Genomic DNA, 115,343 nt, shown 5'->3' with positions numbered 1-115,343 from the left:
ATGGGGATAAACCTTGCCCTGTTTTTTCTGGTGAGTGTCTAATATCTTTACACCACTGTCCAAAAATTAGACACTTACGGGAAATATCAAAATTATTATAGAACTGTAAATAAGTGGTTTATGATGTTTGGCACGTTGTTTGCTAATAATAAGGCAAGAAAGAAGTAATAACAACAAAAACTGATACAGTCATGATTAAAATTGAAGGATTAAGCAAGTTTTTCCGTACGGAAGAAGTAGAAACGATAGCATTGAACGGGGTGTCGATGGAGGTGAAGGATGGGGAGTTTGTCGCCATCATGGGACCTTCCGGCTGTGGCAAGTCCACCTTATTGAATATTTTGGGTTTGCTGGACAACCCGACATCGGGCGACTATTACTTGGCAGACAAGGAAGTCGGGCATCTGAAAGAAAAAGAACGTACGCAAGTGCGTAAAGGGAATATCGGTTTCGTGTTCCAAAGCTTCAACCTGATCGACGAACTGAACGTGTTCGAGAACGTGGAATTGCCGCTTACCTACCTGAAAGTAAAGGCAAGCGAGCGCAAGCAGATGGTCAACGACATACTGAAACGTATGAACATCAGCCATCGTTCCAGTCATTTCCCGCAACAACTGTCCGGAGGCCAGCAACAGCGTGTCGCCATTGCCCGTGCCGTCGTTTCGAACCCGAAGATCATCCTCGCCGATGAGCCGACCGGTAACCTGGACTCCAAGAACGGAGCCGAAGTGATGCAACTCCTGACCGAACTGAACAAAGAGGGAACCACCATTGTCATGGTGACACACTCCAAACACGACGCGAGTTTCGCCCACCGGGTGATCAACCTGTTCGACGGTAGCATCGTGTCGTCTGTAAGCGAATTCATTTAATTTTTCTAAGATAGAACATAGACACATTCTAATTTATTTAGTGATCATATCCGGCTTGGGAAAGTCGGGTATGTTCTTTATGAGATATGGGTTTGGAGTTATGAATTATAAATGGAATACACGATGAATAATCTGTTAAATATAAAATCTTTCCTGAAATTCCTGAGCCGGAACAAGGGATACACGGCGATCGATGTCTTCGGCTTGTCCGTTTCGCTGATGTTCGTGATCCTGATTGCGGTATATGTGGAACGGGAGTTGAATATCGACAAGCAGCAGGCGAATTACGACCGGATCGTTGCCATTGGCAATGAAGAGTTTTTGGAATCGGCCGTGCCGGTTTCCTATTGGCTGGAAGAGCGTTATCCGGAGATAGAGAAAGTCTGCCCGGTCATTACGGACCAGGGGAAGGGCTGCCAAATTTTTTATGGCGACAAGAAGTTGACGGGCGATCTTGTGTATGCGGATTCGACATTCTTCGACGTCTTTTCGTTCAAAATGCTCGATGGTGACCGCGACCGGGTATTGGCAGATCCCTACAGTGCGGTTGTTTCGGAAAGTTTTGCCCGGAAGGTGTTCGGTGGTGACGATCCGATCGGGAAGAGCTTGCGTATCAGCGACTCGACCAATGTCATGGTGACCGGTGTCATGGAAGACATCAACCGTTCGGTGATTCCGAACACAGACCTGGTGGTGCGTATCGAGCGGGTGACGGAGTTCAACCAATCATTGTCGAAGGAGAACCAGGGCAACGCCGGCTCCTGTATTTCGTTCCTATTGCTGAAGCCGGGGATGGATTTGAAGGGGCGGACGGATGAGATACTGAGCTTTTTCAAGGAGCGGTATTGGCTTTACAAGATGGATTTCGTGAAGGAAGTGCGCATCGTTCCGCTTTCGGAGATTTATTTCGGAAACACGATGGTGCATAGCTTGAACCAAGGCGACAAGCGTTTTTCGTTGGTCCTGATGTCCGTCGGCATCCTGATCTTGATTTTTGCGATCATCAACTATATCAACCTGACGGTGGCACAGGCCGGCCAGCGGGCGAAGGAGATGGCGACACGCCGCCTTTTGGGTTCTTCGCGTGTGGAACTGTTCCTCAGGCTGATGTTGGAGGCTACCTTCCTGACGGTCGTTTCGTTTGCCATCGGGCTGATGTTGGCCAAAGTTGCACTGCCGTATGCCAATGACTTGTTGCAGGTGCGCTTGACGTTCGATGTGCTGGTGACACCGCTTTGGATAGGGGCGATCGTCCTGTTTATCGTGCTGACGGGGGCTTTGTCGGGGTTGCTTCCGGCTTTGATGATCTCGTCGGCCAAACCGATCGACGTGGTGCGCGGGACGTTCCGCCGGCAGACGAAGATGGTGTTCAGCAAGGTCTTCATCACGTTCCAGAATGTGATCACGATCGCCATGATCGCTGCCTCGCTGACGATGTATCTCCAGATCGACCATCTGATCCATGCGCCGTTGGGCTACAACACGGCGAACATAATCGAATCGGACAATATTTTCCGTTCGAAGAGCGAGATGGAACGGGCGGAAGATATGTTGCGCCAGCTTCCGATGGTCAAGGCCGTCGGCCACAGCAACGGGACGCCTTCGAGCGGGACGAACAACATGAGCGGCACTTACGAGGACAAGTCGCTCAGCTTCCAGCAAATACAAGTCGACAGCGCCGCTTTCCGTATTTTCGGTTTCGAGATCAAGTCGGACAACCATGTGGCCAATTCCGACCAGGGTTGGTACCTAAACGAACTGGCTTTTAAACAGATGGAATTACCCGAAGATGCTCCTTCTTTCAGATGGGGCGAGAATGCGACCCCTATATTAGGTGTGATCCGTGATTTCCAGTTGAGAGACATCACGCAGGAGAATTCGCCGGTGATGTTCCGTTTCCGAAAGACGGAATCGGACTGGTGGCCGTGGAGCTATGTGGTCGAAGTGCAGGGCGATCCTGTCAAGGCATACGAGTCTGTGCGCAAGGTGTTCGAGGAAGTGTCGGGGGTTCCTTTCGAGGGGAAATTTATCGACCAGAGCATTCAAGAGCATTTCGAATCGCAGATCCGTCTGACAAAGATTGTGGTGATCTTTGCCTGCATTGCGATCCTGATCTCACTGTTGGGGCTGCTTGCGATGTCGACCTATTTCATCCTGCAACGTTCGCAGGAGGTGGCGATCCGCAAGGTGTTCGGTTCGGACAACCGGGGAATCCTGGTGCGCCTCGTCGGCACGTTCCTGATGTATGTCGGGATTGCGTTCGTGATCGCGACACCGCTGAGCTGGTTTTTCATGAATCAATGGCTGGCGGACTACAGCTACCGGATCACGCTTAGCCCGCTGATCTTCATCACAGCTGGCCTTTTCTGCCTCCTGATCTCCTTCCTGGCTGTCTTCTTCCAGAGCTGGCAGGCAGCGAATGCCAATCCGGTAGAGAGCGTGAAAAGCAATTGACAATTGATAATTAGAAAAAACGGGCTTCGCGAACGGGAAAAATCCCAATGCGAAGCCCGTTTTTTTTGCTCTTAATGATTAATAGCCTACAGTTCTCCCGGTCTCTCGTCGTCCGGCTTGCCGCCGCCTTCCGGCTTTTGGGCAGCTTTTTTGGCGTTGAGGGTTTTGCGGGTGGCGAGGATGGTTTTCTGGCGGTCGATGAGGTTGTTCAGGTTGTTGATGATCTCCAGATAGTCGGTATCGCCGTTCACTTCGGCCAACGCGTTGAGACGTTTGACGATGGCGCGGTAGGCCGCGTCGGTATCCTGGCGGGCTGTTTTAGTCGCGCCGGTGACGATGGTAGCCTGCTGGCTGTTGCGGTTGGTGAAGATGACGATGAATTTTTCATTTGCCTCTTTCAACCGTGCCACCCATCTGTCGAGGCCTGCCATTTGGAGGCGGTTGGTGACATTGTCCAGCGAAACGCCGTCGAGCGGCGAGCTTGCCGGATCGGACAGTTCGCCGGGGCGTTCTTCTTCTTCCTCGCGGTTATCAAATTCTTCCAAATCCTGGATCAGGTTTGTCACGGCACTGTTTTCGGCCAGGTAAGGCAATTCTTTGTTTTCCTGTTCGCATGCCGCATGTCGGGATGTTTTTTCCAGCCGTCTTACCGGTCGGTGTCACATCGTAGGCAAAAGTACCTTAAATTAGATAGGAAATAATCTTTTTATCCTTTGATTTTCAATAGATATTAAAAATGTCTGAATTGTCGGGAGAAAGGCGACGCGAAACTGTCAAAATATTGGACACTCTTGTCTAAAATTTGGACAGAGAGTGTCGGTTGTTGCTTTGGTATAACTCTGCGATTCAATCAATTATGCGTTGTGGCATAATTTTTGTATCTTATCGAGCATAATAGAACAAATACAATCAGTGATGAAAACACTTTTGCGCAACTTCTTGAGTGTACTCAGGCGTTTTAGGATGGCGGCAGGACTGAATATCATAGGTCTGTCTGTTGCCTTTACAGCATTCTTGGTGATTATGATGCAGGTGGACTACGACCGGCGTTTCGACCGTTGCCATCCGAAGGCAGGGCGGATCTTCCTGGCCGAACTCTGCGACAGTGTGATGGCGAACGGACGCGTGATCTATCCCGGCGCTTTTCCCGACGTACTGATCGCCTCTTCTCCCCATATCGAGGCGGGGACGATGATCACTCCTTATGACAAACGGAACTATCTCTCGGTCGGCGAGGGGAGCGAGGCGAAAGGATTTCGCGAGAATGTGACGACTTGCCATCCTGCCATCGTGGATATGTTCGGGTTCTCTTTTGTCGAAGGGGATAAGGATTGTCTTGCCGATCCCGAAAAGGCGATTATCCCGGAGAGCATGGCACGGCGGATGTTCGGCGGCGAACCGGCTGTAGGGCGGCAGCTCCATTTCAAGGAGAGTGTCTGGACGAAGGTCGGCCGTGACCTGACGGTGGGGGGCGTCTACCGCGATTTTCCGGAGAATACACAGCTGGGCAATACGATCTACTCCGCAATCGATGCCTCTTACCGCAAACCTACCGAGTGGGGTGGGTCGAACTGGCTCTGCTACCTGCTCCTCGATAGTCCTGAATCTGCCAAGGCTGTGGAGGACAATTTCAATCGGACGTTCGATTTCTCACAAATCTGGGGATGCGAACATCTGCACCTCCGGTTGCTGCCGCTTGAAGATATTCATTATATGAATATGCAGGACGTCTGGGGAAGCAGTCCCCTCAGGACACAAAGCCCGGAGACGGTACGCTTGCTTTTCCTCATTGCCTGGTTAATCCTGTTGATTGCGGCAGTCAATTATATGAATTTCAGTACGGCGCTCACCCCCATGCGCATCCGGAGCATCAACACGCAGAAGGTGTTGGGGAGCCCGGACGCGACGCTCCGCCTGTCGTTGCTGGTGGAGGCGGCGGGGATTTGCCTGATGGCCTATCTCTTGGCGCTCGTCTGGGTCTATCTGTTGAACCGGGGGCAATACCTGTCGTTCGTGGAGGCGGATATCCGGTTGCTGTCGAACCTTTTCCTCGTGATAGCGACAGGGGCGATCGCCTTGTTGGTGGGGGTCCTGGCGGGTATCTATCCGGCCTGGTATATCACCTCTTTCCCGCCTGCGCTGGTGCTGAAAGGGAGTTTCGGCCTGTCGCGGAGCGGGCGGCGGTTGCGCACGGCGTTGATAGGATTCCAGTATATCGTCTCCATCGCCCTGATTGTCGGGGCGTGTATCATCCAGTTGCAGAACTATTTCATGCGCCATTATGCGCTTGGGTTCGATCGGGACCAGATCATGATCACCGAGCTTAGCCGCGACCTGTGCACCCGACACAAGGAGGCTTTTACCAACCAGTTGATGAAATATCCCGATATAGAAGGCATCGCTTTCTCCGCCCAGAAGGTCGGGGGCGAGGATGCCTATTCGACTTACAAGTTTACGCACAAGGAAGAGACTTTTTTCGGTTTCTTTCTAAATGTCTCCCCTTCGTTTCTCGATGTGATGGGGATCAGGGTGACGGATGGCAATGGTTTTTCGCCATCGGACGACGAGGATGGCAATTTCCATTTTATATTCAACGAGACGGCTCGCCGGGCGAACAATCTCGAAGTAGGGGGGATGATCGACATGGGGTGGTGCGCGGGACGGATCGCCGGTTTTATAGGTGATGTGAAGCTGACTTCGCTCCGGGAGGAGGAACAGAACATCGCTTTCTGTGTCTCGCCCGGCAATGGCTTCCAATGGTTGGGTTATGCCTATATTCGTCTCAAGGCGGGGGCGGATGTGACGAAGGCGGTCGAACGTCTTCGCGAGGTGGTGGCGGGGCTGGATGCTTCCTATCCGTTGGAGGTGGAGTTCTACGATGCGTTCTATAACCGGCTGTACCACCGCGAGGAGTTTGTGAAGAAGATGGTGACAGGGGCGAGCTTGCTGGCGATCCTGATCTCGGTCGTCGGTGTCTTCGGGCTGGTGATCTTCGAGACGCAGTACCGCCGGCGGGAGATCGGTATCCGCAAGGTCTACGGGGCGACGGTGACGGATATCCTGCTGATGTTTAATCGCAGGTATCTTATGATCGTCGTGGTCTGCTTCCTCCTTGCCACACCGGTCGCTTATCTCTCGGTCGCCGGCTGGCTCGAAAATTTTGCCTATCGTACGCCTGTCTACTGGTGGGTGTTCGCCTTGGCTTTCGGTGTCATCTTCCTCGTCACCTTTCTGACCGTTTCCTTCCAGAACTGGCGAACGGCTAATGAGAATCCGGTGGATAGCGTGAAGGAGTAGTTACTTTTCTTTCAAGAGAAAAGTAACTACATCAAATTTTTTTCTTTAAAGTAAAGAAAAACGTCATCCCCTTGCCCAGCCCGCTCTTGGCGGAGATCTGCCCTTTGTGGAAGTTCACGCCGTTTTTGACGATGGAGAGTCCCAGGCCTGTCCCGCCGACTTTGCGGCTGCGGCCCTTGTCGACACGGTAGAAGCGTTCGAAGATGCGGTTCACGTGTTCTTCCGAGACACCGACACCATTGTCCGAGAAGCTGAAATAGTAGAACTTCGGATCTTCCTTGTAGCAATTCACCGTGATATGGATGCCCTCGCCCGCATATGCGATCGCATTGTCGTAGAGGTTGCGGAAGATGGAGTAGAGCAACGAGTAGTTGCCATGAATCGTCGGGTCGCCCGGCAGGATCACCTCTGTCGTGATCTTCTTTTCTTCCATCTCCTTCGAACATTCCTTCTCGATCTCGCCAACCAGTTTGCGGATGTTCACTTCCGACAACTCGAACATTTCGGAAGCCTCGTCCAGGCGGTTCAAAACAGAGATGTCGCGCAGCAGCCCCGTGAGCCTCGTGCTCTGCGAGTAGCAGCGTTCGAGGAAGAACCGGCGCTTGTCTTCCGGCAGTTCCGGGTTGCTGATGATCGTTTCGAGATAACCCTGGATGCTGCTGACGGGAGTTTTCAGCTCGTGCGCCACGTTCTGGGTCAGTTGCCGTTTCATCCGGCTCTCTTCTTCCTGGCGGGATATGTCGTTGATGGATATCTCGTAGCTGTTGTCGAGAAACAGGATACATTCGATCAGGAAAATCTTCCCGTTCTTGTCCACCGTGACCGATTCGCGCAGCACTTTACGCTTGCGGTTCGTATTCGGGATATTTTGGGAGATGAACTTCTGGATCGGTTCCAGTTCCGGGATGTCGATCGCATCTTCCGACTGCCGTATCTGTATGTCGGAAATCAGGTTTGCGAACTGTACGAACAGGATGTTGGACAATATCTCCCTTCCTTCCGGCGTGAACATGGCGAAACCCTCCTTTGCGTATTGGAAATGCTTGATCAGTTTCTCGCGTTCCATCGAAAGTTCGTTCTTGGCCTTCTGCTGGCGGTGGTAAAGCCCGACGATGTTCTTCGAGATGTCTCCAAGCTCGTCGTTGGGAAAGACATATTCGTTTTCCGATATGCGGCCTTTCTCCACGTTCAGGGCGAAGTCGCGCAGTTTCGAGATCGTCTGCCCGATGCTGAACGTGAAACGCGAGAGGACGAAGAAGAATATCAGCGTCATCAACGCCATGAAGTAGATGAAATCCTTGTCGATCGTCAGTACGCGCTGCGTGTAAGGATCCCACGGAAGGGCGGAGCGGTAGATATAGCCGCCGATATTCGTCGCCGTGTAGAAATAGCGCTTGCCGGTCGAGTTGGACGAGCGGATGGCGAACCCTTCGTTGTAGAGGCGTGCCTTGCGCACCTCGCTGCGGTCGTTATGGTTGTTGAACTCCTCTGCGCCGCTATTGTCGAACAGGACTTTGCCTTCCGGGTCGATAATGGTCACGCGAAGATCCTTTTGAGGAATGTCGGCGATAAACCGGTGGACCACCTTGTTGATGTCTTCGGCCTGCTGCGTGCGGCGGAAGAGCTGGTAGTTGTAGTTCCCCAACACGTTATTCAACTTCTCCTGTGCAAATTCCCGTTCCCGCTGATACTGGAACAGCAAGAAGCAAGCCGTGAATCCCAGGAACATGGCGAATATCGACCAGAAAAGCCGTTGGCTGAAAGGTATCCTGCTGTTTGTCGTTGATTCTATCTTGACCATAATATGAGTTGAAAGTTAAAAGTTGAAAGTGGAGGATTGAAAGTTGGGTGCTGAAAGTTGAGAGTTGAGGTCTGTGTGTCCTCCGCTTTCCACTTTCAGCTCTCAACTTTCAATTCTCAAAGCAATATCCGAAACCGAGGCGCGTCACGATGTTCTTGCCGTATGGCCCGATCTTTTTGCGCAGGCGGGTGATGTTTACATCGATGGTACGGTCGAGCACATACACTTCGTCTTTCCATATCCGGGAAAGGATTTCTTCGCGCGAGAACACGTTCCCTTTGTTTTCGAGGAGGAGTTTCAGTATCTCGAACTCTTTTTTGGTGAGCGGGACTTCCTGCCCGTCGACGGTGGCTTTGATCCGCTTCGTGTCGAGTGAGAGGGTTTCGTATTTGAGGCATTCGTTTCCCTGTTCTTTCTCTTTATCCGATGTGCGGCGCAGCACGGCTTTCACGCGTGCCACTACCTGGCGGATGGAGAAGGGCTTGGATATATAGTCGTCAGCTCCCAAGTTGAACCCGGTCAGCATATCGTTTTCGGTGTCTTTGGCCGTCAGAAAGATGATGGGGATATCGGCCGTCTTTTCTTCCTTCCTGAGGATACTGGCCATCTTGAATCCGGATATTTCACCCATCATGACGTCCAAAAGCAGCAATTGGTAGGAGGCAATGTCCAGCTTCAACGCTTCTTCGGCACTGAAAGCCGTGTCTACCTCATACCCTTCTATTTCAAGATTGAACTTGAGGATCTCGCATAAATCCTCTTCGTCGTCCACTACAAGAATCTTCGGTGTAGCCATAATTTTGTCTCTTATATTTATTACCAATACAATTTACATCTGCAAAGGACGCGGTTCTGTGTTTCGATGGAATGAAATACATGTTACAATCATGTTACAAATACGTCAGATCGCCACATCCTGCCATTGCCCGCCGACCAGTTCGCGGGTAGACCTGAAACCGGCTTTTTTCAGCAGTTCGAATGCTTCCGCACGTCCGTCGTTCACCAAGTCGGGATAGTGGCAGTCGGAGTTTACCATCACCGGAATGTCCAGTTCGCGCAGGCGGTGCAGATAGTCGGCGTGCGGATAGACCTCCTGCTTCTTCATGAGGTTTTTCGTGTTGACTTCGACCATCAGCCCTTTTTCGGCAATCAGGTGCAGGCAGTCGTCGAGTGGTTTCTGGTACCAGTCTGCTTGCAGGTCGAAACCTTCGCACTTATGGCCGTTCATGTATATCTTGTCCATGTGTCCGACGATGTCGATCCCGCCGGCTTCGATCATTTGCTGCGTGGAGTTGAAATAGTGGGCGACCAATTTGCGGATATCCCCGTCGTAGTAGGTGTCGACCGACTTCTGGTATTCCCGGAAAGAACCGTCGATGCACACCATGTTCTTCTCTGCAAGCGGCTGTGCGATAGGTAGAAAATGAATGGAACCGATACGGTAATCGAGCGGCAGGTTACGGAAGTAGGGGATGGACGCGTTGTAGCTCTTGTCTAAGAAATCGATTTCCAATCCTACATATATTTCCAACCGGTCGCTGTATTTCTTTTTCAGCCGTTCTATCTCCATCAAGTATTCGGGCATATCGTCTTTCGACATGTTCCAAAATGTTTCGAACGGCAGTGGCGAGTGGGAAGAAAAGCCGTAGGCGCGAAATCCGTGCGAGACAGCAAATTTAACGAAGTCTTCCGGCATGCTCCGCCCGTCACAGAATGTACAATGACTATGATAGTTACTGAGTTGCATAAATTTTTTACTTGTCTGTTTTTATATATGGAATTGAAGGTTCGTTTAAAATAGCAGGTTCTGTTTGGACTATGTGATCGATATAATTGGCAAGGGATTTCGGTTCTCGTCTGGTGTCCCATAATGCAGCAATATTCACTGACTCTTGCCTGATCAGATAAATAACCTTTACGTTCCGATGTATGACAAGCGAACGCCAAGGTTCGGGACGGTGGTTCAGCAAAGGTTCCAACGGCCCGATACTGGGGAAAGTTCCGAGCTGATCGATTTTATTCATAGTAGATGCAATGATTTTTTTTGCTAAGCGATTTCCAAAAAAAGCTTCACAATAAAAACGAAGCCGATCCAAATCCTTGTTTGCCCCGGAAGACCATTTTATTTTTTTCATCACATTAATCATCAAATGTTTTCATTATTCTTTTAAAGACTTCCTCATGATCCATGCCACCCCCTTCTTCCATCTCCTTTAAAGCCTGGTCCAATTTGGAATCCATTTCCTGCATGGAATAGCAGAGGCCGAAGTCTGTTTCCTCTTCTTCGTCTTCTATCTCCACATAATTGAGAGTGCGCAGATATTCGATCAGAGCTTTCGCTTCGGGACGGCTGTCGTCTATAATTACGGTTGTTCTCATATTCTTACGTTGTTTTGTGATAGGACAAAGGTAATTCTTTTCTTTTGAAGAATAGTCCATTTAAAAGAAAAAGGCGAAGACCGTTTCCAGTCCTCGCCTTTGCTCTTTTGCTTCAAAACGAACTTATTTGATTACGTTCAGTTCTTTTCCTACTTTGATAAATGCAGCGATTGCTTTATCCAGATGTGCCGTTTCGTGGCCGGCGGACAGCTGTACGCGGATACGAGCCTGGCCTTTAGGTACTACCGGATAGTAGAAGCCGGTTACATAAATGCCTTCTTCCTGCATCTTGGCAGCGAAATCCTGGGATAATTTAGCGTCATACAGCATAACGGCGCAGATGGCGGACTGGGTCGGTTTGATGTCGAAACCGGCAGCCAGCATCTTGTCGCGGAAGTAGTTGACGTTGTTCATCAGTTTCGTATGCAGGTCGTCGTTTTCTTTCAGCATCTTGAACATTTCCAGACTGGCGCCTACGATAGCGGGGGCAACAGAGTTGGAAAACAGGTAAGGACGGGAGCGCTGGCGCAACATGTCGATGATCTCTTTCTTTCCGGTTGTGAATCCGCCCATGGCGCCACCGAATGCTTTACCCAGCGTACCGGTGAAAACGTCTATGCGTCCGTAGCAATTGAACTGTTCGGCAACACCGTGTCCGGTCGGACCGACGACACCGGCAGAGTGAGACTCGTCGACCATTACCAAGGCATCGTATTTTTCGGCCAGTTCGCATATCTTGTCCATCGGAGCCACATTTCCGTCCATCGAGAACACGCCGTCTGTTGCGATGATGCGGTGACGTTGTGCCTGGGCTTCTTGCAGGCAACGTTCCAGATCGGCCATGTCTGCGTTGGCATAACGGTAGCGTTTTGCCTTGCAAAGACGTACACCGTCGATGATGGAAGCATGGTTCAAAGCGTCGGAGATGATTGCGTCTTCTTCCGTGAACAGCGGTTCGAACAACCCCCCGTTGGCATCGAAACATGCTGCGTACAGGATCGTATCTTCAGTCTTGAAGTAATCGGAGATAGCGGCTTCCAGTTGTTTGTGCAGATCCTGTGTACCGCAGATGAAACGGACGGACGACATGCCGTATCCGTGTGTATCCATAGCTTCTTTGGCAGCCTTGATCAGACGTTGGTTGTCAGACAGGCCCAGATAGTTGTTTGCACAGAAGTTCAAAACGTCGCTTCCGGCGTTTACTTTGATGTCGGCTCTTTGAGGAGTGGTGATGATACGCTCGTTCTTATACAAACCGGCAGCTTTGATGTTTGCCAATTCCTGAGTAAGGAAATCTTTCAGTTTACCGTACATAACTTTGTTTTTTGTTAGTATTTTTAATTAAGTTGAATTTAGATCTCTTTAAATCGCAGACAAGTTGCAAAATATTATGTCTGCCGATGTGGCAAAGGTCATATTTTTTTTGAATATATGAGCTAAAAAATACAAGAATTTCATACATAAATGTTTTTATTCTCTATACCTTTGTCACCGAAAAAACTTAAAAAAACATCAAACGCAATGAAAAATGTATTAGTAATTGGTTCTACCGGTCAGATTGGATCAGAGTTAACCATGAAGTTGAGAGGTATCTACGGTGGAAACATTGTAGCAGGTTACATTCCCGGACAGGAGCCTAAAGGCGAACTGCTGGAATCCGGACCATCTGCAATTGTCGACATTACAAACGAACAGCAGATTGCTGAGACGGTGTCCAAGTATAAGGTAGATACGATTTATAACTTGGCTGCATTGCTGTCTGCCGTTGCAGAAGCAAAACCGCAGCTTGCCTGGAAAATAGGTATGGGTGGTTTGTTTAACGTATTGGAAGTTGCCCGCGAAATGCATTGTGCGGTATTCACTCCGAGTTCAATCGGTGTGTTCGGAAATAACACGCCGAAGGATAAGACTCCGCAGGACACGATCCGTAATCCGCGTACGATGTACGGTGTTACAAAGGTTTCCGGAGAATTGTTGAGCGACTACTACTATATCCGTTTCGGTGTCGACACTCGTTCCGTCCGTTTTCCGGGGCTTATCTCTTATGTGACACCTCCGGGTGGTGGTACGACCGACTATGCTGTCGATATCTATTATTCGGCAGCCAAAGGTGAAAAGTTCGTATGTCCGATCAAACAGGGTACATTCATGGATATGATGTATATGCCGGACGGTCTGCGTGCTGCTATTGAAATTATGGAAGCCGACTCGACGAAGTTCGTCCATCGTAACTCTTTCAACATCGCTTCCATGAGCTTTGATCCTGAGATTATTTATAATAATATCAAAAAGTATATGCCGGACTTCCAGATGGAATATAATGTGGATCCGTTGCGTCAGGCTATCGCAGAATCATGGCCAAACTCTCTGGACGACACATGTGCCCGTGAAGAATGGGGCTGGAAACCGGAGTATGATCTGGATTCCATGACACAGGATATGCTGGCTAAGCTGAAAGAACGTTTCAAGAAGTAAGATTTTCACCGGTCATTAAGAGATCGATACAAAAAAGGCGGCTGTCCTTCGGGATGGCCGCCTTTTTATTTGCGTCGTTTTTATCCGGCATTGTAAAGGTTGTCTCTATGCAGACATAGCGATTGCCGGTGTTGGAGGCAACTAATGCAAAAATGCCTGAAAAACTATGTTGTAAAACATGAAATAGTTAAATCAGGTTAAGGATGCGCACTTTTTAGAGGTATTATTATGCTGCATAACATAAACTCTCTATATTTGCATCGTGTTTTTCATGGTATTAGATTTAAGGTTAACAATGAAGATTGGCTGTCCGTGACGGATGGCCATTTCTGTTTTTAGTCATTTTGTTTGAGATCGCCGACCATCTTCCAGATCAGAGCAGACAAAGCTGCGCCTATGAATGGGCCAACAATAAACAACCAAAGTTGTGATAAAGCTTCTCCACCTTGAAATACGGCGGGAGCGATGCTGCGTGCCGGGTTTACGGACGTGCCAGTGATAGGTATGCATACGATATGTACCAACACTAAAGATAAACCTATGGCTAACCCTGCAAAATTGCCGGCTCCTTTCTTGGCATCGGTTGTGCCCAATACAACAAAGACAAACACACAAGTGAACACGATTTCAGCCAACAAGCCACCTATCGTACTCACACCGGCGGCACATGCATTGGCTCCGGTCGTAGTGGCGTATGCCATGTCGATGTTGGATGTTAAGAGATATAGGATACCGGAACCAATGAATGCTCCGATCACTTGGAAAAGCATGTACATCAATCCTTCATTGCTCTTCATACGTCCGGACAACATACACCCCAACGTGATTGCCGGGTTGATGTGGCAACCCGATATGCCTCCAATTGTATAGGCCATTGCCACAACCGAAAGCCCGAAAGCCATCGCTACCATTAATACCTGTGCCGGACTGCCGCAACCACCATTGAAGATTGCGCTGCCGCACCCCATAAGAACCAGCACCATTGTGCCGACCATTTCTGCTAAATATTTTTTCATGTCAATAAATATTAGAAGGGGACTTGTGTTAAAACATAAATCTCCGGTTAGATTATTTAAACCATTCTGTTACATGATTTTTTGCCCAAAAATAATAGAGTGCCAACCCTATCCAGCTGGTAAGAAGCAAAAGCACGGTCATGATGATTTTCCCAATAGTCGTGATGTTTTTTTTGAATACATCCACGATCGCCAAGACGGTACATACAATACCGACAATCCAAATAATTGTTCCCATAATTTACGAATAAGTTACGTTATTAATAAACTTGCTGTTTTTTGATGTGGCAAAAATATATATTTTATTTAAAAAGGTAAAGATTGTTTTGCTTATTCTAAAATGTGCCTTGTCTTTTTTTTGATCCCTTATTGTAATATCCTTCAAAAAGCCATTGGTTCAAATCGAAACTACTACCGCATCTATTTGAGTTTTCTACCCCGTTTAGATCAAATTACATATAAGGGTAATATTTTTTAACAAACATCTATTTCTTGCATGCTGTTGTAGATTAGAATTTTATGTGGTTTTTGGCTCTTTATGGGGGATATTGTCGTTTTTTCGAAAAGAATAGGTACAGGGTTGGTGGAAAACAGGCTTCGGTTGGTTGCAAACGGTGTTGGTTAATTATGTTTTGCAGCATGTTTTCGTTAAATAGATTTAAATAAATGAGATTTCCAAATAGAAATGTATGCTACATAACATAAAACCGCTATATTTGCATCGTGTTTTTCATGGTATTAGATTTAAGGTTAACAATGAAGATTGGCTGTCCGTGAGGATGGCCTTTTTTTGTTTTTGTCCGAATGGCCTGTTCTTTGGGTATTCTTGATTATATTTGTATCTCTGAAAAAAGATTCATGGTAACTAAAATATCATAGTATGGAAATATACAAAGCAAATGATAACCGGTATGCCGATATGGTTTACAGGCGTTGCGGGCGGAGCGGATTGCTGTTGCCGGCCATCTCTTTGGGATTGTGGCATAACTTTGGCAGCGTGGATGTGTTCGACAACTTCATTCAGATTGCACATACCGCTTTTGATAATGGGATTACACATTTTGACCTTGCCAATAATTACGGTCCTGCATACGGATCGGCGGAAGAAAACTTCGGCCGTATCCTGAAGAAAGGCCTGGGAAGATACCGGGACGAGCTTGTTATTTCCACGAAGGCGGGATATGATATGTGGCCCGGTCCGTATGGAAACTGGGGAAGTCGCAAGTATCTGATGGCAAGCCTGGACCAGAGCCTCGGACGGATGGGATTGGAATATGTGGACATTTTCTATTCGCATCGTCCGGACCCGCAGACGCCGGTCGAGGAAACGATGGGAGCGTTGGCCGACATCGTCCGACAGGGAAAAGCCTTGTATGTCGGGATCTCGAACTACAATGCCGAACAGACCGGCAAGGCACTCGCTGTCTTGAAGGAGCATCGTGTGCCTTGTCTGATTCATCAGGCACGCTATTCGATGTTGGATCGCTGGACCGAACCGGAACTCTTGCCGCTGCTGAAGCAGGAAGGGGTGGGAATGATCGCCTTCTCGCCGTTGGCACAGGGCTTGCTGACGGACAAATACTTGAACGGTATCCCCGAAAATTCACGTGCTGCCAAATCTACGGGCCATCTGCAACGCGAGCAGGTGACGGAAGAAAAGATAAATAGAATCCGCCAGTTGAATGAGCTTGCAAAACAACGCGGCCAGACGCTTGCGGAAATGGCGCTTGCCTGGCTGCTGAAGGACGACCGGGTGACGAGTGTCCTGGTGGGCGCCAGTTCGGTCGCGCAGTTGGCGGACAATTTGAAGGCGTTGCAAAACACGGCTTTTACAACGGAAGAGTTGCAGGCGATAGAGAGTATATTGCAATAAAATAATATAAATACTGATTTACTGGTGTATAATGAAATAATGGTGTCTCGTAGGGGCGGGGTTCTACTCCGCCCAATGAAAATAAAGTCCGCCTTGCCGGATTCGAAGGGCAGAGCAGAGCCCTGCCCCTACAAACGACAATTATTTTGTATGGCCGTGTCATCCAAGTCCCATACCGATAAATCAACATTTACCAATTCAAACAACTAATGATACCATTCTTATATCAGGTCGCATCCCTGTTTTATTCCAAATACGGAGCAGAAGTCAGCCGCTTGGCTTTTGTTTTTCCGAACCGCCGTACGGGGCTGTTCTTTCAGAAATATTTGTCGGAAGTATCGGAGAAACCGCTTTTCTCGCCGACGATCCTGACGATCAACGATTTGTTTGTGCAGTTGAGCGGAAAGCAGACGGCAGACCGGATCAGCATGTTGTTTAAACTGTATGATATCTATTTGGACCATAGCGGTTCTTCCGAAACATTCGACGAGTTTCTTTATTGGGGGGAAATGTTGTTGAATGACTTCGATGATATCGACAAATACATGGTTGACGCCCGCATGCTTTTTACAAACGTGACGGACCTTCGTGAGATTGAGAATGATTTCAGCTTTTTAAGCCCCGAACAGATTGCGGCTATCCGGACCTTTTGGTCTTCTTTCTATCCGAAAGGAGATACGCCCAACCAGGAACAGTTTTTGGCAGTCTGGCAAATTCTATACGCCCTATATGCCGATTTGCGGGAAGCGCTTGCTGCCGAAGGCAAGGGATATGAAGGGATGATTTTTCGGGAAGTGGTCGAGCTGCTGGAGAAAAACGAATGTTGCGACCTTCCTTATACGAAAGTCGTGTTTGTCGGCCTGAACGCCCTCTCTGTGGCCGAAGAACGTTTCCTGTCCGAGTTGCAGAAACGGGGAATAGCCGATTTCTATTGGGATTATGCTTCGCCGAAAGTGACGGATCCGGATAATAAAGCCTCTTACTTCGTAGAACGCAATTTGCGGCAATTCCCGTCGCAATTAATTGGCAATGGGCAATTGGCAACTGACAATGAAGATGGCGGCAAAAAGAAGATAGAGGTGATCGGCATTCCTTCCGGCATCGGACAGGCCAAACAGGTGCACAGTCTTTTAAGTGAACTTTGCAAGGAAGACGAGATGAGCGCGGAAGAAGCGTTGCGGACGGCTGTGATCCTGCCGGATGAACACTTGTTGATCCCGGTCTTGAATGCCATCCCCGAACAAATCAGGCGGATCAACGTGACGATGGGATATCCGTTGGCCGGTACGCCGGTCGCTTCTTTGATGGAATATATTCTGGCTTTGCAAAAGAACATTCGCTATGTGGACCGGCGACCGGTGTTTTATTTTCGGGATGTCTTGCCGATCTTGAACCATCGGTATGTCTCGACGACCTCTCCTGAGGTGGTTTCCGACCTGGTGAAAGATATTTCGGAAAACAACAAGATTTACATATCCTATGACGATCTGAACAAGACCCCCTTGTTGTCCATTCTCTTTACGCCGGTAACGGCGGTGGATGCTTTCTCCGATTATCTGATTGGCGTGTTGCAGGAGTTGAATAAAGCAGTGGAAAGTGGAAAGTGGAAAGTGGAAAATATAGATAGTGACGCGGAGCAACTTTCAACTTCCGACTCTCAACTTTCAACTATTAACGATATCGAGCAAGAGTTTATCTTCCATTATTTCGCTACCGTCAACCGGATGAAGGAAGTCATGCAGGAGGCGAATGTCGAAATGAAGATCGATACCTATTTCCGTTTGCTGAAACGTGTGACAGACACGATTACGATCCCTTTCCACGGCGAACCTCTTTCCGGCTTGCAGATCATGGGGGTTTTGGAGACTCGTGCGCTCGATTTCGACCGATTGATTATCCTTTCGATGAATGAAGGAATTTTCCCGTTAAGGAAAGCAGCCAATTCGTTCATTCCTTATAATCTTCGCCGAGGATTCGGCCTGCCGACATACGAGCATCAGGACAGCGTTTGGGCGTATCATTTCTATCGTTTGATCTACCGTGCCAGCCACGTCAGCCTGCTCTATGACACCCGGAGTAACGGATTGCAGACGGGCGAGGTGAGTCGTTTCGTCCATCAATTGCATTATCATTATGAGGAACCGATACGGAACAAACTGGTCGTTTACAACGTCTCTTCTTCCAAGACTCCGGCCTTGCAGGTGGCAAAGACGAAGGAAGTCATGAACCGCCTGGCGGCTTTCCGGCGTGGCGGAGAGAGGGCGATATCGGCAAGTGCAGTCAATACTTATTTGGATTGTCCGCTGAAGTTCTATTTCTCCGTTGTCGAAGGCATACGGGAAGAAGAAGAGGTGAGCGAAACGATCGAAAGTAATATTTTCGGAAGCATCCTGCATAAGGTGATGGAAGAATTGTATCAGCCTTTCTGCGGGAAGATGGTGACGGCCGATCTGCTGAAAGCGATCCGGAAGGATACGCCAATGTTGATGGGGGCGGTTGCCCGTGCTTTTGCCGAGATTTTCTTTAAGACAGATATCGTTCGTCCGCTTACCGGACAGAATTTCCTGATCGGCGAGATGATCCGCAAATATGTGGAGAAAGTGCTGGAACGGGATGCCAAACTGACTCCTTTCCGTTATATCGAATCGGAAAAGAAGATAAAAAACCTTTTCCCGTTGGCGGATAAGAGCGAAATCCAGCTGAAAGGATTCATCGACCGTATAGACGAAGTGCGCGATGCTGTCCGCATCATCGACTACAAGAGTGGGAGCGGAACGACACAGTTCACTTCAGTCGAGGCCCTTTTCGACAAAGAGGATAAAGATCGTGCCAAGGCTGTCATGCAGGTCTTTATGTATGCATGGATGTATGGGGCGAAAGCGATCCAGCCGGGTATCTATTACATGCGGACTCTTTTTTCTCCCTCTTTCGACTCCGGTATTTATCGCCGTACGGACCGGTTCAAGACAGAACAGGTCTTGGACTTCGACAATTATCGTACGGATTTTGAAAACAGCCTGCGAAATTGCCTGGATGAAATCTTCGACACAGAAACTCCATTCCGGCAAACCCCGAACGGCAAAGCCTGCTTGTATTGCCCGTTTAAGGACATTTGTGGAAAATGATAATTTTGTTGTTTCTTTGCAGCCGGAAAAACAAAAAGATTGAATTAGGTTATGAAGAAAGGTTTGTATGCATTGTCCTTTGGCACATTCGGGCTGGGGATTGCAGAGTTTATTATGATGAGTATCTTGCCGGATGTGGCGGCGGGATTTAATATTTCTTTATCTGAAGCCGGACATCTTATTTCGGCTTATGCGTTGGGGGTCTGCGTGGGAGCACCATTGGTCGTGCTGGTGGCCAGAAGTTGGCCGTTGCGTACGATCCTGCTTGCCTTGGTCGGGCTTTCCGTTACAGGGAACCTGCTGATGGCTTTGTCGTCCGATTATTGGATGGGTGTGTGTGCCCGGTTTATATCGGGATTACCGCATGGGGCTTACTTCGGAGTCGGTTCGATTGTCGCCAGCCGTTTGGCGGAGAAAGGGAAAAGCACTTCTGCCGTAGCGATTATGATTATGGGAATGACGGTCGCTAATTTGTTCGGTGTCCCGGCCGGGAATTTTCTGGGACATTCCCTGTCTTGGCGTTTAGTCTTTGTGATTGCTGCGGTATGGGGTGGTGTGACGATTTGTTTTATCCGGCGCTGGGTCCCTGTTTTGCCTGCTCTGCCGGCAACTAATCTGAAAGGACAGTTCCGCTTTTTGAAAAGGCCGGAGCCTTGGATGCTGATTGCTGCTACCATGCTGGGAAACGGAGGGGCTTTTTGCTGGTACAGTTATGTCAACCCGTTGATGACGGAGGTGTCCGGTTTCAGCGTCGGGACGATGCCGGTATTGATGTTGCTGGCAGGTGCGAGCATGTGTGTCGGTAACTATTTGGGAGGACATTTTTCCGATCGTTTTACGCCGGGTGTTGTGGCGATGTCCATGCAGTTCTTGATGTTCGCTTCACTTCTGATGATTTATATTTTCGCCTCGTCTGGCTTTTTGTCCGCTTTGCTGATGTGCGTTTGTACCGGTTGTCTGTTTGCCGTTTCTTCTCCGCAGCAATTGTTATTGCTTCAATATTCGCCCGGCGGAGAAATGATGGGCGGAGCAATGGTGCAGCTTGCTTTTAACTTAGGAAATGCTGTGGGGGCTTATTTCGGTGGATTAGCGATCGAACATGGCGCAGGGGTGGAAAGTACGGCGTTGATCGGTTCGGTTTTCGCCTTGTTGGGCACTACAGTGTTTTTGATATTCAACTATATGGCGCTAAAATCTCGGCGAGGGTTGCTTTTGAAAGGGAGAATATAATCTCTGAGGCAGGAGAGATGGATGATTTGGGAACGGGGATGTGCCGGAACAATCCGGTCGCATCCCCGTTTTTTAAGTACTAACTCTGATTCGGAAAAGCTTCTTTACAATGTCTCTTGTTTCAGTTGTTCGACGAAATGGTCGATCCGTTGTAAGACTTTCGGAATGTCGATTCCCTGCGGGCAGTGCGGATTGCATTGGCCGCAACTCGTGCAATGATCAGCCTGGCGGAGCTTCGGAACGCTGCGGTCGTACCCGATCAGATAGGCGCGGCGGGCTTCGCGGTAGTTTTCATCCTGTCCGCCCTGTGGAACGTTTCCTTCGTTCACGCACTTATTGTAATGAAGCAAAATCCCCGGAATATCGATCCCGTAGGGGCAAGGCATGCAATATTTGCAGTCGTTACACGGGACGGTCGGATATTGCATCATCAAGTCGGCGGTGTCAAACAAGAAATGGTTTTCCTCTTCCGTCAACGGCTGCAACGGACAGAAGGAGCGGAGATTGTCTTGCAAGTGTTCCATGTAAGTCATGCCGCTCAGCACGGTGAGCACACCTGGAAACGAACCGGCAAACCGAAAGGCCCAGGATGCGACGCTACGTCCCGGTTCGCGTTGTTTCAGGCGGGCGACGATATGGTCGTGCACGTTCGAAAGCCGGCCACCGAGTAGCGGCTCCATGATGATGGCGGGTATTCCTCGTTTCTGCAATTCCCCGTATAGATATTCAGCATCGGTGTTCCGCGGGTTGATCTCCTTGGCGTGTTTCCAGTCTAAGTAGTTCAACTGGATCTGGACGAAATCCCATTGATACTCGTCGTGCTTCGAAAGCAAATAATCGAACACTTCTATATCTCCGTGATAAGAGAAACCTAAGTTGCGGATACGCCCTGCCTTGCGCTCTTCGAGCAGAAAGTCGAGTATGCCGTTCTTGACATACCGGTTTTCGTAGGCTTCCATGCCACCCATACCGATCCCGTGGAGCAGCATATAGTCGAGATAATCAACTTGCAGTTCCTTGAGCGAATTGTGATACATCGCGATAGAGGCCTCGCGGCTCCATGTGTCGGGAGAAAAGTTCGAGAGCTTGGTGGCGATATAATATTTGTCACGCGGATAACGGCTGAGGGCGATCCCCACAGCATGCTCCGAACGTCCTTTGCAATAGGCGGGCGATGTGTCGAAATAGTTCACGCCGTGTTCGATGGCATAGTCGGTCAGCCGGTTGACCATCTCTTGGTCGATTTCGTCGTCGCTTTCCCTTGCGCTGCTTTTGGCAATGGTCGGCAGTCGCATGCATCCGTAGCCGAGGATGGAAACCTTGTCTTTTGTGGACGGTGTCGTGCGGTGCGTCATCTGATCCGTCGGAATAGGGGTGGAGCTGCTTGTTCCTGCGTTCGCTCTGTTGTTTGAACTGCACCCGGAGAGCAATGGGGCAGTGGTTGCCGTGCTGATTCCTACGATCTTCAGGAAGTCGCGACGGTTTATCGTTTGGTGATTGTCTTTATTCATATAGGATGATTCTTTTTTTATTTCTGATTAAATATTCCGGTGATGTTCGTGTCCTTCCACATAAATGGCGCTGAACGGACGGGACGGGCACAGGTTTTCACAGGCTCCGCAACCGATACATTTTTCTTCGTTTACGACCGGCAGTAGTGGTGAGTCCGGGTCGTTCGGGTCTTTTGCCACCATCTGGATTGCTTGGCTTGGGCAGTGGCGTGCGCAGTTGCCGCAGGTGACGCCGTCTCGGTTGACGATGCAGTTTTCCTGGATCAGTACGGCATGCCCGATCTGAATAGCTGTTTTGTCTGCTTTGGTAATCGGACGAATAGCTCCGGCCGGGCAGACTTCCGAACATTTGGTGCATTCGGGACGGCAATATCCTCGTTCGTACGACATCTCCGGTTGCATAAACGTATGCAGGCTTTCCGATGGGCGCAGTACATGGTTCGTACAAACCGACACACAGAGCTGACATGCGGTGCAATGCCGGGAGAAGTTGGCTGCGCTCAACGAGCCCGGAGGTGTGATCGGCGTTGCGCGGTTCGGTTTCTTTTTATCTTCGATAACGGCTAATCCGCCGTCGACTTTCTTGTCCGGAAGTTGTGCTTTTTCCTGGGCTTTCAGTGCAGCAGAAGTGGCAAGCAATGCCGATACGGTAAAGAACTTGCGACGGTCGGGCCGGGCTGCACCGGATTGGTTGGCTTGTGTTTCAGCCTTGTTTGCCTTTCTGCGTGTGTAGTGGATGGCTCCCTGCCGGCATTTGTTGATACAATCCATGCAGGCGACGCAACGGCTGTAGTCTATCTCGTGTGCTTTCGCATTGATGCAGGCTGCTTTGCAATTACGAGCACACAAGCCGCAGCTGTTACATTTGGACGTATCGATGACCGGTTTGAAAACGGAAAAACGGGAGATCAAACCCAAAACCGTACCTACCGGACAGATTGTGTTGCAATAGGTCCGTCCGTTTCGCCAGGCAAGTATGATTAGAGTGATAAAGGTAATTGCTGCAATGAAATGATGAAAGTAGGGAGGCTTCGCAGCCAAACTTCCGTTTCGTAGAATGCATAGCTGTCTGCCCGTTCGGCTAAGTAGGCCAGCAGGTTGTTTCCCCATTGCCAGAGAGGGGCGAACAAATTGGAGGCGATACGTCCGTAAGCGCTGTAAGGTGCGATCAATGCGGCCCATGCACCTAATCCGCCGACCATGGCAAGGATAAATATCGCCAAAACCCCGTATCTTAGCCAGGATAAGGCGGGGGAATACCGGAAACGATTTTTTTTCCGTTTCCCCGCCAGCCATGAAACAGTATCCTGGAATATGCCGAGAGGGCAAATCACGGAGCAGTAAACCCGTCCGAGAAGCCAGGTCAATGCAATAAGAAACAGTACTACGCCGAGGTTTAATGCCAAAACCGCCGGCAGGAACTGTATTTTCGCCAGCCACCCGAACCACGTATGCAATGTTCCCGTGAAGTCGAGAAACAGCAGGGTGACGAGCGTAAAACAGATAAGTGCAGTTGTAAGTCTGATTGTTCGCAACATAATAAGCTCTTTTTAGAAAGTCTGTTATTCTATGTTGCAAAAATAATGAAAGAATATGATTTACAACTTACACAGATTACAGTTTGGTGTACCAATATTACGGTTTTGTCAACTTCTGCAAAAAGCCTGGCTGACAAACTTCAGAACTTCAGGCAAAGCTGTCCGCCAATAGGTCCATGTATGGCCGCCATCGCGTACCCGGAATTCGTGTTTGATTCCTTTTTGCCTCATGATCTGGTGTACCTGCATATTTCCGTCCAGCAAACTGTCGTCGTCGCCGCAATCGATGTAGTAACGGATTTTGGGCAAGTCGTTCTGATTCCAGTCGGAAAGGATCTTCATGACATTGTTTTGTTGCCAATGTTCGTCTCCCGGTCCGAACAGACGGTTGAATAGATCCTTATGCGATTTGTTTTTTCTTGCTTCCATGACTGTGTCGTCAAAGACGGCAGCACTCAACGGGGCACATGCGCAAAACATATCCGGATGATGCAAGCTGTACAGGAACGAACCGTAGCCACCCATTGACAATCCGGCAATCGCCCGGCTTTCTTTATTACTGCAAATCCGGTACGTTTTTTCCATATAGGGGATAAGTTCTTCAAAAAACATGTCTTCATAAGGCGCTTTTCCGTCGTATTGGTTGATATACCAGGTATCCCATGCGTCTGGCATGACGATGATCATCGGAACGGCTTCCTCATTTGCGATGGCACGGTCGGCAATCGTTTTCATCTGTCCCATCTGTATCCAGTTGGTTTCATTGTCCGTATAACCATGCAATAGATAGAGGACGGGGTAATTTCTTTTCGAGGTGTTGTAGTCGGAGGGCAGATAGATGGAATAGGAAACTTTTCTGCCTAATTTGTTACTTTCGAAAGAGAGTGATTCGAAAACTGTACTCTGCGAATATCCTGCCATATTGAATAGAAAGCACAGGATAAGAGAAAGATAGAATTTGCTTTTCATATGCTATTAATAATTAGAATTGTTTGTCTGGATCAAATAGAAATAAGCGGAAGGGGACAATCCTCACCCCCCCCCTTCCCTTATTTGGGATTAATTTGCTGCCGGATAGGGAAATTCGGTCAGCCCTTTGTACATGAACTGATAGGTCGGAACTTCGATCCCCAGTTCTTGGGCCGCCCGTACGACATAGCCGGTCAATGTTTCCACCTCGGTACGGTGACCTTTTTGGAAGTCGCTGTGCATGGAGGTGGTGGAGTTGTTCGGCATGATCTTCTGAGCGTCGATGGCGGAGAATATCTGGTCTTCCGGCAGGGGGATTCCTTTGGCTACGGCTACGCTTTTGAGTTCGTAACCTAACGTGATGAACAGGTCGATATGGTTGTTTATCGCTTCGCTGATCGTCTCATTGAAATAGGAGGTGATGGTGGCGGCGGTCGAGATCATGAAGAATTTCTTCCAGATTTCCATGTCTATATCATCCGGTATTGTGGTTGAGATACGGGCGTTAGCCAATATTTCCTGCAATTCTTTCTGCCGTTTTGTCGGGGTGGTCCGCGAATTGCCTGTACTTGTTGATGTATCCTTGCTGCCGAAGACCATCCTGTCTTTTATGGTGAACTTTTCCACCTTTCCCGGTTTGACCAGACGGGAACCGATGTAAACGCATCCTTTCCATATCTCATTGTTCGGCAATAACTGCTGTATGCGTTCTGCTATATCCGCTCCGTTCAGCAAGGGGATGATAACCGTATTCGGGCCGATCACCGGGGCCAGTTGGGCTATGTTCTCTTCCAAGTCGTAGCTTTTGGTGCAACAGAATAAATAATCGACCGGTCCTATCTCAGCTGGATTGTCGGTTGCGAGGGTAGGCCTTGCTTTAATTGTCAGGAATGTATTTTTGATTTCGATGCCATTCTTGCGGATCTCTTTCAGATTTTCGCCCCGGGAGATGAAATAGATGTCAATTCCTTCGGTGTCTTTGTAACGGGCTGCTAATAGTCCTCCGTAGTAGCCGCCAACAGCTCCTATGCCGGAAATTGCTATTTTAGTTTTATTCATGTTTTCTTATCTTATTATTTTTACAAAGATGAAAAATAAAATTGGAATAATTATATCTGTTTGAGTTCTTTTAGAAAGTAGGGAATACATTGTTCAAAATTAACACCAAAGCGATAATCTGTTTTTGCATTGTATGTCCGGCGTATGCTGCCGGCTGTGAAATTTACGGCTATCTGCGCTGATTCGTTTAGGCTGAAGTTATTTAGCAGACCGGACAACAGAGCACTTGCAAAAACATCGCCCGTGCCGTGATAACTGCCCGGTATCCTTTCGGTAAACAGGTAATTTATCGAATTTTTTCCTTTGTCGTAGGTTGCGGCTCCCAGTTCTTTTTCTTCAAAGTATACGCCGGTCAGTACGATCTTTTCAGGTCCGAGCTTACTTAGCTTTTTTAAGATCCTTTCAATGTAGGCCTGCGTGTAAGGACCGGGATGGTAACTTTCTTCCAATAGCAAGGCCGCCTCGGTCAGGTTAGGGACGATGATGTCCGCCTTTTTGCATAGGGATCGCATGCCTGCGGCAAACTCAGGTTGGAATATGCGGTATAGTTCGCCGTTATCTGCCATCACCGGGTCTACCAAGATCAGATTGTTTTCCGATCTGAACAGTTTGAAAAACTCTTTGACAAGATCCAATTGTTCGAACGATCCTAAGAAACCGCTGTAGGTTGCATCGAATTGTATCTCAAGCGATTTCCAGTGTTGCATAAAAGCCCGCATGTCACTTGTCAGGTCGCGGTATGTATAGCCGCTGATTCCTCCTGTATGAGTCGATAATATGGCGGTCGGCATGGCACACGCTTCTATTCCGGCGGCGGAGAGGATAGGCAATGCAACCGTTAAAGAGCATTTCCCGAATCCGGACAAGTCATGTATGGCTGCCACACGTTTTTGATAATCTTTATTTCCCATTTGTATGTTATGACTTTAATTTTTCTATAACAACAAAAAATATTTTCGATTTGTTATTGAAAAACAGAAAGGCTATGAGAAATATTGTTATTATTGCATTGTTATTGGCATGTGTCAGCCGGGCTGGCAACGCCGGTAATTTGAAAGAGTTTGATTTAAATGGAAAAAGAAAATATGAATATGAAAGACAAGGCTGAAATATATCTGGCAGGCGGTTGTTTTTGGGGTACGGAACATTTCCTGAAACAGATCAGAGGTGTGGAAAAAACGGAAGTCGGTTATGCCAACAGCCAAGTTCCCAACCCAACTTATAAGGAGGTTTGTACCGGAAATACCGGAGCTGCGGAAACGGTGAAAGTTGTTTATGATCCGCAAACGGTAGGTCTGGACCTATTGCTGAATCTGTATTTTCAGACAATAGATCCGACCAGTGTCAACCGTCAGGGCGGAGATAGCGGTTTACAGTATCGTACGGGTATTTATTATACCGATAAAAAGGATGTTCCGGTGATCGAAACCGCCATTAAAGAACTGGCAAAGGAATATACGAAACCGATTGCCATAGAGGTGATGCCGCTCGCCAATTTTTATGCCGCAGAAGAATATCATCAGGATTATTTGGACAAGAATGTCGATGGTTATTGCCATATTAATCCGAAACTGTTCGAGCTGGCACGGAAAGCAAATGCCTAAAACATCCAAGTCCATTTATGCCAGATGCTTTCCAGAGGACCCTGCTTGTGGCTTGCCAGCCACCATTTGCTGAACCAAACTTGTAGGAGGAAAAGGATGAATCCGATCAGCAAACTGACGGTGTAGCCACAATAAGGAGCTAAATAGAGCCCGAACGGGAAATAAATGACCGCTCCCATGATTGATTGCGTAATATAGTTGGTCAGGCTCATTTTACCATAAAAGCGCAAAGCCGAAACCGCTTTCTTGAAGCATTCTTTTTGGTACAAGATCACAAATGAAGAAACAAGGACGAAGGTGAAAGCAAATTTCTGCCACATGTCGAAAACTGTTCCCACAGTTTGTTTGATCAAGGCATTGCCACCGGCCATGATTTGTTCTTTCAATGAATATAGCGGAGCGAAGCAGATTGCTGCAATAATAAGGGTCTTTACCCAAAATCGCAGATGCGTGTCCGTGGTGACAAACAATTCTTTTCGGCCGATGTAAAACCCTAACAGGAACAGTCCGGCTGTTTGCAGAAAACGTCCGGCTCCGATAGCCCAGTACAAACTTGCTTTCTGTCCTAATGTAATATTTCCCCAAATGAAGTCCCAGAAATTTCCGGCTTTGGTATATTCGGCGACTTCTCCGTACATGGCGCCTACGCCGAGATCCGGCAAAGCATGGGCAGGGTTAAGCAGGTTCATTATATAATGATACCATTCAATCGGTTGCAGCAGCAATATCACCGCTGTCACAAAGATCGCTTTATTGCTCCATTTGCGGACCAGAAACAAAACAAGCCCTACCACGACGAACAATAGCAACACATCTCCGGCCGGGAAAAAAGCCGCATTCAGTGTCGCGAAACCAAGTAGGAGAACCAACCGCCATAAAAAGCGGTAACCGAAATCTTTTCCTTTCTTTTCCTGGTTATGGCATTGGATATAGAATGTAAACCCGAATAGGAGAGCGAAAATGGCATAGGCTTTTCCTGCAAACAGGGAGAATATGACGTTAAACACTCCTTCGTCCAGAACAGTCAGCCATGCAGGTTGTTCCGTCGGATAGACGGGAAAAATAAAATGTTCCAGATTATGCACTAAAATAATGGCCATGACGGCGAATCCTCTTAATGCATCGACCACTTCGATACGTGGGGGTTTGCCTGTTGATTGTTCCATATAAGTTGTTTGTTAAATTGTAAAACACAAATGTAAGTGTTTGTGTGTGATTTCTTCTCTGTTTTCTATTCTATTTTTTAACGAGTATTACATAAAACTCATCTTTTTACTCGTAATTTGTAAATCCAGTTACCGCCCCACAGCCTGATAAGGAAGATCGTCCCTCGAAAACAAAGCTCGATACACATGGCAAGCCATACGCCACGCAGTCCCATCGTCGGAGCGAGCCATGCCGCCAGTGTCAGCCTCACGCCCCAAATACTGCCGAAGTTCATCAGGCTGGGTACGAATGTACCTCCGACCCCCACGAATACACCGTAGGCAACGATAGACGCTGCAAACATCGGTTCGGCAAAGGCCTCTATCCGTAAGATTTCGATTCCCAACGTGCGGATTTCCTCTACGGGAGTCATCACTCCGATGATTTGCGGGGCTGCCGCATACATCAGTGCTCCCATGATCCCCATAATCAACATTCCTGACCAGACGGTAATATTGGCGAAACGGCGGAGTAGCCGGATACGGTTTGCTCCAAGACTCTGTCCGACCAGCGTCGTGGCAGCCTCCGAAATACCGTAGCCGGGCATATAGCAAAGGCTTTCGGCGATGATGGCGAATGAATTGGCAGCAATGGCAGCGATACCGAGCGGAGCAACGATAACGGTTGTCATGATCTGTGCCCCACAAATGGCAATATGTTCGAATCCCATCGGCAGGGAAATACGGACAGCTTTGAGCAGCGTTTCTTTCCGGGGTAGAAAACCTCCCTGCTCCCCGAATAGTCTCAGCATGGGCGAACGACGGCAAAGATACCACATCATCCCGCCGGCAGTAATGAATTCAGCCAATACCGTTCCCAATATCGCACCTTCCACATCCAAGCCTGCACCAGGAACGGTAAGTCTCGCCCCAAACCATTCGACCTGCCGCGAGGGGAAAATCAGGAAGAAGTTGAACATGACGTCCAAAAAGCACATCAGTACGTTCAGCATACTGGGCACACGCATGTTTCCACTGCAACGCAACATGCCTCCCGCAAGGAAGTTCAACTGCAAAGCAGGCAGGAAAAGCGAGAATATTCGGAAATAGAGGGATGAATCGTCTCGTATCGTTTCGTCGCCGCCCAGCCAACCGGGAAGCATGCCACTGATGAAAATGCCGACAAACGCCAATAGTGAACTGAAAACAAGCGTAGCCGTAACCGACTGGCGAAGTATCTTTTTAGCCCCCGCGAAATCCCCGGCTCCGATCCGGTGCGCTACCTGAACGGAAAACCCTGTTGCAGCGGCAGCGCATAATCCCCAAAACAACCATGTGGTGGTCGAGACCAATCCGATGGAGGCAGCGGCTTTTGCGCCCAAACTGCCCACCATCGAAGCGTCGATATACTGCATGGCTATAGAAGACACCTGCGCCATAATAGCAGGGACACTGAGGTATGCAGTCAAGCGCAACTGCTGCCCCAGTGTCATTCGTTTCCCTTCCCGGATGAGTGATAGCAGGTAATCTGTCTTTCCTTTTTCTGTTTCCATCAGATTGTTTATAAAGGTGTTGAAGCGCTTCTTGGATAAAACAGGATTGGCAGGGGTTACTGCTTATTCTGTTCGAGTTTGTCGTACTCTTCGTCCGTCATCGGTTCGAGCCATTCGTTTGATGTTTTTTCACCCGGAACCTCGAACGCCAAATGAGCGAACCAACTGTCGGCAGCCGCTCCATGCCAATGTTTCACGTTAGCCGGGATGTGGATTACCGTACCGGGCAGAATTTCCACAGCCTGCTTGCCTTCTTCCTGATACCAACCGCGGCCGGCTACGCCGATAAGCATCTGTCCACCGCCTTTCGCAGCCTTGTGAATATGCCAGTTGTTACGGCAACGAGGTTCGAAAGTGACGTTTGAAATCGACACTTGCTCGCGCGAAACGGGTGCGAGGTAGCTGTTACCGATGAAGTATTTGGCGTATGCCGTATTCGGTTCGCCGATAGGGAAAATCATTTCGCGCTGGAACGCAGCTTTGGCATCTTCGCCGGCCGTATCTTCAGCCCATACGCCTTTGGCCAGATTGAACGCCGCCCATGCTTTGGGCCAACCCGCATAAAAACCGATGTGAGTGATGATTTCGGCGATCTCGGTACGGGTAATACCGTTCTTCTTTGCCGACTGGAGGTGGAACACGAGCGAGTTGTCCGTGATACCCTGACTGATAAGAGAGGTAATAGTTACTAAACTACGGTCACGAAGACCCAATTTATCAGTGCGGCTCCATACCTCTCCGAAGAGAACATCGTCATTGAGTTCCGCAAATTTGGGGGCAAACTCGCCAAGTTGAGTGCGCCCTGCTGTCTGTACTATCTTCTTTTCTTGTGCCATAACATTGAATGTTAAGATGCTGAATATTGAAATGAAAAAAATCTTGTTCATTGTCATTCTGTTTGTTGTATGAAGTTATTGAGTTTATTTGCCGGATTGAGTGGTGTCTGGTCGGACAAAACCAACGATTTGACCATGTGCAGCGTTCCTTGCTTGTATTTCTGAAAGTGTTCCGAAGCGATATGTTTCTTGTAAGCTTCCTGGCTCGCATACGTTTCGAGAATCGTTATCTTACAAGGATTTTCCTTTTCGCCGACGGCATACATTGTCAGCACGCCCGGTTCGGTGCGCAGGGAAATTTCGCCCACCTCGGTTGCGTATTTCATATACTCGTCGAGATATTGCGGAAAAACCTCGATTTTCGACAGCCTTACGATACCGTCGGCCGTCATCGGCTCTTTGGCGCACATCCCCGGTTGTATATCGGGTTGAGCGGTGTTTTCCTTCACAGCTGTACTGCACGATAACATGGCAAGCAGTGACAGAGCACCCAAAATTGTTTTTACCATTATTTATTACCTTATTTATCTATTTGACTTTCCATGAACAGATCTGCCCGATGCCCATCTGGCAGATTGTTGATTTTCACGTTGCAAATTTACAGTATTTGAATAAGTCGGTTTGTATACAATTTACGGATATTTATACCCGAATCCTCGATTCTTTTACTCGCGCGTACATGGGAGATTTGAATATAAAAAGGGGCTGTGTCTATTTTGACACAACCCCTTGGCGGAGAAAGAGGGATTCGAACCCCCGGAACCTCTCAGTTCAACGGTTTTCAAGACCGCCGCAATCGACCACTCTGCCATCTCTCCAAAAAAATATGTTGTGCAATCGTTTCTTTTGATTGCGGTGCAAAGGTAGTGATTATTTTGGGATAATCAAATTTGGCGATGGGTATTTTTCTTTTTCACTCTATTCTTTTTCTTTTAACCACTGAAAAAAAGCGTTTGTGTCTTTTTATTGTTATTTTTGTAAGTGGTAATAATTAAATAGTAATAAGTTTTATATGAGAAGTTTGAAAAGTCTATTGTTGGTTTCAGTCGCGCTGATTTTAGTTAGTTGCTCCATGTCGGCAAAAACAGAAAAGAGTGAAACAGAAAAAACAGCAGCGCGGGGGGAAGTGATTGCATTGAATAAGGCGGACTTTCTGTCAAAAGTATATAATTACACGAAGAACCAGACTCAATGGGTATACGAAGGAAATAAACCGGCTATCATTGATTTTTATGCTGACTGGTGCGGTCCTTGCAAAAAAGTTTCTCCGATCTTGGAAGAACTGGCTGCGCAGTATAAGGATGATATCGTTATTTATAAGATAAATGTAGATAATGAAAAAGAACTGGCTTCGGCATTCGGCATACAGAGTATCCCGACGTTGTTGTTCATTCCCAAGACAGGCAAACCTCAGATAGCCCAGGGGGCTTTGTCGAAAGAACAGTTTGTAGAGCAGATAGATAATTTCTTGCTGAAAAAATAAAGTCTCAAAAAAAAGAGGACATCCGAAAGGGTGTCCTCTTTTTTATTTTGGCAAAGCCCGAATTATTCAGCGCTTTCTGCTGCAGGAGCTTCTTCTGCCGGAGCGGCAGCAGCTGCTTCTTCAGCTTGCTTAGCAGCTTCAGCGGCTGCCAATTCTGCTTTCTTTTTAGCTACGATTTCTGCTTTTGCCTTGTTTGCTTCTTTTTCTGCTTCCAGACGAGCTTTTTCTGCAGCTTTTGCAGCTTCGCTATCTTTGTCCTTTACAGCCTGAACTGAAGCCTGTTTGTTTTTCAACCAAGCCTGAAATTTATTTTCAGCTGTTGCTTCGTCGAATGCACCCTTCTTAACGCCTTCCAGCAAGTGCTTTTTCAAGCAAACGCCTTCACGGGAAAGAATGTTACGAGTGGTATCTGTAGGCTGTGCACCTACCTGTAACCAATACAAAGCTCTTTCGAAGTTCAAATCTACTGTAGCAGGATTAGTGTTCGGATTATAAGAACCTATCCTTTCAATAAACTTTCCATCACGTGGAGCCCTGCTGTCTGCGACTACGATCTGATAAAAAGCGTAGCTTTTACGACCGTGTCTCTGCAATCTAATTTTTGTTGCCATGTTTGAATAATTAATTTAAGCTGTTTGTATTAGCGGGTGCAAAGATATGAATTTCCGTATACAATACAAATATATTGTGGAAGAAAATATTTCTTTATCTTTGCCGGTGTGTAATAATTCTCCTTTTTTACGGAATAAACGAATGTATATGAGTATGAATGTGTTGAAGAAAATCTTCCTGAGTGTGTTGTGTACTGTTGCCGTGAGCGTGGCAGCCTGGGGCGAAGAGTTGGTTTCGGCTGTCTTGCCGATTGCCGATCCCTATGTCCTGTTTTATGAAGATACATATTATGCGTACGGGACATCCCGTGCGGACGGTTTCGAGGTGTATAGTTCGAAAGACTTGAAATCGTGGAAACGTTCTTCCCGGTTGGCGTTGAGCAAGGAAGACTCTTATGGCGACAAATGGTTCTGGGCTCCGGAAGTGTATTATGTCGCGAAGGAGAAGAAATTTTATATGTACTATTCGGTGGAGGAGCATGTCTGTGTCGCTACGTCCGATTCTCCTTTCGGGCCGTTCGTCCAGGATGAAAAGAAGCCGATCCGGGAAGAAAAGGGAATAGACACTTCTGTATTTTTCGATGAAGACGGGAAGGCCTACCTTTATTTCGTCCGTTTTACGAACGGTAATGTGATCTGGTGTGCCGAGCTGAAAGATAACCTGAAAGAAATCAAGGAAGAAACATTGACGCAATGTATCGAGGCTGCCGAACCGTGGGAACTGGTGTTCGGCAAGGTTGCCGAAGGGCCATCCGTCGTCAAGCAGGACGGGCTTTATTATATGTTCTATTCTGCCAATGACTTCAGGAGCCAGGACTACGCCGTAGGCTATGCCACATCGGATTCTCCTTTCGGCCCGTGGAAGAAAAGCCGCAAAAACCCGCTTCTGCATAAAGTGGAGGAACTGGTCGGAACCGGCCATGGCGCACCGTTTTTGGATAGGACAGGCAGATACCGCTATGTCTTCCATGCCCATAAGAGCCGGACGGAGGTGAACCAGCGAAACTCTTACATTATCGATATGTCCCTGACGGGAGAGGACCGTGTTTCGATCGGTGGCGGTTTGATACGGCCGGAAGTCGTGAAGTAAGCCTTCTCTTTCGGCGGGGCGGGGAATGGCAAAACGCGGCCGATCAGTTTTCCATCCTGTACCCGTTGGGTGTATATCCTGTCATTTTCTTGAACCAACGGCTGAAATGCTGGGGATAAGGAAATCCTAATTCGTAAGATATCTCGCCGATGGATTTCGAGGTGTCGGACATTCGTTCCCTGGCTATGTCCAATGTTTTCTGCTGAATGTGTTTCAAGGCAGACATTCCGGTTTCTTTCCTTAACAGGTCTCCCAGGTAATTGGGCGACAGGCAGAGTTTGCCGGCGCAATACTGCACCGAAGGCATACCGCTTTGCGCCGGTGCATCCGAGGCGAAATAATCATCCAAAAGACTTTCGAAACGTGTCAGGATATCATGGTTGGTATTTTCGCGCATGATGAATTGGCGATCGTAGAAGCGGATACAGTAGTCGAGCAGCAGCTTGATATTGTCCGTAATCAGCGATCGGCTGTGTTTGTCGACGGGATGTTGCAATTCCGTCCGTATCTTATTCATACATTCGAGAACGGTTTCGCGTTCTTGTCCCGAAAGATGCAATGCTTCGTTTGCGTTATAGGAAAAATAGGAATATTCTTTTATCAGACGGGCTAACGGCGTCTTTTGCAAAAGATCGGGATGGAATGCCAATACCCATCCTTCGGGTTGATGCAGCATTCCGTCGTCCTCAGACCCCATTGTCTGTCCGGGTGCCAAGAAGAGCATTGTGCCTTGTTGGTAGTCGTAGCGGCTTTGCCCATATTTCAACTGTCCGCAGTCTGTATCTTTCAATAAGACGGCATATAGGTTGTATAACTTCCGGCAATACCGCAGCGGTTTTGCTTTACTTCCTTCGATGACGCTGACCAAGGGGTGTAAAGTCCCCACGCCGAAATAGTCGTTGTATTGCCGGACTGTGTCGATTTTCATTATTTCATTCATAGACAAATCTTTTTATGGATACAAAGTTACTTTTTCCCGGCAGAAAAGGAGGGTAGAACGATCGATTTATCGGGCGATCGATAAAATAGGTATTTCTATCTGTAGTTTTGGTACAGGCCGTGTACATGTTTCCCTCTATTTTTGCAACAGGAAACAGAACAACTAAAAAATGAAAAAGGAAATGAAAAAGGAATGGAACAATGGGCACGGCATGAGCCGTCGTGGTTTTCTGAGACAGGCGGTATTGGCCGGTACGACATTTTGCGTGGCTTCGACAACCGGGAAGGCGGCAGTTTCAGAACCGTCTGTAATGAGCGTGTCCGGAGATTCGGGCATAAACCTTGCAGGCATGGCTGCCGTTCGTAGTCGTCGGACATTGGGTAGCGGCACTGCCGCCATGAACGTTTCGGCACAGGGTTTCGGTTGCATGGGATTGAACCACCATCGCAGTCAGCATCCCGGCAAGGAGCAGGCGATAGCCTTGATACGTGAAGCAATCGAACGTGGCGTGACGCTTTTCGATACTGCGGAAAGCTATGGTTACCAAAAGAACGAGAAGCTGGTAGGGGAGGCTTTGAAGGGGTATGCGGACCGTGTGTTCGTTTCTTCCAAATTCGGACATAAATTTGTAAACGGCGTGCAGATAAAGACCGAGGAGGATAGCACTCCGGCCAATATCCGCCGGGTTTGTGAAAACTCTTTACGTAACCTCGGTGTCGAAACACTTGGCATTTTTTACCAACACCGCATTGATCCGAACACACCTGTCGAAACCGTGGCCGATACTGTCAAAGAGCTGATCCGGGAAGGGAAAGTATTGCATTTCGGGCTTTGCGAAGTAAACGCCGACACGATCCGCCGTGCGCATGCGGTCTGTCCCGTCACGGTCATACAGAGCGAATACCATTTCATGCACCGCAAAGTGGAGGAGAGCGTATTACCGGTTTGCGAGGAGTTGGGGATCGGTTTTGTCCCGTACAGCCCGCTCAACCGAGGGTTCTTGGGTGGCATGATCAATGAATATACACGATTCGATGCGACGAATGACAACCGTCAGACTTTGCCGCGTTTCCAACCCGATGCCATTCGTTCCAATATGCGTATCGTGGAAGTGCTTAACGCATTCGGCAGAACGCGCGGCCTCACTCCGGCGCAAGTCGCGTTGGCATGGTTGATGAACAAGAAGCCGTTTATCGTACCGATCCCCGGAACGACAAAACTCTCCCATCTGGAAGAAAACCTGCGGGCGGCAGAAGTCCGTTTCACGGACAGCGAAATGAAAGAACTGGAGGAGGCTGTCGCCGCCATTCCGGTCATCGGCAGCCGTTATGATGCCTTGCAGGAGTCTAAAGTACAGAAATGATTAAAAAAAGAACGGAAATGAAAAGCTTGATTGCATTGGGTATGAGTATGTTGCTTTTATTGGCAGCCTGTTCTCGAAGTTTAGTCTTGAAGATTACCGAACAAGGTAGTTTTGCCGTTGGCGGCACGGTGATGACCGATTCGCTCGGACATACTTATCATGGTGACCATGCATACGTGTTTTACCAGAAGCCGGCCGACGCACGGAAATATCCCCTCGTTTTTGCCCACGGAGTAGGCCAATTTTCCAAAACCTGGGAGACGACGCCTGACGGGCGCGAAGGATTTCAAAATATCTTTTTGCACCGGGGATTCTCCACCTATCTTGTCGATCAGCCCCGGCGAGGCAATGCCGGAAGGGGGACGGAGACGGTTACCTTGTCGCCCGTTTTCGATGAGGAGGTGTGGTTCAACCGTTTTCGTCTCGGTGTGTGGCCTGATTATTTCGAAGGGGTGCAGTTCAGCCGTGACAAGGATGCGCTCGATCAGTATTTCCGCCAGATGACACCGAACGTCGGTTCCACGGATTTCGAAGTCTATTCCGATGCCTACGCTGCTTTGTTCGACAAGATAGGGCCGGCTGTCTTCGTCACGCATTCCCAGGGTGGCCCTGTCGGGTGGAGAACGCTGTTGAAGACGAGGAATATCAAAGGAATCGTGTCTTATGAGCCGGGTGGGGGAATTCCTTTTCCCGAAGGACAAGTTCCGGAAGAGGGAAAGATTCTGACGCTTTCCCGGAAAACGGAGGGGATCGAGGTTCCTATGTCTGACTTCATGGCCTACACTGAAATACCGATTATCGTGTATTACGGAGACAATCTGCCGGAAACGGACGAACGGCCGGAATTATACGAATGGACGCGACGCTTGCACCTGATGCGTAAATGGGCGCAAATGTTGAACGAATTGGGCGGTGACGTCACGGTTGTCCATCTGCCGGAAGCCGGATTGCATGGTAACACACATTTCCCCTTCTCGGATTTAAATAATCTCGAAGTGGCGGATTTGCTTTCTGCCTGGCTGCATGAGAAAAACCTGGACTGACGTTTTGGGGGGAGGAGGAAAGGGCTTATTGTCATTCTTTCAAAAAAGGCGTTGGTCCAAAATGAAACTACTACCGCATCTAATTTGATTTTCTACCCTGTTTAGTTCAAATTACCCCTAAGGGTAATATTTTTTAAGAAACAGCCTTTTGGATTATGCTTTTGTGAATCAGTTGTTTGTGGTAGGAATGGGCTTGGAGGGGGGATATTGTCGTTTTTTTGTAAATTTCAATGTGGAATATCCTTCCCTCTAAAGTTTCGTTCCTATTTATTTCTTACCTTTGCCGCTCGTTTTATAAAAGCAATACATTATATATAATATGATTTCAGTAGACGGACTAACAGTAGAGTTTGGCGGTAGCACATTGTTTTCGGACATATCTTTTGTCATTAATGAAAAAGACCGGATTGCCCTGATGGGAAAGAACGGGGCGGGTAAATCGACTTTGTTGAAGATTTTGGCAGGTGTGCGCGAACCGACTCGCGGAAAGGTGTCCGCACCGAAAGACACCGTTGTCGCGTATCTTCCGCAGCATTTGATGACGGAAGACGGCCGTACGGTGTTTGAAGAGACAGCCCAGGCTTTCGCCCATCTGCACGAGATGGAGGCGGAGATCGCTGCTCTCAACAAAGAATTGGAGACACGTACCGATTATGAATCGGACAGCTATATGGAACTGATCGAACGCGTGTCGACGTTGAGCGAGAAGTTCTATTCCATCGAGGAAATCAATTATGACGCCGATATCGAGAAGACTCTGTTAGGGCTTGGTTTCACCCGCGAAGACTTTGCCCGCCAGACAAGCGAGTTCAGCGGCGGTTGGCGCATGCGTATCGAATTGGCAAAACTGTTGTTGAAGAAACCGGATGTGCTTTTGCTGGACGAGCCGACCAACCACCTCGATATCGAGTCCATCCAGTGGTTGGAAGACTTCCTGATCGATAACGGGCAGGCAGTTGTGGTGATCAGCCACGACCGCGCGTTCGTGGACCATATCACGACCCGCACGATCGAAGTGACGATGGGGCGCATCTATGACTATAAAGTCAATTACAGCCAATACCTGCAACTGCGAAAGGAGCGCCGCGAACAGCAACAGAAGGCCTACGCCGAGCAGCAGAAGTTCATTGCCGAAACGAAGGACTTTATCGAACGTTTCAAAGGCACTTATTCCAAGACCTTGCAGGTGCAGAGCCGTGTGAAGATGCTTGAAAAGCTGGAAATACTGGAAGTCGATGAAGAAGACACTTCCGCTCTGCGCCTGAAGTTCCCGCCTTCGCCCCGTTCGGGTTCCTATCCGGTGACGATCGAGAATGTCTCGAAATCGTATGGCGACCACACTGTTTTCCGCAATGCCAACCTGACGATCGAGCGGGGTGACAAGATCGCTTTCGTCGGAAAGAACGGCGAAGGCAAATCCACGCTGGTGAAGTGTATCATGAAAGAAATCGAACATGACGGCACGCTGACGATCGGCCACAACGTGATGATCGGTTATTTCGCACAGAACCAGGCCTCCCTCTTGGATGAAAACCTGACGGTGTTCCAGACCATAGACGACGTCGCAAAAGGCGATATCCGCAACAAGATCAAAGATCTGTTGGGCGCTTTCATGTTCGGCGGCGAGAACTCGGCAAAAAAAGTAAAGGTGCTGTCCGGTGGCGAGCGTACCCGCCTGGCCATGATCAAGCTGTTGCTGGAACCCGTCAACCTGCTGATCCTCGACGAGCCGACGAACCATCTGGACATGAAAACGAAAGATATCCTGAAGCAAGCCTTGATGGACTTCGACGGGACGCTGATCGTCGTTTCGCATGACCGCGACTTCCTGGACGGCCTTGTCACCAAAGTCTATGAATTCGGCAACAAGAAGGTGACGGAGCATCTCGAAGGCATCTACGAATTCCTGCAACGCAAGAAAATGGAGAACCTGAACGAGTTGGAGCGGAAGAATTAAATCCGTATACCCAGCCCGAGCATCAGGTCGTAAGTGGAATAATCCACCCGCGGATAATACCGGTAGTTCGTCCGTCGTGAGAAATAGCGGTTTGTCAGGGTGATGTTCCACTTGTCCTTCAATAAATAAGCCAGTTTCATCGAGAAGATGGTCAGACGCGCGTTTCCGGCATCGCCCTGGATATTCAGGGTGCTCGGATCTGTCTGCGACCAGTCGATATCCCGGTCGTAGCCTTTCCAGGTGAAGATATGATAGTTTTCCATGTTGAGCAGGAAGGCCAGCCGTTTGTTGTAGATGACACCGGCTCCGGCTTTTGTGCTGTAGCCGCTTCCCAAATTGTAATCCCGTTCGCCGAGCAGCATATAGTCCGAGAGGCTGGCGCCTAAAGCAACGCCGTTTGCGTACAGCTCGGCATAAATATCCGTTTTGTCTCCCGCTGTGGCCTGCTTGTAATAAATAAGGCCGCCTCCTGCTGCTGCCGGAGCTGCGATACGGTAAGGAGGAACGGTCAGTTCGCTTCCGTTGCGGAGCTCTGAGTTATAGAAGTCGAAATGTTGGAATAGTCCGGCGGAAAGAGTACGCGGTCCTTTCGTCCAAACCGTTTTTCCCCATAAAGCCCCGACGGCGTTGACTTGGCTGACAACCGGCTGGGCGGAGAACAGATCCATCCCGAAGTTGAAGCGGAACCATTCGTAGGGCGAATAAAAATCATCGTTGATAGGATTCCCGTAGTCGATGCGGAAATTGATGTTCAGGCTGGTGGTCCCCCGTTTCGATCCTTCCTGCTCCGCCAGGAAGCGAGGGCCCATCGTGACGATGAAGTTGACGGGAACGGAAGAATAGGTTCGCCCTTTGGATGGACTGTGGCGCCAGGCTTCTCCTGAAATGATGCGGTTGAAGGCGCGGACCGGCGACAGGAGGCCCGCCAACACCTCGCGGCCCACACGTTCGGCTCCCGACGAACGGTTGTCGATGAACAGGTCGGACAGCCGGTAGGTGATTTCCCCCAATTCGATTCCGCCGAACGTGGTCGCCAGCATGTCGTTGATCGAAGGCGGTTCGTTCTCCATAAAGAATTCCCACATCAGGCTGCCGCCGGCCGCAAACGGGGCGGACTGCCAGAAGTTCATCCCGTTGCTGCGGGCTGTGTTGAAATAGAGCGAACCGTGGTAGGGATGGGAGAACAGGTTTGTCGTGAACTGGTCGGTGTCCCATACCGGCCCTTTTCTGAAATTGCTTTTGATCGTATGGCCGTTAATATAGGCCCAGTCTTCTTTTACGATGTACCGGTCGAAACTCCAGACGAGCATATTGATCCCGAATGTTTCGAGCGCCGCCTTCCAAGGGTGACGGGGCTGGAATAGAGTCGTGTCGCTTATATAATGGCGATGTGTAATTTGAGGTATATATTCTTGTCCCCGTATATAGGCGGGGAACGAAAACAGACAAACAAGTCCGGTCAATATAAATTTCTTCATTTTTCCCTTAATTAGATAGTCTTCAGTACTTTTTAGAATGCAAACTTATGCATAATTAACAACCGGATATTCGTTTGGTTTAAATTATTATCAGGTCATCTCGATAGAAAACCGCAACATTGCGAGGAAATACTTATTTTTGCAGAAAAAATCAAAATGATAGACTTCATTACGTTTTGCGATTATACCGGGACATTCGCTTTTGCGATTAGCGGCATCCGTTTGGCTTCGGCCAAACAATTTGATTGGTTCGGAGCCTATGTCGTCGGTGTGGTTACGGCGGTGGGAGGCGGTACGATCCGCGATATCCTGCTCAATGCCACCCCTTTCTGGATGGAACAGGCCTCTTATCTTATCATATCGGCACTGGCGCTGCTCTTCGTTATCATCTTCCGGAAATATGTGATCAGTTTGAACAATACTTTCTTCATTTTCGATGCCATCGGGCTGGGACTGTTCGGCGTGGTCGGCATCGAGAAGGCGCTCGCATTCGGTTTTCCGATGTGGGTGGCTGTTGTGATGGGGACGATTACGGGGGCTTTCGGCGGAATGATCCGCGATATCCTGATCAATGAGGTTCCGCTGATCTTCCGAAAAGATATTTATGCGCTGGCATGCGTGTTCGGAGGCATTATTTACTATGCATGCCTGCAGATGGGAATCGGGCCGTCGCTGACGCAACTTATCGCTGCCACCGGTATATTCGTTTCCCGGATTGTGGCGGTAAAATATCATATAAGCGTCCCGGTATTGAAAGGAGAAGAATAAAATTATTAACTTTGCGATCTATGACAGCAAATATGAACACCCAAAGTGAGAAGGCCTCGATCCTGCTTATCTATACCGGCGGAACGATCGGTATGATCGAAAACCCCGAAACAGGTGTGCTGGAATCGTTCAATTTCCAACATTTGAAGGATAATATGCCGGAGCTGAAAAAGCTTGGGTATGCGGTTTCGACCATCCAGTTCGATCCGGCTATGGATTCGTCGGAGATGGGACCGGAGTCATGGATGAAGATCGTGAAGATTATTGCCGACAATTACCACCTGTACGACGGCTTTGTCGTGCTTCACGGTACGGACACGATGTCTTTCACGGCATCCGCTTTGAGTTTTATGCTGGAGAATTTGAGTAAACCGGTCATCTTTACCGGTTCGCAATTGCCGATCGGCATGCTGCGGACCGACGGAAAAGAAAACCTGATCACCGCCATCGAGATCGCCGCCGCCAAGGAAAACGGTGTCCCGGTTGTGCCGGAGGTCTGTATCTTTTTCGAAAATGACTTGTTGAGAGGCAACCGTACGAGTAAGATCAATGCGGACAATTTCAATGCTTTCCGTTCATACAATTATCCGCCGCTGGCACATGCCGGCATCTATATAAAGTATGACAACGGGCAGATTTACCATCCCGTCTCGCGAAGGCCGTTGAAACCGCATTACCTTTTGGACCGGAATATCGCGGTGCTGAAGCTTTTCCCCGGGATTTCTCCCCAGGTAGTGGAAAGCATCCTCAACATACCGGGGCTGAAAGGAGTCGTGATGGAGACGTTCGGAAGCGGTAACGCACCGTGCTACGATTGGTTCCTGGCGATGCTGAAAGATGCAGTGAACCGTGGAATTGTGATTGTGAATGTAACCCAGTGTAGTGCCGGAAGCGTGGAAATGCACCGGTATGAGACAGGGCATAAATTGTTGGAAGCGGGGGTGATAAGCGGATTCGACAGCACGACCGAAAGTGCCGTCACCAAGCTCATGTTTCTTTTCGGACATGGCCTGACGCCGGAAGAGGTGAAAGACCACATGAACTGTTCGCTGATCGGGGAGGTGACGATCCCCGACACGTTTCGCCCGTAATTCCTGTTAAGGACTGAATTGGACATTAAAATGAAACTATCATTTCTGAGTTTAGCAAGTGGCAGCAGTGGAAACTGCTATTATCTGGGAACACCCGAATTCGGCGTGTTGATTGATGCAGGTATCGGTATTCGTACCATAAAGAAGGTGTTGAAGGATAAAGCGATCGATTTCTCCAAAATTGTTGCAGTCCTGATCACGCATGATCATGCCGATCATATCAAGACCGTAGGTTTTTTGGGAGAAAAACTCTGTATACCGGTTTATACGACGGAAGCCGTCCACCGAGGGATCAGCAAGAGCCGCTACGTGGAGGAAACGCTTGTCAATTCGCGTAAGGTGATCGAAAAGGAAGTGCCTTTTATGATCCGCGATTTCCGCATTACCGCTTTCGAAGTGCCGCATGACAGTACCGACAATGTTGGCTATTATATCGAATACGGCAACCATAAGTTCACGCTGGCAACGGATGTCGGTCATATAACCGAAACAGTAAGCAAATATATGAGCATGGCGAACCACCTGATCATAGAAGCCAACTATGACGAGGAGATGTTGCAGTTCGGTACGTATCCTGCTTTCCTGAAAGAACGCGTAGCCAGCCCGACCGGACATTTGAGTAACCGCGAAGCTGCCGAATTCCTCGCTACCCATTATGATCCCAAACTGAAAGATATCTGGTTGTGCCATTTGAGCCGTGACAATAATCATCCCGAACTTGCCTATAAGACTGTCGATTTCCGCCTGTTCCAAGAGGGAGTACGGGTAGGAAAGGATGTCTCCCTGCATGCGCTGAAGCGGACTACACCGTCTGAAGTTTTTGAATTCGAGTAAAATTTTCAGTAAAAAATTGCAGGAAAAGTTTGCAAAGAAAAATTAAACACCTATCTTTGCACCCGCAATCGAGAAACAACGATAGCTTATAAAATGACTTGGTAGCTCAGTTGGTAGAGCAAATGACTCTTAATCATTGGGTCGAGGGTTCGAGCCCCTCCCAGGTCACTTTACAAACAAAACCGACAAACATCGACTTGGTAGCTCAGTTGGTAGAGCAAATGACTCTTAATCATTGGGTCGAGGGTTCGAGCCCCTCCCAGGTCACAAAAGCAACAAGTTAATAAACAGCATTTTACAGTTGATTCTGTGAAGTGCTGTTTTTGTTTATATACCCTATTGTTAAGGAAAATTGGGATCAGTCCGAAAACCGGAATATTGACCCAAATACGAAGGGCAAAAATTATGCTGAAAATGATTCGCAAATATGCGAATATATAAGATTAAAATGCTATCTTTACGTCAAAGAAACAAATGAGATGGTAGTAACGTTTGATAAAGAGTATTTGAAAGAACTGTATGAGTTTGGAAAGGCGAATGATAAAAAGCATCGTTTTCAACTTGATATAGTACGTAGATATAAACGTTGTATAGATATAATGATCGGTGTCCCTGATATAACTTCACTTTGTAAATACAATGGACTGAGTTTTGAAAAATTATCAGGGGATAAAAAAGACTTTTGCTCTGTTAGTGTAAATAATCAATATCGTATTGAATTTACAATCGCAGAGGTGCAAGGTGAAGTAATGACTACCATTTGTAATATAATTGAATTGTCTAACCATTATAAATAAATAGAAAGTTATGATTAAAATAGATGGCGTAGACCCTAAAATGATAGCTAATAACTTGATTCCTTTTGAACCGACACATCCGGGAGAAGTGTTAAAAGATGAAATTGAATTTAGGGGTATTTCTCAAAAGAAACTTGCTAAAGAGATGGGGGTGTCTTATACCGTATTAAATGAAATTCTGAATGCAAAGCGTTCATTAAATACAGAGTATGCTATGCTCATAGAAGCCGCGTTAGATTTAGATGCGGAACCTTTGCTTAATATGCAAACATCTTACAATTTACAAATGGCAAAAAAAGACAACAGGTTTATGGAGAAAATTAATAAGGTGCGTAAGATTGCAGCGTTATTATGATTGATGTTAGAGAATTAAGAATAGGTAATTATGTATATCTGGGCTCACCCGATATTTATTGGGGGGTACGCATAAACAGCCGGAAGCAACTTGTCGGTGATATTGGAATGTAAACCCGTCGTGGAGGCAAACTAATCCGTTTCATGCCACAAACTAAGTCAAAGCACCCGAAGAACTAAATGGGAACATATAGTAAAGTATTTATTGGTAGTACTACTTATTGCCCGTATGTAGTACTACATATGGACGGTTGGTAGTAACTACGTATTCGCGATAGGTAGTACTACATATAAATAGTCTGTGGTATGTTTTGAATTAGTTTACTATGAGCTTTGAATTAGTTTCCGGCGTGTTCCGTATCAGTTGCTTTATGCGAACGGGGAGGCTCCGGACGAACTACCGGCTACATCGGTCATATCCTCTCCGGAGGTAACAACAGAAAGAGGGGGTAGCGAAAATTTCTGCTGGTCCGGAAAAGGATAGAGAAAGAGAAGCTTGTGCCGATAGTCAGGAACCGCTTTTTACAAGATAAAATCAGTAACAATGGTTATGTAATCCGTAATTGGGGTAAAGGAGAAGTCAGCGTTATCTTTTACTTTTGTTGCCAGAATGTTGTAAATGATAGATGGATATTCATTGTTTGACTCGGTAAGTTAAATGTTTGCGTTTATGGATAAGATAATCAATTGGGATCGTGCGAACCTGTATCGCAAATTGTGTGGCCTTGAAACGCTGAGTCCGCTGGTCAGTATGGTTGATTTGGACAATAGGCGGCCGGATGAATATCGGCATAAAACAACAGATGAGTGATTTTTTGGACGATGAAAGAAAAAACGTTGGATATTAAGACCGTATGCGAATGCAATCGGTGTTTGGGGTGCGAGACGTTGCATCCGCAGGTAAGTATTATCAATCTGGAGAATCCGAATTTGGAACAGGATGCTGTAAGGTTCGAATTTTATGCTATCCTGTTGATTGAAGACTGTGAAAACGAATGCGATTGTTGCGGGCGCAAATATTACGATTATTCTAATGCAACGATGGTGTTTCTTACTCCCGGCGAGGTTTTCGGTATGAGCGAAAACAATACGCTTCCCGACAAAGGCTATCTTTTGGCATTCCATCCCGATTTGTTGTTCCGCACCTCGTTGAAAAACCATATCGAGAATTATACGTTCTTTTCCTACCGTAAGGAAGAGGCATTGCATCTTTCGCAACGGGAAACGGCGAAAGTGACCTGTTGTCTCGAAAATATCGAAGACGAACTCCATCATGCCATCGACGCCCATAGCAGTACCATCCTGTCCCGCCATATCGAGTTGTTGCTGGATTACTGTACGCGCTATTACGAGCGACAGTTCATTACCCGTGAAAACAAAAACAAGGCGATTCTGGAGAAGATGGATAAGATTCTCGACGAATATATCGCCTCCGGTAAGTTGCAGGACGGCCAACTGCCCACCGATGCCTATTGCGCAGGAATTCTGAACTTGTCTGTCGCTTATTTCAATGATCTGTTGATCTTTGAAACGGGCAAGACGCTTACCGAATATTTCCAACTTAAACGATTGTATATCGCCAAGAATCTCTTGCTGAAAACGGACAGTGCGCCTTCCGCTATTGCTTGCCGGCTGGGCTATCCGAGCGTGCAATATTTCAGTTTGATATTTAAAAAGATAACCGGTCTCGCTCCAAATGAATACCGGTGCTCGCAGAACTAATAACTGATGCTTGCAGAGCTAAAAACGAAGGTGTGTCAAAATATACTTGTCCACGCGCTTGACGCGGAGCCGCAAAAGAACAGGCCTTATCAATCAGATATTTATACGGTCAGTTTTCATGCGATCCCGCGTCAAGCGCGGGAACAAGATAGTTTTGACACACCTTCGTGACAGATAATAATGATATCACAAAGGGATTTTGTCTATCCTGCGCTGATGCCGGCCACCTTCGAAGGCGGTGTTCAGGAAGGCTTCGAGCGTGCGGGTAGCTTCCTCTTGACTGATAAATCTGCCGGGCATTACAAGAATGTTGGCATCGTTGTGTTCGCGTGCGAGACGAGCTATCTCTTCCTGCCAGCACAGGGCGGCCCGTATTCCTTGATGTTTATTGAGTGTCATGGCAATTCCGTTGCCGGATCCGCAAATGGCTATTCCGGGATATACTTCGCCGGCTTCTACAGCTTGGGCAAGCGGATGGGCGTAGTCGGGATAGTCGCAACTTGCTGTCGAATTGGTTCCGAAATCCTTATAGGCTAATCCTTTCGAGTCGAGTATTTGTTTTACGAATTCTTTCAGTTCGTATCCAGCGTGGTCACTGCATAAACCTAATGTTTTCATCTTTATCTGTTAGAGGAGTTTGGAGATTTATGATTTATAATTTATGATTTACTAACTCTTCATAAATCATAAATTATAAATCATAAATCAGAAAATTAGTTCAATAATTCTTTTACCTGATTGTATACGTTCTGTCCCGTGAAACCGAGCTTTTCGTCCAAAACCTTGTATGGAGCGGAGAAACCGAATGATTCGAGTCCCCAAACCTTGCCGTTGGCCCCGACCAGTCCTTCCAGGTTGACCGGCAGGCCGGCTGTAAGCCCGAATACCTTGCTTCCTGTCGGAATGACGGATTCCTGGTATTCTTTGCTTTGGCTGCGGAATAAACCTTCAGACGGGACAGATACGATGCGGATCTTGATTCCGTCGGCACGAAGCAATGCTGCCCCTTCTTCCAATGTGGAGACTTCCGAACCGGAAGCAACCATGATTACATCCGGGTTTTCGTCACTTTCTACGATATAAGCACCCTTTTCGGCCTGCAAAGCCTCGTCGTAACGGTTCCCTTTTGCGGGCAGGTCCGTGATGTTCTGACGGGAAAGGATCAAAGCTGTCGGAGTGGCTGTGTTTTCCATTGCCATCTTCCAGGCGATTGTCGTCTCGGTCACGTCTGCCGGGCGAAGTACCAACATGGAGTTGTGTCCCTTGTGGTTCTTCAGTTTTTCCATCAGGCGGATCTGTGCTTCCTGCTCGACCGGTTCGTGTGTCGGTCCGTCTTCACCTACGCGGAAGGCATCATGAGACCAGACGAACTTAACCGGTTGTTCCATCAGGGCAGCCATTCGGATAGCCGGTTTCATGTAGTCGGAGAATACGAAGAACGTGCCGCAAGCCACGATTACACCTCCGTGGAGCGACATACCGATACATATGCAGGCCATCGTCAGTTCGGCTACACCGGCCTGAAGGAATGCTCCGCTGAAATCGCCTTTCACGAATGCATGTGTTTTCTTCAGGAAGCCATCTGTCTTGTCTGAGTTGGAAAGGTCGGCTGAAGAAACGATCATGTTTTCCACCTGGGTTGCCAGCACGCCTAAGACGGTTGCCGAAGCGGCGCGGGTCGCCAGGTTCGGTTTCTGTTCGATAGCCTTCCAGTCGATGACAGGCGCTTTGCCTGAAAACCACAGTTCCATCTTGGCTGCCAGTTCCGAATTGGCTTTCGCCCATTCTGCTTTGGCTGCATAGCGTTCCGCAACGATTGCCTCCAGTTCTTTGGCACGTTTGGCATACAGTTCTGCAACTTCGGGAAATATCTGGAACGGATCGTCCGGGTTTCCGCCTAAGTTCAAGATGGTGTCTGCCATGGAGACGCCGGCTGCCGAAAGGGGTTGTCCGTGTGTGGACACCTTGTTCTCGTAGCTGCTCTTGTCTGCACCCACGGCGCCTTTACCCATGATCGTGTTACCGATGATCAGGGTAGGACGGGATGTTTCGGCTTTCGCTTCTGTCAATGCCCGGCGTATTTCCGTCACGTCGTTTCCGTTGATCGTGATGACTTTCCAACCCCATGCTTCGTATTTCATGGCTACATTTTCTGTAGTCACTTCGTCTACGGTCGTGGAAAGCTGGATGTTGTTGGCATCGTAGAACATGATCAGGTTGTCCAGTCCCAGCGTACCGGCGATACGTCCGGCTCCTTGGGAAATTTCTTCCTGGATGCCACCGTCGGAAATATATGTGTATATCGTCTGATTCATAACGTCACCCAGGCGTGCTTTCAGGAACTTGGCTGCGATAGCGGCACCTACGGCGTAAGTGTGGCCTTGTCCCAGCGGGCCGGATGTGTTTTCTATACCACGCATCACGTTGACTTCGGGATGGCCCGGAGTCACGCTACCCCACTGGCGGAACTCTTTCAGTTCGTCGATCGTGAATTTACCTGTGAGGGCGAGTACTGAATAAAGCATCGGAGACATGTGTCCCGGGTCTTGGAAGTAGCGGTCTCTGCCTTCCCATGTAGGATTTTTTGGATCATACACGAGGAACTCTGAAAACAGAACGTTCACAAAGTCTGCACCACCCATTGCACCACCGGGGTGACCGGATTTTGCTTTTTCTACCATTGACGCAGCCAGAATACGGATGTTATCCGCTGCTTTGTTCATTAAATTAATATCGTTCATTGTGATGAATTATTTTTATTTTTTTGCAAAGATATACAATCTCTTCGTAATGACCATCCTATCCTTGAAACAATTCATTTTCGGTAAAGTTGCCTGATCCCCGATATTTCTCATAGAGAGCAAGATACGGCGGATGATTTTCGTGGTCCGGCCGATACTGAAACCCTTTCCTATAAGGAGAAATAGAATCCTTGTTCCAGCAGATGGTCGTATTTTTCTTTGTTGAACATATAATAGAAAGCCCCTCTTTTGGAACTTTTTTTGTCTTTCTCATCCAACTTCTCCAGAATGTCCATTGCATTCAGTTTTTTACGGAAGTTGCGTTTGTCCAGTTGGGTCTGGTAGATGGCTTCATACAGGTTTTGTAGTTGTGGTAACGTGAATTTTTCGGGAAGCAGATTGAATCCGACCGGGCGGGTAGCTGCTTTTTTGCGCAGGCGGGCCAATGTGTCGGTGATCATTTGGTTATGGTCGAAAATAAGTTGCGGGATTTCGCTGATTTTGATCCAGACCGCCTTGTGTTCCTCCAGTGTCTCGGCACTGAAGTCGTTCATATTGACGAGTGAATAGTATGCTACGGAGATGACCCGTTCTCCGAGGTCGCGGGTAACATCTCCGTAAGCACCTACCTGTTCCATAAAAAGATTATCGATGCCGGTACAATCGGTCAGCACGCGTGATGCGGCTTCCTCGATACTTTCACCCGCTTTGATAAAACCGCCCATCAGCGACCATTGCCCCATCATAGGTTCAAATTTACGTTTATAGAGTAATACATTGAGCTCTTTTTGGTCGAATCCGAGTATGATGCAATCTACGGCAACGTAAAATTTGGTTTCATTCTGATAAAAAGCGGTTGTCATGATTTTTATGGAATTACAATTTATTTATTATGCAAGTTTGCGTGCACCGTCGCTGATCACTACATTATATAACTTAGGTTCGTGACCGAATTTGGCCGTGTAAGATTCGAATGCTTCTTTTACGAATGCATCATATTTTTCTTCTTTCACCAGGTTGATTGTGCAACCGCCGAAACCGCCGCCCATCACGCGTGAGCCCGTTACACCGCATTTCTTGGCAACCTCGTTGAGGAAGTCCAGTTCTTCGCAGCTGACTTCATACAATTTGCTCATGCCGTGGTGTGTTTCGTACATCTTCTTGCCAACGGTTTCGTAGTCGTCTTTTTCCAGAGCGTCGCAAACATCGAGCACGCGCTGTACTTCTTCGATCACATATTCGGCACGCATATAATCTTCAGCGCTGATGTCGCCTTTCACTTCGTTCAGCATATCCATTGTCGCATCGCGCAGGAATTCTACTTCCGGATGATTGCGGCGGATTGCAGCGGCTGCGTTTTCGCAAGACTGACGACGTTTGTTGTAGGCCGAAGAGGCCAGTTCGTGCTTAACGACAGAGTCCAGCAACACCAATTTGTAGCCGACCGGGTGGAACGGGAAATATTTATATTCGAGCGAGCGGCAATCCAAGCGGATCAAGCTGCCTTTTTTTCCGAATACGGAAGCGAACTGGTCCATGATACCGCAGTTTACGCCGCAATAGTTATGTTCCGTAGACTGGCCGATCTTAGCCAATTCGAATTTATCGATGTTCAGCGTGAACAAGTCGTTCAAGGCAAACGCATAGGTGCTTTCCAATGCAGCGGAAGAGGACATGCCTGCGCCCAGAGGAACGTCGCCTGCAAACACGGTGTCGAATCCTTGGATCTGCCCGCCTCGTTTGATGGTTTCGCGGCAAACGCCGAAAATATATCTTGCCCAGCTTGCTTTTGGAGCGTCTTCTTCGTTCAGGCCGAATTCGGCATAGTCGTTCAGGTCAACGGAGAAAGCGCGGACTTTGCCCGTGCCGTTCGGTTTGATTTCGGCAATCATACCTTTGTCGATAGCACCCGGAAACACGAAACCGCCGTTATAGTCGGTATGTTCGCCAATCAGGTTAACACGGCCCGGAGATGCGTATACGCTACCTTCTGTAGAGAATAACTCCTGAAATTTATTTCTGATCTTTTGTTGCATGACTTTAATTTTTTAGATGTTGTTATAAATAAAGAAATTATCCGGCTTTTGTTTGTAACCGGATAATTTCATGAATTGGCATATATATTGTAGTCTTATTCTGATTTTTTCGCCGGTTTGGAACCGATGGCAGCATAGAATAAAATGTAGGCAGCACTGAAAAGCACAACCCAGTAGCTGGTCATGTAGTCGGTCATATCGGCAACCCAACCCTGGATAGCAACCATTACGGCGCAACCGAACACCATTGTCATAAAGATACCACTGGCAATAGCCGTGTATTTGCCTAATCCTTCGACAGCCATGTTGAAGATACCGCCCCACATTACGCTGGTGCAGAGACCTACGAGAAGGAATGCCAGAATACCGACGGGCACTTCCTGCCAGATGACACTTAATGAAGCCCAGTCTATACCGGGAACTTCAACCGTGCTTGTTTCAGGTGAAAACATTCCGAAGCCCACTAACAGCAACGTGGCGCTTGCGACAGTCGTGATCATCGCGCGGCTGGAAATTTTAGCACCGATACTTGCTCCCACGAAACGTCCGATAAGCATCATCAGCCAGTAAACGGCTACGATAAGACCGACGGTGCTGGCCGGTATGCCTTTGGATGTCAGATATTGCAGGATGTAGGTCGGTGTTCCTACTTCGACGCTCATGTACAGGAAGATAGCCAATGCTCCCAAAGCAAAGTGACGGTGGCTCAAGGCGCCTTTGATCAAGCTTGTGTCGACCGGAGCCTGTTCTGGTTCTTCGATTTTAGTGAACATGATCACTACGAATGCAACGACGAAGATAGCCAAAGCGATCATCAGGGCAGGAGTAGCGTCAGCGATATGAGCTTTGGCTGCATCCCCGATAAGAGCACCCATCAGGATGTAACAAACAACGGCTGCAGTACTGTTGAACACACCTCCGAGCTGGATCAGCTGGTTACCTTTGTTTCCGCCGCCACCCAGCAAGTTCAGCATCGGGTTGACAACGCAGTTCAAAATACACATAGTGAAACCGCAGGTAAACGCTCCGATCAGGTAAACCAAGAAAGCGCTTTCCTTGCCTACGTGGCCGCTGAGCCATTGGATTAAAATACCGACGATACCGATAACCAGGCCGATAAGAGCTGTTTTCTTGTAGCCGTATTTGGCAATTAACATACCGGCCGGGATTCCCATTACCAGATAGGCGATGAAGTTACCATAGTTCCCGATTTGGGCAAGGACATTGCTTGCTCCGAAGTCATTCTTTACGATAATAGCCATTGGTGAACAAAGATTTGTCACGAATGCGATCATTGCAAAAAGTGCAATCATGATGATGATGGCACTCCATTGTTTTTTTTGTTGAGTCATTGATTGATGTTTTTTTTGTTATTATTAATTTGTTATTTGTTATTCGGCAGAGAATTTGTAAATCGTCTTGCTCAGGAACGTTTCGCCCGGACGCAGGACGGTAGACGGATATTCCGGTTTGTTCGGACTGTCGGGATAGTGCTGTGTTTCCAGGCAGAGGGCGGCGCGTGCCGGATAGCGTTTCCCGTTCTTTCCGACGAAATTGCCGGTCATCCAGTTACCCGTATATAATTGTACGCCCGGCTGCGTGGTGTAGCATTCCATTACGATGCCGGTTTTGGGCGATACGCAACGGGCACAGAGCGACAGCTCGTTTTCTTCTTTTTTATTTAATATATATGTATGGTCATATCCTTTTCCGAAATTCAGCGCTTCGAAATCTTCATCGATACGTTCGCCCACTTCGTGCGGAGTGCGGAAGTCCATCGGGGTTCCTTCCACTTTTTCCTTCGGGCCGTAAGGGATGGATGTCTCGTCGGTCGGCAGATAGTAATCCGCATTGATTGTCAGTATGTGATCATATACGGAAGGATCGCCCTGGCCGGAGAGGTTGAAGTAGGAGTGGTTGGTCAGGTTCAGTACGGTCGGTTTGTCCGTCACGGCGTGGTACGTGATTACGACTTCGTTGTCGTCAGACAGATGGTAGGTCACTGTCGTATCCAGTTTTCCGGGGAAACCTTCTTCGCCGTCGGCAGACGTGTATTTCAACTCTACCGTCTGGCCGTCGATCTTGTTCAGGTCCCAGACAACGGAATTGAAGCCTTTCAAACCACCGTGCAGGCTGTTCGGCCCGTTGTTGATAGCCAACTTGTCGTACACGACACCGTCTAATGTGAATTTCCCGCCCGCGATACGGTTGCCGTATCGGCCGCAGATAGCTCCGAAATAAGGTTCTTCGGAAACCAGGTATTCGTCTATAGAATTGTGTCCTGTCACTACATCGGTTAACTTTCCGGACCGATCCGGTACCATAAGCGATACAATCTTTGCACCGTAGTTGGTAATGGTAAGTTCTGCGCCTTTATTATTTGTAAGGATGCACAACGTCGTCTCCTTGCCGTCTATTTGCTTGCTGAAATTAGCTACAGTCAAGCCAGACAGCGTGCTTTCGTTCTTCATGTAAATATAGTTTCAAAATTGTGTGTAAAATTACTCTCTTCTTTGTATTCATGCGCTACTTTAAAGATGTTTTATAGCATAAAACGGCTTTTTGTCTGCTAAAACGGGCGATTCGTCTTCTTTCAATCGGAATTGTTAGTGTACATTTGTAACTAAATAATCTTTGTATTCACGGAAAAACACATACCTATGACAAAAAGTATGAAAAAAGCCATTACCCTGTGTCTGTTTAGCATGGGTGTTGTCGGTTTAATGGCACAAAGTAATGAATTTAAGATAGATGTGCAGAAAACAGGTGCGCCTATCCAGTCGACCATGTACGGGATCTTTTTTGAAGATATCAATTTCGGGGCCGATGGCGGCCTGTATGCCGAACTTGTCAAGAACCGTTCTTTCGAGTTTGAAAATCCGTTCGGAGGCTGGACGCCCTTCGGGAATGTCAGTGTGCAGACCCAGAAGCCCTGTTTCGACCGTAATCCGCATTATGTCCGCCTTTCTTATGAAAAGGAGCTGACCGGAACCGGCCTCGACAATGAAGGTTTCAATGGGATCGGCATCAAGGAAGGGGAGAAGTACGACTTCTCTTTATATGCCCGCACCCGGTCCGGCGATGCGCCGGTCAAGCTGCGTATAAACCTGGTGGACAGCCGGAACGACCTGTACGAGCAAAAAGAGATCGAGGTGAGCGGCAAGGAATGGAAGAAATACACGGTTGTCCTGACCCCGGGAGCGACCGAGGCCCGTTCCCGCCTGCGTATCACGATGGCGACGAAAGGGACTGTCGACCTCGAACACATTTCGTTGTTCCCTCAAAAGACGTTCAACAACCGTCCGAACGGTATGCGTGCCGATTTGGCGCAGGCATTGAAAGACCTGAAGCCGGGCGTCTTCCGTTTTCCCGGCGGTTGCATCGTGGAGGGAACGAACAAGGCTACCCGCTACCAGTGGAAAAACACGATCGGGCCGGTCGAGAACCGTCCGGTCAACATCAATCGTTGGAACTATACGTTCCCGCATAAGAAATTTCCGGATTATTATCAGTCCTACGGCCTGGGCTTTTTCGAATATTTCCAGTTGAGCGAAGATATCGGGGCGGAACCGCTTCCCGTGTTGAACTGCGGCCTTTCCTGCCAGTATGAGAACCAGGACCCGAACGAAAATTGTCCGGTAGACGAACTGCAACCTTATATAGACGACGCCCTCGACCTGATCGAGTTTGCCAACGGCCCGGTGACCGGCAAATGGGGAAAGATACGTGCCGATATGGGACATCCGGCTCCTTTCAACCTGAAACTCATTGCCATCGGCAACGAACAGTGGGGACCGCTTTATCCCGAACGCCTCGAACTGTTTGTCAAAGCGATTCGTGCCAAATATCCGGAGATAAAGATCATCGGCAGCTCCGGCCCGCAATCGGAGGGGGCGGATTTCGATTACCTCTGGCCGGAGATGAAGCGTCTGAATGTGGATCTGGTGGACGAACATTTCTACCGCTCTCCCGAATGGTTTCTGAACGGGGCCAAACGCTATGATTCGTATGACCGCCAAGGGCCGAAAGTGTTTGCCGGCGAATATGCCTGCCATCCTGCCAACCGCGAGAACAGTTTTCTGGCCGCTTTGTGCGAAGCAGCTTTTATGACCGGTTTCGAGCGTAATGCGGATGTGGTGCACTTATGCACGTACGCTCCGCTTTTCGCCCATGTGGATGCTTGGCAATGGCGCCCGGACCTGATCTGGTTCGACAACCTTTCGCTTGTGAAGACTCCTAACTATTATGTGCAGCAGCTATATGGCCATAATGCCGGTACGAACGTCGTTCCGCTGACCATGCAAGGCGAAGCGGTCACCGGGCAGCAGGATTTGTATGCCACAGCGGCGGTCGACAAGCATTCGGGCGAACTGATCATCAAAGTCGCCAATACCGGAATCCGCGACAAACGGGTCAAGTTGGACTTGAACGGCCTTCCGGCCGGTAAACATAAAGGGACGCTCACGTTGCTCCATTCCTCCGACCTGGAAGCCAAAAACACGTTGTGCCGCCCTTCGGCGGTAGTCCCGGTCGTTTCCGATATCGAGCTGGAGGTCCCGCAAGCGGAAGTGACTTTGAAGCCGCTCAGCTTCTCCGTCTACCGGATCAAACTGTGAACCTTGTCCGGTACACTTTCCGATACCTTGTTGTAATTTTCGTCCTTATTGTAATATACCGCCCGATACCTGTTGGTCTAAATCGAAACAGTAAGGCATTTATTTTGATTTTATACCCCATATTTTTGAAATTACCCGTAGGGGTAATATTTTTTAAGAAACAGCCGTTTCTGCAATACGGTAATAATCAGTTGTATAATAGTATTGCGGGAAAAAGAGGGGGATATTGTCATTTTTTGTATCAAGAAAGCCTTCCGGCTCACCCGGCAATCACCCTTTGTCCGGTCTGTTTCGGATGAAATCCCTGAACCGTTCCAACCCTTTTATCAAGGTGGAACGGGGACAGGCGATGTTCCAGCGCATGAAACCTTCCCCTTCCGCGCCGTACATGGTTCCGGCGTTCAGCCACAGTCCGGCTTGTTCCACTAACAGATGTTCCAGCTTTTCCGACGCGATGTGGAGTGTCGAGCAGTCCATCCAAACCAGGTAAGTGCCTTCCAGCGTCGCTATCGGGAAATCCGGCAAGTGGTTCCGGCAAAATTCCTTCATGAACAGGTAGTTCGATTCCAGGTATGCCGTGAGCGCATCCAGCCAATCCTCTCCTTCGTTGTAGGCAGCTATCGTGGCTTCGACGCCGAAGGGGTTGACATCGCACACTTCGTTGATGTTAATCGCCTTGTCGATTTTCCGGCGCATGCTTTCGCTCGCCGAAACGATGTTGGCTATCTGTAGTCCGGCTATGTTGAACGCTTTGCTGGGAGACAGGCAAGTGACGGAATTTAGCAGGAATTGTTCCGACAGGGAGGCGAACGGCGTGTAGTCGTGTCCCGGATATGTCAGTTCGCAGTGGATTTCGTCCGAGACCACCGTTACGCCGTTGCGAAGGCAGATGTTCCCGATCCGCAACAGCTCGTCGCGTGTCCATACCCTTCCCGCCGGATTGTGGGGATTGCACAACAGCAGGATTTTAGCCTTCGGATCAGCCGCTTTCCTCTCCAGGTCTTCATAGTCGATGATGAATGAATCGCCGGTGCGGATCAGCGGATTGCTGACGCATTGGCAGCCGTTGTTGCGGATGGACGAGAAGAAACAGTTGTAGACGGGTGTCTGGACCAGCACATGGTCGCCTGGTTCGGCCAAAGCCTTGATGATGGCCGAGATGGCCGGCACGACGCCCGACGTGTAGATGATCCAGTCTTTTTGTATCGTCCAGCCATGCCGGCGTCCGAACCAGTCCGTCACGGCCTTGTAATAGGAGTCCGGCACGCGGGTATAGCCGAAAATACCGTGCGAAACACGTCGCTGCAAGGCCTTGACGATGGCGGGAGCCGTATGGAAATCCATATCGGCTACCCACATCGGCAATACGTCGGCATTGGCGGCACTGTCCCATTTATAGGAGTTCGTGCCGCGGCGCGGAATTATCTCGTCAAAATCGTATTTCATGTCGTTCTTCATATCTCTCAAGCGGAAAAGTCGGAATGTTCGTCCCGCAACTTCAGTTTGCAGTCGGCGGGAGCCTTGATGTTCTTGTCGAGGATGATCTCGCCGTAGCTTTCGGCCGTAATGCTCCCGGTGCGCGGGTTTTTCACGCTGCGTATCGGGCCGTTGATGGTGGCTTGGACGGAGCTGCATTCGAAGGCAAGGTCGCAGTCGTCGGCCATCACGCAGTTTTCCATCACCAGGTTGGTGGCGTAGCAAAGCGGTTGCGTGCCCGAAATCTTGCAATTCACCAGGCGCAGGTTCTTGGAGTGCCAGCCCAGGTATTCGCCGTCGAGTTCGGTGTTGTAGACAGTCACGTTCTCGGTGTTCCAGAAAGCGTCTTTCGAATGGATGACAGCGTTCCGTATTTCAACGTTCTTGCAGTATTGGAACGAGTAATTGCCGTTCTGCGAATAATCCTCGATGCGGATGTTCTCGCTGTGCATGAAGAGGTAGTCGGCATTGTCGACCTGCACGTTCTTGAGTTCCACATTGCTGCAGTGCCAGAGAGTTTCCTGCGCGTTGGGGATCTGGACGTTCTCCAACCGGATGCCGTCCATCTCGCGGAACATCTTCGGGGCTTCCACCCTTGTATCGGTCATCACGAGGTTTTTCGAATACCACAGCGCTGCCCGTGCCCCTTCGGTAAAGAGGCAGTTCCTGACTGCGAAACCGTCTACGTGCCAAAACGGGTATTTCCCTTCGAAACGGCAATCGACAGCTATGATGTTGGTACACTCTTTCAGTGCGGACTCTCCGGCGTGGATCGTTACGTCGTTCAACTGGAGGTCATGTGTGGCGAACAAAGGACGTTCGCCACCGAATTCGGTATGTTTGATCTGTTGCATATTTTATTATTTCAAGTATTCATGGAAAAAACGGTCGATTTTGTCGAACGGGATGACCGACAGGTTGTCGTATAGGTCGACATGGCTGGCACCGGGGATGATCATCAACTCTTTGTTGTCACCCGTCAGTTTCTTGAACGCGTCTTCGCTGAAATAGCGGGAGTGCGCTTTCTCGCCGTGTATCATGAGCACGGCACTGCGGATTTCGTCGCTGTAGGAGAGCAGAGGCATGTTGATGAACGAAAGGGCCGATGTCTTGTTCCATCCTCCGTTGGAGTTGAGCGACCGCTTGTGATAGCCGCGGCTGGTTTTGTAATAGTTGTGATAGTCCTTTACGAACCAGGGAGCATCGTCGGGCAGAGGGTCGACCACTCCGCCGGCGAGCGCGTACGATCCGTTCTTCGCGTCTGCCGTACGTTGTTCGTTGAGCTGGCGGCGAAGTTCATGGCGCTGGTCGGCGTTCATGGAATCGAAATAGCCGTTTGCGCTTACCCGGCTCATGTCGTACATCGTGGAAGCGACCGTGGCCTTGATGCGGGTGTCGATAGCGGCAGCGTTGATCGCCATGCCGCCCCAGCCGCAAATACCGATGATGCCGATGCGTTCGGGATCCACGTCATCGCGGATAGAAAGGAAATCCACGGCTGCGCAAAAATCCTCGGTGTTGATGTCGGGAGAGGCCACGTAGCGAGGTGTCCCGCCGCTCTCACCGGTGTACGAGGGATCGAAGGCGATGGTCAGGAAACCGCGTTCGGCCATTGTCTGTGCATAGAGGCCCGACGCCTGCTCCTTCACGGCTCCGAAAGGACCGGAAACCGCGATGGCCGCCATTTTCCCCTCCGCATTCTTCGGTGTGTACAGGTCGGCGGCAAGCGTGATGCCGTAGCGGTTGCGAAACGTCACCTTGCTGTGATTCACTTTATCACTTTTCGGGAAAATCTTATCCCATTCTGTCGTCAATGTTAAATCTTCCATTTCTATATTCTTTTTATCTGTTTGAACTCTCTCTTTTTCAATCATCCTGTTTCCGGCAATAACTGCCGTGACTCCGGCTGCCAGCAATGCTGATATGATTATTTTTCTCATTACTTGATGTTTTTATATGAATTAGACTGGTACTTATTGAACTCTCTGCAAAGGTCGGCATGAATTCTTATTCTCTTTGTAGATAAATTACCGATATTATGCCCCGTATTACTGTTTTTGCCGATATAGGCCGGTGTGCTCCCGTTTGTGTCGTCAGGATCGAGGCTGTCTTCCCGCTGCGGCAGGTCAAACCTTTCTCTGCCGGATTGTGTTTATGTAAATGATAATATTAAAGCAGAGAAGTTATGAGAAAGTTATTTTTTTTCGCCATCATGGCGCTGAGTGTCACCTTGCTTTCGGCGCAGCAGGATAAAAAAGAGGTGGATATGCCCCGGAAACATAATGTGAACCGGTTGTCCGAAAACTATTTTATTCCGGAACGGTTCCAGGGAAAATCGATTTTGATCACCGGTGGGGCCCGCGGCATCGGCAAATGGACGGCTATACGGGCCGCCAAGGAAGGGGCGGATGTCGTCATCATGGACTGGCTCGAAGAAGACGGGAGGCACGTAGCCGATTCGTTGAGCCGCCTGGGGTTGAATGTGCTGTTTGTTTATGGCAATATTCAAAAGGACGAGGATTGCCGAAAGGCCGTGGACGAGACGGTCAAAGCTTACGGCAAATTGGATTATGCCTGCTTGAATGCAGGGGTGATGGACGGTGTGTTTTCCGGGACTCCTTTTGAATATGATGAGGCGCAACGCAAATTGATGCCCAATGTCATCACGCAAGCCACCGATGAATACTGGGATAAGGTCTTTGCCACCAATGCGGCGGGGACGTTCAAGTCGATGCGTGCAGTGCTCAATCGGATGATCGAACAGGGTAACGGAGGCGCAATCGTTGTTGTCGGGTCCATCGCCGGAATGACCGGCCTGTCAGGCAATCCGGCCTATGTAGCCAGCAAACATGCCGTGAACGGACTTGTGCGCAATGCAGCAATCGACTATGCCCCTTACGGGATCCGTATCAACTCCGTCAATATGGCGGAAACAAGGACTCCTATGGTGGAACGGGCGGAAGAATTTGTGGCGGCCCGGCAAAAAGCGGGTGTCGGCTTCGGCATGGGGAAAATAAAAACCATGAGCCTCCTGAAATATTGCGACTCCGAGCATCGCGGTTCTTTTCCCTGGGAACAAGCCTCGACCATGTTGTATCTGATTTCGGACGAAGCATCTGCGATTACGGGATCTATTATCGCTACAGATGGCGGTTGGACGGACTATTAATTATTCGGGACGCATGAAGTTGTTTGTTTTGTTTTTATTCGCATTCTTATTCGGGGTATTCCGGATGTCTGCCCAGAGTAATAATGCTCAATCTGTCTATGAAGGAGAACGCATACAATCCGTGCTGTTCGCATACGGTCATCAGCCCGCGGACTCGTTGAAGGCGGTCCGGCAGAAGCAATTGGTGGAGGAGGCTTTCCAAGTGTACCCGTATACTCATTTCAACGAATTTCAGGTGACCTATTATATGTCGCAAATCAAAAATCTGCCGTTTGTGGAAGAGGCCTCCTATCATCTCGTTCCGCAGGGAGACGGCAGTTATGACCTGCAAGTGTCGGTCCGCCTGTCCGGGGAGGACGAAACGACTTCCCGGCAGGCAAATCTGTTTGAGGATATAAAAGCTTTTCCGGTAATCTATTCCGGCCCGCATTCGCTGCTGACCTTCAAAATGTCGGCCTCCGAAATGGCTTATAGCAACAATAATGCCTGGTTCGCACGGCCGGCTCCTTTGCTTGACGGTAATCCGTTGGCCGAGAATCCGGCCGGAAAAGGCTACACGGCCTGGTTGGAAGGGTTTGCCATGGGAGGAATATATGGAATCGTCCGGATCGTGCCGAAATGGAATTTTCATCTGTACGGAGGTGCCGGTTATATTCTGTCTTTCAGTGCCGGGCGGGAACTGTTTACCGATAAGTCGCGGTTTCATGGTGAGGTGGAAGATGCTTTTGCCGGATTTATCGGAGGAAAACGGTTGGCGGAAGATCACGAGTATGCCTATAGCGTGCTTTACGGAAGGAAACAGTTTGTATTGGGTAACGGCTGGCTGATCATCAATACCTCTATGAACGGACAGGAACGCGCCGGCCTGCAGATCAACCCGCGTTGGGCGGCCAGAAGGTTGTTTTTGGCCTCTTTGCGTTGGGACAGGGTGAATTTCCAAGCTTTTCAGTTGCGCCCGAACGAATTGCCTATATTCTATAGCCATACGATACTGAACGGCGTCAATTTTGAAATAAACCGTAACGACCGGTTCCAACTGGGCGCCAGCCTACTGCATTCGCCGCGTTCGGAGGTCAAATATTACTTGCCTGACGGGACGGTTTTGAATCGGAAAGGTTTGTGGGTCTATAATTTGCGCCTCTATGGCAATCAACCGGCAGGTCGCCCCGGATGGTTTTATAAGACCGAAGGTGGGTATCAGACCAATAGCCGTTATAAAATGAGGGCGTATGCCTGGTATGCTCAGGCCGGTTGGAGTTTTGCCGATAGCCCCGGTAGGCCGGCGTTGAGTTACCGGTTTGCATATTTTTCCGGAGATAATCCTAAAACAAAGGCCTATGAGCGTTGGGATGCGTTGTATACGGGTGGAACCGGCGAACAGTGGGTGCAGGGGTCGAATATGTATAAGATCGTACAGAACTCCAATGAAATGTCGCACTTGCTGCAATTGGTCTATTCGCCCGTATCCAAGCTGCAGACAGTCACCCAGCTTTGGTCTTTTATGGCTCCGCAGAGCAATAACCTGGGTGGCAATCCCGGGTTGTCGGTTATGAAAGGCCGGTATTACGGAACGGAATTGAATCTTACGGTCAAGTATTTTTATTCGCGTCAATGGTATTTCCACTTGAATACGGCGTTTACTGTCCCCGGAAGCGCGGTCAAGAAAACGATTCCCGGAGATTTTAAAAACTGGTTTAGCCTGATGGCTTTTGTCCGGTATTCTTTGTGATCTGTTTCACAAACTTATCCGCTTGTCCGTAAATCGCGTTTTTTGCATATATTTGCGGAATATAGAATTTTATGTGAATTTAATAATATGAAAAAATCGATTCTTTTTACCTGTTTGGCTGTTTTGCTGGCGGCCTGTTCCGGAAAACCTACAGTTCCGGAAAAAGCAATCGCGCGGCCTGTCAACCTGATATTGGATACGGATTTAGGGCCGGACTATGACGATGTCGGTGCGATGGCTCTGATGCATGCCTTGGCAGATAGCGGGCAAGTGAATGTCTTGGCGACGGTTTCGTCTAATAAAGACGAGCATGTCGTTCCTTGCATAGAAGTGTTGAACACCTATTTCAACCGGCCTGACATCCCGGTCGGCGCCCCGAAAAGCGAGGGAGGCGTTTCGCTGACGACTTGGCATAAGACGAAATGGACCGAAGAGCTTCCGGCCCGTTATCCGCATAAAACGGCAAAAACCTCGGATGCGCCGGATGCCGTGAAGGTCTATCGACGGATTTTGAGTGCACAGCCGGATAGCAGCGTCGTGGTCTGTACGATCGGTTTTTTCACCAACCTGAAGGATCTTTTGCTTTCCGGTGGTGACGAGTTCAGCCCGCTTTCCGGCCGTGAATTGGTCGCAAAGAAGGTGAAACGGTTGGTTTCGATGGCCGGCTTGTTCCCCGAAGGGAAAGAATTTAATGTCTATTGCGATACGCCGGCATCCCGTGTGGTGGCGGAGCAATGGCCGACGGAAATCATATTCAGCGGTTTTGAAATCGGAAATGTGATCTTTACGGGGAAAAAGCTGGTACAGGCGGACGTGGAGAACAGCCCGGTGAAAGATGCCTATTCGCTCTGCTTTGCCGAAGGCGATCCGGACGGCCGGATGAGTTGGGACCTGACGGCTGTGCTGGTGGCGGTCAAAGGATATGAGCCTTATTATAATGTAGTGCGCGGGACATTCCGTGTCGTGAATGATGAAGGTGCCAATAGCTGGACACCTGACGAAAAAGGCCGGGATCTTCGTCTGGTCGAGAAAGTGCCGGCGGCGGAGATGGCTGTTCTGATTGAAAATTATATGATGCATCGGCCGGTTTCAAAATAGTGAATGCCGGAATGTTTGTCCTGTTTCCGGTCGGCTTGGGCTTCCCCTTGTTGATGCCGGAGCGTAATTTTATCCCTGCTATAAGTTATTTATCGCGAAAAAAGCCTTACATTTGTCTTGGTTTCTTGTTTTATTGGATATGTACAGAACTAAAAAGCAGGCTTTATGAAAGAGGATAATGATATTTTCAAGAAGTTCCGGGACTCTTTTAGTAAGATTGACGGACATTTCCATATATTAGAACAGCGTGTACCCGTAGAACGGCAGATGGAGTATTTTAAATATTCGGAAAAGATCAGGAAAGATCCGGATAAGCCGGATGTTTCGGAAATGGATTTTTCGATTTTCGAGAATAGCCTGGACGATCCCGAATCGACAGCGGAACATAAGAAGTTTGTATTGTCTATGCTCGCTACTTCGCGGCAGGTAAAAGCATACCGGATACTGGAAGAATATGCTCAAGCTCCGGACCCGGATGTGGCGGATTGGGCTTATATGGCTTTGATGGAAAGCCGTATCGCTCTGGAATCCGAACTGTCGGACGAGAAGCAGATTTATATCTCTACCGGTTTGGGAGGAAAAGGGGAAAAGTTGCGCTTTTATGTGCTGATCCTGGCGAATGAACTGAAACCGTTTCTGGAGTATCAGAAGAAAGTGATCGAACGAGAATTCCCCTATTTCCTTGAAAAAGCGGATTGCGAAATCGAGCGGTTGACAATAGGGGAAAAACATATGGAACTGGTTTTCCTGATCCCGGTCCGGGCCGATATCAAGCTGACGCTGGACAGGGTGATCAACGAATGTAACCAATATGGAGATTTTCTTTCGCAGGTCTTCACGATTACGAACGTGAAGGAGCTGTCGGCCGAGGAAGTGGATGAGATTATAAGAAAGAATGGAGGAAACAGTCAAGCAAGCCATTAAATATGGTATAGTGGGAGTGAGTAATACGGTGATAACCGCCGTTGTCATCTGGATCATGATGAAGCTGTTCGGATGTTCGGATGTCGTTTCGAATGTGGTCGGTTATGCTGCAGGCGTGTTGAATAGTTTTATATGGAATAAGCAATGGACATTCCGGAGCTCGGCCGGATGGATCGGCAGTGCCGTCCGTTTCGGTGTCGTGTTCGGAGTGTGCTATCTGTTGCAGTTGGGGCTTTTGGTGTATGTCCTGAATCCATACCTGTCGATCGACTCGTATTATAACCAATTGATAGCAATGGCTTTTTATACGGTGATTAATTTTATCATGAATAAATTCTATACTTTTAAGGCTTAAATGCAGATGAAGAAACTTGCGGTCATAGTCCCTTGTTATAACGAGGAGTTGGTCATTGCCGAATCATACCGGCGTACACGGGAGGCGTTGCAGAAGCTCTCTGTTCTAACGGAAATCATCTATATCAACGACGGCAGCAGAGACCGGACGCGCCCGATGCTGGACGAGATCGCGGCTTCCGACCCGCAAGTGAAGGTGATCCATTTCTCCCGCAACTTCGGACATCAGCCAGCTGTAACGGCAGGTATCAATAATTGTGATGCCGATCTGGCTGTCATACTGGATGCCGATATGCAGGACCCTCCCGAACTTATCCCTTCCATCCTTGAAATGCAAGAAAAGGAGCAGGCGAACGTGGTTTATTGCGTCCGCAAGTCCCGCGAAGGGGAAGGGCTTTTCAAGAAAGTGACGGCGAAGGCTTTTTACCGTATGCTGAACTATATGAGTGATGTGAATTTCCCGTTGGATACAGGCGATTTCCGTATGATAGACCGGAAGGTAATGGACCAGTTCGACCGTTTTCAGGAGCGAGGGAAATATATTCGCGGACTGATCAGCTGGGTCGGGTTCAAACAGGTTCCTTTCTATTACGAACGGGAGGCACGCATCGCCGGAGAGACGAAATATCCGTTCAGCAAGATGTGGAAGTTTGCCACCACCGCCATGCTTTATTTCTCCAAAAAGCCGTTGCGCCTGGCGACGAGCTTGGGGTTCGTTGCCGTATTGGTCGGCATCATACTGGCCGTCTGGTTTACCTTAGGCAAGATATACGGCTTCAGTAATGCTGAAACAGGCTGGACCTCCATCATGACTTCCGTCATTTTCTTTGGTGGCGTCCAATTGCTGACGGTCGGTGTGTTAGGCCAGTATGTCGGCATCTTGTTTGACGAGATCAAAGCGCGTCCGGAATATATCATCGACGAGAAGAAGAATTTCTGAACGGGCGGATTACCGAACAAATCTGAATCACCAACCTGCGGATGTTTTCTTTGGCAAACTCCGATTCCATCGCTTTCTCCATCGTGACGGGGCCGGGTGTGATCGAGAATATTCCCTGAAAGCCGGCCCGGTTCATCTGGTCCGTATCTTCTATGCTTCCCGCAAGCACGATGACGGGAATATTCTGTTTCCGGGCCTCTTCCAGTATACCGGAGGGCACTTTTCCCATCGCTGTCTGCCGATCGGCCCGTCCTTCACCGGTAAAGATCAGGTCGGCTCCCTTTATTTTCTTGCCGAAGTCCAGCGTGTCCAGCATCAGGCGGATACCCGGCTTCAACTCGGCATTCAGGAACGCCAGGAAACCTCCGCCCATTCCTCCGGCTGCCCCGGCTCCGGGAATATCCGAAATGTCTTTGCCGGTAACCGACCGGATAACCCGTGAAAGCGTCTGCATCCCCTCGTCCAGCTCTTTGACCATCCTGGTATCGGCTCCCTTTTGCGGAGCGAAGACATAAGCTGCTCCATCAGATCCGCAGAAGGGATTACGCACGTCGCAGGCGATCGTGAAGCGGGCCTCCTTTAATGCCGGATGTACGGTAGATGTGTCGATGGAGGCTACCTGCGACATGATCTTGCCGCCTGTCCCCAACCGGTTTCCCCGTTTGTCCAGGAAACGGAACCCTAAGGCTTGCAGCGCTCCTAACCCTGCGTCGTTGGTGGCACTGCCGCCTATGCCCACGATAAAGCGGCGGCAACCTTGTTCGAGTGCGTCGAAAATCAGTTCTCCCGTCCCGTAAGTAGTTGTCAGCATCGGATTCCTTTTCCCTTCGGGGACCAAAGGCAAACCGCTGACGGCCGCCATCTCGATCAGGGCTGTCTGCCCGTCGCCCGAAATGCCGTACCGGCCCTGCATGGGTTCCATCAAAGGACCGTGTGCCGGCAGGGTCCGGTATTTTCCTTTTGTTGCGGAGATGAGTACGTCCAGCATTCCTTCGCCTCCGTCGGCGATCGGAAACAGCAAGGTTTCACAATCGGGAAAGATCGTTTTGATTCCTTCCATTACTGCACTCCCGGCCTCTTTCGAGGTCAGGCAGCCTTTAAAAGAGTCGATGGCTATTACTGCTTTATTCATGTTATCCGTCTTATGGTGATTCAGGTGATTTGTGGGTTCAAATGTATCTAAAGTTTGCGAAAAATAACGGGCTGTCGAAGAGAAAACGGAATGATAAATAGAAATTTGTTGGAAACAATTAGGTTAAAAAGAGTGTTCCTTAAATAGATTTCAACATAAAATGAAACAACTGAGATATGAAAGCTGATATAGGATTGATCGGGCTTGCCGTGATGGGCGAGAACTTGGCGCTCAATATGGAAAGTAAAGGTTTCACGGTGGCTGTATATAACCGGAGCGTACCCGGAGAAGAGGGTGTCGTGGACCGTTTTGTCAGTGGCCGGGGCAAAGGCAGGCATTTTATCGGAACGCATTCGATCGGACAATTGGTCGGTTCGGTAAAAAGTTCCCATGTCATCATGATGATGGTCAAGGCGGGGCGTCCCGTAGACGAGCTGGTCTCGCAATTGCTCCCTTTCCTTTCACCGGGCGATGTGATTATCGACGGAGGCAATTCTGATTTTCACGACACGGAACGGCGTGTGAAGGATTTGGAGGAGAAAGGGATCTATTTTGTCGGAACCGGGATTTCGGGTGGCGAGGAAGGAGCCTTGCACGGTCCGTCCGTGATGCCCGGAGGTTCGGCGGATGCCTGGCCGCTGGTGAAAGGTTTCTTGCAGGGAATTTCCGTCAAGTTGGACGACGGTTCGCCTTGCTGCGAATGGATCGGAACGGGGGGAGCAGGCCATTTTGTGAAAATGGTGCACAATGGTATCGAATATGGCGATATGCAGCTTATTTCCGAAGCTTATTCGCTGTTGAAGAGGCGGAAAGGATTGGACAACGATGCGATGGCCGTTGTTTTTGATGAATGGAACGGTGGGGAATTGGATAGTTTCCTGATCGAGATAACTGCCCGTATCTTGCGTTTCCGTGATGAAGACGGAAAACCGTTGCTCGACAAGATATTGGATGTCGCCGGACAGAAAGGAACCGGTAAATGGAGCGCAATTGCGGCAATGGACGAGAACGATCCGCTGACGTTGATTACGGAAGCTGTCTACGCCCGCCTGCTCTCGGCCTTATATCCCGAGCGAGTAAAGGCGGCAAGACTTTACAATGGACAATTGAAAGTAGATAATGGACAATTGGAAGAGAAAGAAAATTTGTCAATTGTCAATTCTCAATTGTCTATTGAAGACGTCCGCCAGGCACTATACGCAGCCAAGCTGGTTTCCTATGCACAAGGATTCTCTTTGCTTCACCGGGCTTCCGTTCATTATGGGTGGGAGTTGGATTACGGGACGATTGCCCGTATCTGGCGTAAAGGGTGTATCATCCGTTCCGTCTTCTTGCAAAAGGTCACGGATGCATACCGGAAGGAGCCGGACTTGGAAAACTTGCTCTTCGATGACTTTTTCCGTAACAAGATACAGGCTTCTCTTCCCGCTTGGCGCCGGATTGTCGCCGAAGGAGCGTTGAGTGGGATTGCACTGCCTGCCATGAGTTCGGCATTAAGTTACTTCGACGGGCTGTGCACGCTGCATTCGGCTGCTAATATGATTCAGGCGCAACGCGACTATTTCGGAGCTCATACTTACGAACGTGTCGATCGCGAACGTGGTCATTTCTTCCACACCGACTGGACAGGAGAAGGTGGCCGTACGGTTTCGGGAACGTATAACGTCTGAATTACCGACATCGTCTCTTGTAGGGGCAGGGCTCTGCTCTGCCTATCGTTGTCCGATAGGGTGATTTTCATCGGGCGGAGTAGAACCGTGTCCCAACGGGCTTCGGCATCATTAAATTTTAAAAGCAAATGAAAACAGCAAACAATCAATTGTTAGTCATATTCGGAGCTTCCGGCGACCTGACGGGGCGGAAACTTCTGCCTTCGCTCTATGAGCTGCACGTTCGGGGATTATTGCCGGAGCGCTTCTCCATCTTGGGGGCGGCCCGTACGGAATATTCCGATGATGAATATCGCGCTTTCGAAAAGGTGCATATCCGGGAATCCCTGAAGAACAGAGAGGTGGACGAAGCCGAACTGGACAGTTTCCTTCGCCGTGTCTTTTACCTTGCTTTCGATTCGACCCGTTCTGCCGAATACCGCAGACTGAAAGATCGTATCCGTCTGTTACAACAAGAGCTGCAGTTACCGGACAGGATCATTTATTACCTTGCTACACCGCCGGCGATGTATGAACTGATTCCGGCTTGCCTGAAAGAAAACGGGATGAATGTTGCCGGAAGCAAGGATGGCTGGCGTCGCGTGATCGTGGAGAAGCCTTTCGGAACGAGCCTTGAATCGGCCGAACGGCTGAACAAGCATCTTATCCATATCTTCGATGAAAAGGAAATTTACCGTATCGACCATTATTTAGGAAAGGAGACGGTGCAGAACATCTTGGTACTCCGTTTCTCCAACGGTATATTCGAACCGTTGTGGAACCGTAATTATATCGATTCGATCGAGATCAGCGCCTCGGAAACGCTTGGTGTGGAGAATCGTGGCAAATATTATGATGGGGCGGGAGCCTTGCGAGATATGATCCAGAACCACCTGATACAACTGATGGCCTTTACGGCGATGGAGTCGCCTTCGGTGTTCGAACCGGAACCGATCCGCGATGAGATTGTGAAAGTGTTCCGCGCTTTGCGTCCGTATAAGACGCATGATATGGACAACCTGATTGTGCGTGGCCAGTACGAGGGCTATCGGGAAGAGAAGAATGTGGCGCCGGACTCCACCACGGAGACTTACGTCGCCATGAAAATGTTTATCGATAACTGGCGCTGGAGCGATGTCCCGTTCTATATTTTTACCGGAAAGAAGTTGTCGGAAAAGAGTTCGGAGATTGTGGTGAACTTCAAGTCCACTCCTCATCAGTTATTCGCCGGACAGTGTTCGGGTGGCTCCTGTAACAAACTGATTATCCGTATCCAGCCGAATGAGAGCATCACGCTGAAGTTCGGTCTGAAGATGCCGGGAGCCGGTTTCACGGTGAAGCAGGTCGGTATGGATTTCCGCTATGATTCGCTTTCGAAGAACTATCTGCCCGATGCCTATGAGCGTCTGTTGCTCGATGCCATGTTGGGCGATTCGACTTTGTATGCTCGTAGTGATGCTTTGGAGGCAAGTTGGCGATTGATCGACCCGATCCTTCATCATTGGAAAGAAGAGGGCGCAAAAAATCTGTTTTTCTATACTCCCGGTGAGGACGGCCCGCTCGAAAAGGCCAAGTTGGGGATGATACCGAAGGAGTGCTCTTGCCAAAGTTGTCAATGATATAAAATAGATGATTATGATAATAGAAAATTTTAAAGACGATAAAGATGCCCTCCAGGCAATGACCGGTGAACTTGTCCGCTATATGGACCGGAAGGATGACAGTCGGCCTTTCAACCTCGCCTTGTCGGGAGGAGAGACGGCACAAAAAATGTTTGTTCTTTGGAGAGATGAATATAGAGACAAGATCGACTGGGATGCGGTCCGTTTCTTTTGGGTGGATGAACGATGCGTTCCGCCAACCGCCCCGGATAGTAATTATAGATATGCAAACGAGCTTTTGTTCAAGCCGCTGCATATTCCGGCCGACCATGTGCACCGCATTCATGGCGAAGTGGAGCCGGGGACGGAAGCGATGCGCTATTCGCGTGTCGTGAAGGAGTATCTGCCTCGGCACGGGCAATTGCCTTGTTTCGATTGCATCATACTGGGGATCGGAGGCGATGCGCATACCGCATCCATCTTTCCGGATACTTTGCCGTTATTGACAGATAGCCGTAATTATGCTGTTTCCCAACATTCCGGATCTCATCAGTATCGCATTACGATGACTGGCCCGCTGATCCTGAATGATTCGCCATTGCTGGTCCCGGTCTTGGGACCGGGAAAGAAAGAGATGCTCGAAGAACTGAAAAATGGCTATTCGGCAACCAATCCTACACCAGCCGCCTATATTCTTTCCCATGCGGTAGAGGCGTTTGTCTATTCGACTGTTTTCGACGAGAGCTTTTCCAGGAGGTAGACAATGGCATAACCTAAGATCATCAGACCGATAGCCTCCCAAACAAGTTGATTCGGCATGATGTTGGCTTCGACTAACGGTTTTACGACTCCATGACTGTCCGTATAGGTTTCGATCGTTTCTTTCCAAGGCCAGACCTTGTTCAGCGATCCCAGCATAAAGCCGGCCAATACGGAGATCGTAATGTCGTGAAACCGGCGAAGGGCAAACGAAAGGATACGGGAGAAACTGGTGATACCGATTGCTGCACCGCAAATAAACATCAGCATCACGGGGACATTGAATGTTTTTACCGCCTCCATGATATAGAAATACTTGCCTAACAGCACTAAAATGAAACTGCCCGATATACCCGGCAAGATCATGGCGCAGATAGCTATTGCCCCGCAAAGGAAGATAAAGAACAGATTGGAAGGTGTCTCGGCCGGTGTTGCAACCGTTATGTAAAAAGCTATGATAATCCCGATGATGTAACTCAGGATCGTTTTCCAATCCCACTTCTTGATATCTTTGGAAACGAACCAGGTAGAAGCCAGTACCAATCCGAAGAAGAAGGACCAGACCAGGATCGGGTGGTCTGTCAGCAGCCAGGTGATGAGTTTGGCCAACGAAAAGATACTGATCCCGATCCCTGCCACGATGGACAGCAGGAAGTTGGCATTGATCGCTTTCCAGAATGCCGCGATTTTTCCGGTGAAGAGCAGTTTGAGGCTGGCTCCGTTAATACTTTTGATCGAATCGATCAACTCTTCATAGATTCCAACAATGAAGGCGATGGTACCGCCTGATACGCCGGGCACGACATCTGCCGCACCCATGCCCATGCCTTTTAGAACTAATAGGCCGTAGTCTTTTAGATTTCTTTTCATACTTAATTATTGTTATCCTTATTCTTTAGGAATTCTTTTACCAAGTCTTCCGGAGGAATATGCTTGAAGCCGAAATGATCGATTATCCCATCTAAATCGAATCCGACTTTTTTCAGATAGTCGAACAATTCTTCGGGAGAAGTCTTCTTGTAGTGTTCGCAGAAATGTTCTATATCTCCCTTTGCCAGATACGCCATTGCTATGTGAAGGTGTATATAAGGCATGCCAGGAACAGCATTCAAGACTTTATTGAAATATTGCAAAGCCTCGTCGATATTTCCTTTCATAAAAAAATACTGCCCGGTACGGTATAAGTTTTTAAAATCATCCAGCTGCTTATTTTCCATTTCTTCGAAAGCCATGAAAAGGAGGTCGGTCGCTTCCTGTGCCTTATGCTCGTCACCGTTTTCCATATGGGCCAGGACCAGCATGGATAGGATACGGATATTGTAAGGAAATAGCTTGGCCGCTTTCATCAAGGTATCGGAAGCTTCTTCCTTATGTCCTGTTTCGACGCAGCATAGGATATAGCTGATATAAGAACCTGAACTCACTTCATGCAGGTTTTTCTGCTTTAGTAGCTCTTTCAGCAAAACATAAGCTTTTTCATAGTCCTCCAGCTTGACATAACATTCGGCAAGCAGGGGCATAAGACGTGGTGTATAGGTCTCATCGGCCTTCTTGACATCATTATACACTTCGAGCGCCTTCTCGTAATTTCCGTTCATGTACAGGCAATGCCCCTTCAGTATCTTCAACTCTTCGTTCGAGTCGTCGCATGTGAGAGCAAAATCGAATGCTTCGATCGCTTTCTCATAGTCTTCGCTGATGGAGTAGAGGCGGCCCAATGTGAACCAGTAGTCGTTGGAGTAGGGGTTCTTGTCGATCAGTTCGTTACAGACCTCGATCGCCTTTTTAATATCGCCTTCCATTTCCAGGTTGTAGCAAAGCTCGTCTTTCAAGATCAGGTTGTCAGGGAAAAGCATAAGGCCGCGGTTGATGAAATCGTGTGCCTCTTTAGTCATTTCCACATCTCCCAGGATCGGTGCGATATATTCGAATATCGTTTCCAGATATTCGCATTTGTCGGCGATAAGCTTTTCTATATGTTCGATTACTTTGTCGTACGAATCCTGCATGACGTAACATTCGAGACGTAACATGTCGAGATCCTGATTGTCGGTTTCGGCTATTGATTCGATCAGAACGAGTGCACTGTCATAGTCTTCGTTGTAGACATACGACTTGCATTGTTTGACCTGTAAATCGGGATTACCGGGATGAAGCCGCAGCCCTAAAGCCAGGACTTCATCATAGTAAGTATAGTCGTCAGATTCTTCAAAGCTGTCCAACAGCTCATCAATCTCATCTGCATCAAAATAGGCATCCTTGCCTTCTTGATGGCCGGACAGATAACGTTGTAACAGGCGTGAAATATCTTTTTTCTTCATACTGTATAATAATTAATCAATGAGCCAATGTACTAATGAAATAATGTGTCAATGGGCCAATATAAATGTTTTTCTTCATTGGCATATTGGCACATTATCCTTTGGCTCATTATTTATCTTTCACCTTGCTCCAGGTATCTTTCAGGGATACTGTGCGGTTGAAGACTAATTTGTCGGCTGTTGAATCTTTATCAACATTGAAATAGCCGATACGTTGGAACTGCAGGTAGTCGAGCGGTTTGGCGCTTGCTAGGAACTTTTCGACATAGCAATTTGTCAGCACTTTCAGGGAGTCCGGATTGATGATCTCTTTCATCGCTTCCAAAGGCGAGCAGTTTTTCGCTTCACGGATAGCCGCCATTTCGTCGCGTGGGTTCTCTACTTTCCACAGGCGGTCGTACAGACGGACTTCTGCCGGCAGGCAGTGTGCACAGCTCAACCAGTGGAGCGTACCTTTGACTTTCCGGTTACTGTCCGGCATACCGCTCTTGGTGTTCGGGTCGTATTCGCAGTAGATTTCCGTGATCTCGCCGTTCTCGTCTTTCTTGCAGCCTGTGCATTTTACGATATAGGCGTTTTTCAGGCGAACTTCCTGTCCGGGAGTCATACGGAAGAACTTTTTCGGAGCATCTTCCATAAAGTCTTCCCGTTCGATCCATAGTTCGCGGCTGAATTCGATCGTATGGCTGCCTGCCGACGGATCTTCGGGATTGTTGATCGCTTCCATCTCTTCCACCTGTCCTTCCGGATAGTTGGTGATGATGAGTTTAACCGGGTTCAGCACTGCCGATACACGGGTTGCGCGGGTGTTGAGGTCTTCGCGGACTGCACTTTCCAACAACGCAAATTCGTTCAGCGCATCATAAGTGGTATAGCCGATTTTGTCGATGAATTTGTGGATCGCTTCCGGTGAATAACCGCGACGGCGGAAACCGCAGATTGTCGGCATACGGGGATCGTCCCAGTCGTGTACCAGGCCTTCTTTTACGAGGATCAGCAGGTTGCGTTTGCTCATCAGCGTGTAGCTCAGGTTCAGCTTGTTGAACTCTGTCTGACGCGGACGGTTATCGTCGAGGTCCTTGCCTTCTTTCAACCAGTCGATGAACAGGTCGTACAACGGACGGTGCACAACAAACTCCAGCGTGCACAACGAGTGGGTGACACCTTCGAAGAAATCGCTCTGTCCGTGTGCAAAATCGTACATCGGGTATGCTTTCCACTTGTCGCCGGTACGATGGTGCGGAGTCTTGACGATTCGGTAGATGATCGGGTCGCGGAAGTGCATGTTCGGGTTTGCCATGTCGATCTTGGCACGCAACACCATCGATCCTTCTTCCAGTTCGCCGCTGTTCATTTTGTGGAACAGTTCCAGGTTTTCTTCGATCGGGCGGTCACGATAGGGGCTGTTTGTGCCCGGTTGTGTCGGCGTCCCTTTCTGGGAAGCGATCTGTTCGGAAGTCTGTTCGTCGATATATGCTTTTCCTTCCTTGATCAACCGGATGGCGAAATCCCAAAGTTGCTGGAAGTAGTCGGATGCGTAGTAAATATTATCCCAGTGGTAACCCAGCCATTCGATGTCTTCTTTGATGGCGTCCACATATTCCAGATCTTCTTTCACCGGATTGGTGTCATCGAAGCGCAGGTTGCAGACACCTCCGTATTTTTTGGCAATGCCGAAATCCAAGCAGATGGCTTTTGCATGTCCGATATGCAGGTATCCATTGGGTTCGGGCGGGAAACGGGTCTGTATACGGCCTTTGTTCTTGCCTTCAGCCAAATCTTTTTCCACCATTGCTTCAATGAAGTTCAAGCTCTTTTTGCTTTCTTCCGGTTCGTTTGTTTTGATATCGCTCATCTTTGTAGTTAAATTTGTCTATTCGCAGTTTGCAAAGATAGTGAAATAAAGGCCGGAATGCAACTGTTTTCAGTCTTTTCTTTTGTTCTGTTTTTTTCAGGAGGAAAGAGTTCCCACACGTATTTCTCTTTTTGAACGGAGTGAGAGAGATTTCCTTTGCTTTTCTTTTTTTTCCTTTTCTTTTCTTTGTGTACTTTTTTCCGGAAAAAAAGGGATTAAATCGGAAAAAAACGGGATTAAATCAGATTTAATTTTTTGACTTATTGTCATTTTGATGATTTAAAGGAGCTTGGTTTTGCCTGTATGACTGTCTGAATACACTTGCATGGAGTTGGAATTGCACTTGCATGGGTTTTTCGATGCACTTGCATGGTTTTTAGGTCGTGTTTGCTTGAAATTCATGTCGTATGCAGAAGTGTGAATATCGGATGCGAGCAAGATAAAACATCAATGCAGGAGGTGAAGCAGTACTCCTGCATCTGGTGTCTTTTGGGTTGGGGTTATTGTATTAAATTAGGCTTATCAGAAGCGCAACGTTTAAGAAGGTCACAAGTGCCCCTAAAGTGACTAAAATGATCGTTGTGGATCGTGAATTCACAAATTTGCCCATTACTTTCTTGTTGGATGTCAGATAAACTTGTGTGAAAACGGTGATCGGCAACTGCACGCTCAGCAACATTTGCGAGTAAATTAGGCCTTTGAACGGGTCTCCAACGACAAAAATAATGAGTAAAGCAGGGATAAAAGACAGCAAAACTCCTAATTTGGAATGCAGGTCTTTGTGATTGTATGCTTCACCGTAAAACCCGGCAAAGATGGATGCTCCGGCTATTCCGGAGGTGATTGTAGAGGAAATGCCTGCCAGTAGAAGCGCACCGGCAAATATGGCTCCGGCATTGTTTCCGACCAACGGGGCTAACAACTGTTGTGCCTGGTCCAGTTCGTCAACCGCAATATTCTGCTTGAAAAAGGTTGCTGCAGCCAGTATGATCATGGCCGAGTTGATCGCCCAACCGATAATCATGGATAACAGCGTATCGTAGAATTCATATTTCAGTTGTTTTTTGATCACCGACTCGTCTTCGAGGTTCCATTCGCGGCTCTGTATGACTTCCGAATGGAGAAACAGGTTGTGGGGCATGACGACGGCTCCCAGTACGCTCATGATGATCAGCATGGAGTTTTCAGGGAAAGTCGGTTTGATCCATCCTTCGATGGCAGCTCCCCATTGTGCGTCAACCAGTGCCAGTTCATACAAAAACGACAGTCCGATGATCGAAACGAACGTGATGATCCAACGCTCTATCTTGCTGTATGTATTCGTGAGCAACATTACGAGGCAGACGATCGTCACAATGACAGCCCCTATTTTGATCGGCATCCCGAACAGCATCCTAAGGGCGATGGCGCCTCCCAGCACTTCGGCAAGCGAGGTCGAAATGCTGGCCATCATGGCAGAGAGCAGGATGGGGCGGCTCAGCATGCGCGGCATATATTTGTTGGTCGCTTCCGAGAGGCAAAGCCCCGTGACGATCCCTAAGTGAGCGACATTGTGCTGGATGATAATCAGCATGATAGAGGAAAAAGTGACAACCCAGAGCAGGGCATAACCGAATTCGGAACCGGCTGCCAGATTGGTCGCCCAGTTTCCCGGATCGATAAAGCCTACAGTCACAAGTAATCCCGGCCCGATATATTTCAGCAAGTCCAGAGCGCCGGCACTCGGACGGTGGTTGATTTTTAGTTTGTCTAAAATGTTCATACTAATGGTTTATGTCATTTTCCGTCCAAAGATATAAAATATTTGGTGGAGGAAATGTTCTTGGCAATTGATAATTTTTATCGACAGATATGTTTTGTTTCAATAACTGCCGGTTCATCAGGGGAATGTCAGTATGAATGTCGTCCGTTTGGCTGCCGGTGCGCTCTTCAAGGCGATGCTGCCTCCCGAAAGGCGCATGATCTGGCGGGAGATGGAAAGTCCGATGCCGCTGCCGCCTTCTTTGGTGGTGAAGAACGGGACGAAAATATGTTCGGCTTCTTCCGGCGGAATTGCGGGTCCGTTGTTGCTGACTTCGATCAGGACAGCTTCTTCTTCGTTGCAATAGGCTTTTACTTCGATCAGGCCGTCAGCCTGTTCGCTGCCGATTGCTTGCATGGCGTTTTTCAGCAGATTCAGGACAACCTGAGAGATCAGGTTCTCGTCCGCATAAACGATCAGGTCGGAAGGCTCTACGTTGACATTGATTGTGATATTGGGGTAGTTAGTATGGTGGCGAGCCAGCTTCACCATGCGTTCCACAAATTTTTGGACATAAAAGAGGGTCGGTTCGGGCGTCGGGATATGTGTGAATTTACGGTATGACTCCACGAAAGAGATCAGGCTTTTCCCTGTTGCGCTGATCACTTCCAGCCCGTTGCGAATCTCGTCGTCCGCATTTTGGTGCAAAGAGAGAAGGGTGTCGCTGAGAGAAGTGATAGGAGTGACCGAATTCATGATTTCATGGGTCAGCACACGTGTCAGGCGAATCCACGAATCGATTTCCTTGTCGTCCAGCTCGCTGTTGATATCGTTGATCGCCAGGATGCGTACATGCTTGTCCTGCAGTGTCATTTCCGAAACGCGGATCGAAAGGTGCACGTTGCCGCGTTCGTTGGTGAAAGATATCTGGTGCTTGTCGCCCGGTTGGATGTTTTGTATGGTGTTTTTCAGGTTCTCGTCTATACGGGCCAGTTGGCGGACGTTGGTAAAGACGGTCAGCCCGAGCAACCTCAAAGCCTCGTTGTTTGTCTGGAAAATCACGCCGTTGTCATCGAGCACAATGATACCTGTATTGACGCAATTCATGATCAGCTCGTAATATTTCTCTTTTTGAACGGCATCCGCTTTGGCCTGGAAGAGTATCTGCGTGATGCGGTTAAGTGATTCGCTGACCAGTTTGTCGTTCGACGAGCGTCCGCGTGTCGCGTACCGGAAAGCATAGTCGCTGTTGTCTATCGCATCGAACATGAAAGCCACCTTCTGGGCGTTTTGTTTGTCGGACAACAAGATCAACCGAAGGAAGAAAACCCACACGGCCAAGGCCGGGACAAACCATATCCATTCCTTTTGGAGTGCAAAATAAGTATCGGCTATTGTCAGAAGAATGAAAACAGCAATACGGAAATGAAAATTATGGTAGAGTCCTTTCATCAGCATTATAATTCGTATCGTTTGATCTTATTGTACAAAGTCTGGCGGGAAATCCCCAACTGGTTTGCAACGAGCGACAAATTGCCGTTGTACTTATCCATCGCATTTTTAATCATGTTATATTCCATCTCTTCCAGTGTAGTCGCTTCTTTGTTCACGGACTCCTTTTTTGCGCGTGGAAAATCAAAATCGTTGCCGTCCAACACACTTCCTTCGGCGATGATGACAGCCTTTTCGATCGTGTGTTCGAGCTCCCGGATATTTCCGAACCAAGGTTGTGCTTTCAGTTTTTCTTTGGCATCCGGGCTGAGGCGCATGGCCGGTTTCCCATAGAGCTTGGCATATTTGGAAAGGAATATTTCGGTAAGGGGAACAATGTCTTCCGGCCGTTCCCTAAGGGGCGGTATCTCCACATGGATCGTATTGATGCGATAGAGCAGGTCCTCGCGGAATTCCCCTTTTTGCACCATCTCTTCCAGGTCGCGGTTGGTTGCACAGATCAGGCGGATGTTGACCGGGATAGGCGTATTGCTGCTCCCCACACGGACAATGCTGCGACGTTGCAGGGCGGTCAACAGCTTGGCTTGCAGGTGGTAGGAGAGGTTTCCTATCTCGTCGAGGAACAGCGTGCCATTGTTGGCGACCTCAAATTTTCCCGGACGGTCTGCCCGTGCGTCGGTGAAAGCGCCTTTGACATGCCCGAACAGTTCGCTTTCGAAAAGTGTTTCCGTGATGGCTCCCATATCGACCGGGACCAAAGCTTCCTTTTTCCGGTTGGATAGCATGTGGATTTCGCGGGCGAGCATCTCCTTGCCGGTCCCGTTTTCACCGGTGACCAATATGTTGGCATCCGTCCGGGCGACTTTCTCGATCAGGGAGCGAAGTTGTTGCATGGCGTTGCTTTCTCCCCAGAACATCCCGCTTTCTTTGGAAACGACGAGTTTGCCCGTGTCGATCGCAATGCCTTTGCGGTTTGCCGTCCGGATATTATAGGCCGTTTTCAGAGTCTCCAGCAGCTTGGCGTTATCCCAAGGTTTGACCACGAAATCCGTTGCCCCCTCCTTGATTCCCCGTACGGCAAGGTCGATATCCGCGTAGGCAGTAAAAAGGACGACCTGTATCGAGGCATCTTCCTTTTTTATTTCCGAAAGCCAGAACAAACCTTCGTTGCCGGTGTTGATACCGGCACTGAAATTCATATCCAGCAGAACCACATCTATATTTTCGTCATGTAGTGTGGCCTTTATTTTATTGGGAGTAGAGATCGTGATCACCTTCTCGAAACAAGTGCCTAACAGCATCTGTACAGCGGTAAGGATTCCTTTGTTATCGTCTACTACCAGTATGGTGCCTTGTTTTGTCATCTGTTTTTCTTATATGTCTGCTGCAAAGATAATTTGTTCTGTTGGAGTAACTGATAATTTAAAAGAAATTTTGTTGTTCTGATGATAATCGTATCTTTGTTATTCATTAATTAAAACGTATAGGCTATGGAAAAATACGATAGGCACTCTATTCGCATAAAAGGTTGTGATTATAGTAGTAATGGTTTGTATTTCTTGACGATATGTGTACAAGACAGACGGCAATTATTGGGGAATATAAAGGAAGATATCATGGAAATAAATGATACAGGAGAAATTGTTCGACAAGAATGGCTAAGCATAGAACAACGTTTCCCTGTAGTTTTACATGAATACACAATTATGCCTAACCATTTTCATGCCATTATCGAACTTGTAGGGGCAGGGCTCTGCTCTGCCCCTACGTTGGGAGATATTGTTTGCGCATTTAAATCTTTATCGACAAAGCGATATAACAGATACAACAATAATAAATATGGATGTCATTTGTGGCAACGAAATTATTATGAACATATAATCCGGAATTTTAATGATTACGACAGGATTGCTTGTTATATCCGCCATAATCCGGGAAGATGGAAAGAGGATATGTTCTACGAAATATGAGTTTTCATTGTCCAATTCTTTTACAGCAGTGTCTAATTTTTTGACACTCGATAAAATTGCTTGTTTTGATAATTTGCTGTGATATAGTGTCTTGCATGTTTTGGCACGTTCTTTGCATTTTATCAGGTAGAAAATAACATAGCAATGAAAAAGATCATATTTACAACAGTTCTTTCATTTACCCTGGTTGCCTCGATGATGGCCCAGGATAAAATATGGAGTTTGGACGAGTGCATGCGGTATGCGGTGGAGAACAGTCCGAAGGTCAAGCAGCAGCTTTATACCAATAACACATATAAAGCCGAGCAACAGTCTGCCATAGCTTCCTTTTTGCCTTCTATCAGCACGCAGGTGGACGCGCAGTACAGGTTCGGGCGTTCTGTAGACCCTGGAACGAATACCTATGTGAACACTTCCACCTTTAATAACGGTTATGGCGCGTACGCATCGTTGCCGCTTTTCAGAGGCGGGCAGTTGATCAACCAGTGGCGTTTGGCAAATATGAACCGCCACATGGGAAGAAATGATTTGCAGAAGCAAAAAGATGATTTGGCAATCAGTATTATGGACGCGTTTATTACGGTTGTCTATTATCAGGGACTGGTGAAGATGTGTTCCGAGAAGTTGGAAGACAGCCAGCGTCTTTTATACAAGACACGCCGGCAGGAGGAATTGGGCTTGAAGGGAAAGGCGGATGTCGCCCAGATCGAATCGCAGGTGGCCGGTGACGATTATAACCTGACACATCAGCAGAATCTTTATAATACGGCGATGATGACCTTGAAGAACGCGATGAATTACCCGTCTGATTTGGCTCTCGATATCGATACGGTTGTGCCTCCCGTGCAGGACATATTGGCCGAAGAATCGGTCAGTGCCATTCAGGATTACGCTATGGCAAACAACCCGACCGCCTTGCAGGCCGCTTTTCAAGTGAAAACCAGTAAAATGAATTACCTGATAACGAAAGGCCAATTACTACCCACTCTTTCGCTCCAAGCCGGCATCAGCACCAGTTACTTCGAAAACTTGAAATCGGAGAATGCTCCTGCCTCTTTTAAAAACCAGTTTAAGAATAATCGCGGAGAATATATCTATTTTAGTTTTAGTTTCCCTTTGTTTGACGGCCTGTCGCGGATTACCAATGTGCGCCGTGCCCGTAACAATGTCCGGATCGCTTATGAAAAGCAAACCGAAACGCTTCGACAGTTGCAGAAAGATGTAGAGCAAGCCATTCTCGACCGGGAAGGCTATGCAAAAGAAACGATCCAGATGGAGAAGAAAGTAGAGGCCGACGCCTTGGCCTACCAGGTCACCCTTCGCAAATTCGAGGAAGGGCTGATGAGCCCGCTCGACGTGCAGACGAATGCGACGACTTTGTTGAACTCCAAGGCCGATCTCTTACAGAGGCGTTTGCTGTACACAATGAAATGCCGGCAGGTTGATTATTACAAAGGACAACCGTTGGTTGCTGAAAATTGATAGTTGAAAATTGAAAGTTTAAGAAATAAAAAAACATATAATCATGGATATACAGTTAGAAAAAAAGAAAGGTCTTCAGAAGAAGCATATTCCTTACGTGGCAGGTGGCGCTTTTTTCTTGGTTTTGGTAGGATGGATTATTTTCGGTGACCACGCTTCGACATTGAAAGTTGATGCCCGTGGTGTCAATATCGGAAATGTGACGAAAGAGTTGTTTAACGATTTCGTCCGTGTGAACGGTCAGGTACAGCCCATTACGGTTGTACAGCTCAGCCCGGAAGAAGGCGGTATCGTACAGGAGAAAGTTGTGGAAGAAGGGGCGCAGGTGAAGAAAGGGGATGTGATCATCCGGCTTTCCAATTCAAACCTCGACCTGCAGATATTGGATGCCGAAGCCCAGTTGGCTGAAAAGCAAAACTTCCTTCGTAACACCCAGGTGACGATGGAGCAGGACAAATTGAACAATCAGTTGGAAAAGGCGCAGTTGGATGTCGATATGACGCGCTATCGCCGTGCTTATAAACAACAGAAGAAATTGTACGAAGAAAGTTTGATTGCCAAGGAAGAATTCCTGAAAGCAAAGGAAGACTATGAATTGGCGACTAAGAAATATGATCTGGTAGTCGAACGTTTGCGCCAGGATTCGATCTCCCGCACGATCCAGATGGACGAAATGGAAACCAGCTTGTCCAATATGCGTAAAAACATCGCTCTGGTGCATGAACGCAAGGAACATTTGAATGTACGCTCGCAGATCGACGGTGAATTGGGGCTGCTGGATGTCGTGTTGGGGCAGAACGTCTCGGCCGGACAGAAGATCGGACAGATAAACGACCTGTCGGACTATAAGATCGAGGCCCTGATAGACGAACATTATATCGACCGTGTGAAAAAAGGGTTGTCCGCAACGTTCGAACGCCAGGGCTCGGATTTTGAATTGAGCGTACGCAAAGTCTATCCGGAAGTGCGCGACGGCAAGTTCCGTACGGATTTCGTCTTCACCGGCGAACGCCCGGACAATATCCGCAGCGGACAGACCTATTATATCAATCTGGAACTCGGACAACCGACGGAAAGCATCATCATCCCGCGCGGAACCTTCTTCCAGAGTACAGGCGGCAGCTGGATTTTCGTTCTTGACAAAGACGGCAAGAAAGCATATCGCCGCAAAATCAAGATCGGCCGTCAGAACCCGCAATACTACGAAGTCATCGACGGCCTGGAAGCCGGTGAAAAAGTAATCGTTTCCAGCTATGAAAGCTACAAGGATAATGAGGTGTTGATACTTGAATAGCGGAAGTCTTCCATGATTTCTTTTATGACTTCGGCTGCGGTTTGCGTTTCGCGGAAGAGGGATGCGACTTGTCCGATTTCCAGTTCTCCTTCTTGGAGATCACCTTCGAAAATGCCTTTCTTGGCGCGTCCTTTTCCTAACAGTTCTTTCATTTCCTCGACAGACGCGCCACGGGCTTCGGCCTCTTCGACGGCTGTGGCGAAACCTCCTTTAACCAGACGGGTGGGAGAGAGTTTCTTCAGCAAAAGCTTCGTGTCGCCTTCGTTCAGGCTGAGGCACAGTTGCTTGAAATTCTCGTGTGCGGAACTTTCTTTTGTCAGGGCGAAACGCGTGCCTATCTGGACTCCTTCGGCTCCGAGGACGAAAGTCGCCAGCATGGCGCTGCCCGTTCCGATACCACCGGCAGCCATCAATGGGAGAGACGTGGCGCGGCGTACGGCGGGTATCAGGCAAAGAGTCGTGGTCTCTTCACGTCCGTTATGCCCGCCGGCTTCAAAACCTTCGGCAACGATGGCATCGACGCCGGCCTGCTCGCATTTGACGGCAAACTTGGAACTGCTGACGACGTGCGCGACTTTCATCCCGTGTCCTTTCAGAAAACTCGTCCACGTTTTGGGATTGCCGGCTGAAGTGAAAACAATCTTCACGCCTTCTTCCACCAGTATGTTCATCAAGGTTTCGAGTTCGGGATACATCAATGGGACGTTCACGCCGAAAGGTTTGCCGGTGGCCGCCTGGCATTTGCGGATATGTTCGCGTAAAACCTCAGGGTGCATGGAGCCTGCACCGATCAGCCCCAGGCCGCCTGCGTTGCTGACCGCCGAGGCCAGCCGCCAACCGCTGCACCAGACCATTCCGCCTTGTATGATCGGATATTGGATACCGAAAAGTTGACAAATTCTATTCATGTTCATTTTTTTATTTGGTTCATACAGATTGCAATATTAATGAAAATATGCCGCTTTCCCTCATCGGTTATCGTTCTATTCATGACTTATCACATGTTTTAAGTAAAAGCTATTACAATCTAATACACAAATCGATAAACAATTTTTGGTTTAATTACATACCTTTGCAACCAGAACAAATTAATAATTACAGACATGAACAAAACACTTATGGCTGCCGGGCTGGCAGTCGTTTTAGGAGCATGTAACTCATCAAAGAAGAGCGATGGAGCTGATGCTTCCGCCATGAATCCGTTCTTTACCGAGTACACGACACCGTTCGGAGTCCCTCCTTTTGAACAAATCAAAGTAGAACATTACAAGCCGGCTTTCCTGAAAGGCATGGAGGAACAAACGGCAGAAATTGAGGCGATCGTAAACAATCCCGATGAAGCCACTTTTGAGAATACGATTGCCGCGCTGGACCGTAGCGGCGAACTGCTCATGAAGGTCGCCTATGCTTTCGGCGGTCAGGCGAGCGTCAACACGAATGATGAGATCCAGGCTCTTGAACAGGAACTTTCGCCGTTGCTCTCCAAACATAGCGACGATATCAGCTTGAATCCGCAGCTTTTTGCCCGTGTAAAATCCGTATATGAGAATCAGGCAAAGCTGAACCTGGACAAGGAACAGAAGAAACTGCTCGAAGAAACCTACAAAGGGTTTGTCAGAGGCGGTGCCAACCTGGAGGCCGGCAAACAGGCGGAACTTCGTAAACTGAACGAACAGATTTCCATGCTGGAACTGACTTTCGGACAGAACACGTTGAAAGAGACAAATGCTTTCCAGCTCGTGGTCGATAAGAAAGAAGACCTGTCCGGCCTGCCCGAAACGCTGATTGCCGCCGCTGCTGCTACGGCTAAAGAGGCCGGAATGGACGGGAAGTGGATTTTCACGTTGCATAACCCCAGTGTGATGCCTTTCCTGCAATATGCCGACAATCGTGCCTTGCGTGAGAAAATATATAATGCCTATGTCTGCCGCGGCAATAACAACAATGCAAACGACAACAAGGACGTGATCAAGAAGCTGGTTGCCGCCCGTTTGGAAAAAGCCAAATTGTTAGGCTATGAAGACTTTGCCGCATACGTGTTGGAAGAAAACATGGCGAAGAACGAAAAGAACGTCTACGATTTGTTGAACAAGATATGGACTCCCGCTCTTGTAAAAGCGAAGGAAGAGCTGGCGGATATCAACGCCGAGATCAAGAAAGAAGGCGGTAACTTCGAAGCTGAAGCGTGGGACTGGCGTTATTATTTCGAAAAAGCCAAGAAAGCGAAGTTTGACCTGGACGAAAACGAAGTCCGCCCGTATTTGGAGCTCAACAATGTCAGGGAAGGTGCTTTCTATGTGGCGAACAAACTCTACGGCATCACTTTTGCGCCGTTGCATAACATGCCGCTGCCCGATCCGGATGCCCAGGTTTTCGAATGTAAGGACAAAGACGGCACATCCTTGGGTCTGCTCTATATGGACTTCTTTACCCGTCCGGGAAAGAGCGGCGGTGCTTGGTGCGGAGGTTATCGCGACCAGACGTATAAGGACGGCAAGCGCGTTGCTCCGATAGTGACGACTGTGTTCAACTTCAGCAAACCGGCAGACGGACAGCCTGCCTTGTTGAGCGCCGACGAGGCTGAAACCGTTTTCCACGAATTCGGACATGCCTTGAACGGGCTTTTTGCCGATGTCCATTATAATGGTGTGTCGGGCGTTCCCCGCGATTTCGTCGAGCTTCCTTCGCAGGTGATGGAGCATTGGGTGTTCGAACCGGAAGTCTTGAAGGTCTATGCCAAACATCATGAAACAGGCGAAGTGATCCCGCAGGCGATCGTCGATAAAATAGTGAAGAGCGGCAAGTACGGACAAGGCTTTGCAACAACCGAATATGTGGCTTCTTCTTTGTTGGACATGGACTATCATGTTTTGAAAGAGGTCCCGGCAGATTTGGATGTCGAAAAGTTCGAATCGGATGCCATGTACGGGCGAGGCTTGTTGAAACAGATCGCTCCTCGTTATTGGGGCACATATTTCGGGCATACGATGGAAGGCGGTTATACGGCCGGCTACTACAGCTACATTTGGGCGGAAGTGCTGGATTGCGATGCTTTTGAGGCGTTCAAAGAGACGGGTGACATCTTCAATCCCGAAGTGGCCGCCAAGTTCCGTACATACGTTTTGTCGCCGGGAGGCATTGACGAAGGCATGGTCATGTACAAAAACTTCCGTGGCAAGGAACCGAGTATCGACCCGCTATTGCAGAACCGTGGCTTAAAATAGGAATAAGGCTCTTTCTGAGGAAAAACGGCGGTAGGCCGAACTGTTCTGTTTCCGTGCTCCACGCGGGAATAAGGACGGTTTGGCATACCGCCGTTTTTTACAATATCCCCCCTTTAAAGGATAAATAGTCATAAGTTTTTGATATTCAGAGAATATGAAGAAATGGATGTTTGTTAAAAAATATTACCCTTATGGGTAATTTGGATTAAACGGGGTATAAAATCAAAATAGATGCGGTAGTAGTTTCGATTCAGACCAATGGCTTTTTTATAAATATGACAATAAGGGGGAAAAGATACAATATATTGCCTATTTTTGTGGCGATTATGTGGAGATAACGATTTATTTATATACATAAAACCAGGAAAAAGAATGAAGAGAACATTTATTGCTGCCGGTTTGGCCGTTATGTTGAGTGCATGCGTTTCGACCGACAAGAACGAAAAAACGACAGAGAACCCTTTTATGGCAGAGTTCACCACTCCGTTTGGCGTTCCTCCGTTCGAGAAGATTACGTTAGCCGACTACAAGCCTGCATTTTTGCAAGGCATGGAAGAACAGAAGCAGGAGATCGAGGCGATCGTGAAACAGCGTTCCGTACCTGATTTCGAGAACACGATCGTCGCGCTCGACCAGAGCGGGAAGTTGCTGAAAAGAGTGAGTACCGTGTTTTATGGGCAGAACAGTGTCAACACGAATGACGAAATGCAGGCGCTCAGCCGCGAGCTCTCTCCGCTGCTTTCCAAACATAGTGACGATATCAGCCTGAACCCGGCTCTCTTTGCCCGTGTGAAGTCCGTCTATGACAACCAGGCCAAATTCAACCTGGACAAGGAGCAGAAGAAACTGCTGGAAGAAACCTATAAGGATTTTGTCCGTGGCGGAGCCAATCTGCCTGCCGACAAACAGGAGAAGCTGCGCGAGCTGAACAGCGGCATTTCCATGCTTCAGCTTACTTTCGGCCAGAACATGCTGAAGGAAACGAACGATTTCCGGTTGGTGATCGATAAGAAAGAAGACCTGTCCGGCCTGCCTGAGAGCTTGGTTGCGAATGCAGCCAAAGCGGCTGAAGCTGCCGGAATGGAAGGAAAATGGCTTTTCACGTTGCATAATCCGAGTGTGATGCCGTTCTTGCAATATGCGGATAACCGCGCTTTGCGTGAGAAAATCTTCAACGGTTATATCAACCGGGGCAATAACGGCAACGAGGCCGACAACAAGAAGGTGGTCCGCGACCTGGTCTCCCTGCGCCTCGAAAAAGCTAAACTGATGGGATACGACGATTATGCTTCTTTTGTCTTGGAAGATCGCATGGCGAAGTCTTCGGATAAAGTGTATGCTTTGCTGGATGAGGTCTGGACGCCTGCTCTTGCTAAAGCCAAAGAGGAACTGGCCGACATCAATGCCGAAATCAAGAAAGAGGGCGGCAATTTCGAAGCGGAAGGTTGGGACTGGCGTTATTATTTCGAAAAGGCCAAGAAAGCGAAGTTTGACCTGGACGAGAACCAAGTACGGCCTTACCTGAAATTGGACAACGTTCGCGACGGCGCTTTCTATGTTGCGGGCAAATTGTATGGCATCACTTTTACACCGGTCCGGAATATCCCGTTGCCCCATCCCGAAGCGCAGGCCTTCGAATGCAAGGATAAAGACGGTACGCATTTGGGAATCATCTATTTCGACTTCTTCCCGCGTGCAAGCAAAAGAGGAGGAGCTTGGTGCGGGACCTATCGTTCGCAGACCTATAAGGATGGCAAGCGGTTGGCCCCGGTTGTCACGATCGTGTGCAACTTCTCCCAACCGGCTGAAGGACAACCGGCTCTGTTGAGTGCCGACGAAGCGAGCACGTTGTTCCATGAATTCGGTCATGGGCTGCATAATCTTTTCAAAGATGTTCATTATTACGGAGTGTCGGGCGTTCCCCGCGATTTCGTCGAGCTGCCGTCCCAGATTATGGAACATTGGGTGTTCGAGCCGGAAGTGCTGAAAGTATATGCCAAACATTACCAGACGGGCGAAATCATTCCGGCGGGCCTGATCGAGAAACTGGACAAGAGTGGCAAATACGGACAAGGTTTCGCGACGACCGAATATCTGGCCGCTTCCTTGCTCGATATGGATTTTCATGTCCTGAAAGAAGTTCCGGAAGATATGGATGTCATGATGTTCGAAAAGACGGTCTTGGATGGCCGGGGCTTGTTGAAACAGATTCCTCCCCGCTACCGGACAACCTATTTCAACCACACGATGGGAGGCGGTTATACTGCCGGCTACTACAGCTATATCTGGGCGGAAGTGCTGGATGCCGATGCTTATGAGGCGTTTAAGGAAACCGGCGATATCTTCAATCCTGACATGGCCGCCAAATTCCGTACGTATGTCCTGACACCGGGCGGAATCGACGATGCGATGGATATGTACAAGAACTTCCGCGGCAAAGAACCGGGCACGGGTCCTTTATTGAAGAACAGAGGCCTTAAATAATTTCATGGCCGGATATCGGAAGATGGCCAAAGAAAACATAGGCGGATAAAAAAAGAAAAAGGGAGCATCAAAAATCAGATGCCCCCTTTTTCTTTTTTTATTTGATCCGGATTTTATTTTATCGTTACAGTCAGCGGTTCTTTCAGGTTCTGAGCGAACTTCTGTACATATTCGAACCATTTGCCGGAGTTTTCAAATCCCCATTTGCTCCAGCCGGCGCCACTGTAGTACGTATAGCTGCTACCGGGATTGTAGGTGCTGTAAGCCAAAACATGGCCGTCTGCGCCGCGTTCAGCCTTTTCTTTGTCGGAAAAGGTGACGGCTTTGGCTTCGTTGACCTTTTCCGGGAATACGGCTGCTACATAGATTTGTCCGTTTACGGGATCTGCCGGGTCGGCATAGGCGATGTAACCTTTTGCGGCATCGGCCTGATAGTCTTCGCTCGGCTCATGCAAAACGATACCGGTCACAACCGGAGTCGCTTCGGCCAGGTTATCGTAGGTGATTGTGTATTTATTCATCTGCGAACCGGCGTCGAGAGAGATCACGCGGGTTTCGATTACATTATTGTTCCCTTTCACGGTCAGAGGATTGTAAACCAGCTTGACTGTGAAGCGCAACGGGCCGTTGTCCAGTATCTGGAAGTCTTTGTAGCAATACGGATAAACGATAGAGTCGTTTGCCAGCAGGGCGGAAGTACCGGCGCCTAACGTCGGGCCGACCTTGTAGTAGTCCAAGCCGTTGCCATGATCGATATGGTAGGAAACAGATTCGGCCAACTTTTGCGCTGCTTTCGGATCAGTCTTGCGCAGTTCAGCGATTTTAGCTCTTGTTTCCGGGTCCAGTTCGGTTTTGTAACGCATGTCGACGATCGGTTCGGATACGCATTTTACCCAAATGTCGCAACCATAGGCTTTCTCGCCACTGGCCTGCAAAGCCGGGCCGTAGGTGCGGAAGGCGATACGGTCGTTTTCCCAGGCAACATCGTCCACACGTTCGGGATATTGTTTGCCGCAGGCAATCGTTTTAAACTCTTCGGGGGTTCCGGGCGTGAGCTTGTAGGTTACGTTTTCGCCGGCTTTGACGGAAACCGGGAAAATGATCTTGTTGTCGTACGTTACCTGGTAGGGAACTTGCGAGCCGGTGTTGTCTGAAATGATGAATGTCTTGCCCTTCAGTTTGACAACGGCGTCCGAAGAGATTTCGGTGATTTCGTTCGTGCGGTCCGTGGCAGACGGGTTGCTGATGGTTATCTCAACCTCTTTCTCCTGCGTGCACGCAAACGCGGAGGCTGCTAACAATAAGCTGAAAATCTTTTTCATAAATTTGTTATGTGTTTAATTTTAATGTGTTCGTTGATGCCGGTTTTCAAAACCCGGTTGTAAAAGTAGGGAATATTCATTAAGTTTTCAAAAGTAACTCCTTTTTTATTTCTTTTGCGGGTGACGGACGATCTCGAACGGTACTCGTACGGAAACGCCGCGTTTCATCAGTTCCGACAGGTTCGGGTACATACGCTTCTTGAAAGATTCCCAATCGCGATGTTCCATCTGCGTCCATCCGGCTTCGGCAAGTGCCAGGCCGCGAGGATACGTCATGTAGGTGACACGGTTGATGTCCGGCATTGCTTCTGCCCACAATGTCCCGTTGACACCTGCGATATGAGCTTGCCGGTCGGCCGGCAGACCGTAGCCCGGATCGAACTGGTAGGTGGTTTCCAGCGTGGTGACCGGCATCCCCCAGTTGTTGAACTCCGGAAAATCGTTCTTATATTGCGGATAATCGAGATATGTGTATTCTCCCGGTGCCATAATCAGCGTGTTTCCGTGGCGGGCGGTCAGTTCCGTGCATAACGGTGTCAGGCCGTAACGCCAGGTTATCAGGACTGCGTCTTTCGGATAGTCGAACAGGTATTCGTGTGCCGGCATGCGGATATTGTCCAGCTCACACCATAGCATCGGTTTTTTTCCGTTTTCGCGTACGACAGGCAGAATTTTGCCGAAGAAATAGTTCATCAATTCGGTCGGTTTCGTATAGCCCAACTGTTTCATAAGTGACCGACAGTGTTCGCATTTACCCCAGTTCGCGTCGATGATCGCTTCATCTCCTCCTAAATGGATATAGGGGGCGGGGAAGACGGAGGCTACTTCTGTCAGGATATCCTTATATAAGGAATAGACTTTGTCGTTATTGGCACAAAGCATGAGGTTGACGGTTTCGCCGACAATTTTGGGAATGGTGTCGGTGTGGCTGCAACCCAATTCGGGATAAGCGGCGAGTACGGCTACCGTATGTCCGGGGATATCCAGCTCCGGAATGATCCGGACATTCCGTTCGGCTGCATAATGCACCAGGTCCTTTAATTCTTCCTGCGTATAAAATTCACCTTTTTCGGTCAGCCGGGGGTGTTTTTTTATTTCGATGCGCCAGCCCTGGTCGTCTGTCAGGTGTAGCTGCAATACATTATATTTATATCGTACCATCTGGTCGATATAAAACTTCACATCTTCGGCCGGCAGGAAATGGCGTGCCGGATCCAACATCAATGAACGGTAGCCGAAGCGGGGTTGATCGTCGATTTCGACCGGAGCGATCTTTCCCGACAAAGTCCGGCATGCATCTCCCAGCAGAATCTGGTCCAAGGTCATAAGCCCGTACAGGATGGCGCCCTGTGTCGCCCCTTTTATGCTGACGGTCCTTTCGGATACGGATAGCAGGTAATGTTCGTCTCCTTCGACCGAAGGGTCCAGCATGAGGCGAATGACGGAATTGCTGGATCCGGAAGAAGAGGATAGGACAGGCGTTTTTCCTGTTCTTTCACGCACGATTTTTTTTAACTCTGCAATACAAAAGGCGTCTTCCGGCAGATTCGTTTGTATGACTGTCTTGTCGCTTATGACGAAATCTTTCTTACTGTCGGTTTGTTTGACCTGGTTCGGCATGGGAAGCAGGGCCGACATGTTGTTCTGTGCCGACAGGCATCCGGCAAGCAGCAACATGCATGTGATGAATTTGTACTTTTTCATGGATTTAAATTTGACATTTTATATCGCAAAAATAGAAAATAAAGGAAGACGCAATCTCCGGTTTTTGTAAAAAAGTGGAATTAATTGGTCTATTTGACATATTCTTGGATGTCAAAGGATAATGTCCCGGAAATATTTCTATCTTAGAGGCATAATCATTAAATCGAAAGATCATGGGAACAAAGAAGAATTTTGTGCTTGACACGAATGTCATACTGCACGATTACAAATGTATTGAGAACTTTCAAGAGAATGATATTTATCTCCCGATCGTCGTGTTGGAAGAGTTGGATAAGTTTAAGAAAGGGAGCGACCAGATTAACTACAACGCCCGCGAGTTTGTACGCGAGTTGGATACGTTGACCAGCAACGATCTCTTTCTAAAAGGAGCCTCGCTCGGACCGGGCAAAGGCACTTTGTATGTGGTGACCGGTGACAAATATCAGGAAAAGATTTACCAGTCATTCCCTGAAAAGACCGCAGACCATCGTATTTTGTCATGTACGTGGTCAGTTGCCGAGGCGGAAAAAAACCGGAATGTGAAAACCATTCTGGTGACGAAAGACGTGAACCTGCGTATGAAAGCGCGCTCATTGGGGATCGAAGCGGAAGATTATATAACCGACAAGGTTACGAATGTCGATATCTTTGAACGTGCACAAGATACTTACGAAAACATAGATCCGGATTTGATTGACAAGATGTATGCTTCGCCTGACGGCATCGATGCCGACCTGTTCGACATAAAGTCGAAACTGGAACCTAACGAATGTTTCATCTTAAAGAGTGTGCGCAATTCTGTTCTGGCCCGTTATAACCCCTTTACCAATAAGTTCAAGAAAGTGGAAAAAGGCAGTAATTATGGCATTCAGCCCCGCAATGCGGAACAGAGTTTTGCTTTCGAAGTGCTGAACGATCCGGATGTGAAACTGATCGGGCTGACAGGAAAGGCCGGAACCGGTAAAACCTTGCTGGCTTTGGCTTCGGCTTTGAAACAGGCGAATGTTTACAAGCAGATTCTGCTGGCACGTCCTATCGTCGCTTTGGCAAATAAGGACTTGGGATTCCTGCCCGGCGATGAGAAGCAGAAGGTGGCTCCTTATATGCAACCTTTGTTCGATAACCTGAACGTGATAAAGGGGCAGTTTACGCCCGGTGGCTCGGATGCCCGTAAGATAGATGATTTGCAAAAGAACGGGCAACTTGTGATCGAGGCGTTGGCCTTCATCCGCGGGCGAAGCCTTTCGGAAACGTTCTGTATCATCGATGAGGCGCAGAATCTGACTCCGCACGAGATTAAAACGATTATTACCCGTGCGGGCGAAGGAACGAAAATGGTGTTTACCGGAGATATCCAGCAGATCGACTCTCCTTATCTGGATGCACAGAGCAATGGCCTCGCCTATATGGTGGATAAAATGAGAGGGCAAGAGTTGTTTGCCCACATCAACCTGATCAAAGGCGAACGTAGCCAATTGTCCGAATTAGCCTCCGATCTACTCTGATAAATGACAATGGCGGTGTTTTTTTGACACACCGCCATTTTTTTTGAACAAATCTCCCTCCACAACAATTATATGTATACATAAATGTTTTAAAATCATGGAAAAGTCTTTTGAAAAAGGAATCGTATTGGATTTGAAGTCCCTGATCGAATATTCGGAGGGAGGAGTCATTAGTAAACAACTGATTAAAAGCACAGCCGGAAATATCACTTTGTTCTCTTTCGATAAAGGAGAGGGATTGAGTGAACATACAGCCCCGTTTGATGCGTTGGTCCAGATTTTGGAAGGAACGGCTGAAATTACGGTGAACGGAAATAAATTTACCGTTGGAACAGGAGAAAGCATAGTCTTTCCTGTCAATGCGCCTCATGCAGTGTTTGCCGTAGAACGGTTCAAGATGCTGCTGACGATGATAAAAGGATAAAAACGAATATGTCCGTGTTTTTTGTTACTTTTGTAGACCGATAAAGCTGAGGCAAATAATTATCGGAGGTGAATGAACAATAAAACATAAATGACAAATGAAGTATATTGGAGCACATGTGTCGGCATCCGGTGGAGTTGAAAATGCTCCGGTGAATGCGCATGCGATAGGGGCGAAGGCTTTTGCCCTGTTTACCCGTAATCAGCGTCAATGGAAATCTTCTCCGCTGACAAAAAAGAGCATTTCCCTCTTCAAAGAACGTTGTGAAGAATTCGGGTATGCGGCAGAACATATTCTTCCGCACGACAGCTACCTGATCAATCTGGGACACCCGGAAGCGGAGGGTTTGCAGAAATCACGGGATGCTTTCCTGGATGAGATGCAACGTTGTGAACAATTGGGATTGGATCGTTTGAATTTCCATCCCGGAAGCCATCTGAACCAGATGGATGTGGAGGACTGTCTGACGCGTATAGCCGATTCGATCAATTGGGCGCTGGACCGGACTTCGGGGGTTTGTGCCGTACTGGAAAATACGGCCGGACAGGGAACCAACTTGGGATATACCTTCGAGCAACTTGCTTACATTATAAATAAGGTGGAAGATAAATCACGTGTCGGAGTTTGTATAGATACGGCCCATACGTTGGCTGCCGGCTATGACATCAAGACTGTCGATGGTTTTACGGAAACATTCCGCCACTTTGACGAAGTAATCGGTTTCTCTTATCTGCGTGGCATGCATATAAACGATTCCAAGAAAGAGCTGGCTACCCGTGTGGACCGCCATGACAGTATTGGGAAAGGAGTGATGGGGCTGACTACATTTAAGATGCTGATGGATGATCCCCGATTTGATGATATTCCTCTGATTCTGGAAACGCCGGATGAGTCTGTTTGGGCTGAAGAAATTGAATATCTGTATTCTATATAAAAGCGAAAGGAGCGGCCTTCACAAGTCACTCCTTTCTATTATTTAACCAAAACCTTAACTATGAAAGCCCAAATGTACAATGATTTTTCTAAACAAGCAAAAGTTGGAGCAATAATTTCTGCTTTTGCGAATAAATAACAAATTAATACATAATATTATGTTTATATTAATGCCTGTCATCTTTATTTTAGGGATTCTTGCAATTGCATTGGAAGATAAGATAAAGATAAATAAAGCTGCGACAGCTTTGCTTGTGGCGATATCATTGTGGATGATATTGATGTTTGACGCCTATAGTATTTTTGTCGAACGCTCCAGTCTTTTGTTCCAGGAGTTTTTGACCCAAAATCCGGAAATGGCAAATGCTTCTCTGAAAGATCAGTTTGTTACTTTTATCACAAACCGTTCGATTGTTTATCATTTAGGTAATGTCGCTGAAACGCTTTTCTTTGTCATGTGTTCCATGCTGATTGTCGATATCGTGGATAAGCATGGCGGTTTCAGGGCTGTGACCGGATATATCCGCACTTCCAATAAAAGAAAGTTATTGTGGTATATAAGTTTTGCTACTTTTTTCTTCTCTGCTTTATTGGATAATCTGGCTGCTGCTATCGTGATTATGGCTGTGTTGCGGAAATTGGTTCCGGACCGGACGGATCGTTTGAAGTATGCCTGTATGGTGATTATCGCAGCAAACGCAGGTGGCTCGTGGTCGCCGATCGGTGATGTGACAACCATTTTGCTGTGGGTGGGTAAGAATGTCACGGCGATGCACCAGATTTCGCATGTGTTCCTTCCGGCATTGGTCAACTTGCTTGTACCTCTGACGATTGCTAATTTCTGGCTGTTTAAGAAAAATGCGACTTTACGTGTGATGAGCGAAGAGGAAATGACGGACGAATATATACCGGAGATCCCGAATCATGCACGCCGGGTGATCTTTGTGATCGGTGTCCTTTCATTGGCTTTGGTTCCGGTCTTTCAGATGTTGACAAACCTCCCGCCTTTCCTGGGCGTCTTGCTGGGGTTGGTGATTCTGTGGTTCTATACGGATATTATGTACAGTAGGCTGCATGTGCACGAATCCAACAAGTTGCGTATCTCCCAGTTGCTTCCGAACATCGACTTGGCGACGATCTTTTTCTTCCTGGGTGTTCTGATGGCGGTCGGGGCTTTGGAAACATCCGGTCAGTTGGGGTTGATGTCCGCTTTCCTGGATAAGCATGTGCACGAACCTTATCTGATCAGTTTCGTGATCGGCGTTTTCTCTTCCTGTGTGGACAATGTGGCTTTGGTGGCGGCAACAATGGGGATGTATCCGATCGTACCGGATGCGGCCAATCTGGCTCCTTATGCACAGTTCTTCGTGTCGGACGGAGGTTTTTGGACATTCCTTGCCTACTGTGCCGTGACCGGCGGTAGCATCCTGATTATCGGTTCTGCAACCGGTGTGACGGTAATGGGACTGGAAAAGATCGATTTCATGTATTATACCAAACGATTTTCAATTCTGGCACTGGTCGGCTATTGCAGCGGTGCCGGCGTATATATGTTATTATTTGCATAAACTTTATTTATATGAGAAAAACATGGATTTTAATGGCTGCCTGTGCCGTTATGCTTCCCGCAGCGGAAGCTCTTGCTTGTACAGGGCTGCTGGTGGGAAAGAAAGCCTCGGTTGACGGCTCTGTAATGATCAGTTATGCGGCAGATTCGCATACGTTGTATGGCGAACTGTATCGTTGGCCGGCAGCGACCTGGCCGAAAGGGGCGATGCTGGATATCATCGAGTGGGATACCCATAAACCGTTGGGGCAGATTCCGCAGGTTGAACAGACCTATTCGGTTGTCGGTAATATGAATGAACATCAGGTCGCGATTACGGAAAGTACTTTCGGTGGCCGTCCCGAACTGGTCGACACAACCGGAATCATGGATTACGGCAGTCTGATTTATGTCGCTTTGCAACGTTCCAAGACGGCACGGGAGGCTATCCGGGTTATGACCGGTCTGGTTAAGGATTATGGCTACTATAGCAGTGGAGAGACATTCTCTATTGCCGATAAGAACGAAGCCTGGGTGATGGAAATGATCGGTAAAGGTCCGGGAAACAAAGGTGCTGTCTGGGTCGCTATCCGCATTCCGGACGATTGCATCTCGGCTCATGCCAACCAATCCCGTATTCAGCAGATCCCGTTTGACGATAAGGAAAACTGCATCTATTCGCCGGATGTTGTCTCTTTTGCCCGTGAAAAGGGATATTTCAGCGGCAAGGATAAGGATTTCAGTTTTCAGAAAGCCTATTGTCCGTATGATTTCGGTTCTCTGCGTGGTTGTGAAGCTCGGGTGTGGTCTTTTTTCCGCAAATATGATAAGTCGATGGACCGATATACGGACTTGATCAAGGGTGATGTGACGAAGAAACCGATGCCTTTGTATATCAAGCCAGACCGTTTGTTGTCCGTTCAGGATGTGCAGAACGGTATGCGCGACCATTTCGAAGGAACGGATCTGGATATGACAAAAGATGCCGGTGCCGGTCCGTATAAGGTTCCGTATCGTTGGCGTCCGATGACTTTCAAAGTGGACGGCCAGGAATATACGAACGAACGTGCGATCGCCACGCAACAGACCGGTTTTGTGATTGTTCCGCAGATGCGTGACTGGTTGCCGGATGCGATCGGCGGAATCCTTTGGTTCGGGGTGGATGATGCGGATATGGCTGTCTTCACGCCGATCTATTGTTCGGTGACGGCTTCGCCCGAATGTTATCGTGTCGGAAATGGCGATATGATGAATTTTTCCTGGACATCTGCTTTTTGGATTCACAACTGGGTGGCTAATATGGCGTATGGCAAATATAGCTATATGATTCAGGATATCCGTCCTGTTCAGCAGGAATTGGAGAATGGTTATCAACGGACTGTTCCGGCTATCGACAAGGCTGCCATGGAATTGTATGCCAAGAATCCGGCGGAAGCAGTCAAATTTCTGACCTGGTTCAGTACGACGACTGCCGATCAGGCTACGGCCCGTTGGAAGGAATTGGGAGAGTATCTATTGGTCAAATATATAGACGGTAATGTGAAGAAAGAGGAAAACGGACAATTCAAACAGAACGGTTACGGATTATCCGAATATCCTGATTTTCCCGGCTACGATGAGGACTATTACCGCAGTATAGTAAAGAGCGCAGGAGATAAATTAAAAGTGAAATAATTGTCTTTATAGGAAAAAATACTATATTTGGCGGCAGATATTGTTGTACTAAATAGGAAAAGTATGAAAAAATTAATTGTTATGTTGATGCTGACGCTGTTCAGTATAGGTGCGTACGCGCAGACGCAGCAAGGGCAATCCTCATTGGGTTTCAGTTTAGGTTACAATTTTAATGATATCGGCAATGCCACTATCGGCCTTGATTATCGTTATTGTGTAACAGATGCGTTTCGTCTGACTCCATCTCTTACTTATTTGGTAAAGGATGACGGCCTGAGTGCATGGGCGATTGATATGAATGCTCATTATGTGTTTAAATTGAGCGAGATGTTCGGTTTTTATCCTTTGGCAGGTTTAAGTCTTTCGTTTTGGAAAGCAGACTTAGGTCATCATACCAGTGCTAACGAAACCCGTTTCGGTGCCAATATCGGTTTGGGAGGCGAAGTGTATGCGACAGACCGTGTTTCAGTCGGAGTGGAAGCCAAATATAATATCATAAAGGATTTGGATGCCGCAGCATTGGCTGTCCGTGTCGGATATAATTTCTAAGAAAAGCGAGTTTTTGTATATATGAAGAAAGGGGATGTTTCGACGCATCCCCTTTTTTATTTTCTAAACGGCCAATATGTTTTCTCTCCCCGTTCTACCATTTCAGGTATTCTTCGAACGTGATGTTTTTGAAATCGGGTATGACTTGGTAGACTCTGTCCTTTAAAGACTCTTCAGAATTGGTCGTGCTAAGTCCGATAACCCGCATACCCGCATTTGTTCCGGCCTGTATTCCGGCAAAAGAATCTTCAAATACCAAACAATCGGCAGGTGATACATGCAGGTCGGAAGCAGCAAGCAAATAACACATCGGGTCCGGTTTGCCTTTCGTGATCCGGTCGGCGCTCACGACCGTGTCGAACAGATTGTCGAGTTTCAGAAGGCGGAAAGCCCGTTTTAGCTTGGCATCGTCGGAGCTGGTGACCAGACCGACTTTTACTCCTTTGCTTTTCAGAAGATGGATAAACTCCATTGCACCCGGAACCGGTGGAAAAAGCATTTCTTGTTCGAACTCCATTGATTCGCGGGTTACCATTTCTTTAAATTCTTCAGACCGATCGGAAAAATACTTATCTAAGATATAGGGTAATGTTGTGCCTTTGATGCATGATGCGAAATTGGGGATTCCCGTCTGATAGCGTTCCCCGGCTTCATTCCAGTAAATATCGTAAATAGGTTCAGTATCTACAACCACACCGTCGAAATCAAAAAAAGCAGTCTTCATTAACTGTTGTTCCATAACAATAAATTCATTTATAATAATTTGCACACAAAGATACTTCTAATCGGGGTATAATCCTAACGATGTATTTTTTTATAATTGTCATTGCTTTGGCAAAAAGACCGTTCTTTCCATGAATTTTATTGATTTTTTTGAGATTTAATGCTGTGAAAGTATAAAAACATATATCTTTGTGCACGTACACATTTTGTTAACGGAGGAAATTTGATTGTCTAACTAATATAGTATCAAAAACAAATGAAAGCGTATTTAAAATTAGCGGCTTTGTCTCTGACTTTGCTGTGTGGTGCCTGCCAACCAAACGACGGATGGCAGAAGTTGTTTAATGGTAAGGATTTTACCGGCTTCAAGCAGTTGAACGGAGAAGCTCCTTACCGTGTGGAAGACGGTTGTATGGTCGGTAAATCCGTTTCCGGGCAGCCGAATAGTTTTATGGCAACCGAGCAGGTTTATGGTGACTTCATCCTTGAATTTGAAGTAAAGTGTGATCCGAGCTTGAATTCCGGAGTACAATTCCGTAGCGAAAGCCGGCCGGATTATAAGGATGGGCGTGTACATGGCTACCAGTGTGAAATTGACCCGTCCGACCGTGCCTGGAGCGGAGGCGTTTATGACGAAGCCCGTCGTGGCTGGCTGGTTCCTCTGACGGATAATGAAGCAGGCCGTGCCGCTTACAAAAGAGATGATTGGAACAAGTATCGTATTGAAGCCATCGGCAGCAGCATCCGTATCTGGTTGAACGGTGTGAATACTGCCAACTTGGTAGACGATATGACACCGGAAGGCTTTATCGCTTTCCAGGTTCATGGAATCGGCAAAGACCAGTCTAAAGAAGGCAAGGAAATCTGGTGGCGCAACATCCGTATCAAGACAGAAAACCTGGAAGCCGAACGTATGCAAGGGCAGTTGGCTCCGGAAGTGAACTGCATTCCGAATACGCTGACAGAAACAGAAAAGGCTGCCGGATGGAAACTGCTGTTCGATGGCAAGACCTCTAACGGCTGGCGTGGGGCCGGACAGGAAGCATTCCCCGAAAACGGTTGGAAGATTGAAAATGGCGAACTGACTGTTATGAAGAATGGCGGTCCGGAAGGCAAAAGAGGAGGTGATATCCTGACGGTCGATGAGTTTGGCGCATTTGAATTGAGCTTCGAATTCAAATTGACGGAAGGTGCAAACAGCGGTGTGAAGTATTTGATCCAGGAAAGCGAAAAGCGTAAAGGTTTTGTGATCGGTCCGGAATATCAGGTATTGGACGACAGCAAGCATCCGGATGCTAAATTGTACACGACTTATCCCGGCAGCCGTACGGTTTCCAGCCTGTATGATATTATCCCTGCGAAAAACAAACGTTTCAATGGCGTCGGGCAGTGGAACAAGGGTGTTATCAAAGTATTCCCCAACAAACACGTCGAACATTGGATGAACGGCTTTAAGACCGTTGAATATGATTGGGCTTCGGATGCCTTCCTGGAATTGGTGAAAGGCAGCAAATTCGCGAAGAATGAATATGCTGAATTCGGACCGTTCGGTACAGCAGAAAAAGGTCATATCCTTTTGCAGGATCACTGGGACGAAGTTTCTTTCCGGAATATCAAAATCAGAGAACTCAAGTAGTTAACTAACAAAAAAAGGAACCATGACAACACGTAGAGATTTCCTCAAACACAGTGCCTTGGGCGCCGCCGGTCTGACGATTGGCGGATTAGGCTTCAGTTCTGAAAGTTATGCCGGCATAAGGGGGGCGAACGAGAAGATCCGTGTGGGCATTGTCGGTTTTTCAGATCGTGCCCGCCATTCTCTGATTCCGGCTTTTATGGCTTGTGCCGATGGGTTGGGATTTGAAATTGTCGCTATTTCCGACATTTGGAAACGACGCAGAGAAGAAGGTGTTGCTTTCTTTCAGGAGAAATATGGAAAGAAGGTGAAAGCATTCCGTAACAACGAAGAGCTGTATGACGCCAAGATGTGCGATGCGGTGATCGTTGCCACTGCCGATTTCCAGCACGCTCTGCATTGTATCGAAGCTGTCAAAGCCGGATGCGATGCCTATGTCGAAAAACCTTTTGCTGAAACGATGGAGGATGCCCGTGCCGCCCGTAAAGCCGTGTTGGAAAGTGGAAAGATCGTGCAGATTGGTTCCCAACGCCGTTCGGCTCCGAACTACCATGCCGCCAACGACTTTATCCGTTCCGGAAAGTTCGGCAAGATCACGATGGTGGAGATGTGCTGGAACGTCAACCAACCCGGACGCTGGCGTCGTCCGGCTTTGGTTGCACAATGTTTCGAGAAGGATACGGACTGGAAGCGCTTCCTGCTGAACCGTCCGTACGAAGAGTGGGATCCGCGCAAATATTTGGAATACCGCCTGTTCTGGCCGTATTCTTCCGGTATTCCCGGCCAGTGGATGTCGCATCAGATCGATACGGTACATTGGTTTACCGGCTGCAACCACCCGCGCAGCGTTGCTGCCAACGGTGGCATTTACCAATGGAATGACGGACGCCGCAGCTACGATACGATGACGGCAGTGTTCGATTACGGTACGCCCGACGGTACGCAGAATTTCCAGGTTGTCTATTCTTCCCGTATGCATAACTCGGCCGGCGGGACAAAAGAATTGTACTTCTCCAATGGCGGGACGTTGAATCTGGATACGAATAAAGTGACATCGGAAGGCGGTCTGACCAAACGTTTCGCGGATGAAATGGGAATGCAGCCGAATCTGTTGGAAGAATTCGAATTGCCTTCTATCAAGGCGGAAACCGGTTCCAATACAGGAGCCGACCCGATGACAAACCTGCATATGCGTAACTGGATGGAATGCGTGAAGAGCCGTCGTCAACCGAACGCTCCGGTAGAGGCCGGCTACAACCATTCCATTGCCAACATCATGTGCACGGCGTCTCTTCGGACAGGCGAGAAAGCCACATTCGATGAAACAAGGCAAGAAGTGCTTGCCGGCGGCAAAGTCTTTAAATATTGATTATTCGTTTTGTGAGAAGCTGCACAGTACGATCCTTTGACGTACGTCGGCTATAACATTCTTTGTGGAGGTAAGTAGACTGAAGGTGTACTTATCTCCATAATTTTTTTGGATCGTATCCAAGTCTTTCACCGTGCAGAACATAAAACCACTCACCGGCTGCTCCTGTCCGAAGTTATGGAATTTGTTACCTAAATAGAAGTTCAGCCCATAAAGATTGGTGTATGTCTTCAGGTCGTTCATCACATACATATTCATTTCGTCCAACTGATATTCTTTCTGAACCTGTTCGGCAAACGGACGGGCGGAACTTCCCTGGCGTATACCGCGCATGACAACACCGTCGATCAGCAAGTTAATGGCAAAGGACAATGCTATCGTCGCATACAGGATCTTGATGTTGATCTTCTTGAACATCTGATAGTAGACAGTCGCCAGAATCGCCAAAAGGACTGTCAGGATGCAGATTGTCAGCCCGCAGGGATGAGCGAACATATTCGAAACCAACCCGACCATTTCCAATGTCGATTGGCGGCTTGTGTACTGGCTTGCAATCCTGGCAGGATCGATAGCTCCGGCCATCGTCAGGCCGACGGCTATCACGACGACGGCCGTGACGGAAGCCATGAAAGCAGCGAACACGCGGGTTACCTTCGTCCGGTATTCTGTGATATATAAGGTATATTGAGCCAGAAAAATAGCAATGAACGGATAAGCCGGCATCAGATATACGCTTCGTTTGCTGGAAGGTATCGAATAGAAGAAAATGATGCAAACCAATGCTACCAGGCTGAACAGTTTCTCTTTTTCCATCGACCGGATGCTATTCCAGATGCCGGCCAATGTCTCTTTCAGCGGCTTTTCCGGTTTGTGCAGTTTCAGTCCGAATAAAGAGAAAAAGAAGAAGATCGTCCAGGGGACAAATCCCGCAGCCAATGTCATGAAGTTGTACCAGACTCCGTTTTCATGCCCTAAATTGTAGTGGATTTCAGGCGTGCTGAGGTGGAAGAAACGTCCGAAATTCTCTGCCAGCACCACATTCAGGAATGCATCGCCTCCCTGTTTCCAGGCAGCGACATACCACAATAGGGGCAGAAACATAGACGAAATGCCGGCGTAAAGAAGCGCTTTGAATATCACCAAATAAGAGTATTTACGAAGCATCAGCAAATAGACGCCGAAGACAAACAGCGGCAGGACGACACCCACAGGCCCTTTCGTCAGTACGGCACATCCCAATAAGGCCGGAATGGCGATCGGCACTCCTTTCAGCTCCAGTTTGTCTTCCCATCGGTATAGCTGATAAAGCCCGATCACGATAAAGGTTGTCAGCAGCATATCCACACGTGTGGTCATGGCTGCCCGGTGAATCTCTATACAGGTGATGAGCAATAGCGTGGCTATGAATGCCTGTTGGAAGCGCAAACGTTTGCCGAAGAAAACCAGCGTGAACCCGATCAGCATGATAAAGGCCAGTGCAGACGGTAACCGCGAAGTGAACTCGGAGACATAGCCCTGCGGCAAAGAGGCGGCAGCCATCAGCCAATGTGCCAACGGCGGCTTGTATGCAAATTCGTCCGCATAGACCTGTGGTAAAACCCAATTGCCGGTTTCGAGCATGGAGACGGCAACCGCTGCTTCGCGAGGTTCTCCTTTGGTTGAAAAATCTCCCATCCCGATCCAGGGAAGGACCGATATTATGCAAATGACAATAACCATCGTTACCGGCTTTTGCAGATAAAGATATTGAAGAGTAGGTGTACGCATAGTTTAAATAGGTAAGGAGCTTTCACCCCTCATTATATTTATTTTAATTTAGAGTGCAAAAGAACGACTTTTTACGGACTTTTTCTTCATTTCAGGAAACTTTTTTATGTTCCTAAACATTCTTTGATGGAAGTCCGGATGATCTCGGCATCTTCTCTGTTTTCTTTCAAAATAGAGAGGATGAGGTTTAGATAGCTCTCTTTATTGCTGATGCCGCAGTATTTGCATAGTTGCGATTGGGGCAGCATCCCTTTCTGGTTGTAGACACGAAGAATGTTTTTGTAGTCGCCTGTTTCGGCAAACTGGATGAATTTGTCTTTGATTCCCGTATATATTTCGTCCACATGCACGGTTTCGCGGATGCTTTCCACGTGTTCGCTCAGTTCGTCTACCGTGCTCATTTTCCGGTTCAGAGCCGTTTCCAGTTTTTTCTGTACGCGGTGGCGGGCATGAAGCAAAACCTGGCTTTCGAGATCTTTCAGGAAAAGTCTGATCACGTTTTCTTTGACTTGGTTGAAGACCTGTTCGGGGTCTTTCATCAGGCGGGCGGCGACGGTCTTGATAACCGGCTCCAGCATCAGCAGGTTTTCCACTTCGGCCACATCGGGAACGTAGATGTGTTGTTCGCGCAGGTAAGCTATTTCCCCATCCGTGCGGCGGTCGCGGTCGACGATCCCTTTGGAATCCAGCGTATGGAAATCTTTCAACTGGGCGAAAGCCTTTGTCGTCTCGATGACTTTCTGGCAACCACCCATCGGTTTTACCTTATAGTCCGGGAAGATAAGCGGATAGAGGCGGCTGTCTATGCTGTTGGAGTCGGTTCCTTCGATAAAGAGGATCGGTTTGCGGCTGCCCAGGATTTCCATATAGACCTCTTCCGGGAAACTGTCGTTGTTTTCGATCAGTTCGTAGTCCCATATCCGGTCGTCCCCGTTGTAAGAGCGTATCCAGAGGCGCTTGCTGTTATCGCGTGAGGCGGCAAAGTCGATGTCGTGCGTCAGATACACATACGTGCAATCCGGGCGCATGGCTTCTATCTCGTCCCATAAAGCATTTTTGATGGAGTCGTGCAGCAGGACTTCCGGCTCTTCGATGATTAGCAATGCATTTTCCTGAGCACAAAGCACGGCTCCGATCAGGTAGAATACCAGTTTTTCGCCGTCGCTCATCCGGCCGGCCGTATAAGAATCTCCATTGATACAGGTGGAAGCCAGTTCGATAAAGCCCGATTTGCGTACCAGGCGGTTGTGCGGGAACATCTTTTCCCAGATCGTCTGGATGCGGTCTATCTTGGTGACAGGCGGCAATAGGCCGTGTGTCTGTTTGCTCTCTTCCTTATATTGGACGGCGGCTTCGAATTCTTCCGTTTGCAGGTGCAGGATCAGTTTTTCGTATTCTGACATGCGCGGCATGAAAAGCCGTTCCGCAATCATGGACTGAAGCCGTGCCAGCTCGTTGCCGTCCGCCGGAGCCTTGTTGTCATCGCTGCTGAGGAAGAGGGAGTGCATTCCGGATATCCATGCGCTTTGTCCGGCATAGCGTTGGTGCAGGTCTCTGCCGAAGGAGCTTTTGCCGGCTCCGTTAGCCCCGATTACGACCAGCACTTTCGTGTCGAGGGTTACGGGTGCTGAAGTATTTTGATTGGTTGGTAGAATTAAATCCATAACAAGTCTTTCGATTCGTTCGTTTGCCAAAGATAAATAAAAAAATGATAGGCGGGAAACAAAAATTCCATCGGCATGAAACAAAAATTCCATCGACGTGGAACAAGAGTTTCAGGCCGATGGAATTTTTGTTTCTTTCGTATGTGTGCGGGTTCGGGCGGCTTAGTAAGCTCGTGCAAACAATACGCGTTGTGCGGAAGGTTTGCCGGTCACCATGCATTTGCCCGGAGTTTTGTCGCCGGCCAAAGGAATGCAACGGATCGTGGCTTTCGTTTCGTTCTTCACCAGCTCTTCCGTTTCGGGCGTTCCGTCCCAGTGAGCCATGATGAAGTAGCCTTCTTCGATCTTTTCCTTGAACTCTTCGTAGGTGTCGACCGTGATCGTTCTTTCCGTACGGTGGTCGAGTGCTTTCTGGAAGATGTTCTTCTGGATTTCTTCCAGCAGGTTCTGAACGTATGTTTCGATGTTGTCGCAAGTCACGGTTTCTTTTTCCAGTGTGTCGCGACGCATCACTTCGATCGTGTTGTTCTCCAGGTCGCGCCCGCCCATTGCCAGACGGACAGGAACGCCTTTCAGTTCGTATTCGGCGAATTTCCATCCCGGTTTCTTGTTGTCGGCGTCGTCAAATTTGACGGAGATGCCCAGCGCTTTCAGTTTGGTAACGATGCCGTTTACCTTCTCGCTGATCTGCGCCAGTTGCTCTGCACTGCGGTAGATCGGGATGATTACCACCTGGATAGGAGCGAGGTGGGGAGGCAATACCAGTCCGTTATCGTCGGAGTGGGACATGATCAGGGCGCCGATCAGGCGGGTTGAAACTCCCCAGGAAGTGGCCCAGGCGTAGTCGCTCTTTCCGTTCTTGTCGATGAAGGTGACGTCGAATGCCTTGCCGAAGTTCTGTCCCAAGAAGTGGGAGGTCCCGGCTTGCAGTGCTTTTCCGTCCTGCATCATCGCTTCGATCGTGTAGGTGTCCAATGCACCGGCGAAACGTTCGCTTGCAGACTTGACACCTTTGATGACCGGCATCGCCATATAGTTCTCGGCAAAATCAGCATATACTCCCTGCATCTTCTTTGCTTCGATTTCAGCTTCTTCGCGTGTCGCGTGGGCGGTGTGTCCTTCCTGCCACAGGAATTCAGCGGTACGGAGGAAGAGGCGCGTACGCATTTCCCAACGCATCACGTTTGCCCATTGGTTGCAAAGAATAGGCAGGTCGCGGTAAGACTGTATCCAGTTGCGATAGGTGTTCCAGATAATTGTCTCGGAAGTCGGACGGATAATCAGCTCTTCTTCCAGCTTGGCGGCCGGATCGACCACGACACCTGTGCCGTCGTGGTTTGTTTTCAAACGATAGTGCGTTACAACGGCACATTCTTTGGCGAAGCCTTCCACATGTTCGGCTTCCTTGCTCAGGAATGATTTCGGGATCAGCAAGGGGAAGTAAGCGTTTACGTGACCTGTTTCCTTGAACATATCGTCGAGGATACGTTGCATTTTTTCCCAAATTGCATATCCGTAGGGCTTGATCACCATACAGCCGCGTACTGCAGAATTCTCTGCCAGATCCGCTTTGATCACCAGATCCTGGTACCACTGCGAGTAGTTCACACTTCTCGGAGTCAGTTCTTTCAGCTCTTTTGCCATTTCCTTATAATTCTATATGTTTTTTCTTTTGATTCTAAATATAACGCGCAAAGGTACAAAAATATTTGTACTTATTATTCCTGCTGCTTGATCGCTTGCAAATATTTACCGACAATTTCTATATGTTCCTTGAATGCTTCTTTTTGGTATCGTTCCAGCAATTCCGGATATCTTTGTAATAATTCTTCCATTTTTTTCGAATCCACTCTGTCTAATTTCAACTTTTTTTCGGAATCGTCTACTTCGTAGAAAACACGTGATGAAGCTGCATTAGCTGATTGTACTGCTGCTCCAACGACCCCGAATGCTATAGCTGCATTTGAGCCTGTGGGAATTGCTGTGAAATAAACTTTCCCTTTACAAATAAGACCTGGTGCAAACCAGGCTCCGATTGGACGCTTTTTGAATTTTAATCCGATGCAATTGATGTACAGCGTGTCATCAATCTCGATGGCAAAGGTCTTTTTCTTGATCTCCTTATCGAGCTCTTTGTCCCCATTATATATTTTGAAGTCTCCTCCTCCGGACATAAACAGTTGGTTTTTGTTCCGTTTTTCCTTAATAACGTTCAATGTACTGCTGCTTGTTTCGTTTAGCAGCTCGGAAAGAGTTGCATACAATTTGCCGGTTTCTTGGCTCAGAGCTCCTTCTACAGAAAGGAAGAGGCATAACACGAAAAATAATGTTTTCATAAAATAGGTAATTTGTTCCGCTTATCTGATTAAGATATTTCCGGATGTTTGTTCTTTCTTAGAACGTACAGGTAAGCATAAAATTGTATGGAACAAAAAAAGCCACTCCCCGAAAGGAGCGGCCTTCTATTTAATGGATAAGGATTATTCTTATTTGTATGCTTCGCCTTTGATAGCTGCGATACCCGGAAGAACTTTGCCTTCGATGGCTTCCAGCAGAGCGCCACCGCCTGTAGAAACGTAAGAAACGCCGCTTGCCAGACCGAACTTGTTAACACATGCTACAGAGTCTCCGCCGCCTACTAAAGAGAAAGCGCCGTTCTTGGTTGCTTCAACGATTGCTTCGCCGACTGCGCGGGAACCGTCTGTGAAGTTTTCGAATTCGAATACGCCTGTAGGACCGTTCCACAGGATAGTCTTGGAGTTCTTGATAACTTCGGCATAAAGAGCGATAGTCTTCGGACCGATGTCAAGGCCTTCCCATCCGTCAGGAATTTCGTTTACGTCGGCATAAGCAGTCTTGGCGTCGTTGCTGAAATCGTCGGCAATCTTGGCGTCGACAGCCAATACCAGGTTTACGCCTTTTTCTTTTGCTTTCTTCATCAGGTCGATAGCCAGATCCAGCTTGTCATCTTCGCAGATTGATTTGCCGATCTTGCCGCCCATAGCCTTCGTGAAGGTGTAAGTCATACCGCCGGTGATGATCAGGTTGTCTACCTTGTTCAACAGGTTTTCGATGATTTCGATCTTGGAAGAAACCTTGGAACCACCCATGATTGCAGTAAACGGACGAGTGATGTCGTTCATTACTTTTTCAACCGCTTTTACTTCTTTTTCCATCAGGTAGCCGAACATTTTGTGGTCAGCGTCGAAGTAATCGGCGATCAATGCCGTAGAAGCGTGAGCACGGTGAGCCGTACCGAATGCGTCGTTTACATAGCAATCGGCATAGGAGGCCAATCTCTTTGTAAATTCTTTCTGGCTTTCTTTAACGGCTTTCTTGGCTGCTTTCTTTTCTTCGTCTGTCGCATCTTCTGCCAAACCTCTCGGTTTGCCTTCTTCTTCAGCATAGAAACGAAGGTTTTCAAGCAATAATGCTTCGCCCGGTTGCAGAGCGGCAGCTTTAGCGCCGGCTTCTTCGCCGATACAGTCGTTAGCAAACTGAACATCGACACCCAGCAGTTCGGAAACGTGTTTCAGGATGTGTTTCAGTGAATATTTGTCAGTAACGCCTTTCGGACGTCCCAGGTGAGAGCCGATGATTACACTACCACCGTCTGCCAAAATCTTTTTCAGAGTAGGAAGGGCGGCACGGATACGAGTGTCGTCTGTGATGTTGAAGTTTTCGTCCAGAGGAACGTTGAAGTCAACTCTTACAAATGCCTTTTTGCCGGCAAAATTGAAATTGTCAATTGATTGCATAACTCTTATATTTAAGTTCTGTATTAAAATATCACGCTTAGCGGACGCAAACTTACACAAAAATATTCTATTTCGTTGTTTCAAATTCTATAAATTGTTGGCATAAATAAAAAACGGCCTTGCTTTGCCGTCTTTGCATGGGAATGCTTGAAAAGTGGAATTCGTTCGTTTTGCGCTTTGTCGGGATCGGTTTTGTCCATCCGGTCGTTTCCCTTATTGTCTTATTCCCAAAAAAGCCATTGGTTCGAATCGAAACTACTACTGCATCAAATTCGATTTTGTACCCTATATAATTCAAATTTCCCTATAGGGTAATATTTTTTAAGAAACAGGCTTTTGGGGTATATGGCTGTGGGCTATGTGTTTATGTGATATTCTTGCTTCAGGAGGGGATATTGTATTTTTTTTCGCAAAACGCGGATGGCATATCCCCTCCCAAGTTGTTGGTTTTCGGTGTTGTCTGGTTTTATAAATTATTCCGTCAGTTTGAAACGCAGGCGCAACCGGCCGTCGGCATAATCGTATGTCAGCATTTTGAAATGTCCGATTTCAGACGTGTTCTCGACATGTGCTCCGATACACGCGCAGGCGTCATAATCCCCGATACGGACAATGCGCAGCGTCTCGCTTGTGTCTTCCGGCAATTTGCTGAGATCGACGATTGCCCCGGCTTCCGCTTTCGGCACAAATTCGATTGTAACGGGCAGATGCCGGTCGATCACCTCATTGATCCGGCGTTCCACCTCTGCCATCATCTCGGCAGTCGGTTCTTCCGGCAGCTCGTAGTCGCATTTGCTCTTTTTCCTTTCTATATGCGCATTCTTTGAACGAGGGCAACCGAACATGCGGACCATCGTCTGGTTCAAAATATGTTCCGCCGTATGCATCGGAGGATATTCGGCTTTGTTGTGGCCGTTTAATTGGATTTCTTGTTCCATGAGTCGACTTCTTTTTTTAATATACTATATACATTAATATTTACATATTCGTTTGATACCAGCAATTCTCCATCCCGCTCGGTCCCTTCCAGCGTGAAGCCCAAACGTTTCGGGATGGCGTTGCTCGGTAAGTTGCCGGTGGCACACCGGATTTGGATACGGTTTATGTTGCGTTCGCGGACAGCCCATTGGCAAAGGTGACGGACGGCGTGCGTGATGATTCCTTTTCCGCGGTAGGCGGGAAGCAGCCAGTAGCCAATTTCCGTACGATGGTTGGGAGCATCGGAGAAATGGAAACCGGCCAGCCCGCAAATTGTTTCCCCTTGTTCCAGAATGTAAACAGGATCGCGTTGCCCGTAAGGGACGGCCAACACGGATTGCAGGAATTCCTGTTCGTCCGCAACGCTCTTGAGCCTGTCGACAAAAGGCAGCCAGATGCGCAAGTCTTCCCGGTTCTTGTCGATCGCCTCGAAGATAGGGGCTGCATCCTCGAAAGTCGCTTCCCGGATCGTATAGCCGGAAATGCCTATCGGGAGGGAGTGAGGACGGATCGTCTTTTCGAAAGCTTTCCTTGCGCTGTTGTTCCGGTAATACACTTCGCCGCAATACCGGAAACCCAACGTGTCGATCAGGTGAAGCATGTAAGCATTGTCGTATTTCGTGTCCACGCGGAAATTGTAGACGCCTTTCCTGCGGCTCACCTCCTCGGCTTGCAGCATAAACCGCTTTGCCATGCCTTGCCGTTTCATCTCGTCGGCAACAGCCAGGCGATGGACGATGACGTATGGCAGGTCGTTCGACCATCTGCCCTCTATGCCTTTATAGACCGGTTCGCCGTCGAACGAAATGACTCCGTAGGCAACAACCCGGCCTTCCCGGCAAACGACATATCCGTTTCCGTCCTGTATGTCTTGACGGATATGCTCGATGGCCGGATAGTTCTCGTCCCATTGCTGGCTTCCAAGACGTTGCATTTGGGCTTTTGCCTGCCCGATAATTTGCCAGATCCGTTCGATGTCTGTCGTTTCTGCTTTTCGGAATGTGTCGGATGTACCGGAGATTGTCATGTGTCTGTTGAATTTGTTGTTATGAATCCCCAAAGATAGTTTTTATTTTATATTCCAATAAAGTATGGAAAGCCAAAAAGATAAGCGGAAAAGTTCGTTTTTATAAACATTTGCTATTCTTAACCCGCTAATTTCAATCAAAGTCGTTTCGTTTTTGGTTATAAAAACAGATTAAGTCTGAAACGGTCTAAACAATTTATTAGGTATGATACGAAAACTTTTGATTCGGGATCTGACTCTCCGGGATGGTCAGCAATCTGCTTTTGCAACGCGAATGTCACAAAAACAGATAGACAGAGTGCTTCCTTTTTACAAAGAAGCCGGTTTTTATGCGATGGAAATATGGGGTGGCGCCGTGCCCGATTCCATCATGCGATATCTGGAAGAAGACCCGTGGGAGCGATTGGAGAAAATAAAAGTTGCCGTAGGAGACGCATCTAAGTTGGCGGCCCTTTCACGCGGACGTAACCTGTTCGGTTACAATCCTTATCCGGATAAGCTCATAAAAGGCTTCTGTCGCAACTCCATAGAATCGGGATTGGATATCATGCGCATATTCGATGCGTTGAACGATGTGGAGAATATAAAATCGACGGTCAGATATGTGAAACGCTTCGGCGGAATGGCCGATTGTGCTGTCTGCTACACGATCGATCCGTACCATTCGGCCGTTGAGAGAATTGTCGCAGCTTTACACGGACATCCGTTGCATAAGCCTGTTTTCACAAACGAATATTTTCTGAATAAGGCGCTTCAAATGGTGGCATTGGGAGCCGACATGATCACGATTAAAGACATGAGCGGCCTGATCCCGCCGGGAAGAAGCGCCGAAATGGTGCGTCTGTTCAAAAAACATCTCAAAGTTCCGGTGGATTTTCATACCCATTGTACGCCCGGATATGGCCTGGCCTCGGTCTTGGCCGCTATCGTCAACGGGGTGGATATTGTCGATACCAACATCTGGTATTTCGCCGGTGGAACAGCCGCTCCGGCAGTCGAACTGGTGTACGTGTTCTGCAAAAAGATGGGAATCGAGCTGGATATCAATATGGAAGCAATCGCGAGAATCAATTCCCATTTGCTGGATATCCGCAAAGAGTTGTCGGCTTTCGATATGGCAAAACAACTGCCTAAGCCGTTTAATCCGCTGACGGACAGGATACCGAACGAGATCGACCGTTTCTTCAACGATGCCATAGACGCCGCCCGGAAAGATAAAGAGGACGATTTGCTGCTCTTCTGCCGTGCCATAGAAGAATATTTTGATTTTCCCGAACCCGACGAACTGGTGAAGAAGGCTCAGATACCGGGAGGCATGTACACGAATATGGTAGCCCAGTTGAAACAGTTGGGGCAGTCGGACTTGCTGGAAAAAGCGATGTCGTTGATCCCACGGGTACGTATGGATGCCGGATTGCCGCCTTTGGTTACGCCGACGAGCCAGATCATCGGGGCTCAGGCAGTCTCGTGCGCGTTGGATCAGCTGAAGGGACGTCCGATGTACAGCAATCCCTCCAACCAGTTCATCGCCCTGGTAAAAGGCGAGTATGGAAAGACACCGGTCCCGGTCGATCCTGAGTTTCGATTGAAGATCACCGGATCGCGAGATGAAGTTCCCTATGATCCGTCCGATTATGAAATGCAGGAGAATCCCCTTGTGGAAGAAATGGAGACCCGGTTGGCCGAAAACGAAAAAGAAATCCTGCTCCTGGAACTTTTCCCGATGATGGCGCACAATTTTCTTTCAAAGAAGAAGCATGTGCATGTTACTACATAATATTTAGGTCGTTTTTTTATGTATTCGACATTCTATTATGTGTTTGAAAATCAGAAAAAGAGGAATGAAAATCAGAAAAAAAGAGAAGAAATGAAACGAAAAGCTTGCATAATTCAAATGAACCCTCTATTTTTGCACCCGTCTTAGAGACGAGGAGAGATGGCAGAGTGGTCGATTGCGGCGGTCTTGAAAACCGTTGAACCGAGAGGTTCCGGGGGTTCGAATCCCTCTTTCTCCGCTGAAAGCAGCAAAAGCTGCTTTTTACGTTTTATGGAGGCTGGCTGCTTCCGGATTTACATGGTTTTCAACCGAAAAGGAGAGATGCTCGAGTGGTTGAAGAGGCACGCCTGGAAAGCGTGTAAACCCCTAAAGGGTTTCGCGGGTTCGAATCCCGCTTTCTCCGCTGAAGGTCACTGGTTGTCAGTGGCCTTTTTTTGTGTTCGTTTCGCTTCGACCCCATGTTTTTTGGGCTGTCGTGGCGTTTTTTGTTTTATCCGGATGAAACTTTTTATATTTTTGCGGCGATCTTACAAAAATGAAATGAGAAATGGAACACGCTCCTAAGATTAACAAAGTAGAGGTCCGTACCCTACAGATGGCGGACTACCAACAATTATCTCAATCTTTCACAAGAGTTTATTCAGATGGCTCGGATGTGTTTTGGACACGTGAGCAAATCAAGAAGTTGATCACTATTTTCCCGGAAGGGCAGGTGGTTACGGTCGTGGACGATAAGATCGTGGGTTGCGCCTTGTCTATCATCGTCGATTACGACAAGGTGAAGAACGACCATACCTACGCCTTTGTTACCGGCAACGAAACCTTTAACACGCATAACCCGAAAGGTAATATTCTCTATGGTATCGAAGTCTTTATCCATCCCGATTACCGGGGCTTGCGCCTGGCACGGCGTATGTATGATTACCGGAAGGAACTGTGCGAAAGCCTGAATTTGAAAGCGATTATGTTCGGCGGACGTATCCCGAATTATCATAAATATGCAGATACGATGCGCCCGAAGGAATATATCGACAAGGTCCGTAAAAGAGAAATTTACGACCCGGTGCTGACTTTCCAGATATCGAACGATTTCCACGTTCGCAAAGTGATGACGAACTACTTGCCGAACGACGAGGAATCCAAGCATTATGCAACCCTGCTGCAATGGGACAATATCTATTACCAGCCGACCCCGGAAATCGTTTCGACCAAGACGACCGTCCGTGTCGGCCTTGTCCAGTGGCAGATGCGACCTTACAAGGGCCTCGACGACGTGTTCGAGCAGGTGGAGTTTTTTGTGGATGCCGTGTCCGATTATAAGAGCGACTTTATCCTTTTCCCCGAATATTTCAATGCCCCTCTGATGGCTAAGTTCAACCACATGAGCGAGTCGGAGGCTATCCGCGAGCTGGCGAAATATACGGACGAGATGCTGAACCGCTTCATCAACCTGGCGATCAGCTACAACATCAATATCATCACCGGAAGCATGCCGTTGATCAAAGACGACGGATTGTATAACGTCGGTTTCCTCTGCCGTCGCGACGGAAGTTATGAGACATACGAGAAAGTGCATATCACGCCCGATGAGGCGAAGAGCTGGGGGCTTTCCGGCGGCAAGATGGTCCGGACTTTCGAAACGGACTGTGCCAAGATTGGTGTCCTGATCTGCTACGATGTCGAATTCCCGGAACTCTCGCGTATCATGGCGGACCAGGGAATGCAGATACTCTTTGTGCCCTTCCTGACCGATACGCAGAACGCCTATTCGCGTGTCCGTGTCTGTGCGCAGGCACGTGCGATCGAAAACGAATGCTTTGTTGTCATAGCCGGCAGCGTCGGCAACCTGCCTCGCGTACATAACATGGATATCCAGTATGCGCAGTCCGGCGTCTTCACCCCGTGCGACTTTGCTTTCCCGACAGACGGGAAAAGGGCGGAGGCGACCCCGAATACGGAAATGATCTTAGTGTCGGACGTAGACCTCGATTTGCTGAACGAATTGCATACCTACGGAAGTGTCCGCAACTTGAAAGACCGCCGGCACGACCTGTATGAGGTGAAGATGAAGCGGAAGTGATGAAAAGGTAACATATATGTACGTGTATTGTCATTTTGCTGTGATTTGTAAGGAGTTTTAAGATGTTTTATAAGTGACGTGCTTTTGGTGGTAGCAGAAAAAGGTTACATTTGTAGATGGATGTTTTCAAAATAACATGCTATGATCCCACCTAAAAGTATTTGCTTATGATAAAAAGAAGATTACTGTCGTACGACATTTCGCAATTGACAAAAGTATTTAGAAAAGATTTTCCCCAGCTGGTGACGATGGCGGAAGAAAATGAGAGCGCAGCGCTTTTCAAAGAAGCCCTGCGCTCTTTTGTTTCTTCCCGCATCGGCGGGACGGCCGGTGGAAACAAGGAGGGAAATGCCGTGGCGAAGCGTATTCTTCTGTTGATCGAACATGACGATACGACAGTCTTCGAACTATCGACAGGCGAAGAAATTCCGATACGGACGATAACCCGCCTGTGGCAATTTCTGACCGGAAAACTGGAGGAGGTCGTTTCGCCGGACTTCTTTATCGACCTCTTCCGGCAATTCGAATTGTTGGAAAACCCGGAGAAGATCGTGCCGGACCGCTCGCTTGTCAAACGGCAGATGAACCGCTG

Annotated in this window: 95 protein-coding genes, 5 tRNA genes and 2 pseudogenes (2 of these 102 cut by a window edge); 52 read left to right on the top strand and 50 right to left on the bottom strand. The window is 48.3% G+C overall.

The genetic code is table 11. The annotated features are described in order from the left end of the window. The 3 genes from BQ9893_RS04435 to BQ9893_RS04425 form a co-directional block, all read left to right on the top strand. On the top strand, positions 1 to 10 hold the 3' end of the coding sequence (locus BQ9893_RS04435) for a DUF5024 domain-containing protein (RefSeq protein WP_075964908.1). The gene continues 455 nt to the left of window position 1, outside the view; 10 of the gene's 465 nt are visible here — the last part of the coding sequence; its start codon lies off the left edge, out of view; its stop codon occupies positions 8 to 10. 181 nt (positions 11 to 191) lie between these two features. Beyond that, positions 192 to 872 (top strand): ABC transporter ATP-binding protein, encoded by a 681-nt coding sequence (locus BQ9893_RS04430; RefSeq protein WP_075964907.1) that lies wholly within the window; start codon positions 192 to 194, stop codon positions 870 to 872. A gap of 123 nt (positions 873 to 995) precedes the next feature. Beyond that, positions 996 to 3,326: an ABC transporter permease gene (locus BQ9893_RS04425; protein WP_075965407.1), complete on the top strand. Its 2,331-nt coding sequence runs from the start codon at positions 996 to 998 to the stop codon at positions 3,324 to 3,326. Between the two features lie 86 nt (positions 3,327 to 3,412). Here BQ9893_RS04425 and BQ9893_RS04420 read toward each other — a convergent pair whose 3' ends face one another. After that, positions 3,413 to 3,892 (bottom strand): DUF6261 family protein, encoded by a 480-nt coding sequence (locus BQ9893_RS04420; RefSeq protein ID WP_244155049.1) that lies wholly within the window; start codon positions 3,890 to 3,892, stop codon positions 3,413 to 3,415. 349 nt (positions 3,893 to 4,241) lie between these two features. On the opposite strand from BQ9893_RS04420, the gene BQ9893_RS04415 reads away from it, so the two are divergent. Next, the gene (locus BQ9893_RS04415) at positions 4,242 to 6,623 is read left to right on the top strand and encodes an ABC transporter permease (protein ID WP_075964906.1); all 2,382 of its coding nucleotides are present in this window, start codon (positions 4,242 to 4,244) and stop codon (positions 6,621 to 6,623) included. Positions 6,624 to 6,654: 31 nt separating this feature from the next. On the opposite strand, the gene BQ9893_RS04410 is transcribed toward BQ9893_RS04415, so the two are convergent. The 6 genes from BQ9893_RS04410 to kbl form a co-directional block, all read right to left on the bottom strand. Next, positions 6,655 to 8,424, bottom strand: coding sequence for a sensor histidine kinase (locus BQ9893_RS04410; RefSeq protein ID WP_075964905.1), 1,770 nt, complete (start codon positions 8,422 to 8,424; stop codon positions 6,655 to 6,657). 109 nt (positions 8,425 to 8,533) lie between these two features. Next, positions 8,534 to 9,220 carry a response regulator transcription factor gene (locus tag BQ9893_RS04405; protein WP_075964904.1) on the bottom strand — a complete coding sequence of 229 codons (687 nt, stop codon included), beginning with the start codon at positions 9,218 to 9,220 and terminating at the stop codon, positions 8,534 to 8,536. A 105-nt stretch (positions 9,221 to 9,325) separates the two neighbouring features. Then, on the bottom strand, positions 9,326 to 10,171 hold the full coding sequence (locus tag BQ9893_RS04400) for a histidinol-phosphatase (protein ID WP_075964903.1): 846 nt from the start codon (positions 10,169 to 10,171) through the stop codon (positions 9,326 to 9,328). A gap of 7 nt (positions 10,172 to 10,178) precedes the next feature. Then, positions 10,179 to 10,559, bottom strand: coding sequence for a type II toxin-antitoxin system RelE/ParE family toxin (locus BQ9893_RS04395; RefSeq protein WP_244155082.1), 381 nt, complete (start codon positions 10,557 to 10,559; stop codon positions 10,179 to 10,181). A gap of 4 nt (positions 10,560 to 10,563) precedes the next feature. Further along, positions 10,564 to 10,803: a hypothetical protein gene (locus tag BQ9893_RS04390; protein WP_139322560.1), complete on the bottom strand. Its 240-nt coding sequence runs from the start codon at positions 10,801 to 10,803 to the stop codon at positions 10,564 to 10,566. 123 nt (positions 10,804 to 10,926) lie between these two features. Then, positions 10,927 to 12,117, bottom strand: a complete 1,191-nt coding sequence (gene kbl, locus BQ9893_RS04385; protein ID WP_075964900.1) for a glycine C-acetyltransferase — start codon at positions 12,115 to 12,117, stop codon at positions 10,927 to 10,929. Positions 12,118 to 12,324: 207 nt separating this feature from the next. Between kbl and BQ9893_RS04380 the strand changes: the two genes are divergently transcribed. Beyond that, complete coding sequence (locus BQ9893_RS04380; protein WP_075964899.1) at positions 12,325 to 13,278, top strand: NAD-dependent epimerase/dehydratase family protein; 954 nt, start codon at positions 12,325 to 12,327, stop codon at positions 13,276 to 13,278. Between the two features lie 335 nt (positions 13,279 to 13,613). Here BQ9893_RS04380 and BQ9893_RS04375 read toward each other — a convergent pair whose 3' ends face one another. Together BQ9893_RS04375 and BQ9893_RS04370 are read right to left on the bottom strand one after the other, a co-directional pair. Then, positions 13,614 to 14,294: an MIP/aquaporin family protein gene (locus BQ9893_RS04375; RefSeq protein WP_075964898.1), complete on the bottom strand. Its 681-nt coding sequence runs from the start codon at positions 14,292 to 14,294 to the stop codon at positions 13,614 to 13,616. A gap of 52 nt (positions 14,295 to 14,346) precedes the next feature. After that, a complete protein-coding gene (locus BQ9893_RS04370; protein ID WP_081415360.1) occupies positions 14,347 to 14,532 on the bottom strand; it encodes a PLDc N-terminal domain-containing protein in 186 nt (61 codons plus the stop codon). A 642-nt stretch (positions 14,533 to 15,174) separates the two neighbouring features. On the opposite strand from BQ9893_RS04370, the gene mgrA reads away from it, so the two are divergent. The 3 genes from mgrA to BQ9893_RS04355 all read left to right on the top strand — a co-directional run bounded on the left by mgrA (position 15,175) and on the right by BQ9893_RS04355 (position 20,522). Further along, positions 15,175 to 16,167: an L-glyceraldehyde 3-phosphate reductase gene (gene mgrA, locus BQ9893_RS04365; protein WP_075964896.1), complete on the top strand. Its 993-nt coding sequence runs from the start codon at positions 15,175 to 15,177 to the stop codon at positions 16,165 to 16,167. Between the two features lie 209 nt (positions 16,168 to 16,376). Next, positions 16,377 to 19,292 carry a PD-(D/E)XK nuclease family protein gene (locus BQ9893_RS04360; RefSeq protein WP_075964895.1) on the top strand — a complete coding sequence of 972 codons (2,916 nt, stop codon included), beginning with the start codon at positions 16,377 to 16,379 and terminating at the stop codon, positions 19,290 to 19,292. A gap of 51 nt (positions 19,293 to 19,343) precedes the next feature. Then, complete coding sequence (locus BQ9893_RS04355) at positions 19,344 to 20,522, top strand: MFS transporter (protein WP_075964894.1); 1,179 nt, start codon at positions 19,344 to 19,346, stop codon at positions 20,520 to 20,522. Positions 20,523 to 20,626: 104 nt separating this feature from the next. Here the strand turns inward: BQ9893_RS04355 and BQ9893_RS04350 are convergent, their stop codons facing one another. From BQ9893_RS04350 to BQ9893_RS04330, 6 genes are all read right to left on the bottom strand, one after another. Continuing rightward, positions 20,627 to 22,033 (bottom strand): aldo/keto reductase, encoded by a 1,407-nt coding sequence (locus BQ9893_RS04350; protein WP_075964893.1) that lies wholly within the window; start codon positions 22,031 to 22,033, stop codon positions 20,627 to 20,629. A gap of 27 nt (positions 22,034 to 22,060) precedes the next feature. Then, the gene (locus tag BQ9893_RS04345; RefSeq protein ID WP_394333227.1) at positions 22,061 to 23,074 is read right to left on the bottom strand and encodes a 4Fe-4S binding protein; all 1,014 of its coding nucleotides are present in this window, start codon (positions 23,072 to 23,074) and stop codon (positions 22,061 to 22,063) included. Further along, on the bottom strand, positions 23,014 to 23,571 hold the full coding sequence (locus tag BQ9893_RS22500) for a 4Fe-4S binding protein (RefSeq protein ID WP_394333226.1): 558 nt from the start codon (positions 23,569 to 23,571) through the stop codon (positions 23,014 to 23,016). Before BQ9893_RS22500 ends, BQ9893_RS04345 begins: the two co-directional genes overlap by 61 nt. A 108-nt stretch (positions 23,572 to 23,679) precedes the next feature. Next, positions 23,680 to 24,540 (bottom strand): alpha/beta hydrolase, encoded by an 861-nt coding sequence (locus tag BQ9893_RS04340; protein ID WP_075964892.1) that lies wholly within the window; start codon positions 24,538 to 24,540, stop codon positions 23,680 to 23,682. A 90-nt stretch (positions 24,541 to 24,630) separates the two neighbouring features. Continuing rightward, positions 24,631 to 25,599, bottom strand: a complete 969-nt coding sequence (locus BQ9893_RS04335) for a ketopantoate reductase family protein (RefSeq protein ID WP_075964891.1) — start codon at positions 25,597 to 25,599, stop codon at positions 24,631 to 24,633. A gap of 50 nt (positions 25,600 to 25,649) precedes the next feature. Further along, positions 25,650 to 26,510 carry a pyridoxamine kinase gene (locus BQ9893_RS04330; RefSeq protein WP_075964890.1) on the bottom strand — a complete coding sequence of 287 codons (861 nt, stop codon included), beginning with the start codon at positions 26,508 to 26,510 and terminating at the stop codon, positions 25,650 to 25,652. A 74-nt stretch (positions 26,511 to 26,584) separates the two neighbouring features. Between BQ9893_RS04330 and BQ9893_RS22330 the strand changes: the two genes are divergently transcribed. Further along, positions 26,585 to 26,707, top strand: a complete 123-nt coding sequence (locus BQ9893_RS22330; protein WP_262497369.1) for a hypothetical protein — start codon at positions 26,585 to 26,587, stop codon at positions 26,705 to 26,707. Continuing rightward, positions 26,691 to 27,200 (top strand): annotated as a pseudogene (gene msrA, locus BQ9893_RS04325) (peptide-methionine (S)-S-oxide reductase MsrA); the annotation flags it as partial. The gene BQ9893_RS22330 and the pseudogene msrA, both read left to right, overlap by 17 nt. On the opposite strand, the gene BQ9893_RS04320 reads toward msrA, so the two are convergent. The 5 genes and pseudogenes from BQ9893_RS04320 to BQ9893_RS04300 all read right to left on the bottom strand — a co-directional run bounded on the left by BQ9893_RS04320 (position 27,200) and on the right by BQ9893_RS04300 (position 31,555). Beyond that, positions 27,200 to 28,369: a DUF418 domain-containing protein gene (locus BQ9893_RS04320; RefSeq protein WP_075964889.1), complete on the bottom strand. Its 1,170-nt coding sequence runs from the start codon at positions 28,367 to 28,369 to the stop codon at positions 27,200 to 27,202. The pseudogene msrA and the gene BQ9893_RS04320 overlap by 1 nt on opposite strands. 98 nt (positions 28,370 to 28,467) lie before the next feature. Next, positions 28,468 to 29,901, bottom strand: coding sequence for an MATE family efflux transporter (locus BQ9893_RS04315; RefSeq protein WP_075964888.1), 1,434 nt, complete (start codon positions 29,899 to 29,901; stop codon positions 28,468 to 28,470). Between the two features lie 56 nt (positions 29,902 to 29,957). Further along, a complete protein-coding gene (locus tag BQ9893_RS04310; RefSeq protein ID WP_075964887.1) occupies positions 29,958 to 30,788 on the bottom strand; it encodes a carboxymuconolactone decarboxylase family protein in 831 nt (276 codons plus the stop codon). A gap of 2 nt (positions 30,789 to 30,790) precedes the next feature. Then, positions 30,791 to 31,162 (bottom strand): annotated as a pseudogene (locus BQ9893_RS04305) (putative quinol monooxygenase); the annotation flags it as partial. Between the two features lie 305 nt (positions 31,163 to 31,467). Next, positions 31,468 to 31,555 (bottom strand) — tRNA-Ser (locus BQ9893_RS04300). A gap of 194 nt (positions 31,556 to 31,749) precedes the next feature. On the opposite strand from BQ9893_RS04300, the gene trxA reads away from it, so the two are divergent. Then, on the top strand, positions 31,750 to 32,220 hold the full coding sequence (trxA, locus tag BQ9893_RS04295) for a thioredoxin (protein ID WP_075964885.1): 471 nt from the start codon (positions 31,750 to 31,752) through the stop codon (positions 32,218 to 32,220). 62 nt (positions 32,221 to 32,282) lie between these two features. Here the strand turns inward: trxA and BQ9893_RS04290 are convergent, their stop codons facing one another. Next, complete coding sequence (locus tag BQ9893_RS04290; protein WP_075964884.1) at positions 32,283 to 32,831, bottom strand: 30S ribosomal protein S16; 549 nt, start codon at positions 32,829 to 32,831, stop codon at positions 32,283 to 32,285. Positions 32,832 to 32,979: 148 nt separating this feature from the next. Between BQ9893_RS04290 and BQ9893_RS04285 the strand changes: the two genes are divergently transcribed. Further along, complete coding sequence (locus BQ9893_RS04285) at positions 32,980 to 33,921, top strand: glycoside hydrolase family 43 protein (protein WP_075965406.1); 942 nt, start codon at positions 32,980 to 32,982, stop codon at positions 33,919 to 33,921. A gap of 43 nt (positions 33,922 to 33,964) precedes the next feature. On the opposite strand, the gene BQ9893_RS04280 is transcribed toward BQ9893_RS04285, so the two are convergent. After that, positions 33,965 to 34,861 carry a helix-turn-helix domain-containing protein gene (locus tag BQ9893_RS04280; protein WP_075964883.1) on the bottom strand — a complete coding sequence of 299 codons (897 nt, stop codon included), beginning with the start codon at positions 34,859 to 34,861 and terminating at the stop codon, positions 33,965 to 33,967. Positions 34,862 to 35,042: 181 nt separating this feature from the next. On the opposite strand from BQ9893_RS04280, the gene BQ9893_RS04275 reads away from it, so the two are divergent. The 3 genes from BQ9893_RS04275 to BQ9893_RS04265 all read left to right on the top strand — a co-directional run bounded on the left by BQ9893_RS04275 (position 35,043) and on the right by BQ9893_RS04265 (position 39,224). Next, positions 35,043 to 36,224 (top strand): aldo/keto reductase, encoded by a 1,182-nt coding sequence (locus BQ9893_RS04275; protein ID WP_075965405.1) that lies wholly within the window; start codon positions 35,043 to 35,045, stop codon positions 36,222 to 36,224. 17 nt (positions 36,225 to 36,241) lie between these two features. Further along, the gene (locus tag BQ9893_RS04270) at positions 36,242 to 37,267 is read left to right on the top strand and encodes an alpha/beta hydrolase (protein ID WP_075964882.1); all 1,026 of its coding nucleotides are present in this window, start codon (positions 36,242 to 36,244) and stop codon (positions 37,265 to 37,267) included. 319 nt (positions 37,268 to 37,586) lie between these two features. Then, positions 37,587 to 39,224, top strand: coding sequence for an ABC-F family ATP-binding cassette domain-containing protein (locus BQ9893_RS04265; RefSeq protein ID WP_075964881.1), 1,638 nt, complete (start codon positions 37,587 to 37,589; stop codon positions 39,222 to 39,224). Here BQ9893_RS04265 and BQ9893_RS04260 read toward each other — a convergent pair. Further along, positions 39,221 to 40,702, bottom strand: a complete 1,482-nt coding sequence (locus BQ9893_RS04260) for a DUF3943 domain-containing protein (RefSeq protein ID WP_075964880.1) — start codon at positions 40,700 to 40,702, stop codon at positions 39,221 to 39,223. The two genes, BQ9893_RS04265 and BQ9893_RS04260, sit on opposite strands and share 4 nt — an antisense overlap. 156 nt (positions 40,703 to 40,858) lie before the next feature. Between BQ9893_RS04260 and BQ9893_RS04255 the strand changes: the two genes are divergently transcribed. From BQ9893_RS04255 to BQ9893_RS04225, 9 genes are all read left to right on the top strand, one after another. Then, positions 40,859 to 41,470 carry a trimeric intracellular cation channel family protein gene (locus tag BQ9893_RS04255; RefSeq protein ID WP_075964879.1) on the top strand — a complete coding sequence of 204 codons (612 nt, stop codon included), beginning with the start codon at positions 40,859 to 40,861 and terminating at the stop codon, positions 41,468 to 41,470. Positions 41,471 to 41,490: 20 nt separating this feature from the next. Beyond that, positions 41,491 to 42,561 carry an asparaginase gene (locus BQ9893_RS21190; protein WP_087880658.1) on the top strand — a complete coding sequence of 357 codons (1,071 nt, stop codon included), beginning with the start codon at positions 41,491 to 41,493 and terminating at the stop codon, positions 42,559 to 42,561. Between the two features lie 30 nt (positions 42,562 to 42,591). Next, positions 42,592 to 43,395, top strand: a complete 804-nt coding sequence (locus BQ9893_RS21185) for an MBL fold metallo-hydrolase (protein WP_087880657.1) — start codon at positions 42,592 to 42,594, stop codon at positions 43,393 to 43,395. Between the two features lie 95 nt (positions 43,396 to 43,490). Beyond that, positions 43,491 to 43,563: transfer RNA gene (locus tag BQ9893_RS04245), tRNA-Lys, on the top strand. Positions 43,564 to 43,589: 26 nt separating this feature from the next. Continuing rightward, positions 43,590 to 43,662 (top strand) — tRNA-Lys (locus BQ9893_RS04240). 212 nt (positions 43,663 to 43,874) lie between these two features. Continuing rightward, on the top strand, positions 43,875 to 44,192 hold the full coding sequence (locus BQ9893_RS04235) for a type II toxin-antitoxin system RelE/ParE family toxin (RefSeq protein WP_075965404.1): 318 nt from the start codon (positions 43,875 to 43,877) through the stop codon (positions 44,190 to 44,192). 10 nt (positions 44,193 to 44,202) lie between these two features. Then, the gene (locus BQ9893_RS04230; protein ID WP_075964878.1) at positions 44,203 to 44,547 is read left to right on the top strand and encodes a HigA family addiction module antitoxin; all 345 of its coding nucleotides are present in this window, start codon (positions 44,203 to 44,205) and stop codon (positions 44,545 to 44,547) included. A gap of 669 nt (positions 44,548 to 45,216) precedes the next feature. Beyond that, entirely contained in the window at positions 45,217 to 45,357 is a 141-nt protein-coding gene (locus tag BQ9893_RS21595) for a hypothetical protein (protein ID WP_167369842.1), read from the top strand. Between the two features lie 11 nt (positions 45,358 to 45,368). Then, positions 45,369 to 46,268, top strand: a complete 900-nt coding sequence (locus tag BQ9893_RS04225; protein ID WP_075964877.1) for a helix-turn-helix domain-containing protein — start codon at positions 45,369 to 45,371, stop codon at positions 46,266 to 46,268. Positions 46,269 to 46,454: 186 nt separating this feature from the next. Here the strand turns inward: BQ9893_RS04225 and rpiB are convergent, their stop codons facing one another. The 6 genes from rpiB to BQ9893_RS04190 all read right to left on the bottom strand — a co-directional run bounded on the left by rpiB (position 46,455) and on the right by BQ9893_RS04190 (position 53,516). After that, positions 46,455 to 46,886 (bottom strand): ribose 5-phosphate isomerase B, encoded by a 432-nt coding sequence (gene rpiB, locus BQ9893_RS04220; RefSeq protein WP_075964876.1) that lies wholly within the window; start codon positions 46,884 to 46,886, stop codon positions 46,455 to 46,457. 95 nt (positions 46,887 to 46,981) lie between these two features. Further along, complete coding sequence (locus tag BQ9893_RS04215) at positions 46,982 to 49,009, bottom strand: transketolase family protein (RefSeq protein ID WP_075964875.1); 2,028 nt, start codon at positions 49,007 to 49,009, stop codon at positions 46,982 to 46,984. Positions 49,010 to 49,179: 170 nt separating this feature from the next. Next, on the bottom strand, positions 49,180 to 49,872 hold the full coding sequence (locus tag BQ9893_RS04205) for an NUDIX hydrolase (protein ID WP_075964873.1): 693 nt from the start codon (positions 49,870 to 49,872) through the stop codon (positions 49,180 to 49,182). Between the two features lie 27 nt (positions 49,873 to 49,899). Then, complete coding sequence (gene galK / locus BQ9893_RS04200) at positions 49,900 to 51,045, bottom strand: galactokinase (protein WP_075964872.1); 1,146 nt, start codon at positions 51,043 to 51,045, stop codon at positions 49,900 to 49,902. Positions 51,046 to 51,140: 95 nt separating this feature from the next. Beyond that, on the bottom strand, positions 51,141 to 52,397 hold the full coding sequence (locus tag BQ9893_RS04195; protein ID WP_075964871.1) for an MFS transporter: 1,257 nt from the start codon (positions 52,395 to 52,397) through the stop codon (positions 51,141 to 51,143). 39 nt (positions 52,398 to 52,436) lie between these two features. Further along, positions 52,437 to 53,516 carry an aldose epimerase family protein gene (locus BQ9893_RS04190; RefSeq protein WP_075964870.1) on the bottom strand — a complete coding sequence of 360 codons (1,080 nt, stop codon included), beginning with the start codon at positions 53,514 to 53,516 and terminating at the stop codon, positions 52,437 to 52,439. Between the two features lie 189 nt (positions 53,517 to 53,705). On the opposite strand from BQ9893_RS04190, the gene BQ9893_RS04185 reads away from it, so the two are divergent. Continuing rightward, positions 53,706 to 55,661 carry an alpha-L-arabinofuranosidase C-terminal domain-containing protein gene (locus tag BQ9893_RS04185; RefSeq protein ID WP_075964869.1) on the top strand — a complete coding sequence of 652 codons (1,956 nt, stop codon included), beginning with the start codon at positions 53,706 to 53,708 and terminating at the stop codon, positions 55,659 to 55,661. Between the two features lie 270 nt (positions 55,662 to 55,931). Here BQ9893_RS04185 and BQ9893_RS04180 read toward each other — a convergent pair whose 3' ends face one another. Genes BQ9893_RS04180 through BQ9893_RS04170 form a run of 3 tightly spaced genes read right to left on the bottom strand, consistent with a single transcriptional unit; the run spans position 55,932 to position 59,011 of the window. Beyond that, on the bottom strand, positions 55,932 to 57,107 hold the full coding sequence (locus tag BQ9893_RS04180; protein ID WP_075965403.1) for a MalY/PatB family protein: 1,176 nt from the start codon (positions 57,105 to 57,107) through the stop codon (positions 55,932 to 55,934). 17 nt (positions 57,108 to 57,124) lie between these two features. Next, complete coding sequence (locus BQ9893_RS04175) at positions 57,125 to 57,991, bottom strand: DUF3737 family protein (protein WP_075964868.1); 867 nt, start codon at positions 57,989 to 57,991, stop codon at positions 57,125 to 57,127. Positions 57,992 to 57,997: 6 nt separating this feature from the next. Continuing rightward, a complete protein-coding gene (locus BQ9893_RS04170) occupies positions 57,998 to 59,011 on the bottom strand; it encodes an alpha/beta hydrolase (protein WP_075965402.1) in 1,014 nt (337 codons plus the stop codon). A gap of 311 nt (positions 59,012 to 59,322) precedes the next feature. On the opposite strand from BQ9893_RS04170, the gene BQ9893_RS04165 reads away from it, so the two are divergent. The 6 genes from BQ9893_RS04165 (at position 59,323) to BQ9893_RS04140 (ending at position 65,351) form a co-directional block, all read left to right on the top strand. After that, positions 59,323 to 60,306 carry an SDR family NAD(P)-dependent oxidoreductase gene (locus BQ9893_RS04165; protein WP_208610793.1) on the top strand — a complete coding sequence of 328 codons (984 nt, stop codon included), beginning with the start codon at positions 59,323 to 59,325 and terminating at the stop codon, positions 60,304 to 60,306. 13 nt (positions 60,307 to 60,319) lie between these two features. Continuing rightward, positions 60,320 to 62,035: an alginate export family protein gene (locus BQ9893_RS04160; RefSeq protein WP_167369841.1), complete on the top strand. Its 1,716-nt coding sequence runs from the start codon at positions 60,320 to 60,322 to the stop codon at positions 62,033 to 62,035. 87 nt (positions 62,036 to 62,122) lie between these two features. Further along, on the top strand, positions 62,123 to 63,133 hold the full coding sequence (locus BQ9893_RS04155; protein WP_075964866.1) for a nucleoside hydrolase: 1,011 nt from the start codon (positions 62,123 to 62,125) through the stop codon (positions 63,131 to 63,133). Between the two features lie 165 nt (positions 63,134 to 63,298). Further along, positions 63,299 to 64,057, top strand: coding sequence for a hypothetical protein (locus BQ9893_RS04150; protein WP_075964865.1), 759 nt, complete (start codon positions 63,299 to 63,301; stop codon positions 64,055 to 64,057). Next, positions 64,029 to 64,412 (top strand): GtrA family protein, encoded by a 384-nt coding sequence (locus tag BQ9893_RS04145; protein WP_075964864.1) that lies wholly within the window; start codon positions 64,029 to 64,031, stop codon positions 64,410 to 64,412. The genes BQ9893_RS04150 and BQ9893_RS04145 overlap by 29 nt, the downstream gene beginning before the upstream one ends. 6 nt (positions 64,413 to 64,418) lie before the next feature. Then, positions 64,419 to 65,351: a glycosyltransferase family 2 protein gene (locus BQ9893_RS04140; RefSeq protein WP_075965400.1), complete on the top strand. Its 933-nt coding sequence runs from the start codon at positions 64,419 to 64,421 to the stop codon at positions 65,349 to 65,351. Here BQ9893_RS04140 and BQ9893_RS04135 read toward each other — a convergent pair. Next, positions 65,326 to 66,483, bottom strand: a complete 1,158-nt coding sequence (locus tag BQ9893_RS04135) for a glycerate kinase family protein (protein ID WP_075964863.1) — start codon at positions 66,481 to 66,483, stop codon at positions 65,326 to 65,328. The genes BQ9893_RS04140 and BQ9893_RS04135 overlap by 26 nt on opposite strands. A gap of 176 nt (positions 66,484 to 66,659) precedes the next feature. Between BQ9893_RS04135 and gnd the strand changes: the two genes are divergently transcribed. The 3 genes from gnd (at position 66,660) to pgl (ending at position 70,493) form a co-directional block, all read left to right on the top strand. Continuing rightward, positions 66,660 to 68,153 carry a decarboxylating NADP(+)-dependent phosphogluconate dehydrogenase gene (gene gnd / locus BQ9893_RS04130; RefSeq protein WP_075964862.1) on the top strand — a complete coding sequence of 498 codons (1,494 nt, stop codon included), beginning with the start codon at positions 66,660 to 66,662 and terminating at the stop codon, positions 68,151 to 68,153. Positions 68,154 to 68,281: 128 nt separating this feature from the next. Next, complete coding sequence (zwf, locus tag BQ9893_RS04125) at positions 68,282 to 69,751, top strand: glucose-6-phosphate dehydrogenase (protein ID WP_075964861.1); 1,470 nt, start codon at positions 68,282 to 68,284, stop codon at positions 69,749 to 69,751. A gap of 16 nt (positions 69,752 to 69,767) precedes the next feature. Further along, positions 69,768 to 70,493: a 6-phosphogluconolactonase gene (pgl, locus tag BQ9893_RS04120; RefSeq protein ID WP_075964860.1), complete on the top strand. Its 726-nt coding sequence runs from the start codon at positions 69,768 to 69,770 to the stop codon at positions 70,491 to 70,493. Here the strand turns inward: pgl and BQ9893_RS04115 are convergent. The 6 genes from BQ9893_RS04115 to BQ9893_RS04090 form a co-directional block, all read right to left on the bottom strand. Continuing rightward, on the bottom strand, positions 70,454 to 71,362 hold the full coding sequence (locus BQ9893_RS04115) for a DUF368 domain-containing protein (RefSeq protein WP_075964859.1): 909 nt from the start codon (positions 71,360 to 71,362) through the stop codon (positions 70,454 to 70,456). The genes pgl and BQ9893_RS04115 overlap by 40 nt on opposite strands. A gap of 2 nt (positions 71,363 to 71,364) precedes the next feature. Next, complete coding sequence (locus BQ9893_RS04110; protein ID WP_075964858.1) at positions 71,365 to 72,813, bottom strand: tetratricopeptide repeat protein; 1,449 nt, start codon at positions 72,811 to 72,813, stop codon at positions 71,365 to 71,367. A 109-nt stretch (positions 72,814 to 72,922) separates the two neighbouring features. Further along, positions 72,923 to 74,668 (bottom strand): glutamine--tRNA ligase/YqeY domain fusion protein, encoded by a 1,746-nt coding sequence (locus BQ9893_RS04105; protein WP_075964857.1) that lies wholly within the window; start codon positions 74,666 to 74,668, stop codon positions 72,923 to 72,925. 508 nt (positions 74,669 to 75,176) lie between these two features. Then, positions 75,177 to 76,430, bottom strand: coding sequence for an Nramp family divalent metal transporter (locus tag BQ9893_RS04100; protein ID WP_075964856.1), 1,254 nt, complete (start codon positions 76,428 to 76,430; stop codon positions 75,177 to 75,179). Between the two features lie 117 nt (positions 76,431 to 76,547). Further along, positions 76,548 to 77,867: a sensor histidine kinase gene (locus tag BQ9893_RS04095; protein ID WP_075964855.1), complete on the bottom strand. Its 1,320-nt coding sequence runs from the start codon at positions 77,865 to 77,867 to the stop codon at positions 76,548 to 76,550. Then, positions 77,867 to 79,225 (bottom strand): sigma-54-dependent transcriptional regulator, encoded by a 1,359-nt coding sequence (locus tag BQ9893_RS04090; RefSeq protein WP_075964854.1) that lies wholly within the window; start codon positions 79,223 to 79,225, stop codon positions 77,867 to 77,869. The genes BQ9893_RS04095 and BQ9893_RS04090 overlap by 1 nt, the downstream gene beginning before the upstream one ends. 126 nt (positions 79,226 to 79,351) lie before the next feature. On the opposite strand from BQ9893_RS04090, the gene BQ9893_RS04085 reads away from it, so the two are divergent. The 3 genes from BQ9893_RS04085 (at position 79,352) to BQ9893_RS04075 (ending at position 82,607) form a co-directional block, all read left to right on the top strand. Next, positions 79,352 to 79,831, top strand: coding sequence for a transposase (locus BQ9893_RS04085; RefSeq protein ID WP_075964853.1), 480 nt, complete (start codon positions 79,352 to 79,354; stop codon positions 79,829 to 79,831). Positions 79,832 to 79,975: 144 nt separating this feature from the next. Beyond that, positions 79,976 to 81,313 carry a TolC family protein gene (locus BQ9893_RS04080; protein WP_075964852.1) on the top strand — a complete coding sequence of 446 codons (1,338 nt, stop codon included), beginning with the start codon at positions 79,976 to 79,978 and terminating at the stop codon, positions 81,311 to 81,313. A gap of 43 nt (positions 81,314 to 81,356) precedes the next feature. Further along, positions 81,357 to 82,607 carry an efflux RND transporter periplasmic adaptor subunit gene (locus BQ9893_RS04075; RefSeq protein WP_075964851.1) on the top strand — a complete coding sequence of 417 codons (1,251 nt, stop codon included), beginning with the start codon at positions 81,357 to 81,359 and terminating at the stop codon, positions 82,605 to 82,607. On the opposite strand, the gene BQ9893_RS04070 is transcribed toward BQ9893_RS04075, so the two are convergent. Next, on the bottom strand, positions 82,574 to 83,515 hold the full coding sequence (locus tag BQ9893_RS04070) for an NAD(P)H-dependent flavin oxidoreductase (RefSeq protein WP_075965399.1): 942 nt from the start codon (positions 83,513 to 83,515) through the stop codon (positions 82,574 to 82,576). The two genes, BQ9893_RS04075 and BQ9893_RS04070, sit on opposite strands and share 34 nt — an antisense overlap. Positions 83,516 to 83,710: 195 nt before the next feature. Between BQ9893_RS04070 and BQ9893_RS04065 the strand changes: the two genes are divergently transcribed. Together BQ9893_RS04065 and BQ9893_RS04060 are read left to right on the top strand one after the other, a co-directional pair. Continuing rightward, on the top strand, positions 83,711 to 85,831 hold the full coding sequence (locus BQ9893_RS04065) for a M3 family metallopeptidase (RefSeq protein WP_075964850.1): 2,121 nt from the start codon (positions 83,711 to 83,713) through the stop codon (positions 85,829 to 85,831). 372 nt (positions 85,832 to 86,203) lie between these two features. Further along, a complete protein-coding gene (locus tag BQ9893_RS04060; protein ID WP_075964849.1) occupies positions 86,204 to 88,315 on the top strand; it encodes a M3 family metallopeptidase in 2,112 nt (703 codons plus the stop codon). 113 nt (positions 88,316 to 88,428) lie between these two features. Here BQ9893_RS04060 and BQ9893_RS04055 read toward each other — a convergent pair whose 3' ends face one another. Together BQ9893_RS04055 and BQ9893_RS04050 are read right to left on the bottom strand one after the other, a co-directional pair. Beyond that, positions 88,429 to 89,637: a DUF4861 domain-containing protein gene (locus BQ9893_RS04055; protein WP_075964848.1), complete on the bottom strand. Its 1,209-nt coding sequence runs from the start codon at positions 89,635 to 89,637 to the stop codon at positions 88,429 to 88,431. A 105-nt stretch (positions 89,638 to 89,742) separates the two neighbouring features. Continuing rightward, positions 89,743 to 91,341, bottom strand: coding sequence for a beta-N-acetylhexosaminidase (locus BQ9893_RS04050; protein ID WP_075964847.1), 1,599 nt, complete (start codon positions 91,339 to 91,341; stop codon positions 89,743 to 89,745). 173 nt (positions 91,342 to 91,514) lie between these two features. Between BQ9893_RS04050 and BQ9893_RS04045 the strand changes: the two genes are divergently transcribed. From BQ9893_RS04045 to BQ9893_RS04020, 6 genes are all read left to right on the top strand, one after another. Beyond that, positions 91,515 to 92,846, top strand: coding sequence for a PhoH family protein (locus BQ9893_RS04045; protein ID WP_075964846.1), 1,332 nt, complete (start codon positions 91,515 to 91,517; stop codon positions 92,844 to 92,846). Positions 92,847 to 92,943: 97 nt separating this feature from the next. After that, positions 92,944 to 93,270: a cupin domain-containing protein gene (locus BQ9893_RS04040; RefSeq protein WP_075964845.1), complete on the top strand. Its 327-nt coding sequence runs from the start codon at positions 92,944 to 92,946 to the stop codon at positions 93,268 to 93,270. 97 nt (positions 93,271 to 93,367) lie between these two features. Beyond that, positions 93,368 to 94,204, top strand: coding sequence for a deoxyribonuclease IV (nfo, locus tag BQ9893_RS04035; protein WP_075964844.1), 837 nt, complete (start codon positions 93,368 to 93,370; stop codon positions 94,202 to 94,204). Positions 94,205 to 94,361: 157 nt separating this feature from the next. Beyond that, positions 94,362 to 95,771 carry a sodium:proton antiporter NhaD gene (gene nhaD / locus BQ9893_RS04030; protein WP_075964843.1) on the top strand — a complete coding sequence of 470 codons (1,410 nt, stop codon included), beginning with the start codon at positions 94,362 to 94,364 and terminating at the stop codon, positions 95,769 to 95,771. Positions 95,772 to 95,782: 11 nt separating this feature from the next. Continuing rightward, positions 95,783 to 97,423, top strand: a complete 1,641-nt coding sequence (locus BQ9893_RS04025) for a dipeptidase (protein WP_075964842.1) — start codon at positions 95,783 to 95,785, stop codon at positions 97,421 to 97,423. A gap of 63 nt (positions 97,424 to 97,486) precedes the next feature. Continuing rightward, positions 97,487 to 97,972: a porin family protein gene (locus tag BQ9893_RS04020; RefSeq protein WP_075964841.1), complete on the top strand. Its 486-nt coding sequence runs from the start codon at positions 97,487 to 97,489 to the stop codon at positions 97,970 to 97,972. A 94-nt stretch (positions 97,973 to 98,066) separates the two neighbouring features. On the opposite strand, the gene BQ9893_RS04015 is transcribed toward BQ9893_RS04020, so the two are convergent. Then, positions 98,067 to 98,711 carry an HAD family hydrolase gene (locus BQ9893_RS04015; protein ID WP_075964840.1) on the bottom strand — a complete coding sequence of 215 codons (645 nt, stop codon included), beginning with the start codon at positions 98,709 to 98,711 and terminating at the stop codon, positions 98,067 to 98,069. Positions 98,712 to 98,951: 240 nt separating this feature from the next. On the opposite strand from BQ9893_RS04015, the gene BQ9893_RS04010 reads away from it, so the two are divergent. Together BQ9893_RS04010 and BQ9893_RS04005 are read left to right on the top strand one after the other, a co-directional pair. Then, a complete protein-coding gene (locus BQ9893_RS04010) occupies positions 98,952 to 100,331 on the top strand; it encodes a 3-keto-disaccharide hydrolase (protein ID WP_075964839.1) in 1,380 nt (459 codons plus the stop codon). A gap of 22 nt (positions 100,332 to 100,353) precedes the next feature. After that, positions 100,354 to 101,700, top strand: a complete 1,347-nt coding sequence (locus BQ9893_RS04005) for a Gfo/Idh/MocA family oxidoreductase (RefSeq protein WP_075964838.1) — start codon at positions 100,354 to 100,356, stop codon at positions 101,698 to 101,700. Here the strand turns inward: BQ9893_RS04005 and BQ9893_RS04000 are convergent, their stop codons facing one another. The 7 genes from BQ9893_RS04000 to BQ9893_RS03965 all read right to left on the bottom strand — a co-directional run bounded on the left by BQ9893_RS04000 (position 101,701) and on the right by BQ9893_RS03965 (position 110,894). Further along, complete coding sequence (locus BQ9893_RS04000; protein ID WP_075964837.1) at positions 101,701 to 103,467, bottom strand: ArnT family glycosyltransferase; 1,767 nt, start codon at positions 103,465 to 103,467, stop codon at positions 101,701 to 101,703. 104 nt (positions 103,468 to 103,571) lie between these two features. Continuing rightward, complete coding sequence (locus BQ9893_RS03995) at positions 103,572 to 105,131, bottom strand: DUF4435 domain-containing protein (RefSeq protein ID WP_075965398.1); 1,560 nt, start codon at positions 105,129 to 105,131, stop codon at positions 103,572 to 103,574. Positions 105,132 to 105,293: 162 nt separating this feature from the next. Then, positions 105,294 to 106,775 (bottom strand): proline--tRNA ligase, encoded by a 1,482-nt coding sequence (gene proS / locus BQ9893_RS03990; RefSeq protein WP_075964836.1) that lies wholly within the window; start codon positions 106,773 to 106,775, stop codon positions 105,294 to 105,296. A 74-nt stretch (positions 106,776 to 106,849) separates the two neighbouring features. Then, entirely contained in the window at positions 106,850 to 107,467 is a 618-nt protein-coding gene (locus tag BQ9893_RS03985; protein WP_075964835.1) for a DUF6563 family protein, read from the bottom strand. Between the two features lie 150 nt (positions 107,468 to 107,617). Further along, positions 107,618 to 108,889, bottom strand: a complete 1,272-nt coding sequence (locus tag BQ9893_RS03980; RefSeq protein ID WP_075964834.1) for a phosphoglycerate kinase — start codon at positions 108,887 to 108,889, stop codon at positions 107,618 to 107,620. Between the two features lie 473 nt (positions 108,890 to 109,362). Beyond that, positions 109,363 to 109,827, bottom strand: a complete 465-nt coding sequence (locus BQ9893_RS03970; RefSeq protein ID WP_075964832.1) for an alanyl-tRNA editing protein — start codon at positions 109,825 to 109,827, stop codon at positions 109,363 to 109,365. Beyond that, the gene (locus BQ9893_RS03965) at positions 109,806 to 110,894 is read right to left on the bottom strand and encodes a GNAT family N-acetyltransferase (RefSeq protein WP_075965397.1); all 1,089 of its coding nucleotides are present in this window, start codon (positions 110,892 to 110,894) and stop codon (positions 109,806 to 109,808) included. The genes BQ9893_RS03970 and BQ9893_RS03965 overlap by 22 nt, the downstream gene beginning before the upstream one ends. Positions 110,895 to 111,099: 205 nt before the next feature. On the opposite strand from BQ9893_RS03965, the gene BQ9893_RS03960 reads away from it, so the two are divergent. From BQ9893_RS03960 to BQ9893_RS03940, 5 genes are all read left to right on the top strand, one after another. Beyond that, complete coding sequence (locus BQ9893_RS03960; protein ID WP_075964831.1) at positions 111,100 to 112,671, top strand: carboxylase; 1,572 nt, start codon at positions 111,100 to 111,102, stop codon at positions 112,669 to 112,671. A 153-nt stretch (positions 112,672 to 112,824) separates the two neighbouring features. After that, positions 112,825 to 112,909 (top strand) — tRNA-Ser (locus tag BQ9893_RS03955). A 77-nt stretch (positions 112,910 to 112,986) separates the two neighbouring features. Next, a tRNA-Ser gene (locus BQ9893_RS03950) sits at positions 112,987 to 113,074 on the top strand. Between the two features lie 144 nt (positions 113,075 to 113,218). Then, positions 113,219 to 114,751, top strand: a complete 1,533-nt coding sequence (locus BQ9893_RS03945; protein ID WP_075964830.1) for a carbon-nitrogen hydrolase family protein — start codon at positions 113,219 to 113,221, stop codon at positions 114,749 to 114,751. A gap of 167 nt (positions 114,752 to 114,918) precedes the next feature. Next, on the top strand, positions 114,919 to 115,343 hold the 5' end (the start) of the coding sequence (locus BQ9893_RS03940) for a KamA family radical SAM protein (protein WP_075964829.1). The gene runs 1,687 nt beyond the window's last position; only the first 425 of its 2,112 coding nucleotides appear in the window; its start codon is at positions 114,919 to 114,921; its stop codon lies off the right edge, out of view.

Origin of the sequence: Parabacteroides massiliensis, assembly GCF_900155425.1 — a bacterium.
Taxonomy (GTDB): Bacteria; Bacteroidota; Bacteroidia; order Bacteroidales; family Tannerellaceae; genus Parabacteroides; species Parabacteroides massiliensis.
The sequence above is the reverse complement of the archived record's forward strand: the minus strand, read 5'-3'. Positions and strand labels throughout refer to the sequence as shown.

Bases quoted from the DNA above. Each gene is read 5' to 3' on its own strand.
- BQ9893_RS04180 (WP_075965403.1), bottom strand. From the start codon at position 57,107: ATGAAATACGATTTTGACGAGATAATTCCGCGCCGCGGCACGAACTCC.
- BQ9893_RS04015 (WP_075964840.1), bottom strand. From the start codon at position 98,711: ATGGAACAACAGTTAATGAAGACTGCTTTTTTTGATTTCGACGGTGTG.
- rpiB (WP_075964876.1), bottom strand. From the start codon at position 46,886: ATGAAAACATTAGGTTTATGCAGTGACCACGCTGGATACGAACTGAAA.
- BQ9893_RS04185 (WP_075964869.1), top strand. From the start codon at position 53,706: ATGACAAAAAGTATGAAAAAAGCCATTACCCTGTGTCTGTTTAGCATG.
- nfo (WP_075964844.1), top strand. From the start codon at position 93,368: ATGAAGTATATTGGAGCACATGTGTCGGCATCCGGTGGAGTTGAAAAT.
- BQ9893_RS22330 (WP_262497369.1), top strand. From the start codon at position 26,585: ATGAGAAATATTGTTATTATTGCATTGTTATTGGCATGTGTCAGCCGG.
- BQ9893_RS04225 (WP_075964877.1), top strand. From the start codon at position 45,369: ATGAAAGAAAAAACGTTGGATATTAAGACCGTATGCGAATGCAATCGG.
- BQ9893_RS04390 (WP_139322560.1), bottom strand. From the start codon at position 10,803: ATGAGAACAACCGTAATTATAGACGACAGCCGTCCCGAAGCGAAAGCT.
- BQ9893_RS04265 (WP_075964881.1), top strand. From the start codon at position 37,587: ATGATTTCAGTAGACGGACTAACAGTAGAGTTTGGCGGTAGCACATTG.
- BQ9893_RS04235 (WP_075965404.1), top strand. From the start codon at position 43,875: ATGGTAGTAACGTTTGATAAAGAGTATTTGAAAGAACTGTATGAGTTT.
- BQ9893_RS04095 (WP_075964855.1), bottom strand. From the start codon at position 77,867: ATGCTGATGAAAGGACTCTACCATAATTTTCATTTCCGTATTGCTGTT.
- galK (WP_075964872.1), bottom strand. From the start codon at position 51,045: ATGCAACAAAAGATCAGAAATAAATTTCAGGAGTTATTCTCTACAGAA.
- BQ9893_RS04375 (WP_075964898.1), bottom strand. From the start codon at position 14,294: ATGAAAAAATATTTAGCAGAAATGGTCGGCACAATGGTGCTGGTTCTT.
- BQ9893_RS04100 (WP_075964856.1), bottom strand. From the start codon at position 76,430: ATGAACATTTTAGACAAACTAAAAATCAACCACCGTCCGAGTGCCGGC.
- BQ9893_RS04425 (WP_075965407.1), top strand. From the start codon at position 996: ATGAATAATCTGTTAAATATAAAATCTTTCCTGAAATTCCTGAGCCGG.
- BQ9893_RS04405 (WP_075964904.1), bottom strand. From the start codon at position 9,220: ATGGCTACACCGAAGATTCTTGTAGTGGACGACGAAGAGGATTTATGC.
- BQ9893_RS03965 (WP_075965397.1), bottom strand. From the start codon at position 110,894: ATGACAATCTCCGGTACATCCGACACATTCCGAAAAGCAGAAACGACA.
- BQ9893_RS04205 (WP_075964873.1), bottom strand. From the start codon at position 49,872: ATGACAACCGCTTTTTATCAGAATGAAACCAAATTTTACGTTGCCGTA.
- BQ9893_RS04150 (WP_075964865.1), top strand. From the start codon at position 63,299: ATGAAAGAGGATAATGATATTTTCAAGAAGTTCCGGGACTCTTTTAGT.
- BQ9893_RS04290 (WP_075964884.1), bottom strand. From the start codon at position 32,831: ATGGCAACAAAAATTAGATTGCAGAGACACGGTCGTAAAAGCTACGCT.
- BQ9893_RS04175 (WP_075964868.1), bottom strand. From the start codon at position 57,991: ATGCAACAGATCAAACATACCGAATTCGGTGGCGAACGTCCTTTGTTC.
- BQ9893_RS04190 (WP_075964870.1), bottom strand. From the start codon at position 53,516: ATGAAGAACGAAAGCACGCTGTCTGGCTTGACTGTAGCTAATTTCAGC.
- BQ9893_RS04310 (WP_075964887.1), bottom strand. From the start codon at position 30,788: ATGAACAAGATTTTTTTCATTTCAATATTCAGCATCTTAACATTCAAT.
- BQ9893_RS04165 (WP_208610793.1), top strand. From the start codon at position 59,323: ATGAGAAAGTTATTTTTTTTCGCCATCATGGCGCTGAGTGTCACCTTG.
- BQ9893_RS04010 (WP_075964839.1), top strand. From the start codon at position 98,952: ATGAAAGCGTATTTAAAATTAGCGGCTTTGTCTCTGACTTTGCTGTGT.
- BQ9893_RS04270 (WP_075964882.1), top strand. From the start codon at position 36,242: ATGAAAAGCTTGATTGCATTGGGTATGAGTATGTTGCTTTTATTGGCA.
- BQ9893_RS04110 (WP_075964858.1), bottom strand. From the start codon at position 72,813: ATGAAGAAAAAAGATATTTCACGCCTGTTACAACGTTATCTGTCCGGC.
- BQ9893_RS04335 (WP_075964891.1), bottom strand. From the start codon at position 25,599: ATGAATAAAACTAAAATAGCAATTTCCGGCATAGGAGCTGTTGGCGGC.
- BQ9893_RS04140 (WP_075965400.1), top strand. From the start codon at position 64,419: ATGAAGAAACTTGCGGTCATAGTCCCTTGTTATAACGAGGAGTTGGTC.
- BQ9893_RS03945 (WP_075964830.1), top strand. From the start codon at position 113,219: ATGGAACACGCTCCTAAGATTAACAAAGTAGAGGTCCGTACCCTACAG.
- BQ9893_RS22500 (WP_394333226.1), bottom strand. From the start codon at position 23,571: ATGTTGCGAACAATCAGACTTACAACTGCACTTATCTGTTTTACGCTC.
- BQ9893_RS03995 (WP_075965398.1), bottom strand. From the start codon at position 105,131: ATGGATTTAATTCTACCAACCAATCAAAATACTTCAGCACCCGTAACC.
- BQ9893_RS04355 (WP_075964894.1), top strand. From the start codon at position 19,344: ATGAAGAAAGGTTTGTATGCATTGTCCTTTGGCACATTCGGGCTGGGG.
- BQ9893_RS04005 (WP_075964838.1), top strand. From the start codon at position 100,354: ATGACAACACGTAGAGATTTCCTCAAACACAGTGCCTTGGGCGCCGCC.
- BQ9893_RS21190 (WP_087880658.1), top strand. From the start codon at position 41,491: ATGACAGCAAATATGAACACCCAAAGTGAGAAGGCCTCGATCCTGCTT.
- BQ9893_RS04340 (WP_075964892.1), bottom strand. From the start codon at position 24,540: ATGAAAAGCAAATTCTATCTTTCTCTTATCCTGTGCTTTCTATTCAAT.
- BQ9893_RS04105 (WP_075964857.1), bottom strand. From the start codon at position 74,668: ATGAGCGATATCAAAACAAACGAACCGGAAGAAAGCAAAAAGAGCTTG.
- gnd (WP_075964862.1), top strand. From the start codon at position 66,660: ATGAAAGCTGATATAGGATTGATCGGGCTTGCCGTGATGGGCGAGAAC.
- BQ9893_RS04155 (WP_075964866.1), top strand. From the start codon at position 62,123: ATGAAAAAATCGATTCTTTTTACCTGTTTGGCTGTTTTGCTGGCGGCC.
- trxA (WP_075964885.1), top strand. From the start codon at position 31,750: ATGAGAAGTTTGAAAAGTCTATTGTTGGTTTCAGTCGCGCTGATTTTA.
- BQ9893_RS04160 (WP_167369841.1), top strand. From the start codon at position 60,320: ATGAAGTTGTTTGTTTTGTTTTTATTCGCATTCTTATTCGGGGTATTC.
- BQ9893_RS04360 (WP_075964895.1), top strand. From the start codon at position 16,377: ATGATACCATTCTTATATCAGGTCGCATCCCTGTTTTATTCCAAATAC.
- BQ9893_RS04065 (WP_075964850.1), top strand. From the start codon at position 83,711: ATGAACAAAACACTTATGGCTGCCGGGCTGGCAGTCGTTTTAGGAGCA.
- BQ9893_RS04280 (WP_075964883.1), bottom strand. From the start codon at position 34,861: ATGAATGAAATAATGAAAATCGACACAGTCCGGCAATACAACGACTAT.
- BQ9893_RS04020 (WP_075964841.1), top strand. From the start codon at position 97,487: ATGAAAAAATTAATTGTTATGTTGATGCTGACGCTGTTCAGTATAGGT.
- kbl (WP_075964900.1), bottom strand. From the start codon at position 12,117: ATGTACGGTAAACTGAAAGATTTCCTTACTCAGGAATTGGCAAACATC.
- BQ9893_RS04430 (WP_075964907.1), top strand. From the start codon at position 192: ATGATTAAAATTGAAGGATTAAGCAAGTTTTTCCGTACGGAAGAAGTA.
- BQ9893_RS04115 (WP_075964859.1), bottom strand. From the start codon at position 71,362: ATGAAAAGAAATCTAAAAGACTACGGCCTATTAGTTCTAAAAGGCATG.
- BQ9893_RS04315 (WP_075964888.1), bottom strand. From the start codon at position 29,901: ATGGAAACAGAAAAAGGAAAGACAGATTACCTGCTATCACTCATCCGG.
- BQ9893_RS04085 (WP_075964853.1), top strand. From the start codon at position 79,352: ATGGAAAAATACGATAGGCACTCTATTCGCATAAAAGGTTGTGATTAT.
- BQ9893_RS04395 (WP_244155082.1), bottom strand. From the start codon at position 10,559: ATGAAAAAAATAAAATGGTCTTCCGGGGCAAACAAGGATTTGGATCGG.
- BQ9893_RS21595 (WP_167369842.1), top strand. From the start codon at position 45,217: ATGGATAAGATAATCAATTGGGATCGTGCGAACCTGTATCGCAAATTG.
- BQ9893_RS04080 (WP_075964852.1), top strand. From the start codon at position 79,976: ATGAAAAAGATCATATTTACAACAGTTCTTTCATTTACCCTGGTTGCC.
- BQ9893_RS04400 (WP_075964903.1), bottom strand. From the start codon at position 10,171: ATGCAACTCAGTAACTATCATAGTCATTGTACATTCTGTGACGGGCGG.
- BQ9893_RS04075 (WP_075964851.1), top strand. From the start codon at position 81,357: ATGGATATACAGTTAGAAAAAAAGAAAGGTCTTCAGAAGAAGCATATT.
- BQ9893_RS04410 (WP_075964905.1), bottom strand. From the start codon at position 8,424: ATGGTCAAGATAGAATCAACGACAAACAGCAGGATACCTTTCAGCCAA.
- BQ9893_RS03960 (WP_075964831.1), top strand. From the start codon at position 111,100: ATGATACGAAAACTTTTGATTCGGGATCTGACTCTCCGGGATGGTCAG.
- BQ9893_RS04050 (WP_075964847.1), bottom strand. From the start codon at position 91,341: ATGAAAAAGTACAAATTCATCACATGCATGTTGCTGCTTGCCGGATGC.
- BQ9893_RS04090 (WP_075964854.1), bottom strand. From the start codon at position 79,225: ATGACAAAACAAGGCACCATACTGGTAGTAGACGATAACAAAGGAATC.
- BQ9893_RS04285 (WP_075965406.1), top strand. From the start codon at position 32,980: ATGAGTATGAATGTGTTGAAGAAAATCTTCCTGAGTGTGTTGTGTACT.
- BQ9893_RS04025 (WP_075964842.1), top strand. From the start codon at position 95,783: ATGAGAAAAACATGGATTTTAATGGCTGCCTGTGCCGTTATGCTTCCC.
- BQ9893_RS04370 (WP_081415360.1), bottom strand. From the start codon at position 14,532: ATGGGAACAATTATTTGGATTGTCGGTATTGTATGTACCGTCTTGGCG.
- BQ9893_RS04070 (WP_075965399.1), bottom strand. From the start codon at position 83,515: ATGAATAGAATTTGTCAACTTTTCGGTATCCAATATCCGATCATACAA.
- BQ9893_RS04415 (WP_075964906.1), top strand. From the start codon at position 4,242: ATGAAAACACTTTTGCGCAACTTCTTGAGTGTACTCAGGCGTTTTAGG.
- BQ9893_RS04230 (WP_075964878.1), top strand. From the start codon at position 44,203: ATGATTAAAATAGATGGCGTAGACCCTAAAATGATAGCTAATAACTTG.
- BQ9893_RS04060 (WP_075964849.1), top strand. From the start codon at position 86,204: ATGAAGAGAACATTTATTGCTGCCGGTTTGGCCGTTATGTTGAGTGCA.
- BQ9893_RS04000 (WP_075964837.1), bottom strand. From the start codon at position 103,467: ATGCGTACACCTACTCTTCAATATCTTTATCTGCAAAAGCCGGTAACG.
- BQ9893_RS04170 (WP_075965402.1), bottom strand. From the start codon at position 59,011: ATGATTGAAAAAGAGAGAGTTCAAACAGATAAAAAGAATATAGAAATG.
- pgl (WP_075964860.1), top strand. From the start codon at position 69,768: ATGATAATAGAAAATTTTAAAGACGATAAAGATGCCCTCCAGGCAATG.
- BQ9893_RS04330 (WP_075964890.1), bottom strand. From the start codon at position 26,510: ATGGGAAATAAAGATTATCAAAAACGTGTGGCAGCCATACATGACTTG.
- BQ9893_RS04040 (WP_075964845.1), top strand. From the start codon at position 92,944: ATGGAAAAGTCTTTTGAAAAAGGAATCGTATTGGATTTGAAGTCCCTG.
- BQ9893_RS04195 (WP_075964871.1), bottom strand. From the start codon at position 52,397: ATGACTCAACAAAAAAAACAATGGAGTGCCATCATCATCATGATTGCA.
- BQ9893_RS04260 (WP_075964880.1), bottom strand. From the start codon at position 40,702: ATGAAGAAATTTATATTGACCGGACTTGTTTGTCTGTTTTCGTTCCCC.
- BQ9893_RS03985 (WP_075964835.1), bottom strand. From the start codon at position 107,467: ATGAAAACATTATTTTTCGTGTTATGCCTCTTCCTTTCTGTAGAAGGA.
- BQ9893_RS04275 (WP_075965405.1), top strand. From the start codon at position 35,043: ATGAAAAAGGAATGGAACAATGGGCACGGCATGAGCCGTCGTGGTTTT.
- BQ9893_RS04145 (WP_075964864.1), top strand. From the start codon at position 64,029: ATGGAGGAAACAGTCAAGCAAGCCATTAAATATGGTATAGTGGGAGTG.
- BQ9893_RS04215 (WP_075964875.1), bottom strand. From the start codon at position 49,009: ATGAACGATATTAATTTAATGAACAAAGCAGCGGATAACATCCGTATT.
- proS (WP_075964836.1), bottom strand. From the start codon at position 106,775: ATGGCAAAAGAGCTGAAAGAACTGACTCCGAGAAGTGTGAACTACTCG.
- BQ9893_RS04055 (WP_075964848.1), bottom strand. From the start codon at position 89,637: ATGAAAAAGATTTTCAGCTTATTGTTAGCAGCCTCCGCGTTTGCGTGC.
- mgrA (WP_075964896.1), top strand. From the start codon at position 15,175: ATGGAAATATACAAAGCAAATGATAACCGGTATGCCGATATGGTTTAC.
- BQ9893_RS04350 (WP_075964893.1), bottom strand. From the start codon at position 22,033: ATGAATAAAGACAATCACCAAACGATAAACCGTCGCGACTTCCTGAAG.
- BQ9893_RS21185 (WP_087880657.1), top strand. From the start codon at position 42,592: ATGAAACTATCATTTCTGAGTTTAGCAAGTGGCAGCAGTGGAAACTGC.
- BQ9893_RS04255 (WP_075964879.1), top strand. From the start codon at position 40,859: ATGATAGACTTCATTACGTTTTGCGATTATACCGGGACATTCGCTTTT.
- zwf (WP_075964861.1), top strand. From the start codon at position 68,282: ATGAAAACAGCAAACAATCAATTGTTAGTCATATTCGGAGCTTCCGGC.
- nhaD (WP_075964843.1), top strand. From the start codon at position 94,362: ATGTTTATATTAATGCCTGTCATCTTTATTTTAGGGATTCTTGCAATT.
- BQ9893_RS04320 (WP_075964889.1), bottom strand. From the start codon at position 28,369: ATGGAACAATCAACAGGCAAACCCCCACGTATCGAAGTGGTCGATGCA.
- BQ9893_RS03980 (WP_075964834.1), bottom strand. From the start codon at position 108,889: ATGCAATCAATTGACAATTTCAATTTTGCCGGCAAAAAGGCATTTGTA.
- BQ9893_RS04135 (WP_075964863.1), bottom strand. From the start codon at position 66,483: ATGAATAAAGCAGTAATAGCCATCGACTCTTTTAAAGGCTGCCTGACC.
- BQ9893_RS04380 (WP_075964899.1), top strand. From the start codon at position 12,325: ATGAAAAATGTATTAGTAATTGGTTCTACCGGTCAGATTGGATCAGAG.
- BQ9893_RS03970 (WP_075964832.1), bottom strand. From the start codon at position 109,827: ATGGAACAAGAAATCCAATTAAACGGCCACAACAAAGCCGAATATCCT.
- BQ9893_RS04045 (WP_075964846.1), top strand. From the start codon at position 91,515: ATGGGAACAAAGAAGAATTTTGTGCTTGACACGAATGTCATACTGCAC.